Annotated in this window: 106 protein-coding genes, 1 tRNA gene and 1 pseudogene (1 of these 108 running past the window's edge); 54 read left to right on the top strand and 54 right to left on the bottom strand. The window is 64.0% G+C overall.

Translation table 11 applies throughout. The features are described 5' to 3' along the window. The first annotated feature begins 263 nt into the window (after positions 1-263). From hemC to E1748_RS29055, 3 genes are read left to right on the top strand one after another with little or no spacing between them, the layout of a single operon-like run. Positions 264-1,262 (top strand): hydroxymethylbilane synthase, encoded by a 999-nt coding sequence (gene hemC, locus E1748_RS29065; RefSeq protein ID WP_133650759.1) that lies wholly within the window; start codon positions 264-266, stop codon positions 1,260-1,262. Next, positions 1,262-3,331: a fused uroporphyrinogen-III synthase HemD/membrane protein HemX gene (gene hemDX, locus E1748_RS29060; protein WP_133650758.1), complete on the top strand. Its 2,070-nt coding sequence runs from the start codon at positions 1,262-1,264 to the stop codon at positions 3,329-3,331. The genes hemC and hemDX overlap by 1 nt, the downstream gene beginning before the upstream one ends. 2 nt (positions 3,332-3,333) lie before the next feature. Beyond that, positions 3,334-4,524 carry a heme biosynthesis protein HemY gene (locus E1748_RS29055; RefSeq protein WP_133650757.1) on the top strand — a complete coding sequence of 397 codons (1,191 nt, stop codon included), beginning with the start codon at positions 3,334-3,336 and terminating at the stop codon, positions 4,522-4,524. A gap of 85 nt (positions 4,525-4,609) precedes the next feature. On the opposite strand, the gene E1748_RS29050 is transcribed toward E1748_RS29055, so the two are convergent. From E1748_RS29050 to E1748_RS29025, 6 genes are all read right to left on the bottom strand, one after another. Then, positions 4,610-4,804 (bottom strand): YqaE/Pmp3 family membrane protein, encoded by a 195-nt coding sequence (locus tag E1748_RS29050; protein ID WP_133650756.1) that lies wholly within the window; start codon positions 4,802-4,804, stop codon positions 4,610-4,612. Positions 4,805-4,868: 64 nt separating this feature from the next. Beyond that, positions 4,869-5,189, bottom strand: a complete 321-nt coding sequence (locus E1748_RS29045) for a type II toxin-antitoxin system PemK/MazF family toxin (RefSeq protein WP_133650755.1) — start codon at positions 5,187-5,189, stop codon at positions 4,869-4,871. Next, the gene (locus E1748_RS29040) at positions 5,183-5,431 is read right to left on the bottom strand and encodes an AbrB/MazE/SpoVT family DNA-binding domain-containing protein (protein WP_133650754.1); all 249 of its coding nucleotides are present in this window, start codon (positions 5,429-5,431) and stop codon (positions 5,183-5,185) included. Before E1748_RS29040 ends, E1748_RS29045 begins: the two co-directional genes overlap by 7 nt. A 203-nt stretch (positions 5,432-5,634) precedes the next feature. Continuing rightward, complete coding sequence (locus E1748_RS29035; protein WP_133650753.1) at positions 5,635-6,933, bottom strand: MFS transporter; 1,299 nt, start codon at positions 6,931-6,933, stop codon at positions 5,635-5,637. A gap of 215 nt (positions 6,934-7,148) precedes the next feature. Then, the gene (locus E1748_RS29030; protein WP_133650752.1) at positions 7,149-7,907 is read right to left on the bottom strand and encodes an SDR family oxidoreductase; all 759 of its coding nucleotides are present in this window, start codon (positions 7,905-7,907) and stop codon (positions 7,149-7,151) included. Between the two features lie 53 nt (positions 7,908-7,960). Next, positions 7,961-9,400: an aldehyde dehydrogenase family protein gene (locus E1748_RS29025; RefSeq protein ID WP_133650751.1), complete on the bottom strand. Its 1,440-nt coding sequence runs from the start codon at positions 9,398-9,400 to the stop codon at positions 7,961-7,963. 194 nt (positions 9,401-9,594) lie between these two features. Here E1748_RS29025 and ppa point away from each other — a divergent pair, with 194 nt between their 5' ends. Next, positions 9,595-10,122 (top strand): inorganic diphosphatase, encoded by a 528-nt coding sequence (ppa, locus tag E1748_RS29020; RefSeq protein ID WP_133650750.1) that lies wholly within the window; start codon positions 9,595-9,597, stop codon positions 10,120-10,122. A gap of 126 nt (positions 10,123-10,248) precedes the next feature. Here ppa and E1748_RS29015 read toward each other — a convergent pair whose 3' ends face one another. The 3 genes from E1748_RS29015 to E1748_RS29005 form a co-directional block, all read right to left on the bottom strand. After that, entirely contained in the window at positions 10,249-10,566 is a 318-nt protein-coding gene (locus E1748_RS29015) for a GIY-YIG nuclease family protein (protein ID WP_133650749.1), read from the bottom strand. Positions 10,567-10,692: 126 nt separating this feature from the next. After that, complete coding sequence (locus tag E1748_RS29010) at positions 10,693-11,718, bottom strand: aldo/keto reductase (RefSeq protein WP_133650748.1); 1,026 nt, start codon at positions 11,716-11,718, stop codon at positions 10,693-10,695. A 174-nt stretch (positions 11,719-11,892) separates the two neighbouring features. Next, positions 11,893-13,062, bottom strand: a complete 1,170-nt coding sequence (locus E1748_RS29005; protein ID WP_133650747.1) for a GNAT family N-acetyltransferase — start codon at positions 13,060-13,062, stop codon at positions 11,893-11,895. Positions 13,063-13,207: 145 nt separating this feature from the next. On the opposite strand from E1748_RS29005, the gene E1748_RS29000 reads away from it, so the two are divergent. Then, positions 13,208-14,896, top strand: coding sequence for an NAD+ synthase (locus E1748_RS29000; protein WP_133650746.1), 1,689 nt, complete (start codon positions 13,208-13,210; stop codon positions 14,894-14,896). A 108-nt stretch (positions 14,897-15,004) separates the two neighbouring features. Further along, positions 15,005-15,343 (top strand): P-II family nitrogen regulator, encoded by a 339-nt coding sequence (gene glnK / locus E1748_RS28995; RefSeq protein WP_074265470.1) that lies wholly within the window; start codon positions 15,005-15,007, stop codon positions 15,341-15,343. A 210-nt stretch (positions 15,344-15,553) separates the two neighbouring features. On the opposite strand, the gene E1748_RS28990 is transcribed toward glnK, so the two are convergent. The 5 genes from E1748_RS28990 to E1748_RS28970 all read right to left on the bottom strand — a co-directional run bounded on the left by E1748_RS28990 (position 15,554) and on the right by E1748_RS28970 (position 20,533). After that, positions 15,554-16,666, bottom strand: a complete 1,113-nt coding sequence (locus E1748_RS28990; protein WP_133650745.1) for a porin — start codon at positions 16,664-16,666, stop codon at positions 15,554-15,556. A 587-nt stretch (positions 16,667-17,253) separates the two neighbouring features. Continuing rightward, on the bottom strand, positions 17,254-18,033 hold the full coding sequence (locus E1748_RS28985) for an ABC transporter ATP-binding protein (protein WP_133650744.1): 780 nt from the start codon (positions 18,031-18,033) through the stop codon (positions 17,254-17,256). Positions 18,034-18,050: 17 nt separating this feature from the next. Then, positions 18,051-18,764, bottom strand: a complete 714-nt coding sequence (locus tag E1748_RS28980) for an ABC transporter permease (RefSeq protein WP_133650743.1) — start codon at positions 18,762-18,764, stop codon at positions 18,051-18,053. After that, entirely contained in the window at positions 18,761-19,450 is a 690-nt protein-coding gene (locus tag E1748_RS28975; RefSeq protein WP_133650742.1) for an ABC transporter permease, read from the bottom strand. The genes E1748_RS28980 and E1748_RS28975 overlap by 4 nt, the downstream gene beginning before the upstream one ends. A gap of 306 nt (positions 19,451-19,756) precedes the next feature. Continuing rightward, positions 19,757-20,533: an ABC transporter substrate-binding protein gene (locus E1748_RS28970; RefSeq protein WP_133650741.1), complete on the bottom strand. Its 777-nt coding sequence runs from the start codon at positions 20,531-20,533 to the stop codon at positions 19,757-19,759. Between the two features lie 381 nt (positions 20,534-20,914). On the opposite strand from E1748_RS28970, the gene E1748_RS28965 reads away from it, so the two are divergent. Next, positions 20,915-21,613 carry a pirin family protein gene (locus E1748_RS28965; protein ID WP_133650740.1) on the top strand — a complete coding sequence of 233 codons (699 nt, stop codon included), beginning with the start codon at positions 20,915-20,917 and terminating at the stop codon, positions 21,611-21,613. A gap of 131 nt (positions 21,614-21,744) precedes the next feature. Here the strand turns inward: E1748_RS28965 and E1748_RS28960 are convergent, their stop codons facing one another. Further along, the gene (locus E1748_RS28960) at positions 21,745-22,287 is read right to left on the bottom strand and encodes a periplasmic heavy metal sensor (RefSeq protein WP_133651004.1); all 543 of its coding nucleotides are present in this window, start codon (positions 22,285-22,287) and stop codon (positions 21,745-21,747) included. A gap of 236 nt (positions 22,288-22,523) precedes the next feature. Here E1748_RS28960 and E1748_RS28955 point away from each other — a divergent pair, with 236 nt between their 5' ends. Both E1748_RS28955 and E1748_RS28950 read left to right on the top strand, forming a co-directional pair. Continuing rightward, a complete protein-coding gene (locus E1748_RS28955; protein ID WP_133650739.1) occupies positions 22,524-23,249 on the top strand; it encodes a response regulator in 726 nt (241 codons plus the stop codon). Next, positions 23,233-24,549 (top strand): ATP-binding protein, encoded by a 1,317-nt coding sequence (locus tag E1748_RS28950; protein ID WP_133650738.1) that lies wholly within the window; start codon positions 23,233-23,235, stop codon positions 24,547-24,549. Before E1748_RS28955 ends, E1748_RS28950 begins: the two co-directional genes overlap by 17 nt. Positions 24,550-24,638: 89 nt before the next feature. Here E1748_RS28950 and E1748_RS28945 read toward each other — a convergent pair whose 3' ends face one another. Both E1748_RS28945 and E1748_RS28940 read right to left on the bottom strand, forming a co-directional pair. Next, entirely contained in the window at positions 24,639-24,905 is a 267-nt protein-coding gene (locus E1748_RS28945; protein WP_133650737.1) for a double-stranded DNA-specific endonuclease, read from the bottom strand. A gap of 130 nt (positions 24,906-25,035) precedes the next feature. Further along, positions 25,036-26,712, bottom strand: coding sequence for a sensor domain-containing diguanylate cyclase (locus E1748_RS28940; RefSeq protein WP_133650736.1), 1,677 nt, complete (start codon positions 26,710-26,712; stop codon positions 25,036-25,038). A gap of 551 nt (positions 26,713-27,263) precedes the next feature. Here E1748_RS28940 and E1748_RS28935 point away from each other — a divergent pair. Continuing rightward, a complete protein-coding gene (locus E1748_RS28935) occupies positions 27,264-29,015 on the top strand; it encodes an ABC transporter permease (protein WP_133650735.1) in 1,752 nt (583 codons plus the stop codon). 35 nt (positions 29,016-29,050) lie between these two features. Beyond that, positions 29,051-30,394, top strand: coding sequence for an ABC transporter ATP-binding protein (locus E1748_RS28930; RefSeq protein WP_133650734.1), 1,344 nt, complete (start codon positions 29,051-29,053; stop codon positions 30,392-30,394). A gap of 88 nt (positions 30,395-30,482) precedes the next feature. Here E1748_RS28930 and E1748_RS28925 read toward each other — a convergent pair whose 3' ends face one another. From E1748_RS28925 to E1748_RS28915, 3 genes are all read right to left on the bottom strand, one after another. Next, positions 30,483-30,998, bottom strand: coding sequence for a hypothetical protein (locus tag E1748_RS28925; protein WP_133650733.1), 516 nt, complete (start codon positions 30,996-30,998; stop codon positions 30,483-30,485). After that, the gene (locus E1748_RS28920) at positions 30,995-31,585 is read right to left on the bottom strand and encodes a hypothetical protein (RefSeq protein ID WP_240766848.1); all 591 of its coding nucleotides are present in this window, start codon (positions 31,583-31,585) and stop codon (positions 30,995-30,997) included. The genes E1748_RS28925 and E1748_RS28920 overlap by 4 nt, the downstream gene beginning before the upstream one ends. Before the next feature lie 197 nt (positions 31,586-31,782). After that, positions 31,783-32,838: a sigma-54 interaction domain-containing protein gene (locus E1748_RS28915; RefSeq protein ID WP_133650732.1), complete on the bottom strand. Its 1,056-nt coding sequence runs from the start codon at positions 32,836-32,838 to the stop codon at positions 31,783-31,785. Positions 32,839-33,234: 396 nt separating this feature from the next. Here E1748_RS28915 and E1748_RS28910 point away from each other — a divergent pair, with 396 nt between their 5' ends. The 6 genes from E1748_RS28910 to otsA all read left to right on the top strand — a co-directional run bounded on the left by E1748_RS28910 (position 33,235) and on the right by otsA (position 37,724). Next, complete coding sequence (locus E1748_RS28910) at positions 33,235-33,552, top strand: ElaB/YgaM/YqjD family protein (RefSeq protein WP_133650731.1); 318 nt, start codon at positions 33,235-33,237, stop codon at positions 33,550-33,552. A gap of 50 nt (positions 33,553-33,602) precedes the next feature. Then, on the top strand, positions 33,603-33,860 hold the full coding sequence (locus E1748_RS28905; RefSeq protein WP_133650730.1) for a hypothetical protein: 258 nt from the start codon (positions 33,603-33,605) through the stop codon (positions 33,858-33,860). Positions 33,861-34,093: 233 nt separating this feature from the next. Further along, positions 34,094-35,494, top strand: coding sequence for a sigma-54-dependent transcriptional regulator (locus E1748_RS28900; RefSeq protein WP_133650729.1), 1,401 nt, complete (start codon positions 34,094-34,096; stop codon positions 35,492-35,494). Between the two features lie 60 nt (positions 35,495-35,554). Next, on the top strand, positions 35,555-35,749 hold the full coding sequence (locus tag E1748_RS28895) for a hypothetical protein (RefSeq protein WP_133650728.1): 195 nt from the start codon (positions 35,555-35,557) through the stop codon (positions 35,747-35,749). Positions 35,750-35,852: 103 nt separating this feature from the next. Further along, positions 35,853-36,065 carry a hypothetical protein gene (locus E1748_RS28890; RefSeq protein ID WP_133650727.1) on the top strand — a complete coding sequence of 71 codons (213 nt, stop codon included), beginning with the start codon at positions 35,853-35,855 and terminating at the stop codon, positions 36,063-36,065. A 234-nt stretch (positions 36,066-36,299) separates the two neighbouring features. Beyond that, the gene (otsA, locus tag E1748_RS28885) at positions 36,300-37,724 is read left to right on the top strand and encodes an alpha,alpha-trehalose-phosphate synthase (UDP-forming) (protein ID WP_133650726.1); all 1,425 of its coding nucleotides are present in this window, start codon (positions 36,300-36,302) and stop codon (positions 37,722-37,724) included. A gap of 138 nt (positions 37,725-37,862) precedes the next feature. Here otsA and E1748_RS28880 read toward each other — a convergent pair whose 3' ends face one another. The 5 genes from E1748_RS28880 to E1748_RS28860 form a co-directional block, all read right to left on the bottom strand. After that, positions 37,863-39,236 carry an MFS transporter gene (locus E1748_RS28880; RefSeq protein ID WP_133650725.1) on the bottom strand — a complete coding sequence of 458 codons (1,374 nt, stop codon included), beginning with the start codon at positions 39,234-39,236 and terminating at the stop codon, positions 37,863-37,865. Positions 39,237-39,328: 92 nt separating this feature from the next. After that, the gene (locus E1748_RS28875; protein ID WP_133650724.1) at positions 39,329-39,832 is read right to left on the bottom strand and encodes a YbhB/YbcL family Raf kinase inhibitor-like protein; all 504 of its coding nucleotides are present in this window, start codon (positions 39,830-39,832) and stop codon (positions 39,329-39,331) included. 94 nt (positions 39,833-39,926) lie between these two features. After that, on the bottom strand, positions 39,927-40,406 hold the full coding sequence (locus tag E1748_RS28870) for a very short patch repair endonuclease (RefSeq protein WP_133650723.1): 480 nt from the start codon (positions 40,404-40,406) through the stop codon (positions 39,927-39,929). A 10-nt stretch (positions 40,407-40,416) separates the two neighbouring features. After that, a complete protein-coding gene (gene dcm, locus E1748_RS28865; protein WP_133650722.1) occupies positions 40,417-41,685 on the bottom strand; it encodes a DNA (cytosine-5-)-methyltransferase in 1,269 nt (422 codons plus the stop codon). A 294-nt stretch (positions 41,686-41,979) separates the two neighbouring features. Beyond that, complete coding sequence (locus E1748_RS28860; RefSeq protein WP_133650721.1) at positions 41,980-42,267, bottom strand: hypothetical protein; 288 nt, start codon at positions 42,265-42,267, stop codon at positions 41,980-41,982. Positions 42,268-42,428: 161 nt separating this feature from the next. Between E1748_RS28860 and E1748_RS31605 the strand changes: the two genes are divergently transcribed. The 4 genes from E1748_RS31605 to E1748_RS28845 all read left to right on the top strand — a co-directional run bounded on the left by E1748_RS31605 (position 42,429) and on the right by E1748_RS28845 (position 44,143). Beyond that, a complete protein-coding gene (locus E1748_RS31605) occupies positions 42,429-42,731 on the top strand; it encodes a hypothetical protein (RefSeq protein ID WP_166653651.1) in 303 nt (100 codons plus the stop codon). Between the two features lie 123 nt (positions 42,732-42,854). After that, entirely contained in the window at positions 42,855-43,169 is a 315-nt protein-coding gene (locus E1748_RS28855) for a DUF4148 domain-containing protein (RefSeq protein WP_133650720.1), read from the top strand. Positions 43,170-43,496: 327 nt separating this feature from the next. Then, the gene (locus E1748_RS28850; RefSeq protein WP_240766847.1) at positions 43,497-43,820 is read left to right on the top strand and encodes a transposase; all 324 of its coding nucleotides are present in this window, start codon (positions 43,497-43,499) and stop codon (positions 43,818-43,820) included. A 140-nt stretch (positions 43,821-43,960) separates the two neighbouring features. Further along, on the top strand, positions 43,961-44,143 hold the full coding sequence (locus tag E1748_RS28845; RefSeq protein ID WP_133650719.1) for a rubredoxin: 183 nt from the start codon (positions 43,961-43,963) through the stop codon (positions 44,141-44,143). 33 nt (positions 44,144-44,176) lie between these two features. On the opposite strand, the gene E1748_RS28840 is transcribed toward E1748_RS28845, so the two are convergent. Beyond that, on the bottom strand, positions 44,177-44,917 hold the full coding sequence (locus tag E1748_RS28840) for a class I SAM-dependent methyltransferase (RefSeq protein ID WP_133650718.1): 741 nt from the start codon (positions 44,915-44,917) through the stop codon (positions 44,177-44,179). Between the two features lie 188 nt (positions 44,918-45,105). Between E1748_RS28840 and E1748_RS28835 the strand changes: the two genes are divergently transcribed. The 8 genes from E1748_RS28835 (at position 45,106) to E1748_RS28800 (ending at position 55,532) form a co-directional block, all read left to right on the top strand. Continuing rightward, a tRNA-Arg gene (locus tag E1748_RS28835) sits at positions 45,106-45,180 on the top strand. 167 nt (positions 45,181-45,347) lie between these two features. After that, positions 45,348-46,091 carry a YoaK family protein gene (locus E1748_RS28830; protein WP_133650717.1) on the top strand — a complete coding sequence of 248 codons (744 nt, stop codon included), beginning with the start codon at positions 45,348-45,350 and terminating at the stop codon, positions 46,089-46,091. Between the two features lie 215 nt (positions 46,092-46,306). Next, the gene (locus E1748_RS28825) at positions 46,307-46,603 is read left to right on the top strand and encodes a hypothetical protein (protein WP_133650716.1); all 297 of its coding nucleotides are present in this window, start codon (positions 46,307-46,309) and stop codon (positions 46,601-46,603) included. Positions 46,604-47,042: 439 nt separating this feature from the next. After that, positions 47,043-47,444 (top strand): DUF4399 domain-containing protein, encoded by a 402-nt coding sequence (locus tag E1748_RS28820; RefSeq protein WP_133650715.1) that lies wholly within the window; start codon positions 47,043-47,045, stop codon positions 47,442-47,444. 198 nt (positions 47,445-47,642) lie between these two features. Next, positions 47,643-49,577 (top strand): ATP-binding cassette domain-containing protein, encoded by a 1,935-nt coding sequence (locus E1748_RS28815; protein ID WP_133650714.1) that lies wholly within the window; start codon positions 47,643-47,645, stop codon positions 49,575-49,577. A gap of 222 nt (positions 49,578-49,799) precedes the next feature. Beyond that, positions 49,800-51,785, top strand: coding sequence for a DNA topoisomerase IV subunit B (locus E1748_RS28810; protein ID WP_133650713.1), 1,986 nt, complete (start codon positions 49,800-49,802; stop codon positions 51,783-51,785). An 84-nt stretch (positions 51,786-51,869) separates the two neighbouring features. Continuing rightward, a complete protein-coding gene (parC, locus tag E1748_RS28805) occupies positions 51,870-54,191 on the top strand; it encodes a DNA topoisomerase IV subunit A (protein WP_133650712.1) in 2,322 nt (773 codons plus the stop codon). An 882-nt stretch (positions 54,192-55,073) separates the two neighbouring features. Next, a complete protein-coding gene (locus tag E1748_RS28800; RefSeq protein WP_133650711.1) occupies positions 55,074-55,532 on the top strand; it encodes a CopD family protein in 459 nt (152 codons plus the stop codon). Positions 55,533-55,687: 155 nt separating this feature from the next. On the opposite strand, the gene E1748_RS28795 is transcribed toward E1748_RS28800, so the two are convergent. Further along, complete coding sequence (locus E1748_RS28795; protein WP_133650710.1) at positions 55,688-56,653, bottom strand: LysR family transcriptional regulator; 966 nt, start codon at positions 56,651-56,653, stop codon at positions 55,688-55,690. A 274-nt stretch (positions 56,654-56,927) separates the two neighbouring features. Here E1748_RS28795 and E1748_RS28790 point away from each other — a divergent pair, with 274 nt between their 5' ends. From E1748_RS28790 to E1748_RS28780, 3 genes are all read left to right on the top strand, one after another. After that, a complete protein-coding gene (locus E1748_RS28790; protein ID WP_133650709.1) occupies positions 56,928-58,247 on the top strand; it encodes an MFS transporter in 1,320 nt (439 codons plus the stop codon). A 47-nt stretch (positions 58,248-58,294) separates the two neighbouring features. Continuing rightward, positions 58,295-59,563 (top strand): Zn-dependent hydrolase, encoded by a 1,269-nt coding sequence (locus tag E1748_RS28785; RefSeq protein ID WP_133650708.1) that lies wholly within the window; start codon positions 58,295-58,297, stop codon positions 59,561-59,563. 64 nt (positions 59,564-59,627) lie between these two features. Then, positions 59,628-60,653: a histone deacetylase family protein gene (locus E1748_RS28780; protein WP_133650707.1), complete on the top strand. Its 1,026-nt coding sequence runs from the start codon at positions 59,628-59,630 to the stop codon at positions 60,651-60,653. A 6-nt stretch (positions 60,654-60,659) separates the two neighbouring features. Here E1748_RS28780 and E1748_RS28775 read toward each other — a convergent pair whose 3' ends face one another. The 8 genes from E1748_RS28775 to E1748_RS28740 all read right to left on the bottom strand — a co-directional run bounded on the left by E1748_RS28775 (position 60,660) and on the right by E1748_RS28740 (position 70,077). Then, a complete protein-coding gene (locus tag E1748_RS28775; RefSeq protein ID WP_133650706.1) occupies positions 60,660-61,340 on the bottom strand; it encodes an O-methyltransferase in 681 nt (226 codons plus the stop codon). A 138-nt stretch (positions 61,341-61,478) separates the two neighbouring features. Next, a complete protein-coding gene (locus E1748_RS28770) occupies positions 61,479-62,687 on the bottom strand; it encodes a chromate transporter (protein WP_133650705.1) in 1,209 nt (402 codons plus the stop codon). A gap of 103 nt (positions 62,688-62,790) precedes the next feature. After that, the gene (locus E1748_RS28765) at positions 62,791-65,160 is read right to left on the bottom strand and encodes a bifunctional diguanylate cyclase/phosphodiesterase (protein ID WP_133650704.1); all 2,370 of its coding nucleotides are present in this window, start codon (positions 65,158-65,160) and stop codon (positions 62,791-62,793) included. 430 nt (positions 65,161-65,590) lie between these two features. Then, the gene (locus tag E1748_RS28760; protein WP_133650703.1) at positions 65,591-66,475 is read right to left on the bottom strand and encodes a PhzF family phenazine biosynthesis protein; all 885 of its coding nucleotides are present in this window, start codon (positions 66,473-66,475) and stop codon (positions 65,591-65,593) included. 123 nt (positions 66,476-66,598) lie between these two features. After that, complete coding sequence (locus E1748_RS28755) at positions 66,599-67,063, bottom strand: RidA family protein (protein WP_133650702.1); 465 nt, start codon at positions 67,061-67,063, stop codon at positions 66,599-66,601. A 43-nt stretch (positions 67,064-67,106) separates the two neighbouring features. After that, complete coding sequence (locus tag E1748_RS28750) at positions 67,107-68,303, bottom strand: aminotransferase-like domain-containing protein (protein WP_133650701.1); 1,197 nt, start codon at positions 68,301-68,303, stop codon at positions 67,107-67,109. A gap of 116 nt (positions 68,304-68,419) precedes the next feature. Continuing rightward, entirely contained in the window at positions 68,420-69,328 is a 909-nt protein-coding gene (locus E1748_RS28745) for a DMT family transporter (protein WP_133650700.1), read from the bottom strand. 59 nt (positions 69,329-69,387) lie between these two features. Continuing rightward, the gene (locus E1748_RS28740; RefSeq protein WP_133650699.1) at positions 69,388-70,077 is read right to left on the bottom strand and encodes a VOC family protein; all 690 of its coding nucleotides are present in this window, start codon (positions 70,075-70,077) and stop codon (positions 69,388-69,390) included. A 284-nt stretch (positions 70,078-70,361) separates the two neighbouring features. On the opposite strand from E1748_RS28740, the gene E1748_RS28735 reads away from it, so the two are divergent. The 4 genes from E1748_RS28735 (at position 70,362) to E1748_RS28720 (ending at position 75,074) form a co-directional block, all read left to right on the top strand. Then, on the top strand, positions 70,362-71,819 hold the full coding sequence (locus E1748_RS28735; protein WP_133650698.1) for an aminotransferase-like domain-containing protein: 1,458 nt from the start codon (positions 70,362-70,364) through the stop codon (positions 71,817-71,819). Between the two features lie 91 nt (positions 71,820-71,910). Next, entirely contained in the window at positions 71,911-73,809 is a 1,899-nt protein-coding gene (gene htpG / locus E1748_RS28730; protein WP_133650697.1) for a molecular chaperone HtpG, read from the top strand. A gap of 120 nt (positions 73,810-73,929) precedes the next feature. Further along, positions 73,930-74,604, top strand: a complete 675-nt coding sequence (locus tag E1748_RS28725; protein ID WP_133650696.1) for a chorismate--pyruvate lyase family protein — start codon at positions 73,930-73,932, stop codon at positions 74,602-74,604. Beyond that, complete coding sequence (locus E1748_RS28720; RefSeq protein ID WP_166653650.1) at positions 74,604-75,074, top strand: DNA-deoxyinosine glycosylase; 471 nt, start codon at positions 74,604-74,606, stop codon at positions 75,072-75,074. The genes E1748_RS28725 and E1748_RS28720 overlap by 1 nt, the downstream gene beginning before the upstream one ends. A 105-nt stretch (positions 75,075-75,179) precedes the next feature. Here the strand turns inward: E1748_RS28720 and E1748_RS28715 are convergent, their stop codons facing one another. Continuing rightward, positions 75,180-75,851 carry a glutathione S-transferase family protein gene (locus E1748_RS28715; RefSeq protein ID WP_133650694.1) on the bottom strand — a complete coding sequence of 224 codons (672 nt, stop codon included), beginning with the start codon at positions 75,849-75,851 and terminating at the stop codon, positions 75,180-75,182. Positions 75,852-76,033: 182 nt separating this feature from the next. On the opposite strand from E1748_RS28715, the gene E1748_RS28710 reads away from it, so the two are divergent. Next, a complete protein-coding gene (locus tag E1748_RS28710; RefSeq protein WP_133650693.1) occupies positions 76,034-76,756 on the top strand; it encodes a tetratricopeptide repeat protein in 723 nt (240 codons plus the stop codon). 34 nt (positions 76,757-76,790) lie between these two features. Continuing rightward, positions 76,791-76,898: pseudogene (locus E1748_RS32035) on the top strand (DNA-deoxyinosine glycosylase); the annotation flags it as partial. A 22-nt stretch (positions 76,899-76,920) separates the two neighbouring features. Here E1748_RS32035 and E1748_RS28705 read toward each other — a convergent pair. Beyond that, positions 76,921-77,823 carry a LysR family transcriptional regulator gene (locus tag E1748_RS28705; protein WP_133650692.1) on the bottom strand — a complete coding sequence of 301 codons (903 nt, stop codon included), beginning with the start codon at positions 77,821-77,823 and terminating at the stop codon, positions 76,921-76,923. Between the two features lie 101 nt (positions 77,824-77,924). On the opposite strand from E1748_RS28705, the gene E1748_RS28700 reads away from it, so the two are divergent. Further along, positions 77,925-78,806 (top strand): aldo/keto reductase family oxidoreductase, encoded by an 882-nt coding sequence (locus E1748_RS28700; RefSeq protein WP_133650691.1) that lies wholly within the window; start codon positions 77,925-77,927, stop codon positions 78,804-78,806. A 67-nt stretch (positions 78,807-78,873) separates the two neighbouring features. On the opposite strand, the gene E1748_RS31600 is transcribed toward E1748_RS28700, so the two are convergent. After that, complete coding sequence (locus tag E1748_RS31600; protein WP_166653649.1) at positions 78,874-79,026, bottom strand: hypothetical protein; 153 nt, start codon at positions 79,024-79,026, stop codon at positions 78,874-78,876. Between the two features lie 323 nt (positions 79,027-79,349). Here E1748_RS31600 and E1748_RS28695 point away from each other — a divergent pair, with 323 nt between their 5' ends. After that, positions 79,350-80,459, top strand: a complete 1,110-nt coding sequence (locus tag E1748_RS28695) for an agmatine deiminase family protein (RefSeq protein ID WP_133650690.1) — start codon at positions 79,350-79,352, stop codon at positions 80,457-80,459. Positions 80,460-80,548: 89 nt separating this feature from the next. Here the strand turns inward: E1748_RS28695 and E1748_RS28690 are convergent, their stop codons facing one another. The 3 genes from E1748_RS28690 to E1748_RS28680 all read right to left on the bottom strand — a co-directional run bounded on the left by E1748_RS28690 (position 80,549) and on the right by E1748_RS28680 (position 81,587). Beyond that, positions 80,549-80,836 (bottom strand): DUF1330 domain-containing protein, encoded by a 288-nt coding sequence (locus E1748_RS28690; protein WP_133650689.1) that lies wholly within the window; start codon positions 80,834-80,836, stop codon positions 80,549-80,551. A gap of 72 nt (positions 80,837-80,908) precedes the next feature. Beyond that, positions 80,909-81,118, bottom strand: coding sequence for a hypothetical protein (locus tag E1748_RS28685; protein WP_133650688.1), 210 nt, complete (start codon positions 81,116-81,118; stop codon positions 80,909-80,911). 7 nt (positions 81,119-81,125) lie between these two features. Then, on the bottom strand, positions 81,126-81,587 hold the full coding sequence (locus tag E1748_RS28680) for a hypothetical protein (RefSeq protein WP_133650687.1): 462 nt from the start codon (positions 81,585-81,587) through the stop codon (positions 81,126-81,128). 239 nt (positions 81,588-81,826) lie between these two features. Between E1748_RS28680 and E1748_RS28675 the strand changes: the two genes are divergently transcribed. The 4 genes from E1748_RS28675 to E1748_RS28660 all read left to right on the top strand — a co-directional run bounded on the left by E1748_RS28675 (position 81,827) and on the right by E1748_RS28660 (position 86,177). Beyond that, on the top strand, positions 81,827-82,741 hold the full coding sequence (locus E1748_RS28675) for a class I SAM-dependent methyltransferase (RefSeq protein ID WP_133650686.1): 915 nt from the start codon (positions 81,827-81,829) through the stop codon (positions 82,739-82,741). Between the two features lie 257 nt (positions 82,742-82,998). Continuing rightward, positions 82,999-83,235, top strand: a complete 237-nt coding sequence (locus tag E1748_RS28670) for a DUF3311 domain-containing protein (RefSeq protein WP_133650685.1) — start codon at positions 82,999-83,001, stop codon at positions 83,233-83,235. Beyond that, positions 83,232-84,782: a monocarboxylate uptake permease MctP gene (gene mctP, locus E1748_RS28665; protein WP_133650684.1), complete on the top strand. Its 1,551-nt coding sequence runs from the start codon at positions 83,232-83,234 to the stop codon at positions 84,780-84,782. Before E1748_RS28670 ends, mctP begins: the two co-directional genes overlap by 4 nt. A 297-nt stretch (positions 84,783-85,079) precedes the next feature. Beyond that, positions 85,080-86,177 carry an FUSC family protein gene (locus E1748_RS28660; protein ID WP_240766864.1) on the top strand — a complete coding sequence of 366 codons (1,098 nt, stop codon included), beginning with the start codon at positions 85,080-85,082 and terminating at the stop codon, positions 86,175-86,177. Positions 86,178-86,202: 25 nt separating this feature from the next. On the opposite strand, the gene E1748_RS28655 is transcribed toward E1748_RS28660, so the two are convergent. The 5 genes from E1748_RS28655 to E1748_RS28635 form a co-directional block, all read right to left on the bottom strand. Next, positions 86,203-86,634, bottom strand: a complete 432-nt coding sequence (locus E1748_RS28655; RefSeq protein ID WP_133651002.1) for a VOC family protein — start codon at positions 86,632-86,634, stop codon at positions 86,203-86,205. Positions 86,635-86,883: 249 nt separating this feature from the next. Next, positions 86,884-87,834 carry a transaldolase gene (gene tal, locus E1748_RS28650; protein ID WP_133650682.1) on the bottom strand — a complete coding sequence of 317 codons (951 nt, stop codon included), beginning with the start codon at positions 87,832-87,834 and terminating at the stop codon, positions 86,884-86,886. 243 nt (positions 87,835-88,077) lie between these two features. Continuing rightward, positions 88,078-89,307, bottom strand: a complete 1,230-nt coding sequence (locus E1748_RS28645; protein ID WP_133650681.1) for a benzoate/H(+) symporter BenE family transporter — start codon at positions 89,305-89,307, stop codon at positions 88,078-88,080. Between the two features lie 122 nt (positions 89,308-89,429). Next, on the bottom strand, positions 89,430-90,605 hold the full coding sequence (locus tag E1748_RS28640) for a vWA domain-containing protein (RefSeq protein ID WP_133650680.1): 1,176 nt from the start codon (positions 90,603-90,605) through the stop codon (positions 89,430-89,432). A gap of 54 nt (positions 90,606-90,659) precedes the next feature. Further along, entirely contained in the window at positions 90,660-91,502 is an 843-nt protein-coding gene (locus E1748_RS28635; RefSeq protein WP_133650679.1) for an AAA family ATPase, read from the bottom strand. Between the two features lie 319 nt (positions 91,503-91,821). On the opposite strand from E1748_RS28635, the gene E1748_RS28630 reads away from it, so the two are divergent. Further along, positions 91,822-92,190, top strand: coding sequence for a c-type cytochrome (locus E1748_RS28630; RefSeq protein WP_133650678.1), 369 nt, complete (start codon positions 91,822-91,824; stop codon positions 92,188-92,190). Positions 92,191-92,263: 73 nt separating this feature from the next. Beyond that, complete coding sequence (locus E1748_RS28625) at positions 92,264-92,644, top strand: c-type cytochrome (protein ID WP_133650677.1); 381 nt, start codon at positions 92,264-92,266, stop codon at positions 92,642-92,644. A gap of 274 nt (positions 92,645-92,918) precedes the next feature. On the opposite strand, the gene E1748_RS28620 is transcribed toward E1748_RS28625, so the two are convergent. The 3 genes from E1748_RS28620 to rsxB all read right to left on the bottom strand — a co-directional run bounded on the left by E1748_RS28620 (position 92,919) and on the right by rsxB (position 95,011). After that, complete coding sequence (locus tag E1748_RS28620; protein WP_133650676.1) at positions 92,919-93,353, bottom strand: DUF1841 family protein; 435 nt, start codon at positions 93,351-93,353, stop codon at positions 92,919-92,921. 121 nt (positions 93,354-93,474) lie between these two features. After that, entirely contained in the window at positions 93,475-94,119 is a 645-nt protein-coding gene (gene nth / locus E1748_RS28615) for an endonuclease III (protein ID WP_133650675.1), read from the bottom strand. A 7-nt stretch (positions 94,120-94,126) separates the two neighbouring features. After that, a complete protein-coding gene (gene rsxB, locus E1748_RS28610; RefSeq protein WP_240766845.1) occupies positions 94,127-95,011 on the bottom strand; it encodes an electron transport complex subunit RsxB in 885 nt (294 codons plus the stop codon). A gap of 314 nt (positions 95,012-95,325) precedes the next feature. Between rsxB and E1748_RS28605 the strand changes: the two genes are divergently transcribed. Beyond that, positions 95,326-95,958: a TetR/AcrR family transcriptional regulator gene (locus E1748_RS28605; RefSeq protein ID WP_133650673.1), complete on the top strand. Its 633-nt coding sequence runs from the start codon at positions 95,326-95,328 to the stop codon at positions 95,956-95,958. 81 nt (positions 95,959-96,039) lie between these two features. Here the strand turns inward: E1748_RS28605 and E1748_RS28600 are convergent, their stop codons facing one another. Further along, on the bottom strand, positions 96,040-97,326 hold the full coding sequence (locus E1748_RS28600) for a polyhydroxyalkanoate depolymerase (RefSeq protein WP_133650672.1): 1,287 nt from the start codon (positions 97,324-97,326) through the stop codon (positions 96,040-96,042). A 193-nt stretch (positions 97,327-97,519) separates the two neighbouring features. After that, positions 97,520-99,424: a glycoside hydrolase family 15 protein gene (locus E1748_RS28595; RefSeq protein WP_133650671.1), complete on the bottom strand. Its 1,905-nt coding sequence runs from the start codon at positions 99,422-99,424 to the stop codon at positions 97,520-97,522. Between the two features lie 300 nt (positions 99,425-99,724). Here E1748_RS28595 and E1748_RS28590 point away from each other — a divergent pair, with 300 nt between their 5' ends. Then, complete coding sequence (locus E1748_RS28590; RefSeq protein ID WP_133650670.1) at positions 99,725-99,970, top strand: hypothetical protein; 246 nt, start codon at positions 99,725-99,727, stop codon at positions 99,968-99,970. Positions 99,971-100,152: 182 nt separating this feature from the next. Here E1748_RS28590 and E1748_RS28585 read toward each other — a convergent pair whose 3' ends face one another. Continuing rightward, positions 100,153-100,311 carry a DUF3096 domain-containing protein gene (locus tag E1748_RS28585; protein WP_133650669.1) on the bottom strand — a complete coding sequence of 53 codons (159 nt, stop codon included), beginning with the start codon at positions 100,309-100,311 and terminating at the stop codon, positions 100,153-100,155. 223 nt (positions 100,312-100,534) lie between these two features. Between E1748_RS28585 and E1748_RS28580 the strand changes: the two genes are divergently transcribed. Continuing rightward, positions 100,535-101,803 (top strand): lactonase family protein, encoded by a 1,269-nt coding sequence (locus E1748_RS28580; protein WP_133650668.1) that lies wholly within the window; start codon positions 100,535-100,537, stop codon positions 101,801-101,803. Positions 101,804-101,865: 62 nt separating this feature from the next. Here E1748_RS28580 and E1748_RS28575 read toward each other — a convergent pair whose 3' ends face one another. Further along, the gene (locus E1748_RS28575) at positions 101,866-105,642 is read right to left on the bottom strand and encodes an FtsK/SpoIIIE family DNA translocase (RefSeq protein ID WP_420819360.1); all 3,777 of its coding nucleotides are present in this window, start codon (positions 105,640-105,642) and stop codon (positions 101,866-101,868) included. Between the two features lie 205 nt (positions 105,643-105,847). Continuing rightward, positions 105,848-106,369, bottom strand: a complete 522-nt coding sequence (locus E1748_RS28570; RefSeq protein WP_133650666.1) for an META domain-containing protein — start codon at positions 106,367-106,369, stop codon at positions 105,848-105,850. 225 nt (positions 106,370-106,594) lie between these two features. On the opposite strand from E1748_RS28570, the gene purT reads away from it, so the two are divergent. The 5 genes from purT to E1748_RS28545 form a co-directional block, all read left to right on the top strand. Further along, positions 106,595-107,809 (top strand): formate-dependent phosphoribosylglycinamide formyltransferase, encoded by a 1,215-nt coding sequence (purT, locus tag E1748_RS28565; protein ID WP_133650665.1) that lies wholly within the window; start codon positions 106,595-106,597, stop codon positions 107,807-107,809. An 82-nt stretch (positions 107,810-107,891) separates the two neighbouring features. After that, positions 107,892-108,131: a DUF6726 family protein gene (locus tag E1748_RS28560; protein WP_133650664.1), complete on the top strand. Its 240-nt coding sequence runs from the start codon at positions 107,892-107,894 to the stop codon at positions 108,129-108,131. A 51-nt stretch (positions 108,132-108,182) separates the two neighbouring features. Beyond that, entirely contained in the window at positions 108,183-108,605 is a 423-nt protein-coding gene (locus E1748_RS28555; RefSeq protein WP_133650663.1) for an MliC family protein, read from the top strand. Positions 108,606-108,910: 305 nt separating this feature from the next. Beyond that, the gene (locus tag E1748_RS28550; RefSeq protein ID WP_133650662.1) at positions 108,911-110,563 is read left to right on the top strand and encodes an acetolactate synthase large subunit; all 1,653 of its coding nucleotides are present in this window, start codon (positions 108,911-108,913) and stop codon (positions 110,561-110,563) included. A gap of 43 nt (positions 110,564-110,606) precedes the next feature. Further along, positions 110,607-111,766, top strand: partial view of an aldehyde dehydrogenase family protein gene (locus tag E1748_RS28545; RefSeq protein ID WP_133650661.1) — the 5' portion only. It continues 277 nt past the right edge of the window; 1,160 of the gene's 1,437 nt are visible here — the first part of the coding sequence; its start codon is at positions 110,607-110,609; its stop codon lies beyond the right edge, outside the window.

Raw genomic sequence — 111,766 nt, 5'->3', positions numbered from 1 at the left:
TTCGGGTTCGATGCGCGGAAGAGAGAGGCAGGTCGTAGCGTGAGACGCGTGCGGCGTACGTTGCGCCGCATTGCATCATCGCGGATCTGGCCGCTGCCTGCGCGAACGACCGTGCGCGGAACCGGACCTCACCCTGCGGCGAACCGCAGCCTCCCTTTCGATCACCGGTCAGCATGGCCGCGCGCACGGCAGGAACGGCCGGAGCGCGTGCTAACATTGTTCGTTACTACATCCCGCCGTACACGCCGTACGATTACCCAGGAATGAATTCCGAGACGCCTTCAGCGCTGCCCCTCACCCTTGTCATCGCTTCGCGCGAGAGCCGCCTTGCGATGTGGCAGGCGGAACACGTGCGGTGTGCGCTGCACAAATTATATCCATCTTGTGACGTAAAAATCCTCGGATTGACGACTCGCGGCGATCAGATTCTCGATCGCACGTTATCGAAGGTCGGCGGCAAGGGTCTCTTCGTGAAGGAACTCGAGAACGCGCTCGCCGATGGCCGCGCCGATCTCGCCGTGCATTCGCTGAAAGACGTGCCGATGGAACTGCCGCCGGGCTTCGCGCTGTCGACGATCCTCGAGCGCGAAGATCCGCGCGATGCATTCGTGTCGAACCAGTACGACTCGCTGTCGGCGTTGCCGCCGGGGAGCGTCGTCGGGACGTCGAGCCTGCGCCGCGAAGCGATGCTGCGTTCGCGCTATCCGGAGCTCGTCGTGAAGCCGCTGCGCGGCAATCTCGATACGCGGCTCGGCAAGCTAGACCGCGGCGACTACGCGGCGATCATCCTCGCTGCCGCCGGCCTGAAGCGCCTCGGTCTCGAGGCGCGTATCACCGCGCTGCTCGATCCGCAGGACTGTCTGCCGGCGGCTGGGCAGGGTGCGCTCGGCATCGAGATTCGCGCGGACCGTCCCGAACTCGCTGCGTGGCTCGCGCCGCTGCATCACGAACATACGGCGACCGCCGTCGAAGCGGAGCGGATGGTGTCGCGTTTCCTCGGCGGCAGTTGCGAAGTGCCGCTCGCCGCGTACGCGACGTGGCACGACGGCGCGCTGCATCTGAGCGGGATCGTCGCGATGCCCGACGGGCAGCGGATGCTGCACGCGCAGGCGTCGTCGCCGGCGCCGACCGTCGCCGCCGCGCTCGAACTCGGCAGCGAAGTTGCGCGCCAGCTCGAAGCACAGGGCGCGTTCGATATCGTCCGTTCGCTCGCGACTTCGGCCGATGCGGCCGGTGCGCACGACAACCCGGCCGATACGTAATGACAGGCGCGCCGACAGACGCACGCATCGACCGGCCGGCGGACGCTCCCGCGTTCACTGCCGTCCTCACGCGGCCGCTGCCGGCGTCGTCGACTGACGGCAACGGGCATGCCGACACGCTCGCGTCCGATCTCGCGCAAGCCGGCATCGCGACCTTCGACTTCCCGCTGCTCGAAATCGCCGACGTCGCCGACGACGGCCCATTGCGCGCCGCGCTCGCATCGCTCGATCGCTATGCACTGGTCGTCTTCGTCTCACCGAATGCAGTCGATCACGCGTTTGCGCGCTACGCCGCGATCTGGCCGCATGCGTTGCCGGTCGGCGTGGTGGGTCCGGGTAGCGTCGCGGCACTTGCACGGCACGGCGTCGAGGCGCCGGCATTCAGCGTGATCTGTCCGTCGGTGGCTGCCGACGAATCGGCGCGCTTCGATTCCGAAGCACTGTACGCATCGCTCGAAACCACACTCGGCGAGCGCGCGTTCGAAGGCAAACGCGTGCTGATCGTGCGCGGCGACGGCGGCCGCGAGTGGCTCGCGGACCGGCTGCGCGAAGCGGGCGCCGAAGTCGAGACGGTCGCCGCGTACCGGCGCCTCGTGCCCGAACCGCCGATCGGCGCGTGGGCGCGCGTACACGCGCTGCTCGCCGGTGAGGCGCACGCGTGGCTCGTCACGAGTTCGGAGGGCGTGCGCAATCTCGTCGAGCTCGGCGAAGCGCATCTCACTGCCGACGAACTCGTCCGTCTGAAACGCGCGTCGCTCGTCGCGCCGCATCCGCGCATCGCGGAGATCGCGCGGGGACTGGGTTTTGATAGCATTACGGTGTCCGGAGCGGGCGCCGCGCGGATCGTCGACACGATGCGCTCGCTCGCAGCTTCTGCTGTACCCGCTTCTGTACCCGCTGCCTCCGTTGTTCAACCGGCATCGTCTACTCCGGCTCCTTCACGGGCTCACTCACGCATGACTGATTCGAACGCATCCACGAACTCCACCTCCCAGACGGCTGCGCCGCTGCCGCCCAATCAGCCGTTCACGCCGTACGAAGCGCAAGCGAAGCGACGCGGCATCAGCGGCCCGCTGCTGTGGTTCGTCGTCGTGGTGATCGCGTGCGCGGCGGGCGTCGGCGGATTTGCGCTGAACCGCAAGGTGATCCGGCTCGATCAGCAACTCACGCAGCGTCAGCAGGCCAACGATGCGCAAACCGCCGACATGCGCGTGAAGACCGAGCAGGCCGTCGCGACCGTGCATCAGATGGATTCGCAGATCTCGCAGCTCGAAGGCAAGCTCGCCGACGCGCAGACCACGACGCAGGCGCTGCAGCAGCAGTACTCCGACCTCGCGCGCAATCGCGACGACTGGACGCTCGCCGAAGTCGGACAGATGCTGTCGAGCGCGAGCGAGCAGCTGCAGCTCACCGGCAACACGCAGCTCGCGCTGTTCGCACTGCAGAGCGCGGACACGCGGCTCGCCGCCTCGGACGGCGCGCAGGTACTGGCCGTGCGCAAGGCGATCGCGCAGGACATCGACAAGCTGAAGGCCGCGCCGTCCACCGACCTGACCGGCCTCGCGATCAAGCTCGACAACGCGATCGAACACGTCGACACGCTGCCGCTGTCCGGCGAAGCGGCGATCAAGCACGCGACACCGCAAGCGGCCACGCCCGCCGACACCGCACAGGTCGCCGCCGCGACCGGCGAGCCGCGCTGGAAAGTGTGGTGGCGCGAGTTTTCGACCGGCATCGGCCAGCAACTCACGAGCCTCGTGCAGGTGCGCCGGCTCGATAACGCCGACGCGATGCTGGTGTCGCCGGACCAGGGCTACTTCATCCGCGAGAATCTGAAACTGCGTCTGCTGTCCGCGCGGCTCGCGCTGCTGTCGCGCAACCAGACCACATTGAAGTCCGACCTGCATGCCGCTGATGCGGCGCTGGCGCGCTACTTCGATGCGTCGTCGAAAGAGACGCAGACCGTGCGCGATCTGGTGAAGGACGTCGACACGGGCTCGGCCGCAGTCGCGCTGCCGAATCTGGATACGAGCCTGCAGGCCGTGCACCAGTACCGTAGCCGGGGTTGATCATGGCGATCCGCTCACTCATCTGGCTGGCCTTTCTGTTCGCGATCGCGGTCGTCCTCGCGATTACCGGACGCTTCGACGCGGGGCAGGTGCTGCTCGTCTATCCGCCGTATCGGGTGGACATTTCGCTGAACCTGTTTATCGTCGGCGTGATCGTGCTGTTCATCGTCGTGTATGCACTGCTGCGTATCGTGCGCAACGTGTGGCAGATGCCGCGGCGCGTCGCCGCGTATCGTGCTCGCTCGCGTGTCGCGAAGGCGCACACGGCGCTGCGCGATGCGATCGGCAATCTGTATGCAGGACGTTTCTCGCGGGCCGAGAAGGCCGCGCGCGACTCGCTCGCGAATGCCGACAACAAAGGCGCGGCTGGCCTGATCGCGGCGAACGCGGCGCACCGGATGCACGAGTACGCGCGCCGTGACGAATGGCTCGCGCAGATCGACGGCGCCGACTGGCAGGACGCACGTTTGATGGCGACCGCCGACATGCGCGCCGACGCGCGCGACGCGGACGGTGCGCTCGCCGCGTTGAAGGAGATGCAATCGCAAGGCGGCCGACGCATTCACGCGCAGCAGATCACGCTGCGCGCGCAGCAGCAGTTGAAGAACTGGAGCGAAGTGCTCAAGCTCGTGAAGACGCTCGAGAAGCGCGAGGCGATTCATCCGGCGGTGGCCGTGCGACTGCGTCAGCTGGCGGCGGAAAACCTGCTGCGCGATCGTCGACACAACGCCGATGCGCTACTCGAACTGTGGCATTCGCTGACGCCGGTCGAACGGCATTCGCCGCGTCTCGCCGATCTCGCGGCCGAACTGCTGATCGCGCTGAACCGTCCGCAGGACGCGCGCAAGATCGTCGAGGAAGCGCTGGCGCAGAACTGGGACGCGCGGCTGTTGCGGCGCTATCCGGATACCGCCGGCGGCGATGCGTTGCCGCTGATCCAGAAGGCGGAAGGCTGGAAGAACGAACGTCCGGAAGATGCCGACCTGTTGTTCGCGCTGGGCCGGCTGTGTCTGCATCAGCAACTGTGGGGCAAGGCGCAGTCGTTCCTCGAAACCGCGTTGAAGCTCGCCGACAACGAGCCGTTGAAGATCCGCTCGCATCGCGCGCTGGCGCGTCTGCATGAACAGCTTGGGGATACGGAGAAGGCGAGCCTGCATTATCGCGAGAGTGCGCTGGCGATGAATGTGGTGTGATGTGATGCAGAGGGCTTTTCGAAGACGATAAAAAAACCCGCCTCGGCGGGTTTTTTATTGGCTCTTGCGGTGAGGTGCTGCCGGGTCAGGCGCGACCGGACATCGCACGCTCGATTTTCTGGTCGGTCTTGTATTGGCTCAGTGCGTAGACGGACCAGATTGCGGCAGGGATCCAGCCAATCAGTGTGAGCTGAAGCAGCAGGCAGATGATTCCGGCGAAAGGACGGCCAATCGTGAAAAACTGAAACCACGGCAAAACCAGGGCAAGCAAAAGACGCATTTCGGTCCTCGTGTGGTTGAACGTTGTTATGAGTATCGACAGTGCCGACGAAGCGCTCTTCCGTTCATTCGGCGAACACTTCCTGCAACGTCTGCAGGGTGTCGAGCAAAGTATCGGCTGCAACAGAGCCTTCTTTCTTGACCAACCGTACCTTATCGACCGTGCGGATCTGGTCCAGCAAGATTAAGCCCTTCTTTCGCTTGAATGTCACCTGCACGCGGAAGGGCGCTGCGTGGCCTTTCGAGGTCATCGGGGCAACAATGACGGTGCGAAGGTGATCGTGCAGCTCCGGTGGCGAGACCACCACGCACGGCCGCGTTTTCTGGATTTCGCTGCCGAGGGTGGGGTCGAGTGCGACTAGCCAGACTTCACCACGCACTACCACGTCGACTCCGCGTCATCGGCATTGCCGAACTCACCCATGACCAGAGCGTCATCTGCCGCTTGCGCCAGTTTCCTGCTTGCAGTCGCCCAGCCTTCGCGCACCGATTTTTGTGGCCGCCGGATCACCAGCGCGTCGTTCACGACTTCCATCTCTACCTCGTCTTCAAAACCAAGCTGGGAAAGTATCGGTTTGGGGATCAATATCCCCTGAGAATTGCCCATTCTGCGAATCGTCGTCTTCATGGTGCACCGTATGTACATTGTGTCCACCGCGCGATTTGCGTGGTAGACACAATGTTATTACATTTTGGGTGCTGTGGAGATAAACGGTAGCCTGCGGCAGGGCGCAGACCGGATGCGATTACTGTGCCGCGAAAGGGCGGTGTTTGCACGGACTCTGACGTATCCGCACTAACTTCAGAGCCCTACGGTCGCCAGCGCCAAGATCATTTATTCACGAGCCGCGCAGGCACGCTCACCGCAAGCAGCCCGCCGAGAATCATGAACGCCGCAAGCATGTACATCCCCGAATCGTTCGCCGCTGTGGCCTGCTTGAGCCAGCCCACCGCATACGGACTCAGGAAGCCCGCGAGGTTGCCGACCGAGTTGATCATCGCGATGCCGGCGGCGGCGCCGGTGCCCGCGAGGAACGCGGTCGGCAGACTCCAGAACAGCGGCAGTGTGGTGAGGATGCCCATCGTCGCGAGCGTGAGGCCAGTCATCGCGAGCAGCGTGTTGTGCGCCCACACCACCGACAGCACCAGCCCGATCGCACCCAGCAGCGCCGGCAGCGCGACGTGCCAGCGTCGCTCGCGCAGACGGTCGGCACTGCGCGCGACGAGCACCATCGCGATCACGGCGGCCGCGAACGGGATCGCCGAGAGCAGGCCGATCGTCAGCGTATCGGTGACGCCGGTGGCCTTGATGATCGTCGGCAGCCAGAAGCTCACGCCGTACAGTCCCATCACGAACGAGAAGTAGATCAGACTCATCAGCCACACGCGCCCGCTCGACAGGACCGTGGCGATCGGCATGTCGTGTTTTTCGGCTTCCTCGGCGGCGACGTTGCGTTCGAGCAGCGTGCGTTCTTCGTCGGTGAGCCATTTCGCTTTCGCGATGCGGTCGTCCAGTACGAAGAACACAAGCACGCCGACGAGGATCGACGGAATGCCTTCGAGCAGGAACAGCCACTGCCAGCCCGTCCAGCCGTTCGCGCCGTGGAAGGTCTTCAGGATGTAGCCCGACATCGGACCGCCGATCACGCCGGACAGCGCGATCGCCGTCATGAACCACGTCGTCATCCGGCCGCGCCGGTGCGCTGGGTACCAGTACGTGAGATACAGGATGATGCCGGGGAAGAAGCCCGCTTCGGCGAGGCCGAGCAGGAAGCGCATCACGTAGAACATCGTCGGCGTGGTGACGAACATTGTGAGCATCGACACGACGCCCCACGACGCCATGATCCGCGCGATCCACACGCGCGCGCCGACGCGATGCAGGATGATGTTGCTCGGAATCTCGAAGATGAAATAGCCGAGGAAGAAGATCCCTGCGCCAAAACCGTAGACGGCGTCCGACAGGTTCAGGTCGGTGGTCATCTGCAGCTTCGCGAAGCCGACGTTCACGCGGTCGAGGTACGCGACCACGTAGCAGAGCATCAGCAACGGCGCGAGACGTGCGGTGATTTTCCGGTAGGTGGCTTCTTCGAAGGTGGAGGGCTGAAGCGGGCTTGCTGGGCTGGACATGGTGTCTCCTCTGTCGACCCGAGTTAGCGCTTTAGCGCTTACTCGGGTCCCATGCAACGTAGTTGCAATTCTTGTGTGAAGAAATGAAGTACCGCCGTTCGCGATTCTAGTCGCGTGCGGCGTCTACGGATGCACCATCAGACCGAGGGAAAACACCGAGCAGGTTGCTGTGCGGTGCGGCAATTCGAGCCTTTGCACCGCACACGGGCCGCACGTTAAACGCAGCGCCCACCATCCACTTCAAGGCACACGCCCGTCACGAATTCAGCTTCGTCGGACGCAAGAAACAGACACGCATTCGCGATGTCCTGCGGCGTCGAGAAACGGCCGAGCGGAATCCCGGCGAGGAAGCGCTTGCGATTCTCGGGCGTGTCTTCGACGCCCATGAATTCCGACAGCAGCGCCGTTTCGCCGATGACCGGATTCACGCAGTTCACACGAATGCGCTCGGGTCCAAGTTCGACCGCGAGCGCCTTGCTCGCGACGATCACCGCGCCCTTGCTGCCGTTGTACCAGACGAGGCCGGGCCGGGGCCGCACGCCCGCCGTCGATGCGATGTTGACGAACACACCGCCGCCGCGCTCGCGGAAATACGGGACGAACTCCTGCACGCTCCAGTAGAGGCTCTTCACGTTCACTGCGTACACGCGATCGAATTCGCTTTCGGTGACGTCGAGCACCGGTTTGTTTCGATGCGTGGTGCCCGCGTTGTTGACGACGATCTGCACGCTGCCGAAATCTTCGATGGCTGCCGCACGCAGGCGTTGCCAGTCGGCGGCAAGCGTCACGTCGCCGGCGACCGCGATCGCCTTGCCGCCCGCCAGAGCGATCTCGCTCGCGACGCGCTCGGCTGCCGCGCCGTTCAGATCGTTGACGACGACGTTCGCGCCTTCGCGCGCATAGGTCTTCGCGATGCCTTCGCCGAAACCCGAGCCGCCGCCCGTGACGAGTGCTGTTTTGCCTGTCAGCCGCATGATGTCCGTGTCTCCAATGGTTAGATGTTGTTGTCGTTGCCGCAGCGGCGTAACTACCCGTGCCGGATCGCGATCGTCTTCAGCGTAGTGAACCCGTACAGTGCCTCGAAGCCTTTCTCACGACCATGCCCCGAGCGCCCGACACCACCAAACGGCAACTCGACGCCACCACCCGCTCCATAGTTGTTGATGAACACCTGACCCGCCCGCACGCGTCGCGCGACCCGCAACTGACGCGCGCCGTCGCGTGTCCACACGCCCGCGACGAGGCCGTACGCGGTGCCGTTTGCCAGCGCGAGCGCTTCGTCCTCGTCGGCGAAGGGCAGTGCCGCGAGCACCGGGCCGAACACTTCTTCGCGCGCGAGACGGTGGGTCGGCGGGACGTCGCGCAGCAGGGTCGGCGCCTGGTAGAAGCCGGTCTCCGGCGCATCGGCGATTACTTCGCCGTGCGCGGCCATCGCGATGCCGTCGTGCTGCGCGTCGGACAGGAAATCCCACACGCGTTGCTGCTGCTTCGCGTTGATCAGCGGTCCGCAATCGAGATCCGCCTGCGACGGCCCGACGCGCAGCGCGTGGAACGCGCCGGCGAGCCGGTCGAGCAGCGGCTCGTAAATGCTGCGCTCGATCAGCACACGGCTACCCGCCGAGCACGTCTGCCCCGCGTTCTGCACGATCGCCGACACGAGCACCGGCAGCGCGGCGTCGAGGTCCGCGTCGGCGAATACGATCTGCGGCGACTTGCCGCCGAGTTCAAGCGTGACCGGTACGTGGTGGTCGGCGGCCATCTGCGCGACGAGCCGGCCCGTGTCGGGTGAGCCGGTGAACGAGATGTGATCGATGCCCGGATGACGCGCCAGCGCCGCGCCGGCTTCCTGGCCGAAGCCGGTCACGATGTTCAGCGCGCCGGCCGGCAGGCCCGCCTCGGCGGCAAGCTCGGTTACGCGCAGCACCGACAGGCACGCATCTTCGGCGGGCTTCACGACGCATGCGTTGCCGGTGGCCAATGCAGCGCCAACGCTGCGGCCGAAGATCTGCATCGGGTAGTTCCACGGCACGATGTGGCCGGTGACGCCGTGCGGTTCGCGCAGCGTGAGGACCGTGTAGCCCGCCTGATAGGGCAGTGTCTCGCCGTGGAGTTTGTCGGCGGCGCCTGCATAGAACTCGAAGTAGCGCGCGAGCGCGGCAGCGTCGGCGTGGGCCTGCTTGAGCGGCTTGCCGGTATCGCGTGCTTCGAGCTGCGCGAGTTCTTCGTGGCGCGTGCCGACGAGCAGCGCGAGACGTTGCAGCACGCGACCGCGTTCGGCCGCGCTCGCGGCGCCCCACGCACCTTCGAACGCGCGGCGGGCGGCGGCCACTGCGAGATCGACGTCTGCCGCGTTGCCGCGCGCGAGCCGCGCGAACGGCTGGCCGTCGGAGGGATCGATGACGGGCAGCGTGTCGCCGCCTGCGGGCGATACCCATTCGTTGGCGATGAAATGCTTCGCTTCTGCCATGCGCGCTCCTTGCCGAAGGTCGGGTTGCGTTTGAGGTCGTGTCCATTATCGCGCCGATCTCCGAAGGGACGCCACAGGGATGCCATCGGCCGATTGGCTATAATGCGCGTTCCGCACCCGCCGTCCGTGGCGCCGCGCCGTTATTCGCGCGCCACGCCACGCGCGCCCGATTTCATCCTGACCAGAGAGCGCCCATGAGCTTCAATCACGTTCCCGCAGGCAAGGACCTGCCGCACGATTTCAACGTCATCATCGAAATTCCGGCGCAAAGCGACCCGGTCAAGTACGAGGCCGACAAGGATCTCGGCCTGCTGGTCGTCGATCGCTTCATCAGCACCGGCATGCGCTATCCGGCGAACTACGGCTTCATTCCGCAGACGCTGTCGGGTGACGGCGACCCGGTCGACGTACTCGTCATCACGCCGTTCCCGCTGCTCGCAGGCTCGGTGGTCCGCGCCCGCGCGCTCGGCATGCTGCAGATGACCGACGAATCCGGCGTCGATGCGAAGCTGGTCGCCGTGCCGCACGACAAGATCTGCCCGATGACGGCCGGCCTGAAGTCGATCGACGACGTGCCGCAATACCTGAAAGACCAGATCAAGCACTTCTTCGAACAGTACAAGGCGCTCGAAAAGGGCAAGTGGGTGAAGGTCGAAGGCTGGGCCGACCAGGCTGCTGCGCACAAGGAAATTACCGAAGGCGTCGCGAACTACAAGAAGTAAGCAGGGGCGAGCTAGTCTCGCTGCTCGCTGCAAAAGAAAAACCGCGCAGACCCGTGAAGGGCTGCGCGGTTTTTTTATCTGCGTGTCTGTTCGTGGAGCCCGGGCGCAGCGCGCGTTACCGGTAGATCAAGCTGTGTCCTTGGCCTGCGTTTCGTCGGTCGGTATGGGCACTGGCATCGGCAGCACCGATTCAAGCGAACGCTTGCCCGCCGCAAGCGCACGTTTCTCGGTAGCGCTCAACCGCTTCACCCAGTACTCCGCACGCGATGCGCTCGCGCGGTCCGCGAGCCCGAACGACGCGAGCACGCGCACCGGTTTGCGCGAGCGCGTGTAGCGCGCGCCCGTGCCGTTGACGTGCTTGTCGAAGCGCGCTTCGACGTCGACTGCGATGCCGGTGTAGATGCTGCCGTCCTCGCATTCGATCAGGTACAGGAACCACGGCATGAGATGAGCGGAGCGGCGAAGGATGTCGGGAATACGGCGTCGCGCAGAGTGTCGCACAAAACCGGCGCAGCACAGACATCGCGTGCGCCGGGCTTTTCCAACGCTAACGTTAGTACTAACGCAACCTCACACCGGCGACGGATTACGCTCTTCGAATCCGCGTTGATGCCAGTACGGGTACGGCAGCGGCAGCCGGGTCGCTGCGTCGAGTTTCGCGTTCTGTTCCGCGGTCAGCGACCAGCCGATGCTGCCGAGATTTTCGCGGAACTGCGCCTCGTCGCGTGCACCGACGATCACGTTCGCGACCGTCGGCCGTTGCAGCAGCCAGTTCAGCGAGATCTGCGGAATGCTCTTGCCGGTTTCCTGCGCGATCTCGTCGAGTGCGTCGATGACGCGGAACAGGTATTCGTCGTCGACCGGCGGGCCCGCGTCCGATGTCTTGTGCAGACGGCTGTTCGCGTGCAACGCCACACCGCGCCGGATCTTGCCCGTCAGACGGCCCCAGCCGAGCGGACTCCAGACGATCGTCGACACGCCCTGGTCGAGTCCGAGCGGCATCAGTTCATGTTCGAAATCGCGGCCGATCAGCGAGTAGTACGCCTGGTTCGCCGAATGCCGCACGAGCCCTTCGCGGTCCGACGCGGACAGCGATTTCATCAGGTGCCAGCCGGAAAAATTCGAGCAGCCGACGACGCGGATCTTGCCCGCGCGCACGAAATCGTCGAGCGTGCGCATCGTTTCTTCGACGCGCGTCAGCGCATCGAAGCCGTGCAGCTGGTAGACGTCGATGTAGTCGGTGCCGAGCCGCTTCAGGCTGTTGTTGATCGCTTCTGTGAGGTGATGCCGCGTCGAGCCGACGTCGTTCGCGCCATCGCCGAGACGGAACGTGCCCTTCGTCGAGACGATGACCTGCGAGCGGCGACCCGAGATCGCCTTGCCGAGGATGGTTTCCGCGAGACCGTCCGAATAGATGTCGGCGCTGTCGAACATCGACACGCCCGCGTCGAGCGCGATGTCGACGAGCTTGCGTGCGCCGTCCGCATCGGTCGATCCCCACGCCTTGAAGAAATCGTTGCCGCCGCCGAAGGTGCCCGTGCCGAGGCTGAGTACCGGAACCTTGAAACCGCTTTGTCCTAGCAGGCGATATTCCATGTGTGCTCCTTTGCATGAAAGACGGGGCCTGCCGGAGGGCAGGGCGTCGTGGTCAGGGGAACGGAGCGAGTCGATGGGTGGGGTGATTAACAGCGGACACGGCTCCGTGGTCCGTTTCATCATATCGCTCATCGGCGCGCGCTGCCGCGAGCCGGGCACGCCGTACGTTTGCTTCTAGCTACGGAACGGGTTGTGCTCGCGCAGCTCGTCGACGTATGCGTGAATGTTGGTCTTCTCGCTGTCGAGAAAATGCGCGACCGCATCCGCGAACGCGGGATGCGCGAGCCAGTGCGCCGAATGCGTGACAGTCGGCAGAAAGCCCCGCGCCATCTTGTGTTCGCCCTGCGCGCCGCCTTCGAACGTCGAGAGTTTTTCTTCGATGCAGAATTCGAGCGGCTGGTAATACGCAGTTTCGAAATGCAGGCACGGCACGTGTTCGAGCGCACCCCAGTAGCGACCATATAGCGTTCCGCCACCTGCTTCATCGCGCTGGTACACGACGAGCGAACTCGCGATCGGCTTGCCTTCGAATTCGGCGACGACGAGCATCAGGTTCTCCGGCATCGCCGCGCCGATCGTGCGGAAGAAGTCGAGGTTCAGATACGGACTCGAAAAGTGCTCGCGATACGTCTGCCGGTAGCACTTGCTGAAGAAGCGCCAGTCGGCGTCGTCGATATCCGGGCCGCGCACGCGGCGCATCGAGATGCCAGCTTCATGCACCTTGCGGCGCTCCGCGCGGATGTTCTTGCGCTTCTTCTGTTCGAGCGTCGACAGGAAATCGTCGAAGTCGCGATAGCCGTCGTTGAGCCAGTGAAACTGCACGCCCTCGCGACGCATCATGCCGAGGTCGGCGAGCACGTCGGCTTCGTCGGCGGTGGGGAACAGCACGTGCAGCGACGACACGTCGGCCTGTTCCGCGAACGCGACGAGCGTCGCGGCGAGATGGCGGCGCGCGTGCTCATTCGCGGCGAGGAGGCGCGTGCCCTGCACCGGCGTGAACGGCACCGCGCACAGCAGCTTCGGGTAGTACTCGAGCCCGTTGCGTTTATACGCGTCGGCCCACGCCCAGTCGAACACGTATTCGCCGTACGAGTGTCCCTTCGCGTAGACCGGCGCGGCTGCGACGAGGCGCTCCGTGCGCGGATCGGTCAGCGTGACGAACTGCGGGGCCCAGCCGGCTTCCGCGACCGCGCATTGCGTGGTGTGCAGCGCGCCCAGAAATTCGTGGCGCAGAAACGGCGTGGGTTGCGCCTGGGCGGCGAGGAGGGCGTTCCATTCGGCTGCGTCGATCTCGAGCGGCGAGGCCAGAATGCCCGTGCGATAATCAAAACGTTCCTGAGTCAATCTGTGTGAATGTCCCGATGTCCGGCGCGCGTCAACACGACACGCGCCGTTCGTTATTCCGGTGTTCGATCCGTTTTCAGTCCGTCTTGCCGAGCCACTGAAGCCGCCGCAGCCGGCAAGCCGCGGGGCTTGCCACTATCCCGCCATGAAGACCCGAATCGCTCTTGCCCAACTCAATGTCACTGTCGGCGACTTCGCCGGCAACGTCGCGAAGATCGTCGACGCAGCACGCGCTGCGCACAACGATGGTGCGAAGCTGCTGATCGCGCCGGAACTCGCACTATCCGGCTATCCCCCCGAAGACCTGCTGCTGCGTCCCGCGTTCTACGCGGCGAGTGCCGCGGCGCTCGCCGATCTCGCGCAACAGCTACGGCCGTTCGCGGGCCTGCATGTGCTAGTCGGACATCCGCATCGCGATGCAGGGCTCGGCCATGGTAATGCAAACGCGCCGATCGAGCGCGGTCTGCCGCCGGTCGACACGTTCAACGCGGCGTCGCTGATCGTCGACGGCGAGGTGGTGGGCACGTATCGCAAGCAGGATCTGCCGAACACCGAAGTATTCGACGAGAAGCGTTACTTTGCGTCGAGTCCGAAGCCGTTCGTGTTCGAACTCGACGGCGTGAAGTATGGCGTCGTGATCTGCGAAGACGTCTGGCATGCATCGGCGGCGCAGCTCGCGAAGGCGGCCGGCGCGCAGGTGCTGCTGATTCCGAACGGCTCGCCATATCACGTGAACAAGGAAGCGGTGCGCATCGACATCCTGCGCGCGCGGATTCGCGAGACCGGTTTGCCGATGGTCTACGTGAACATGGTCGGCGGCCAGGACGAACTGGTGTTCGACGGCGGCTCGTTCGTGCTCGACGCGCACGGCGAAGTCGTCGCGAAGATGGCGCAGTTCGAGGAAGGGCACGCGATCGTCGAGTTCGACGGTGCGGAGCCGGTGCGTATGACGATCGCGCCCGAGCAGTCCGTCGAAGCGCAGGTGTACGCGGCGCTCGTCGTCGGCGTGCGCGACTACATCGGCAAGAACGGTTTTCCGGGGGTGCTGATCGGCTTGTCGGGCGGCGTCGATTCGGCGCTGGTGCTTGCGGTCGCGTGCGATGCGCTCGGTGCGGATCGCGTGCGCGCGGTGATGATGCCGTCGCGCTACACCGCGGATATTTCCACCAGCGATGCCGCCGAAATGGCACGACGTGTCGGCGTGCGTTACGACGAGATCGCGATCGCGCCGATGTTCGACGCGTTCCGCGCGTCGCTCGCCGACGAATTCGCGGGCCGCGCGGAAGACGCAACCGAAGAGAACATCCAGGCGCGCGTGCGCGGCACGCTGCTGATGGCGCTATCCAACAAGTTCGGCTCGATCGTGCTGACGACCGGCAACAAGAGCGAAATGGCGGTCGGCTACTGCACGCTGTACGGTGACATGGCCGGCGGTTTCGCGGTGATCAAGGACATCGCGAAGACGCTCGTGTACCGGCTGTGCCGCTATCGCAACGAAGCGACGACGTTCGCGAAGCGCGACGTGATTCCGGAGCGGATTCTGACGCGCGCGCCGTCGGCCGAACTGCGCGAGAACCAGACCGATCAGGACAGTCTCCCGCCGTACGAAGTGCTCGACGCGATCATGCGCATGTACATGGAAGAGGATCGCTCGCTTGCGGAAATCGTCGCGGCCGGTTTTGCCGCCGCCGACGTGCAGCGCGTGACGCGACTCATCAAGATCAACGAATACAAGCGACGTCAGGCGCCGATCGGTATTCGCGTCACGCATCGCGCGTTTGGGCGCGACTGGCGTTATCCGATTACGTCGCGTTATACCGAACCCGTCGAATGACGCGGCGTGCGCCGACGAAGTGCAGCCGATTAAGCGCAGCGTAGAATCGGCAGCATCCGCTGTGTTGTTCCAGCCAGTTTTTGCACCGTAGACCGAAAGAGGGACGCCATGAAACGCATCACCGCAGTCATCAAACCGTTCAAGCTCGACGAAGTGCGTGAAGCGCTGGCCGAAGTGGGTCTCACGGGTTTGACCGTGACCGAGGTCAAGGGCTTTGGTCGCCAGAAAGGTCATACCGAGCTGTATCGCGGCGCGGAATACGTCGTCGATTTTCTGCCGAAGGTGAAGATCGAAGTGGTGGTCGCGAACGATCAGTGCGATCAGGTGATCGACGCGATCATCGGTGCGGCGCGCACCGGCAAGATCGGCGACGGCAAGATCTTCGTCGCGGAAGTCGAGCGGGTGATCCGCATTCGTACCGGCGAAGAGAACGAAGCGGCGGTTTGAGTTTGGTCGACGTCGTGCGGTCGTAGCGGTTGTTGTATTGCGAGACGGCGTCGGTGTGATTTACGTTTGATGTGTGCCGGCATCGCGCAGCATCATGTACTGCGCGGGCAATAAAAAACGGTGCGATACCCTTGCAGATATCGCACCGATACGCGCCTCTCGCAGCAGCGTGAAAACGTCTCTTGCTTCTGTTCTGTCAGCTACGTTCGATTAGAACGAGTGCTGGATACCGGCGTACACGCCCGACTGGCTGTGGCCGACGAGCGGGTTGTCGGTTGCAGCGGTGTCGCCTTCGTTGTTCGCGTTCAGGCCAAAGTTAGCCGTCTTGCTGTTCCGGACCGAAGCGATCTGGATGTCGAGCAGCGTGCGCTTCGACAGGTTGTAGCTGCCGCCGATCGTGTAGATCGTTGCGTTGCCTTGACCCTTGTTCGCGTTCACGTGGTAGACCGCCGCGATCAGCGCGGCTGCCGGCGTGGCTTGCCACGTCACACCGCCCCATTCGTGATCGAGCGCCGTCGGTGCCTGGCCGGCCGTTGCCGTGCCGCCTGACGTGCGGATCGCCTGATACGCGCCCTGGATCTTGAACTGGCCGAGGAACACGTTGACTGCTGCCGTGTATTCACGCGAAGCCGTGAACGGATCGGTGAACTGACCGTTGGCCGGGTTGCGGATTTCGTCATACATACCGCGGACCTGGAACAGCGACGACGTGTAGGTGATCTGTGCACCACCTTCGCGGCCTTGCCCACCCGGAGCCGGGTTGGCATTCCAGCTCGTTGCGTTCGACAGCGCGTACTGGCCGTAGAAGTCGAAGCCGGCGATCTTCGGCGACTGGTACGAAATGTTGTTGCTCGATTGCGGCCAGTTACGACCACGGACCAGCGATGCCGACGACCAGTTCGATTGACCGAACGGATCGAAGTCCCACACGCCGTTCGAGATGAAGAGTTCGCGGCCCAACAGCAGGGTACCGTATGCATTGTTCGATGCACCGATCGTCGCCCACCGATTGAAGAGACCGTTGTTACCCGGACCCGTGCCGTTCATCGTGTTGAAGCTGCCTTCCAACTGGAACACGATCTTCGTACCGCCACCGATGTCTTCAGCGCCCTTCAAACCCCACAGGCTCGTGCCCCAGTCGCCGCTCTCGGCCTTGAAGCGATGCGAGCTGCCGGTTGCCTGGCCGTTCGCACCAACGCCCGTCGGGACGCCAGTCATGTATTCGAGCCCAGCATCGAGGCGCCCGTACAGCGTCACACTGCTCTGTGCATGTGCCGCTACGCCGATCGACAGCAGCGAAGCCGCGAGCAAAGCTTTCTTCATCTTCTCCTCCATACCCTGTCAGAAAGTAAACCCAGTACTGCAACAGTGCCCGGACGCGGTAAAACGCCGGGCAGAATTTGTTTTGGGGAGATTCGCGGGCGGGGCGCGGGCATGGTCTCGTGACGGGCAGCCGTGGCGGCTGTCTACTCGTCTGCCGATCCCTCGCGACCGGTATCTCCTGTGTGCTTTGAAGTGAAACTACTTTTAATCAACTTTGTTTTGCTACTTTGGTTACTAATTTAGCAAAAATAGCCTCCCGTGGGCGAAGAAATTGCTGCCCCTACGAACAGTTGTCGCCAAATTGCAATACTGTCGTGCACAACGATACTAAACAAACCCGCTTTACACCCTTCAAAGCCTTATGGGGTAAGGGAAACACGGATTCGGGCAGGCAATCTTAAGGATTGCCACTATTGACGCTGAAAATCGTCGGGAGTAAGCCTTGAAATGGTGGTTTTGGTGCACTTTGTGGGATCTGGAGGCGCGAAACGTGCATCCGCGAGGCCAAATAAAAAGGCGCCGTAGGCGCCTTGTAAAACTACTTTGACTACATCCGGGGTGAAGCCCGTTCGCGGTCCCGGTTCAGGTCATTTCAGACTACCCGCCAGAAACTGTCGCAGACGTTCGCTCTTCGGCTGGCCGAACACGTCGTCCGGCGCACCTTCCTCTTCGACGCGTCCCTGATGCAGGAACATCACGTGATTCGACACGTTGCGTGCGAATGCCATTTCGTGCGTGACGACGATCATCGTGCGGCCTTCCTCGGCGAGCGTCTGCATCACCTTCAGCACTTCGCCGACGAGTTCGGGGTCGAGCGCGGACGTGGGTTCGTCGAACAGCATCACGTCCGGATGCATCGCCAGCGCGCGTGCGATCGCGACGCGCTGCTGCTGGCCGCCCGACAGATGCGACGGATACTGCTTCTCGACGCGTGGCGCCAGCCCGACCTTCTCGAGATACATGCGCGCGCGGTCTTCGGCTTCCTTGCGCGACAGGCCGAGCACATGCAGCGGCGCTTCGACGACGTTTTCCAGCACCGTCATGTGCGCCCACAGGTTGAAGTGCTGGAAGACCATCGCGAGTTTGGTGCGCACGCGCTGCAACTGCTTGTGATCGGCGACGCGCAACGCGCCCTGGCGATCTTTCGCGGTGCGCACTTCTTCGCCGTCGACGAAGATGTGGCCCGCGTTCGGCTGCTCGAGAAAGTTGATGCAGCGGAGCATCGTGCTCTTGCCCGAGCCCGACGAGCCGATCACGCTGATCACGTCGCCGCGATTCGCGCGCAGCGATACGCCCTTGAGAACTTCGTTGTCGCCGTACTGTTTGTGCAGGTTGTCGACGAAAAGCTTTTGCGTCTGGGTATTCATCTGGTTCCTTGACTGGCTTATTTGCCCTGCGGTCGCAGGTAGGCGAGCCAGCGGCGTTCGGCGCGGCGGAACAGGGCCACCAGCGTGAACGAAATGGCGAGGTACAGCAAAGCGGCGATGCCGAACGCGCCGAACGACTGATACGTCGCGGAGTTCACGTCGCGCGCGATCTTCAGGATGTCGGGGACCGTCGCGGTGAAGGCGACCGTCGTCGCGTGCAGCATCAGGATCACTTCGTTGCTGTAGAGCGGCAGCGCACGGCGCAGCGCGGACGGCAGGATGATCCGGCGATACAGCGTGAACGACGACATCCCGTATGCGCGCGCCGCCTCGATCTCGCCGTAGGCAGTCGCCTTGATCGCGCCCGCGAAGATCTCGGTCGTGTACGCGCAGGTGTTCAGCGTGAACGCGAGCAGCGTGCAGTGCATGCCGTCGCGGAAGAACGCGTTGGTCAGTTCGTGATTGCGGATGATCTCGAGACTGTAGAGCCCGGTGTAGCACAGCAGCAGCTGCACATAGAGCGGCGTGCCGCGGAACACATACGTATAGAGCCAGACGAGCGTCGACAGCCATTTCTTCTTCGACACGCGGGCCACCGCGAGTGGCACCGACAGACAGAAGCCGAGTCCGATCGACACGGCAAGCAGCCACAACGTGATCGCGACGCCGGTGAAGCGATAGCCGTCGGTGTACAGATAGTTGCGCCAGTATTCCTGAAACAGCTCGGTCATAGGTCCGCCTTGCGCACGCCGGTGGAGTAGCGCTTTTCGAGGTACATCAGCACCAGGTTGGATACAGCGGTGATCGCGAGATAGACCGCGCCGGCGAGCAGCGTGAAGAAGAAGAACCGCAACGTGCCCTTGCCGGCATCCTGCGATGCCTTCACGACGTCGGCGAGGCCGATGATCGACACGAGCGCGGTGGCCTTGACCATCACCTGCCAGTTGTTGCCGATACCGGGCAGCGCGAAGCGCATCATCTGCGGGAACATGATTCGCGAGAACACCTGCCAGCCGCTCATCCCGTACGCGACACCCGCTTCGAGCTGGCCGCGCGGCACCGCGAGGAACGCGCCGCGGAAGGTCTCGGTGAAGTACGCGCCGTAGATGAAGCCGAGTACCGCGACGCCGGCCACGAACGGATCGATGTCGATCTGATCCCAGCCGAGCAGGTCGGTCAGATTGTTGAGCCAGATCTGGATGCTGTAGAACAGCAGCAGCATCAGCACGAGATCGGGAACGCCGCGGATCAGCGTCGTGTAGAGCGTGCCGAGGCCGGACGAGACGCGGTTCTTCGACAGCTTCGCCGCCGCGCCGATCAGGCCGAGCAGAAACGCGAACGCGAGCGACAGGACCGCCAGCTTGACGGTTTGCCAGGTGCCCGACAGGATCAGCGGGCCATAGCCTTGAAGCAACATAGGAGGGTCCCCGACGACGCACTCGTGGTGCGCCGCGAAAGACGCGGCCGCTTCGTGCGGCGCACCGGCTGTCCCGGTTGCGATTCCGGTTCCGGATGGTGCGCCGCACGCGGCGGACCGCTGTGCAAATCATGACTGCTGTGCCGTTGCCGGCGCGGCAGCGCTTTTTCCAGCTTGATTCCCAACTCGATTCTTTGCTGCGCTACGACTGTATTACGCCGGCTGCGGATCGCCCATCGGGCTTGCCCCGAGCCGGTGATGCAAGGCGGCCGCGACGGCGGACCGTCGCGTGCCGCCGGTCTGGTTTCAGTGACTCGAATAGATGCTGTAAGCGAAGTACCGTTTCGCGATCTGGTCGAAGGTGCCGTCGCGGTGGATCTCGGTGAGCGCGTGGTCGAACGCCGCCTTCAGATCGGCGTCCTGTTTGCGCAGGCCGATCGCGGTGCCGTCGCCGAGCGTTTGCGGATCCTGCAGTGCCGGCCCGGCCCATGCGAAACCTTGGCCGCGCGGCGTTTTCAGAAAGCCTGCGTCTGCCTGCAATTCGTCCTGCAGTGTCGCGTCGAGACGGCCCGAGGCGAGATCCGCGTAGACCTGATCCTGGTTCTGGTAGGTGACGACGATGACGCCCTTCGGCTCCCACCAGGTTTTCGCGTAGGTTTCCTGCGTCGAGCCCTGTTCGACGCCGATGCGCTTGCCGCGCAGCGACTGCGGCGTGGGCAGCAATGGCGAACCGCGTCGCGCGATCATGCGGGCAGGGGAGTCGAACAGCTTGCTGGAGAAGTCGATCTGTTCGCGGCGCCGGTCGGTGACCGTCAGCGACGACACGATCGCATCGAATTTTTTGCCCTTCAGCGCGGGAATCATCCCGTCGAGATCCTGCTCGACCCACACGCAGCGGACCTGCATCCGCGCGCAGAGCGCTTTCGTGAGATCGACGTCGAAGCCGACGACGTCGCCGCTGGGCGCCTTCGATTCGAACGGCGGATAACTGGCGTCGACCCCGATGCGCACCGTCTTCCATTCTTTTGCGGCAGCGCCCGTGGCCAGCATGGCCAGCGCTACGCACAGTGCGAGCTTCCTCATGTTTCTCCTGTATTGCCGGTCGTCGCGATCCGGCGATCCCGACGACCGCCGGCAGTGAGCCGGCCGTCGCTATTCTAGGCGGTCAAAAATGTATCGCGCATCCAGCCGGGCATCGCTGTGTGCCCGCGATCCGGATGCCGGAAACAGTGCCGCGCGACCCCGCGCCGGCCCACTGCCGCCGTTGTACGCCCGAAAAGCGCGGTATTTTACCCGAAGCCGCGCCTCGCGCCAGCCGGACCGGGCAACGCAGCGGCGGAATCCGGCAGGCGGCGAGCACGCGCATTGAGTGGATTGCCGAAACGATCCTGTGCGGCGATGCGGATTGTCCTGCGGGCAGGTCGGCCATACATTCGTACCATCGCAATGACACTGGAGATCGACATGATCGGGATTCGCCGCTCGGCCGAACGGGGCCACGCCAACCACGGCTGGCTCGACTCGTTTCACAGCTTTTCGTTTGCCGATTACTACGACGACGCGCACATGCAGTACGGACCGCTGCGCGTGATCAACGAGGACCGCATCGCACCGGGCCGGGGCTTCGGCACGCACGGCCACCGCGACATGGAAATCGTGACCTACGTGCTGGACGGCGGGCTGTCGCATCGCGACAGCATGGGTAACGGCTCGACGATCAGCCCAGGCGACGTGCAGCGGATGAGCGCCGGAACCGGCGTGATGCACAGCGAGTTCAACGCGTCGAAGGATGCGCCGCTGCATCTGCTGCAGATCTGGATTCTGCCGAAGCGGCAGGGCGATCAGCCAGGCTACGAGGAAAAGCGCTTCGAGGAAGCAGACAAGCGCGGTCGTCTGCGCGTGGTTGCGTCGCCGGATGGACGCGACGGCTCGGTGACGATTCACTCGGACGCGTCGATTCACGCGGGGCTGTTCGACGGCGACGAGCGCGCGCAGTTTGCGCTGCCGGCCGGGCGGCGCGCCTACGTGCACGTAGCGCGCGGCGCGGTGACGGTGAACGGCAACGCGTTGCAGGCCGGCGACGCCGCGATGATCGCCGACGTCGATACGGTGACGATCGAGAACGGCGACGCAGCCGAGGTATTGCTGTTCGATCTCGCGTGAGCGTGCGGTTGCTGCTTTAGCGCCTGGCCGTCTACTCGACGACAGACGCAAAACGCCACGGGCCTTAAAAGCCCGTGGCGTTTTTTCTTGCCCGGCGACAGCGACAGCCGCCGGTCACGTCGAACACAGCGTTACGGCTTCAAACCAATGGCCGCCGACGACGCAGCGCCATCATGACGCTGCTCCCAGCGCTCGTGCATCTTCTCGTGGCGCGCCGCCATCTTCGCGAAGTGCTGCTTGAGCGCGGTGCTGACGATGGTCTTCTGCTGGTCGTTCAGGCCGTTGTAGAAGTTCAGCCACGCGGTCGCGGTCTGTTCGCGCAGTTGCGCATCCTGCTGCTCGATACGTTGATGCGCGCTATGCAGCGCGTTCAGATCGAGGATCGGCTGTTGCTGCATCGTCTGGAACTGCTGCTTCATCTGCTCGTGATTCGCGCGGGCAGCCGTGCGGCCCTGCTTCATCGTGTCGAGCGCGGCCTGCCATTGCCGTTCCTGGTCGGTGTTCAGTTTCAGCTGGTCGTGCAGCGCCTTGATCTGCTTCATGAAGTGGCCGCCGTGCCAGCCGCCGGGACCGCCATCGGGGGCGGAGGCCGGAGCGGCCGCGTAGGCCAGGCCGGTGACGAGAGCAAGCGATGCCGCGGCGACGGCAAAGAGGCGCGAAGTCTTCGCGGACATAGTGTTGGACATTGAGAGGCTCCTTGTGATGAACTAGGCCGGCGACGCGGCAACCAGTGAATCGACGTGGCCGCATCCGGTAAGACACAGCGTAGAGGTGGGCGCGATGCGTCGTGTTACGACGGGCATCGCCGGTGTTACGCGACATTACTCGCGCCTTTCGCGGTAACACCCGGTAACCCTTTGACGACCGGCGAGGGCCGATCCGGCTGGTCTGGCGCGTTAAACTTCGCACCATGGCTACTCAAATTCTTGTCGTCGACGACGACGTCGAACTGCGCGACCTGCTGCGCGACTATCTCGCCCGTCAAGGCATCGAGGTTTCGGTGCTGCACGACGCGGGGTCGCTCGAACGGCGGCTCGAACGCGAACGTCCCGACCTGATCGTGCTGGACCTGATGATGCCGGGCGTGGACGGGCTGACCGCATTGCGCAAGCTGCGCGCGGCCGGCGACGACATCCCGGTCATTATGTTGACTGCGCGTGCCGACGACGTGGACCGTATCGTCGGTCTCGAACTGGGCGCGGACGATTACCTCGGCAAACCGTTCAATCCACGCGAACTGCTCGCGCGCGTGCAGGCGGTGCTGCGCCGTCGCCGCACGCTGCCGTCGGCGGCGGCGCCCGAACAGCGTGAGCCGTTTTCGTTCGGCCGCTTCACGCTCGACTTCCAGTCGCGCACGCTGCATCAGGAAGGCCGGCCGCTCACGCTGTCGGGCAGCGAATTCGCGCTGCTGAAAATCTTCGTCAATCACCCGATGCGCACGCTCACCCGCGAACGTCTGCTCGAACTGCTGCACGGTCCCGAGTACGACGGCACCGACCGCGGCATCGACGTGCAGGTCTGGCGCCTGCGGCGCATTCTCGAAACGGACCCGTCCGTGCCGCGCTTCATCCAGACCGTGCGCGGGCGCGGCTACGTGTTCGTGCCGGACGGCGAACAGCATGCGCCGTCCCATTGATTCGCTGTTCGGACGACTGGCTCTGCTGGTCGTCGGCGTGCTGCTCGTCTCGCATTTCGCGGGCTACGTGATGTTCCGTCTGGAACGCAACCAGTTCCAGAGCCGCTACGCAGTAGAAGAAGCGATCTTCCTCGTCGACGCCGTGCGTCAGCACGTCGTGCACAGCCCCGATCAGCCTTTGCCGTCGCGCGTGCGACTCGTCGACCCCGCGAGTGCCGACGTGCCGCCGGAGCATCCGGACTTGCCGGCAGGGCTGCGCCGTTTCCTCGACGACGTCCGCGACCGGGTGCCGTCTACCACTCAGGTGCGCATCGGCTGGCCCGGCAAGCCGCCCGTGCTGTGGGTGCGCGCGCTCACCGACCCCAACTGGATCGTCGTGCCGGTGCAGCCGCTGCGGCCGCCGCGCTCGCTCGACCGGATGATGCTGTGGCTCACGGTGATCTTTTCGGTCGGCGTGATGGCCGCGCTCTTTGCCGCGTGGCAGTTGCAGCAGCCGCTGCGCTCGCTGGCACAGGCCGTTGCACGCTTCGGTCGCGGGCTACCGGTGCCGCCGGTGCCCGAGCGCGGGCCGCGCGAACTGCGTCAGCTCACGCGCGGTTTCAACGAGATGGTGCGGGACATCGCGCACACCGAGAACGATCGCGCGGTGATGCTCGCGGGCGTCGCGCACGATCTGAAGACGCCGCTTGCGCGTCTGCGGTTGCGGGCCGAGATGATGGACGAGGCGAAGGTGCGCGATGGTGTCGTGCGCGACGTCGATTCGTTGACGCATATCGTCGAGCAGTTTCTGGTTTTTGCGCACGACGGTGCCGATCGCAGTGAAGCGGTCGAAGTCGATGCGCAGTGCGAGCGGATCGTGCGTAGCTATCGCGCGGTCGCATCCGGTGCGCCGGCCGTACTCACGAACCTGGCTGCGGGCTCGGCCTTCCGGCTACCGGCCGCGACGCTCGATCGCATCCTGTCGAACCTGCTCGACAACGCGCATGCGTACGGTGCGCCGCCGATCATCGTGGCGACCGCACGCGTGGGCGACGGCTATACGCTGTCGGTCAGCGACAACGGCAAGGGCATTGCCGCGCAGGATCTGATCAATGCGAGCCGGCCGTTCGTGCGGCTCGACCCCGCGCGCGGCGGCAACGGACACAGCGGTCTCGGTCTTGCGATCGTCGAACGGCTGGTGCGCCGCGCGGGCGGCGAATGGGAAATCGGCAATCACGACGGCCGCGGTCTGCGCGTGCTGATGACGTTTCCGGACGAAGTGATGCCGAAGGCCACGTTGGCTGCACAGGCTGCGTGGTGAAGGGCGGCAGGGGGCGGCAGGGGGCGGTAGGGCATATCTGCGACGCGCTGCGTTTAATACACACGCTGAGCGTCGCACCTAGCTCGCCGCTACTCGCCGAACAGCGTATTCAGCGCAGCGGCCGCTTCGCTGTCCACCGTGTTCCACGTCACGGTCTCCGCTTCGAAGATGTAGTGCGTCGTGTACTTGCCGAGGCGCATGAGAATCTCCTCCTGAATCACCTCCGGTGCGACGTCCAGCTTCAGATACCACGTCGTCGACGACAGGCGTGTCTGGAACGCGCCGTATTCGGCCAGCAGATGATCGAAAGCATCGGCGTCCTGATCGCGGCAGACGATGACCAGATTCCCCTTCATGCGAACCTCCCGGTAGAGCGCGGTAGAGCAATAAGCGGCGACAACCTTCAGATGAAAGTGTCTCGAAGGTCGATGATACCTTGCTTCGCTCGATGCTCTTTACGCGGGTTTGCGTAGGGCGAGCGCGACGTCAGCGCGCGGAGGTCGCGGTGCGCGGTGCCGACGCCGCATCGCCCGGATGAACCGCTTCGCTGCGATCGCGGCCGCGCGACTTGGCCGCGTACAGCGCGTGGTCGGCGCGGCTCATCAGCCGCTCGGACGGTTCGTCGGGGCCGAGTTCCGTGATGCCGATACTCACGCTCAACCGGACGGTCGCCGGCAGGCTCGCCGACGGCACGTCCTGCAATCGCTTGCGCAACCGCTCGACTGTTTCGAAGCCTGCCGCAAGCGCGGTCGCAGGCAGCAGAATGCCGAACTCTTCGCCACCCAGCCGGCCGATCGCATCGCCGTCGCGCAGCTCGCTGCGGCACGTCTCGACGAAGTGCTCGAGCGCGCGGTCGCCGGCCGCATGGCCGAAGCGGTCGTTGATCTGCTTGAAGTGGTCGAGGTCGGCGATTGCCATGCACAACGGCTCGCCTGCGAGCCGCGCGTCGTCGATCTCATGACGTAGCAAGTCCAGGAAGTAGCGCCGCGACAGCGCGCCGGTCAGTGCGTCGTGACGTGCTTCCGCGGACAGCAGCGTGTTCGCCGACTGCAACTGCTCGGCGAGATGACGCGTCGCGCGATGATGGCGCCGCTCGCGCAGGTACGACATCGCGATCACGCACGCGAGCGCGCTCGCGCCGGCCAGCGTGACGAACACCAGCAGACGGTCGCGCTTGTGGGTGCGCATCAGTTCCGGCCACGCGACGACCGGATCGACCAGGTGCGCGCCGAGTCCCGAGTTCAAGCCGCTGCGCGCTTCGTACAGCGCGGGCATCCGGCGCATCGACGTATCGAACAGCTGCGCGGCGAGCACCTCGGGCACCCACGCCGCGTCGCGACGCAATTGCTCCGCGGGCTGGATGCGGATGTCGGGAAACGCGTCGCGCCGGTAGATGGCGAAGCGTTGTGCCGCGCTCATGCGCATCACGTTCGAACCGGGCAGCGCGTGACCTTCGAGCGACGCGTCGTGCGCCATGATGACGACGCCGTTGTCGTCGGTGACGAAGGTGCCCGCGCGCGCGACCCAGTGGCGCAGCCGCGCGATGCCGACCTTGGCGACCACCGCGCCGACCAGCAGACCGTCGTCGTAGACCGGCGCCGCGATGAAGATTCCGGGCTCGCCATTCGTGCGGCCCACGCCGTAGACCTCCGTGAAAGCGCCCAGCAATGCATTCGTCAGATAGGCGCGCGAACGCATGTCGATGCCGACGAACGAGCGGGGGGTCGTCGCGTTGCTCGACGCGACGCACAGACCGTTCGCGTTGACGAGCCAGAGGATGTCGAGTCCCGAGTAGCCTTGCGCGTCGTGCAGGAACGCACTGACCGACGCGAGCGACGGTTTTCCGGAGAGTTGCGCGCGGCGCGCGGGTTCCGTGTCGCTGGCGTTCGCGGCATAATCCTGCGATTGCGCGAGCGTGCGCTGGACCACGTCCAGTTCGGCCATCGTCGCGGGGATCGCACGGGACAGCGCCAGGTCGCTCGCGATCACCTCCGCCATGTTGTCGACGACGGACGCGGACATCTGCCGCTGCGTGCGCAAGGCGGTGTCGAGTTCTTGCTGTACCATCCGGTCCGCGGCGGCGTCGGCTGCGAACCAGCAGGCGAGCACGATCAGCAGGAAGCTGATCGGCCAGGCCGCACGGCGCAAGGTTGTGCTGTTCATCGACCCTCTGGTCTGTCCAACTGACTATATGCCGCGCCCCCATGTGTCGCGGCGGACGGCCCGATGGGCCGCTTGCATGACCACAGGCACAGTGGCCTCTGGCGTAGCGCCTCGATTTTAACCGTCGGGCGGTAGCCCGGATGTGTTCTCATTCGCACGCACGCCGTCAGGTTCATAACGGCTTTCGTCGACGTTTTCTGAATGGGTGAGTAGGGCAAACCTGTGGTTCGTACGCGACGGCGAGCGGTCGCCGGTACGTCGAGGCCGTCGTTCTGGTGCTTCGCGAGCCGCGAAAGGTTGTGCCTGAAACACAGGTTGTAGTAGTGTCGTGCCGTCCAAAAAGGAAAGCCCGCCGGCTTCCGGGCGCATCGCGCCGCTTGACCGGCACCGCGTCTTAACGCCAACGCTTAACGCCAACGAATCATCGCGCACATGCGTCCAGACCTGTTTGATCTCCGCTTTCCGGACCGATCGCTTTGCCTTGCCGCGCACTCGATGCGGCCGTTCACTGCCGGCCTAGCCTCGGCCCGTCGCTTTCGGGAGGGCGTCTGATGGATTTCAGTTTCGATCTGAAACGTACCGCCAATGCATCCGCGTGGCGGCTCCTGCCTAATGGTTGGGACTTCGTCGCGTTCCCGCTGATCCTCTGCGTGATCGCGATGGCGGCGATCGGTTTCCACCAGACGATGGCGCCGATCTCGACGTTGAAGAGCCAGGTCATCTCGCTCGCGCCGACGAATCTGCCCGAATACGCGATGCGCACGACGCTGCGCATGCTGGCCGCGATGGTCGCGTCGCTCACGTTCACGCTCGTCTACGGCACGCTCGCCGCGAAGAGTCGTCGCGCCGGGCTGGTGCTGGTGCCGATTCTCGACATCCTGCAGTCGGTGCCGGTGCTGGGCTACATTTCCTTTACGGTCACCTTCTTTCTGGCGATGTTCCCCGGCCGCGTGCTGGGTGCCGAACTCGCGGCGATCTTCGCGATCTTCACGAGCCAGGCGTGGAACATGACGTTCAGCTTCTACCAGTCGCTGCGCACCGTGCCGCGCGATCTCGACGAAGTGTCGCGCGGGTTCCACCTCACGTCGTGGCAGCGCTTCTGGAAACTCGAAGTGCCGTTCTCGATGCCGGGCCTCATCTGGAACATGATGATGTCGATGTCGGGCGGCTGGTTCTTCGTCGTCGCATCCGAGGCGATCACCGTCGGCAACAACACGATCACGCTGCCGGGTATCGGCGCCTATCTGGCGCAGGCGATCACCGAGAAGAACATGCACGCGATCGGCTGGGTGATCCTGACGATGACGGTCGTGATTCTCGCGTACGACCAGTTCCTGTTCCGGCCGCTGGTTGCGTGGGCCGACAAGTTCCGCATGGAGAACACGAGTTCGGGCCATGCGCCGGAGTCGTGGCTGCTCGACCTGATCCGCCGCACGCGGCTGATCCACCGGCTGCTCGTGCCGCTCGGCTGGATGTTCGCGCGGGCCGCGCGGATACCGCTGCGGCTGCCTTCGTTCAACCGGGTGCGCTTCCACGTTCCGCAGCGGCAGAAGTCGTCGCGCGTCGGCGACATCGTGTGGACGATTCTCGTGATCCTGCTGACGGTGTACGTCGTGTATCACGTGATCGCGTACGTACGCACCGGCGTCACGCTCGGCGAAGTGGGCCACGTGTTCGTGCTCGGCCTCATCACGCTGCTGCGCGTGATCCTGCTGATCGCGATCGCGTCGGTGGTCTGGGTGCCGATCGGCGTGCTGATCGGACTGCGTCCGGCGCTCGCGCAGAAGATCCAGCCCATTGCACAGTTTCTCGCCGCGTTCCCGGCCAACCTGCTGTTCCCGGTCTTCGTGATCGTGATCGTGCGCTTCCACCTGAACCCGGATATCTGGCTGTCGCCGCTGATCGTGCTCGGCACGCAGTGGTATATCCTCTTCAACGTAATCGCAGGCGCGAGCTCCTATCCGAACGACTATCGCGAAGCCGCGAAGAATTTCCGCATTCGCGGCTGGCAGTGGTGGCGTCAGGTGATGCTGCCGGGCGTGTTCCCGTACTACGTGACGGGCGCAATCACTGCGTCGGGCGGCGCGTGGAACGCGAGCATCGTCGCGGAGTTCGTGCAGTGGGGCGATACCCGCGTCGCCGCGCATGGTCTCGGTTCTTATATCGCGCAGACCACCGCCGCGGGCGACTACCCGAAAATCATTCTCGGCATTGCCGTGATGTCCCTGTTCGTGACCTTGTTCAACCGCCTGTTGTGGCGTCCGATGTACGCCTATGCCGAGGCGAAGCTCCGGCTCGATTGAACGCAACATTGAACGCCACATAAAGGCAAAACGCGATGCAAAATCTCAAAGCTGCCGCTCCGGCTTCGCTCCAGACGCCGCCTTCGCCGCCCCGGCTGGGCGAGGAGATCCTGCGCGTCAAGGACGTGTGCCGAGGCTTCAACAAGACGCAGGGCGAACTGCTCGTGCTCGACGACGCGAACCTGTCGCTGCGCGAAGGCGAGATCGTCGGGCTGCTCGGCCGGTCGGGCTCGGGCAAGTCCACGTTGCTGCGCATCATCGCCGGGCTGATCGAACCGACCGGCGGCGAAGTGACCTACATGGGCAAGCCGCTGGAAGGCCCGGCCGACGGCGTCGCGATGGTGTTCCAGACGTTCGCGCTGTTTCCGTGGCTCACGGTGCTGCAGAACGTGGAAGCAGGGCTCGAGGCGCTCGGCGTCGGCGCCCGCGAGCGGCGCGAACGCGCGCTCGCCGCGATCGATCTGATCGGTCTCGACGGCTTCGAGAACGCGTACCCGCGCGAGCTGTCGGGCGGCATGCGGCAGCGTGTGGGCTTCGCGCGCGCGCTCGTCGTCGACCCGACGCTGCTGCTGATGGACGAACCGTTTTCCGCGCTTGACGTGCTGACCGCCGAAACGCTGCGTACCGACCTGCTCGATCTGTGGACGCAAGGCCGCATGCCGATCAAGTCGGTGCTGATCGTCACGCACAACATCGAGGAAGCGGTGTTCATGTGCGACCGGATCCTCGTGCTGTCGTCGAATCCGGGCCGCGTGATCGCGGAGATCAAGGTGCCGTTCAAGCACCCGCGCAACCGGCTGGACCCGGCGTTCCGCCGCCTCGTCGACGACATCTACGCGAAGATGACCGCGCGCCAGACCGACGAGGGGACGAAGAAGGGACTCGAGCTCGGCAGCTGGCTGCCGCAGGTGTCGACCAACCTGATGGCCGGTCTGATCGAAACGCTCGCCGCGCCGCCGTATCACGGTCGTGCGGACATGCCGGAAATCGCGCGTTCGCTGCATCTCGAGGTCGACGATCTGTTCCCGATCGCGGAAGTGCTGCAGTACCTCGGTTTTGCCGACGTGCGCGAAGGCGACGTGTTCCTCACGCCGCCCGCGCGCGTGTTCGCCGAGTTCGGGACGCAGGAGCGCAAGATGATGTTTGCCGAACATCTGCTGCGCAACGTGCCGCTCGCCGCGCGGATCAAGAAGGTGTTGAACGAACGGCCGGGGCATCGCGCGCCGCGCGTGCGGTTCGAGCAGGAGCTGGAGGATTTTCTGTCGGACAGCGCGGCGGAAGAGACGCTTGACTCGGTGATCGACTGGGGCCGTTATGGCGAGATCTTCTCGTATAACGACCAGACGGAAATTTTTAGTCTTGAGGACGTTGAGTCCTGAACGTCGTGTAGTGCAGGTTGTTTGCAGGATGCCGCCGCGGTTGTTGTCACGTATATCGTCACGACAGCCGCGGCGGTTTTGATTTCACCTACTGCAGATTGCCCCAGCGCTCGACCGCCGGTTCCGCCGACGCCCACTTCCACCCCTTGTCCTGACGACACGCACTCGCGGTGTACCACTGCGTCGGCGCGTTCGGCTCGTCGCCGTCCACCACCGAGAACACGAACTCCTTGCAGATCGCCAGCGCGGATGCGAACGCGCGCGTAACACGCACTTCGCCGTGACCGTTCTCGATCGGCAGCGTGTGCTTGATGCGCCACAGCCGCGCGTCGCCGACCGGCATCGCGCCCGCGAGCGCGGCGATCAGGTTCTGCTGGTCGCTGTGCATGTTGCGCATGAAGGTGTTGACCGCTTCGTCGGTTGCGGCCTGCACCGCGATGCCGACGCCAATGCCGACCGCCGGGTTCGTCGTGACGATGCCCGACGCGACGCCGGCCGCGGCACCGCTCGCTGCGCCGATCGACCCGCAGCCACTCAGCAGCACGCCCGCACTCAGACACAGCGCGCCGGCCAGCGCGATGCGTACACCGGCGCGCGCGCTCATTGCAACGAGCCCCAGCGTTCGGTCGCGGGTTCGGCCGACGCCCACTTCCACGCGTCGCCGTCGCGACAGATCGACGCGACGTAGAACGCGCTGGTAGCCGGCACGTTTGGCGTCGCCGCCTGATCGACCGAGAAGACGATTTCCTTGCAATCGAGCGCGCCGGTGCTGATCGTGCGGCTGACGGTGACGCGACCGTGTTCGTCTTCTTCGAGCGGCACCGAGTGCGTGACGTTCCACGGCGCGATCGCACCGACGTCGAGCGGCCCGGCGATTTTTGCGATGCCGTCCTGCGTGTTGCGATGGATGACGCGTTCGGAGTACTGGACGCCGGCTCTCGCGGCGGCGACGGCGCCGAGACCGATGCCGGTGGCAACGGCGGCGTTGTTGGTGACTTTCGCGGCAATCGCCGCGCCGGCGATACCGGCACCGGCTGTTGCGCCTTCGGTGTAGAACGAACCGCATCCGCTCAAATTCGCGGTGACGGCGACCAGGACAAAGGTCAGCGCGGCAATCGGCGCGCTACGTAATGAGATACGTGAAATACGTGAGGGTGCGGCATGGCCGGCCCGGTACGTTTTATTTTGCATGTTCCCTGCTGTGCTCCTGCTTGGCGCCGGCCATCGATCGGTGCAGGTGAAGCGCAGTCAATGGCGACGCGGCGGTTGCTCTCTAAGCAGTCGCATTGTGCAGGATGTGTTTTGTAAATGGCAGCGGAAAAATGCAAGGAATTGCAAATGCGCGTGCACATCGCGCGCGTTTTTGCCAGGCACGCGCGACGCGCTTTTTATGTTTCTTCGGCAGGCGGTTCGGCTTCTTCGTCGCCATAAGTGCTGAGGCGGTTGTAGAGGGTTTTCAGGCTGACGCCGAGCGCCTTCGCTGCACGTCGTTTGTCGCCGCCGCAATACTTCAGCGTGCCGAGGATGATCTGTTTCTGTGCATCGGCGAGCGGTGTGCCGATCCACACGCTCATCGACTCGCCCTGCGTCACCGGCTTCTTCACGCGCGACACGAGATGCGGATGCGGCAGCTCGACCACGCTCTCCGCGAGAATGAACGCGCGATACACCGCGTTCTTCAGCTCGCGCACGTTGCCGGGCCACGACCACGTGCGCACGGTATCGAGTGCGCGCTTGCTGAAGGTCTTGTTCGCGCCTTCCTGTTCGTTAAGGGTCGCGAGAAAGTGCTGCGCGAGCAGTTCACGATCGCCTTCGCGTTCGCGCAGCGGCGGCGCACGCAACGGAAAAACCGCGAGTCGATACATCAGATCTTCGCGCAGACCGTTTTCCTTCACGGCGACGGCGGGATCGCGGTTGGTCGCGGCGATCACGCGCACGTTCGAACGGATCAGATCCGAGCCGCCGACACGAAAGAACGTGCCGGTCTCGAGCGCGCGCAACAGTTTCACCTGACGCACCGGCGACATTTCGGTCACTTCGTCGAGAAACAGCGTGCCGTTGTTCGCGTGCTCGAAGTAGCCGATGCGGCCTTGCACGGCGCCGGTGAAGCTGCCTTTCTCGTGGCCGAAGAGTTCGGCTTCGATCAGCTCGTCGGGGATCGCGCCGCAGTTCACCGCGATGAACGGTGCGTCCTTGCGCGTGCTGCGATCGTGAATCGTGCGGGCGATCAACTCCTTGCCCGTGCCCGATTCGCCGATGATCAACGCGGTGGCGTCGGTGCATGCGACGCGGTCGATCTGCTCGTAAAGCTCGAGCATCGCGGGCGACGAGCCGTACAGCAATCCATACGACCTGAGCCCCGCGACGTCCTGAGCGCCGCGTTGCTTCGCCGTTGCCTTGGCAGTGCCGTCGGCAGTGGGCGAGTCCAGATCGATTGACGCCATGGGCAGGGAGTCCTTTAAAAAGTGAGCGGGGTGGGTTGCAGCGCGTTTGCCTTCGAGGCGAGCGGTGCTGCGTTGATCGCCAGTCGGCTGCAGATTCGCCGATTACGTTATTTACTATCTCACAAAAATTGATTTAACCATCCGACTGGCAGTCGCGGCAATGCATGCGAACGGTCGGCAGCAGGTTCGACGTCTGCTGCCGCACATAATTCACAGGCCGCGAGAAACGGCTATGGCAAGCCTGAGTGCGGCGCTGCTCGTGCAGTCTAGCGCGGGTTTGCCGGAACTCTCGCTGCCGTCCGCAATCGACATAAGAGGTGGTATGCCGCTTGCACATCCGGTGATACGCGTTTCGCGAAAGCGGAGCGCTTACTCCGATCGACAAAGGAGCAGGACATGACTGAAACCACCGAACAACTGGCGCTCGGCAGACAGAAACTCATCGAGGACCTGCGGGTGCTGCTGACCGATTCGGAAGAGATGCTGCGTCTCGCGGGCGCGGTATCGGGCGAAGGCGTCGACGCATTGCGCGAACGGTTGCGCACGCACGTCGATGTGTTGCAGGACACGCTGACGGATGCGCAATCGGCCGCACGGCGCGGCTATCGCGTCGCGGCGGTGAACACCGAGCGCTATGTGCGGCGCAACCCGTGGCAGGCAGTCGGGATCGCGGCCGGCGTCGGGTTCGTGCTCGGCGTGCTGGCGGCGCGGTGATGTTTATCGGCAGTGACTAAACCGCTCACCGGCCAACACAGGAGATCAAAATGGCAACACGCGGAATCGGCATTTTCGGGATATTGCTTGCGGTAGGCGGTCTGCTGGCGTTGCGCTGTGCGCAGAAGAAGAACCGCGCGGAGGCGGTGACGATCGCTCGCGAAGTCCACCGATGGGAGGGCGAGGGCGGTGCCGTCGCAAGCAGCACCGGTCCGCGTACGACGCGCGGAGCCAATGGGGTGAACGGCACCAACGGCGCTCATCATCCCGATGCGAACGGCGAGGCGTGGCCTTTTCCACGCGGCTGAGCGCGCCCGGAGCCCGTACGCTCGCTTTATCGAGATATCGCCGTATAATGAATAAAATCACAACAATCTAGTAACAATTACCGAATAAAAACAGTAATTGTTGCATGGTTGTGTCAAGTGACCGGGAATTGGCCTTGAGGTGCGTCAGATAGTTAGCAGGTGCTAACCTGCGTAGAGCGCGTTTGCCTACCTTCCCGTTCCTTCACTCACGCTATCCACGCTACCGAGACGCAATGCCACATGTATTGATTGTCGACGACGATCCCTCGACCCGCGAAGCCCTCGCCACCGTCATCGGAGAAGACGGACTGACGACCGCCACCGCAGGCGATCTGCGCGAGGCGCGCATCCAGCTCGTGCGGCAGATGCCCGACGTCGTGTTCACCGACCTGAAGCTGCCGGACGGCAGCGGTGTCGATCTGTTCGAGGATCTCGATCCGCGTTCCGGCGTCGAGGTGATCGTCATCACCGGCCACGCGACCGTCGAGTCCGCAGTGAACGCGCTGAAGATGGGCGCCACCGATTACCTCGTCAAGCCGATCAACATGCAGCGCGTGAAGGCGATCCTCGCGCGACTGCCGCGCGCCGGCGACCTGAAGGCCGAGATCGGCACGCTGCGTGGCGAACTGCGCCGGATGGGCCGCTTCGGTTTGATGCTCGGCAATTCGCCGGTGATGCAGGAGGTCTACGACCAGATCGGCCGCGTCGCACCGACGGCCGCGTCGGTGATGCTGGTCGGCGAGTCGGGTACGGGCAAGGAAGTCGCCGCGCAGACCGTCCACGAACTGAGCCTGCGCCGCAAGCACGCGTTCCTCGCGGTGAATTGCGGCGCGATCTCGCCGAACCTGATCGAGTCGGAGATGTTCGGTCACGAGCGCGGTTCGTTCACCGGCGCCGATCGTCAGCACAAGGGCTATTTCGAGCGCGCAAACGGCGGCACGCTGTTCCTCGACGAGATCACCGAGATGCCCGTCGAATTGCAGGTCAAGCTACTGCGCGTGCTCGAGACGGGCATGTTCATGCGCGTCGGTACGACAAAGGAAATCGAGACCGACGTGCGTGTGATCGCCGCGACGAATCGCGATCCGGAACAGGCGGTGCTCGAAGGCAAGCTGCGTCTCGATCTCTATCACCGGCTCAACGTGTTTCCGATCAGCCTGCCGCCGCTGCGCGAGCGCGGCAAGGACGTCGAGTTGTTGGCGCAGTCGTTCCTCGACGAGCTCAACGATCGCCACAGCACACGCAAGCATTTCCCGCCGGCGGTGAAGGAGATGTTGATGTCGTACGCTTGGCCGGGCAACGTGCGTGAGCTGAAGAACTACGTGCAGCGCGCGCACATCATGTCGGCGACGGATTCCGACAGCACCGCTACCGTGCCGTTGCAGATCACGCTGTCGAAGCCGGCAGCGGGCACCGCGGTCACGATTCCGTTCGGCACGTCGCTCGCGGAAGCGGACCGTCAACTGATTCTCGCGACGCTCGAACAATGCGGCGGCGTGAAGACGCGCGCCGCGGAAATTCTCGGCATCAGTCTGAAGACGCTGTACAACCGGCTCGTCGAATACGGCAACGATGCGAGCCGTTCCGACGAAGGCGATACCGCCGACGAATCGCGCGCGCTGGGCGGCGCATAAGGCAGCGAATGCCGGCGGCATAGCCCTTGCTGAAGCATGAGGATCAGAACAGGAGCCCTCATGCCGCACAACTCAACCGATCCGCTCGACGCCCATCGTCCTGAACCGATCGAGCCGCCCACACCTAGTGAACCCGATACGGTGCCGGATCCGACTCGCGAACCCACCGAGCCGGACGTGCCGCCGATCGGCGATCCACCGCCGGAGCCGAACCAGGCGCCGCATGTCACCGCCGCGCGCGACGTATTGATGTAGCCGTTACAAAAACGGCGCATCTTTTACCGGCGCTTTATCGCCGCGAGCCCTAGACTACGTGAAGGCCACCGGCACGGTGGCTGCCTTCTCAGGAGGCACGACCATGCGACACCCTGCATTGCGGCGCTCTGCGCGCCATTCGAAGCGCGATTCGCGTCCCGGCGGCGGCAGCAGCAATGCACCGCCGACGCCGGATCCGGCGGAACAGAATCGCGTCGCGCCCGACGCACCGCCGGACGGCGAACACAACCAGGGCGGCGTGCGACGCGAAGGGCTCGACTACCAGCGCGATCTGGGTTCCGAACAGGACGCCTGATACGACCGGCGCTGCGGTAATCGCAGCGCTCCTCGTGCGCGGGTTCCACAGCCCGCCACGGTTTTTCAATACGCAAATGACAACGCCGCGACGCGCGACGCATCGCGGGAACGCGCTCGCCTCGCGCATTCACGAATGCGCTTTTCCATTTTGAGACGAGGCACACGGATTGCATGCAGCAACGACGCACGAAGCACTTCCGCATGCAATTTCAACGGAACGAGGTGAAGCCGAATGAGTAGATTGATCGTGGTATCGAATCGTGTCGCGCCGACCCAGGAAGGACGCCCCTCAGCAGGCGGACTTGCGATCGGCGTGCTCGACGCGCTGAAGGAAACGGGTGGCGTATGGTTCGGATGGAGCGGCGAAACCGTCGCGGAGCCGTCGGATCCGGTGATCGAAAAGCAGGGCAACGTGACCTATGCGACCGTGGGCCTGACAAAGCGCGACTACGACCAGTATTACCGGGGCTTTTCGAACTCCACGCTGTGGCCGGCCTTCCACTATCGCAACGACCTGTCCCGCTACGACCGCCAGGAGTACGGCGGCTATCTGCGCGTGAACGCGACGCTCGCGAAGCAGTTGAAAGCGCTGCTGCGTCCCGATGACATCATCTGGGTCCACGACTACCATCTGCTGCCGTTTGCGCGCTGCCTGCGCGAACTCGGCGTGAAGAATCCGATCGGGTTCTTCCTGCACATTCCGTTTCCGGTGCCCGAAGTGCTGCGTACCGTGCCGCCGCACGACGAACTGGTGCGCGCGATGTGCAGCTACGACGTGGTCGGTTTTCAGACCGATGCGGATCGTCAGTCGTTTGTCGATTACATCGAGCGCGGCAAACACGGCACGTCGAGCGAAGACGGCATGCTGCACGCGTTCAACCGTTTCCTGAAGGTCGGTGCGTATCCGATCGGGATCTATCCGGATGCGATTGCGAAGGCATCCGAACAATTCGGCGATCGCAAGGCGGTGAAGACGTTGCGTGACGGCATGCGTGGCCGCAAGCTGATCATGAGCGTCGACCGGCTCGATTATTCGAAGGGGCTGGTCGAACGCTTCCAGGCATTCGAGCGGCTGCTGCTCAATTCGCCGGGCTTGCAAGGGCGTGTGTCGCTGGTGCAGATCGCACCGCCGACGCGTTCGGATGTGCAGACCTATCAACGCATCCGGCAGAACCTCGAAGGCGAGGCGGGTCGGATCAACGGACGTTTCGCGCAGCTCGACTGGACGCCGATCCAGTACCTGAACCGCAAGTACGAACGCAATCTGCTGATGGCGCTGTTCCGGCACTCGCAGGTCGGCTATGTGACGCCGCTGCGCGACGGGATGAACCTGGTCGCGAAGGAATATGTCGCGTCGCAGGATCCGTCCGATCCGGGCGTGCTGGTGCTGTCGCAATTCGCGGGCGCGGCGGAGCAGTTGCCGGGCGCGCTCGTCGTCAATCCGTTCGATCTGTCGCAGATGGCCGAGGCGCTGGAGCGCGCGCTGTCGATGCCGCTCGCCGAACGGCAGGCACGTCACTCGGACATGATGGTGGGGTTGCGCGAGAACAATCTGTCGGTGTGGCGCGATACGTTCCTTGCCGATCTGCGGAATGTGGCGACGGCGTCGTCGATGACGGAGCGGGCGGTGAAGCTTGCTGACGCGACTGCGTCGTGATGGAGCGCAGCGTGCGCGTTTGAGCGTGTCGAGATAGAGCGATAAGCCGGGCAGTGCGTATCGACGCATGTCCGGCTTTTAATTTTTGCGGTGATCTTCACGCGCGTCTAGCTGCGAATCGATCGAGCCGCGCTCCGCTCAACGCGTCACCGCAACCCCAGACTGCGCGCGCCGCAGCATGCTGACCACCGCCGCGACCGCGGAGAATCCTGACGCGACATACAGCGCGACCGTCGGACCCTGCCGCGGCATCACGCCGAAGATCAGCGCGACGAGTGCTGCGCCGAGCGTCTGCCCGGTGAGTCGCGCGGTGCCGAGCATGCCGCTCGCGCCGCCGCTGCGTTCGCGTGGCGCCGCCGCGAGCATCGTGCGGTTGTTCGGCGACTGGAAGATACCGAAGCCCGCGCCGCACAGTGCCATGCGCCACGCGATGTCGAGCGGCTGCGGATGCGAGCCGAGCGTCGCGAGCAGCAACAGGCCGCAAGTCAACGTAATGAGGCCGATGCCGCCGAGCAGTCCCGCCGATATCCGGTCCGACAGCACGCCGGAGATCGGTGCGGCGAAGACGATGACGAGCGGCCACGGCGTCATCAGCAGGCCGGTCTGCACCTGCGATAGTCCGAGCGTGTTCTGCAGCAGGAACGGCAGCGAAACGAACGCAAGCATCTGCGCGGCGAACGAACACACGGATGTACCGACCGACAGCGCGAACACCGGAATCTGCAGCAGATCGACCGGCAGAAGCGGCGCCGGCTGCGTCAGTTGACGGCGCACGAACACGTAGCCGATGACCCCTGCCGCGATCAGTTCGGCGGCGACGTAGGCGGCCCGCTCGCCGTGGCCGAGGCCATCGACTGCGAAGATCAACAGTCCGAACACCAGCGCGTTCATCACCGCGCTCGCGTAGTCGTATGGCGAATCGTGTCGCGTATTCCCGGGCAACGCGCGGAGGCCGAACGCGAGTGCGACGATGCCGATCGGCACGTTGATCGCGAAGAGCCACGGCCACGTCGCGACGGCCAGCACCGCCGACGCGACCGTCGGACCCACCGCCGACGATATCGCGACGACCATCGCATTGATCGCGACACCTCGGCCGAGCTGGGCCGGCGGATAGATCATCCGTACGAGCGCTGTATTCACGCTCATGATGCCGGCCGCGCCGAAGCCCTGCACGACGCGCGTGAGTGCGAGCGCGGGCAGCGACGTCGCGAGCGCGCAGCCGAGCGAGGCGACGGTGAAGAGCACCATCCCGCTCAGATAGACGCGCCGGTAACCGATGCGGTCGCCGAGCGACGCAAGCGGCAGCAGTGAGATCGTCACCGCAAGCTGATACGCGTTGACGACCCAGATCGACGACGCAGCGCTCGCGTGTAGATGCCGGGCGATGGTGGGAAGCGCGACGTTCGCGATCGCGCTGTCGAGTACCGCGAGCGTGATGCCGAGTGCGACGACGAGGATGGCCCAGTAGCGGTCGGGGAGGGGGAGTCCGTGTTCTTCTTGTGTGTTCATCGGCAACGGAGGCGAGAATGAAAAGCGCCGGTCGCGGGCAGGTCGGGCCCCGCCGGGTCAGGCCCGGGCAGCCGGCGCAGCGGCAGCGAAGACTACTTGAGTTCGTACAGACCGGTGTACGCCGTGCAATCGAGTTCGTTCTGATGCGTGATAAAGCGCGCGACAGCATTCGTCGTTTCGGCAGTCACGGGCAATTGCGCAACCTTCAGTGCATGCAGCCGGAACACGAAGCGATGCGCCTTGTCGCCGCGCGGTGGAGCCGCGCCGCCGAAGCCGACCGTGCCGTAGTCGTTGCGCAACTGCAGCGCGCCTTTCGGCAACAGACTGCCGTCGGCGTTGCCGGCGTCACGCGCGAGCGAGCGCGTATCGGCGGGAAGGTTGACGACGACCCAGTGCCAGAAGCCGCTGCCGGTCGTGGCGTCGGGATCGTAGACGGTCAGTGCGAAGCTTTGTGTGTCAGCGGGCGGCGCGTCCCATTGCAATGCGGGTGACAGGTTGTCGCCGTCGACACCGAACGATTTGTCGTCGAACTCCTGCGCTTTCGGCATGAAGCCGTTAGCGGGAAAATCGTCGGACCAGAGTCGGAAATCGGCCATCGGATGTCTCCTTCAAAACAGGTTCTGAAGACGGTGGACGCGGAAGAAATGCGTCCGGCGAGACGATCGAGTGTATCACCGGCGCGTGGCGGGGTTATGCCGGGCCGGCAGGTCTGGCCGGTGTCGGCGCGCCGCGTTCGTCGAGCGTTTCGGCGTCGCTTTGCAGCCAGTCGACGAGACGTTGCAGCACGCCGTCAAGATCGCGATTAGCTCCACGCAAGGCGCATTCCCACACGGTCGCGACGCGCCAGCCGCGCTCGCGCAGCAGTTGCTGCGCCTTCATGTCGTTGCTTCGATTGCGGCCGATCTTGTCGCGCCAGAATTCGGGCCGTGTCTGCGGCCATTTGAACAGATGACAGTCGTGGCCGTGCCAGAAACAGCCATGCACGAACACGACTGCGCGATAGCGCGGCAACACGATATCGGGGCGCCCCGGCAGATCGCGCGCATCGAGACGAAAGCGGAAACCGCGTCGATGCAACAGGCTGCGGATCAACAGTTCGGGTTTCGTATTGCGGCCGCGGATGCCGGACATCATCCGGCTGCGCGTGGCCGCATCGACGACGTCGACCATCAGCGTGCCTTCACGCGACCATCGCGAGCGCGGGAGCAGAGGCCGAAGCTGCGGACTGCGTTAGCAATGCCTCGACATGCGGCAGCATGATGCGCGCGACTTCGCGCATCACCGGCATCACGACGCTGTTGCCGAACTGCCGGTATGCCTGCGTGTCGCTGACGGGAATCCGGAACGTGTCGGGGAAGCCCATCAACCGTGCGCATTCGCGTGGCGTCAGACGACGCGGACATTTGCGCGGACCCTGATAAACGAGGATCTCCGAGCCGTCCTTGTGATAACGCGCGGACAGTGTGCGCGTGACGCTGTCCGGATACGCGAGCCCGAAACCGAAACCGTTACCCGCCGCGCGATGCTTCTCCGCGTAGTGCTGCAGATACGCCCACAGGTTCGGCGTCAGCGTGTATTTGGGCTGCACGCGGTGTTTTGCGTGATCGTGGAAGCGGTCGGCGTCCCATGGCAGAACCGGCTCGCTGCCGTCCGTCCGATGCAGGATCGACGCGAGTCGCGGCCCTTCGTCGGGCAGTTGCAGTTCGTCCCACGAGAAATTGGTTGGCCCGCGAAAACCGGCAATCAGAATCCGCTCGCGATGCTGCGGCGTGAAGTGGCAGCCGTCGATCACGCGGTAGTGCACCTCATAACCGAGTTCGTCGCGCAGCGTCTGCAGAATGACTTCGAACGTGCGGCCCTTGTCGTGCGACAGCAGGTTCTTCACGTTCTCGAGCAGGAACGCCGCGGGCCGCCGCGCGGCGATGATGCGCGCGACGTCGAAAAAGAGCGTGCCCTGGGTATTGCACTCGAAGCCGTGCGGGCGGCCGAGCGCGTTCTTCTTGCTGACGCCGGCGATAGAAAACGGCTGACACGGAAAGCCACCGAGCAGCACGTCGTGTTCGGGGATCGCATCGGCGGGAAACGACACGATGTCACCGATGAATGCGCGGTCCGCGCCGAAATTTTCGAGGTAGGTTTTCTTCGAGAACGCGTTCCACTCGCTCGTGAACACGCAGGCGCCGCCGTGCGCTTCGAAGCCCATCCGGATACCGCCGATGCCGGCGAACAGATCGATGAAGCGAAAGCGGGAAGGGGCGTGCGCCGATGTCGCAGTGCTGGTTTGCAGCAGCGTGTTCAGTGCGGGTTCGAGCATCGCGGGACAAGGCGTCTCGCCTTTTTCCCAACGCCGTACGGTCTTGATGTCCTTGCCGACGTACTCGGCGATTTGCCGCTGGGTGAAACGGGTGCGCGCCTGTCTTAGCAGTTCGAGCGGGGCGGCCTGGGTCACGGAGGGTCCTTGCTGGGAATTTTTGCGGACATTATGACCCATCGATGACCCGCCTGCGGAGCGGTTTTTTCGCAACGTCGCCTGCACGGAGCAGGCAGCCCTGACGGCCGGGGAGCAAGCGTCTCACTCCGGCCGCCAGGTGTTCGCGCTGCGGGACACAGAATCGGCGATGCGCCGAGGTGCGGTCAACGATTGTTAAATCGGCGTCAGGCGCGCGACGCCGATGCGGTTGATTGCTCGCGTGATGGATCGCGCGAGGACACGGGCCTCGCTATGCGCAGGCCGACGCCGTGATCAATGGCCGTGACCGCCGCCGCCATGACCACCGCCGCCGCGTCCACCACCGCCGTGTTGCCAGTAGCCGCCGTGACCGCCATGCCAGCCGTGATGATCGCCCCAGCCGTGGTGATAACGATCGCCACCGCCGCCTCCCGCCCAGATGTTGACCGTGCCGTAGCCGTAGGCCGGCGCATAGTCGGGGCCGTACGCCGCATACCCCGGATCGTAGTAGCCGTAACCCGGAGCCGCCACGCAGCCCGCCAGCAGGACGGCTATGCCTGTCGCCGCAATGAGCTTGAACATGATTTGCTCCTCCTTTCATCTAGGAAAGGAATTGGCATCGCTAAGTTCGAGAGGAATTGTGTCGGGAGTTTACGGGCAGGCGGCCAGTGCGGTCTGCCCAAAGAAAAACAGCCCCGCATGGGCGGGGCTGTCGTTGTTGCGCAATCGCGAAGCGCGACTCAATGGCAACGATTCACCCAATGGTGATGAACCCGCTCGCGATGGCAAACGCGATGGTGGTGATCATAGGCAAATGCCTGGGAGATGCTGCCAAAACAGGCAGCCACGGCGACCAGCGCCAGAAAAGCCTTCTTCACGATGAATCCTTTGGGTGTGAGGTTAGACAGGATACCGATGCTAGCAAAGCAGCATTACGAATGGCTGAAACGGCGGAGCGGCTTATGCGGGATAGCCCACATAAGGCCCTGAGCCTAAGGTCTGACGAAATGGTGGGCGGACTTCCGGCTAAATTGGCTACGCTTTAAGCAATAATGATTTGTCGTCTTAGGTATTAACCCTAGTTCCATTCCCTCCTAGACTGTAGTCAACGGTTGCCGATGAAACGAAACACGGCACCGCATACAAACAATCCCCGGAGGTAGGTCATCATGAAATCACTGATCAAAGCTGTTGCTCTTGCTGTCGTGCTCGTCGCACCGGTTGCGTCGTTTGCTCAATCGAACCAGCCTGTCACCCGTGCGCAAGTGCGCGCCGAACTGGTTCAGCTGGAAAAGGCCGGTTACAACCCCGCCACCGCGAACGACTTCGACTACCCGGCCAACATTCAGGCCGCCGAAGCACGCGTCGCCGCTGAAAACGGCACTGCGCAAACCAGCGGCTATGGCCCGTCGGTGAGCGGTTCGTCGCAAGCCGGTCAGCCGGCCGCAGCGGACGGTACGAAGCCGATTTTCTTCGGTCAATAAGCAGGACAGGCGGGCCTCAATCGGCCCGCGACTTCAGGAGGCTCTTGCTCCTGAAACCGCGCAGGCCCGCTTCCCGTCAGGGAGCGGGCCTGTTTTGCTGGAACACGACACCTCCGCCGCCGATGTTTCGGCGGCTTCGCCCGGGCAGATTGCCCGGGCGTTTTTCGGCGTGGCGGGCGTCCCCTCAAAGCCAATACTTTTTTGATTCGAATCGGTATTTATTACCTTATCGTTGGCAAAATATGGGGAATCATGGTGTTTTTTCCGATTTAGGTGTATTTATAAAGCATGGATACTGGTAGATGAACTGCTCAGTTCAGGTGACCCATGCCGACACTTCCGCTTTCCGATACCGCATGGCAGCAGGTTTGCCATCTTTTCCCGCACAGCGACGCGCGGCGGTTTGGGCGTGCGAGCCGTGATCCTCGCGACGTCCTGAATGCCGTGCTGTGGGTCGTGACCCAGCACGAGCGGTGGCAGCACCTGTCGGCGGACTATCCGCCTGCACAGACCTGCTACATCAAGTGGCTGCAGTGGACCCGCGCCGGCGTCATGGCCGAGGCGATGCTGTTGCTCGACCTGTATTGGGAAACGGAGCAGGCCGAACCAACCGAGCACGCAGAGCACGAACTCGAAGAACAGATGGCGTGATGCCGCGCAGTTAGCGTCGTCGCGTGACGCGTGCGAGAGATCCACAGATCAATTCCGGTAACATGGCGGGTCGCTGCGCGGCCTGCTGAAGCGGGTCGTCGGCGAATCTGACCTGAACCGACGAAGAGTACGAGTACGCCGTGAGTGATGTGATCGAATACAAGAGCTGGGTCTGTCTGATTTGCGGCTGGATCTACAACGAAGAAGAAGGGCTGCCCGACGAGGGCATCGCAGCCGGAACACGTTTCCAGGATATCCCCGAAGACTGGCGCTGTCCGCTGTGCGACGTCGGTAAGGCTGAGTTCGCGGCGGTCGAGTTCTAGATTCTCGGCAGCCGGATTGCCGTTCGTACCGATTTATCTGCGCACGGCCACGACGATCAGTTCGCGGCTTGTATCGTCGACCGGTGTTTGCGACCAGTCGCCATACCAGTGCGCGATATCGAAACCCACCTTATCGAGCGATTCGTTCAGCGCGGTCTGTGTGCGAAAGCGTAACTCGCTCGTCGAGACGAGTTCTTCACCAGTGGCGAATCGATAGTGCGTCGCGAAGCGCACGCAGTCGTCATGCGCCCCAAGCAGCGTTTGCCATATCTCAACGACCTGTCCGCTTGCATCGACGATCGTTCGACGCGAGCGCTCCGGTGTCCAGTCCCGCCACGGCGCACGCTGCGGATGCCGGCTTTCGAACGCGAGACGACCACCGGCCCGCAGCATCCGATGCGCAGCGACAAGTACACGATGCCAGCTCGCATCGTCGATGAATACCTGAGCCACGTGTCCCGTCATCACGACGAGATCGGCCTGCCCGACATCGACGTGTGCGGCATCGCCTTCGATCCACTGCACGCGTTCCCCTGCATGTCGTCCACGCGCGACGTCGAGCATCGCACGTGAAGGATCGATGCCGGTCACGTCGTGATCGCGCAACGCGAGTTCGCAGGTCAGCAACCCGGTCCCGCATCCGATATCGACAATGCGTCTGGCGTGCAACGTCGACGCGAGCGTGAGATAAAACGCGGTATCGGCAGCGAACGGATTGAGCGTGTCGTACAGCGCGACGAGACGCGGATCGGTGTAGAGCGTGTCGATGGACATGTCGCGAATGTTAGCGGCGAACCATGGCACGCGCTACGCGTGTGCCATTTTCGTGTCCAGGTACGTTTGCTATACTCTGGCCCCTGCGGCGTTGTCCCGCGCCATGATGGTCGACTTAGGAACATGGCAACTGACGGGACATCCGCTCCGGTTTTTCAGCGCCGGTATTTTTCGTCGCAGTCTGTCCTCTCCCCGTAGTTCAATGGATAGAACAAGTGCCTCCTAAGCGCTAGATACAGGTTCGATTCCTGTCGGGGGGACCAGCCAGACAACGCGTCGCGCGCTCGCCGTGACGCACGGGTGGCAAACGTCCCATCCTCATCGTCCTCCATTGAATCTGCGTGACCTCATCGGGCATCCGGGCGAGAGCGTCATGCTACGATCGACTGCATCGGGTTCGTCAACCCACGCAGCAGCGCCGAGGCGGTCCATGCCGATCAACTATCTCCGCGGATTCACCGCTCCCGAACGCACGGATGCGCTCAATCGTCGTCTGGGACGCTCACTCGCGTTCGTTGCCGGCGCCGCGAATGCCGGCGGATTTCTCGCGGTCGGTCAATACACGTCGCACATGTCGGGCATCGTGTCGTCGCTTGCCGACAATCTTGCGCTCGGTGAGACGGATCTGGTCATCGCCGGATTGAGTTCGCTGCTGTCGTTCGTGATCGGCGCCGCGGCGTCCGCGATGCTGATCAACTGGGGGCGCCGGCGGCGTCTGCGCAGCCTGTATGCGACGCCGCTCGTCATCGAGGCCTGTCTGCTGCTGTGCTTCGGTCTGCTCGGTTCGAATCTCGCGCATCATCGCGTGCTGTTCGTGCCGGCCACGGTGTGCCTGCTGTGTTTCGTGATGGGATTGCAGAACGCGATGATCACGAAGATCTCCAAAGCGGAAATTCGCACGACCCACATGACCGGACTGGTCACCGACATCGGCATCGAACTCGGCAAGCTGTTCTACTGGAATCACGGCGCGGCGCTCGAAGGTGTCGTGCGTGCCGATCGCCCCAGGCTGTTGCTGCTCGGCTCGCTGCTGCTGTCGTTCCTGTGCGGCGGCCTCGCCGGCGCGCTGGGATTCAAGCATCTCGGCTTCGTCTCGACACTCCCGCTCGCGGTGGTCCTGATGACGCTCGCCGTGGTGCCTCTCGTCGACGATATGCGCGCGCAACGCCGTTGAGCGACCGCTCTGGACCGGGCGCGACGGTGTGACGTTTTTGCCACGTGAGCACCGGGAAAGACGTCACGGGTCTGCGCATGTAACCAATTGAATCCACGCGTAAAAGTCGTAAAGGCAATGTCAACGATCGACAAATGACATCGCGTTATCGCGATTGGCTACCTACTATGTTTCGGTGAGGGTGTCGTTCGGTACCCGCGACAAAGGAGGTTGCCATGACCAGGTGGATTCGCCGGTTGATGCTTAAACATGCTCCCACGCCCGAGAAGGCTGCGGCATCGATGCTGATCGACGCACGCATGCAGTTGTTCACTGCCGAGCAGCGTGTGATCGATGCCAACATCCAGCTCGAATACTGGCGCGCACGCGTCGTGTTTCTGGAGGACGTGCAGGCGCGCGGCGTTCAGTCGTCCGCGAGTGTGCCTACCAACGTGCCTGCGATGCCGGCGAAAGCGGCTGCGGAAGCAGCGCCCGCGCGCGCAAACGGTCCACGTCTCGCGACGGGGATGTGAGTTGCACAGAGAGCGCCTGCTTCGAGCGCACCGATGTTCAATGCGTGCACATAAGTACGTGAGTGCGTTTGCGAATCTCGTCGATCGGGATTTCGCAGACGCACCGCTATGTTCGCGTGCAGTTGGATCGCTTGATCGCAGTTGTCATTGATGATCGCTGTGTTCATGCACGCCCCGGCAGTCCTCTCGCATACGCACGCAACACGTCGCGTCAGTGACCGGTAGCCCGTCGCCGTCAACACGAACCACAGCCCCCATTCACACACCGCCACTGTCACAACACCCGTCATACCCCCGGTGTATCCTGTCCGCGCGGTTTTCCGCACCACGCAACACATCAATCGATAAGCCAGTCACGACGCGCATCGGCACGTCACCCATCGTGCATGCACGCCGGGTCGCACGCGATGCGCCAGTCGCTTCCCTACAGGAGAGGTAAATGGTCAACAACAAGTGGTTGGTCAGTGCGCTGTGTGCGGGCCTGTTCGCCGTCGCGAGCGTCGCGCACGCGGAAGGCGTGTTCTTCGTCACGCCGAAGGACGGCGCCACCGTGAGCAATCCGGTGCACGTGCAGTTCGGCATCGAGGGCATGACGGTCGCGCCGGCCGGAACGATGACGGAAAACACGGGCCATCATCATCTGCTGATCGACGGTGAGCCTCTGCCGAAAGGCCAGGTCATCCCTGCCACCGATAAATCGCTGCATTTCGGCAAAGGTCAGACGGAAACCGACATCACGCTGCCGCCCGGCGATCACAAGCTGACGCTGCAGTTCGGCGACGGCGCGCACCGCTCGTATGGCCCCGAGATGAGCCAGACCATCACCGTGCACGTGAAGTAAAGCAGCAACGATTCCTCTATTCGTCGAGATTGAGCGCCGCCGTCACGGCGGCGCCATCGTCGAGTGCGCGCGCGGATGCACACTCAACACAAAGACCGCGTAAAAGCCCCTCTACCGTCCGGCTAGCAGGCATCGAATCGCGCGCCCGGTACAATAGGCAATTCCGATTCACGCAGGCCCTCCCTCCGGTTTCCCCCCATGTCGCTTTACACCATCACCGGCGCGCAACTCGCGTTCGGTCACGTCGCGTTGCTCGATCACGCGGATTTCTCGCTCGAAGCGGGTGAACGCGTCGGCCTGATCGGCCGTAACGGCGCGGGCAAGTCGTCATTGTTGAAGATCGTCGCCGATCTGACGAAGCCCGACGACGGCCTCGTCACGCGGCAACAGCATCTGTCTACGGTTTATGTGCCGCAGGAGCCGGAGTTCGATACCGACGCGTCGGTGTTCGACACAGTCGCCGCCGGTCTCACCGAAGCGCGCGCGCTACTCGACGAATACGACAACGTCGCGCACCAGCTTGCGGACGAGCCGGAAGGCGCAAAGCACGACGCGCTGATGATGCAGATGAACACGTTGCAGTCGTCGCTCGATTCGGCCGACGCGTGGAACTGGCGCAACCGCGTGGAAATCACGCTCGCGCAGATCGGTCTCGACGGCGACGCGCGCGTCGGCGCGCTGTCGGGCGGGATGCAGAAACGCGTGGCGCTGGCGCGTGCGCTGGTCGTGCAGCCCGACGTGCTGCTGCTCGACGAACCGACGAACCATCTGGATTTCGACGGCATCCGCTGGCTTGAAGATCTGCTGGTCTCGCAGCGCTCGGGACTGCTGTTCATCACCCACGATCGTGCGTTTCTCGATCGCGTCGCCACGCGCATCGTCGACCTCGATCGCGGCCGGCTGCTGTCGTATCCGGGCAATTTCTCCGCGTATCAGATCCGCAAGGCGCAGCAGCTCGAAGTGGAGCGCGTCGAAAACGACAAGTTCGACAAGCTGCTCGCGCAGGAAGAAGTGTGGATCCGCAAGGGCGTCGAGGCGCGGCGCACGCGCAGTGTCGGGCGGATCGCGCGGCTCGTGCAGATGCGCAACGACCGCGCGGATCGCCGCAACGTGCAGGGCAACGTGAGGCTCGACGTCGGCCAGGGCGAGAAGTCTGGCAAGATCGTCGCGGAGCTGACCGAGGTAACGAAGCGCTACGGCGCGCGCACGGTGGTCGACGAGTTCTCCGCGACGGTGATGCGCGGCGACAAGATCGGCTTCGTCGGCCCGAACGGTGCAGGCAAGACGACGCTGCTCAAGCTGATTCTCGGCGAACTCGCGCCGGACGAAGGCACCGTGCGCGTCGGCACGAACCTGCAGGTCGCGTACTTCGACCAGATGCGCGCACAGCTCGATCTCGACAAGAGCCTCGCCGACACGATCAGCCCCGGCAGCGAGTGGGTCGAGGTGAACGGCACGCGCAAGCACGTGATGAGCTATCTCGGCGACTTCCTGTTCGCGCCGGAACGTGCGCGTTCGCCGGTGAAGTCGCTGTCGGGCGGCGAGCGCAACCGGCTGCTGCTCGCGCGTCTGTTCGCGCGGCCCGCGAACGTGCTGGTGCTCGACGAACCCACGAACGATCTCGACATCCCGACGCTCGAACTGCTCGAAGAACTGCTCGCCGATTACGACGGCACCGTGCTGCTCGTCAGCCACGACCGCGCGTTTCTCGACAACGTGGTGACGTCGGTGATCGCGTCCGAAGGCGAAGGTCAGTGGCGCGAGTACGTCGGTGGTTTCAGCGACTGGCAGGTGCAGCGCGATCGTTCGGCGAAGATTGCGGCGGATGCAGCGAAGGAGCCCGCGAAGGATGCGGTCCGCGACGCCGCACCGAAGGACAACGCCGCCGGCCGCAACACACAGCGCGCCGCGAAGCTGTCGTTCAAGGAACAGCGCGAGCTGGAGGCGCTGCCCGCGCAGATCGCCGCGCTCGAAGCGGAGCAGAAGACCATCGGCGGGAAGCTCGAGGACGGTTCGATTTTCGCGAAGGACGCGGCGGAAGGCGCGCGACTCACTGAGCGCTACGGCGTGATCGACGAAGAACTGCTCGTCGCGCTCGAACGATGGGATGAACTGGAGAGCAGGCGCAAGTGACGGGCGCGCGGGCGGGCGGGAAGCGGTAAGCACGAACCGCCCACGTAAATTGCCGCATGCATCGAAATCAGTAAAATACCCCGCGAACCAACGGGCTGCCCGCAGAACGGGCACCCCCAGTCACCGCGTTGTTTCGTTTCGCTTTTTTTGAAAGCTCAACGCATTGTCCACGCAGATGTCCACAGGATCTGTGGACAGTAAATGGACGGAACCCAGCAAGCCATGTCTACGAAAAAGCCAAGCGCTACTTATAGCGAAGCGTCGATCAAGGTGCTGAAGGGCCTGGAGCCGGTCAAGCAACGGCCCGGCATGTACACGCGCACCGAGAATCCGCTGCACATCATTCAGGAAGTCATCGACAACGCATCGGACGAAGCGCTCGGTGGCTACGGCAAACAGATCACGGTCACGCTGCACACGGACCAGTCGGTATCGGTCGAAGACGACGGGCGCGGCATTCCGTTCGGCATGCATCCGGAAGAAGGCGTGCCGGTCGTCGAGATCGTCTACACGCGCCTCCATGCAGGCGGCAAGTTCGACAAGGCCGCGGGCGGCGCGTACACATTCTCGGGCGGTTTGCACGGCGTCGGCGTGTCGGTGACGAACGCGCTGTCCACGCGACTCGACGTGACCGTATGGCGCGACGGCAAGGTCGCTGAAATGGGCTTCTCGAACGGCGACGTCGTGCGCCAGCTCGAAGTGCGCAACCTCGGCAAGGGCGACAAGAAGTCGGGCACGCGCGTCACGGTCTGGGCGAACACCAAGTATTTCGATTCGCCGAATCTGCCGATCGGTGAACTGCAACGTCTGCTGCGCTCGAAGGCGGTGTTGCTGCCGGGTGTCGAAGTGACGCTCGTTACCGAGAAAACCGGCGAACGTCAAACCTGGAAATACGAAGACGGCTTGCGCGGCTACCTGCTCGAAGGGATGGCCGGCAGCGAACTGCTGATCCCAGTATTCGAAGGCGAACGCTACGCGGAAAGCTCGCGCTCGAACGAAGAAACCTTCGCCGAAGGCGAGGGCGCTGCATGGGTCGTCGCGTGGAGCGAGGAAGGGCCGCTCACGCGCGAGTCGTACGTGAACCTGATCCCGACGCCGGCCGGCGGCACGCATGAATCGGGCTTGCGCGATGGTCTCTACCAGGCGGTGAAGAGCTTCGTCGAATTGCATAACCTGCAGCCGAAGGGCGTGAAGCTGCTCGCTGAGGACGTGTTCGCGCGTGTGTCGTTCGTGCTGTCGGCGAAGGTGCTCGATCCGCAGTTCCAAGGTCAGATCAAGGAACGCCTGAACAGTCGCGACGCGGTGAAACTGGTGTCGTCGTTCACGCGGCCGGGGCTCGAACTGTGGCTCAACCAGCACGTCGAGCACGGCAAGAAGCTCGCCGATCTCGTGATCAAGCAGGCGCAGGCGCGCACGCGCGCCGGGCAGAAGGTCGAGAAGCGCAAGAGTTCGGGTATCGCGGTGCTGCCGGGCAAGCTGGTCGACTGCGAGACCACCGATATCGAGCGCAACGAACTGTTCCTCGTCGAGGGTGACTCGGCGGGAGGCTCCGCGAAGATGGGCCGCGACAAGGAATATCAGGCGATCCTGCCGCTGCGCGGCAAGGTGCTGAACACGTGGGAAACCGAACGCGACCGACTGTTCGCGAACAACGAAGTGCACGACATCTCGGTCGCGATCGGCGTCGATCCGCACAGCCCGGACGATACCGTCGACCTGTCGAATCTGCGCTACGGCAAGATCTGCATTTTGTCCGACGCGGACGTCGACGGCGCGCACATCCAGGTGCTGCTGCTCACACTGTTCTTCAAACACTTTCCGCTGCTGATCGAACGCGGCCACGTGCACGTCGCGCGGCCACCGCTGTTTCGCGTCGATGCGCCCGCGCGCGGCAAGAAGCCCGCGCAGAAACTTTACGCGCTCGACGAAGGCGAACTCGAGGCGATTCTCGACAAGCTGCGCAAGGACGGTGTGCGCGAATCGCAATGGACCATCAGCCGCTTCAAGGGGCTTGGCGAAATGAGCGCCGAGCAGCTGTGGGACACGACGATGAATCCCGACACGCGTCGGCTGTCACCGGTCGCGCTCGGCGATCTCGACTTCGATGCGACCGTCGCGCGGATGACGATGCTGATGGGCAAGGGCGAAGCCGCTGCGCGCCGCACGTGGCTCGAAGAAAACGGCAACGAAGTCGAAGCGGATATCTGAGCGCCTGCGCGCCACGCGGCGTTTCGATATAACGATACGCCACGGCCCGCACCCGCTCGCAGCTAATACGGACACGGAATCCAGATGGACGACAACACTCCCGATCTTTTCACCGAGCCCGCGCCGCCCGAAGGCGACTTCCTGACGCTCGGCAATTACGCGGAGCGCGCGTATCTCGACTACGCGGTGAGCGTGGTCAAGGGCCGCGCGCTGCCCGACGTGTGCGACGGCCAGAAGCCCGTGCAGCGCCGCATCCTGTTCGCGATGAACGAGATGGGCCTCGCCGATAATGCGAAGCCGGTGAAGTCCGCGCGCGTCGTCGGCGATGTGCTCGGCAAGTATCACCCGCACGGCGACCAGTCCGCGTACGACGCACTCGTGCGGCTCGCGCAGGACTTCTCGATGCGCTATCCGCTGATCGACGGCCAGGGCAACTTCGGCTCGCGCGACGGCGACGGCGCGGCGGCGATGCGCTACACCGAAGCGCGCCTCACGCCGATCGCGAAACTGCTGCTCGACGAAATCGACCAGGGCACCGTCGATTTCATGCCGAACTACGACGGCTCGTTCCAGGAGCCGAAGCTGCTGCCGGCACGGCTGCCGTTCGTGTTGCTGAACGGCGCGTCGGGGATTGCAGTCGGCCTCGCCACCGAAATCCCGTCGCACAACCTGCGCGAAGTCGCGACCGCAGCAGTCGCGATGATCCGCAATCCGTCGCTCACGCACGCCGATCTGATGCAGCTGGTGCCGGGCCCCGACTTCCCGGGCGGCGGCCAGATCATTTCGAGCGAAGCCGAGATCGCGGCCGCATACGAGACCGGTCGCGGCAGCCTGAAAGTGCGTGCGCGCTGGAAGATCGAAGAGATGGCGCGCGGCCAGTGGCAGGTCGTGTTCAACGAACTACCGCCGGGCACGTCGTCGCAAAAGGTGCTCGAAGAAATCGAAGAGCAGACCAATCCGAAGCTGAAGCTCGGCAAGAAGACGCTGACGCCGGAACAGTTGCAGACGAAGCAGACGCTGCTCGCGCTGCTCGATGCCGTGCGCGACGAGTCGGGCAAGGATGCGCCGGTGCGCATCGTGTTCGAGCCGAAGACGAGCCGCGTCGACCAGACCGAGTTCGTCAACACGCTGCTCGCGCATACGAGCCTTGAGTCGAATGCGTCGCTGAATCTCGTGATGGTCGGCGCGGACGGCCGGCCTCGGCAGAAGGGGCTGCGCGAGATTCTGCAGGAGTGGATCGGCTTCCGCTTTGTCACCGTCACGCGACGCACGCAGCATCGCCTGACGAAGGTCAATGACCGGATTCATATTCTCGAAGGGCGGATGATCGTCTTCCTGAATATCGACGAGGTGATCCGCATCATCCGCGAATCGGACGAACCGAAGGCCGCGTTGATTGCCGCATTCGGACTGTCCGACCGCCAGGCCGAGGACATTCTCGAAATCCGGCTGCGTCAGTTGGCGCGTCTCGAGAAGATCAAGATCGAGAAGGAACTGTCCGAGCTGCGCGATGAAAAGGCGAAGCTCGAGGAACTGCTCGGCAGCGAAGCGGCGATGAAGCGGCTGATCATCAAGGAAATCGACGGCGACGCGAAGCAGTACGGCGACGAGCGCCGCACGTTGATCCAGCAGGAGAAGCGCGCGACGTTCGAAACGCGCGTCGTCGACGAGCCGGTGACGGTCGTCGTCTCGCAGCGCGGCTGGGTGCGCGCATTGAAGGGGCATGGGCTCGACGCGGCGAGTTTCACGTTCAAGGCCGGCGACGGTTTGTACGCAGCGTTCCAGTGCCGCACGCCCGATACGCTGATCGCGTGGGGCAGCAAAGGACGCGTCTATTCGGTCGCGGTCGCGTTGTTGCCAGGTGGGCGCGGCGATGGCGTGCCGGTGACGTCGTTGATCGAGCTTGAGTCGGGTACGCATCTGATGCACTACTACGCGGCGTCGGCGGAGCAGCAGTTGTTGCTTGCGTCGAGTAATGGCTTTGGTTTTATCGCGAAGGTCGGCGATATGGTGAGCCGCGTGAAGGCGGGCAAGTCGTTTATGACGATCGACGCGGGCGCGACGCCGCTTGTGCCAATGCCGATGTTGCCGGATGCGACGCGGGTGGCGTGTCTGTCGGGTGGTGGACGGTTGCTGGTGTTTGGGCTCGATGAGATGAAGACGTTGTCGGGTGGCGGGCGTGGCGTGACGTTGATGGCGCTCGATGAAAATGAGTCGCTGGTGCAGGCGCTTGCCATCGGGAAGGCTGGGCTTGTGGTGGCGGGCACCGGGCGCGGTGGGAAGCTTTATGAAGAAGTTTTTGCGGGCGCTGCGTTGACGCCGCATGTCGGGAAGCGGGCGAGGAAGGGGCGGTTGCCGGATACTAAGTTGAAACAGTTGAGTTTGCGGCCAGTGGCGACTCAATAGTTTTGGTTTTTGCCTGGGCGGTGGCTTGTTGTTGTCGTTGTTGTTTTGCCCTGGCAGGCGGCTGCGATTTAGCGCCTCGCGGCGCGCGCGTTGCCCCTGTGCGGGGCGGCACCTACTTTCTTTGCCGCGGCAAAGAAAGTAGGCAAAGAAAGCCGCTCGAAACGTTACCAGGTCCTTTCCGCGTGTTGCCTCGGTGGCACTCGCCTAAGTGGGCGCCACGCTCACTCTGCATAGTGGTCCGAGACGAGACCAGCCCTCGCGCCGCTTGCCTTCGTGACAAGGCAGTCATCCGTTCCGGCGGGCTTCGCCGCCGAGGGGCATAACCCCCTTCGGTTCAATGTGATCGCCTGGCGGGGCGGCCAGTGTTGGTGGCAGCCACTCATCGACGCTCAACGCGATCGCGTTTTGTCTGCGTCCCAACTTTCCAGATGGTTTCCTGAGCAGACCGGTCCGCGCGCACACCAGTGCGCCGCGGGATGTGCGGGCCCCTTGTCACTTCGCGTCGCTATGCGGGGGACGATCTCGTCTCGGACCACTAGACAGAGTGAGCGTGGTGCCCACTTAGGCGAGTGCCACCGAGTCAGCACACGGAAAAGAGAAGCTTCGTCTCAGCGGCTTTCTTTTGCCTACTTTTCTTTGCCGCGGCAAAGAAAAGTAGGTGCCGCCCCGCACAGGGGCAACGCCTGCGCCGCGAGGCGCAAATAAGCACCGCACGAGCGAAAAGATAGAAGAGCGCACGCAGGCAAAAAGAAATACCCTACACAAAATGAACCGATTAAACACAAACCGGTCGAAAGCGCTCAATAGCAGCAAGCAAGTAAAGCACGACAAAGCACTCGCGTGCCACCGCACCCACCCCAAAAACCAGGAAGGAAAAAACAAATGTCTATAGCGACCGAAGTCGCACTCTTTCTGCATCTGCTCGGCGTGGCCGTATGGATCGGCGGCATGGTTTTCGCGCATTTCTGCCTGCGTCCCGCACTCGCCGATCTCTCACCGCAATTGCGGCTGCCGCTCTGGGAGTCGGTGTTCGGACGATTCTTCAACTGGGTCGGTGTATCGGTGCTCGTCATCCTGCTGTCAGGCGGCTTCCTGCTGATGCAGTTCGGCGGCAGTCACGCACTCTGGCAACTGCACGCGATGGCCGGCCTCGGCATCGTGATGATGCTGATGTTCGGACACATCCGCTTCGCCGTATTTCCGCGCATCCGCCGCGCCGTGCAGGCGCAGAACTGGCCCGATGGCGCACGCGCAGTCGGCACCGTGCGACGCCTCGTCATCGTGAATCTCGTGCTCGGTGTCGTCACGATCGGCGTTGCGGTGCTGTCGCGCGGCTTCTGAGTTTTTCAGTCCGGCGAGGCGTGTCGGCTGGCCTGCCTGCCGCGCAAGAGCATCACCTCGCCACTCCACGCATGTTCCTGTTTCACTCGGGCGCGGTAGCCTGATTCCGCACTTTCCTGCTTCTCGCGGCGCGCCACGCGGTCGTCCTACCAACCCTACTGCCTCACACTCCCCAACCGCTCCGCCAGCGAATACCGCTGCATGCACCGCTCCATGCTGTCGAGAAACGCATGATCGGCGGCGCTCATCTTGCGGTCGCGATGCCACAGCAGATGCACGTCCACATCCGCGAGTCCGTCGTCGGGCGGCAGGCGCCATAGTCGCTGCTGCGCGACGTCGTCGCGCACGATGTGCTCAGGCAGGCACCCGACGCCATAGCCCGCGAAGATCAATCGACGCACCTCGTCGAGACTCGCCGACGACGCGACGATCCTCCCCGTAAAACCCTTCTGATCGCGAAACACGGTCAGCGGCGACAGGCTGTCGCCGATCTGGTCGCTCGTGAACGATACGAAGTTTTCCGCGAGCAGGTCCTGCATCGTCAGTTGCGACTGGCCGAACAATCGATGATGCCGTCCGCAGAAAATCGCATAACGCTGTCGCAGGAAGCAACGCATCTCCAGCTTGTCGACGGGCATGCGGCACAGGCTGAGTCCTGCAGTCGCGGTTTTCTGCAGCAGCGACGAGATGATGTCCGACGAACGCATCACCTCGATCTGCAGATCGATCCGCGGATACGCGCGATGAAACTCCGCGAGGAATTCGTCGTACACCGGCGAATCGATCCGGCTGATGCTCAGCAGCCGGATCGAACCGGTGATGTCGTCGACGCGATCGTCGAGTTCGGTCTCGAGCCGCGAGATGTTGCCGTAGATGTCGCTCGCGATCCGGTACACCTCTTCGCCCGCCTGGGTCGGCGTGAAGGTCGGGCCGCGTCGCTCGATCAGCTTGCGGCCGAGCGTGTCTTCCAGCCGCTTCAGCGCCTGGCTCACGGCCGGCTGCGTCACATAGAGCCGCGCGGCCGCTCGACTCACGCTGCGCTCCTGAATGATCACGAGGTAGGTGCGCAGCAGGTTCCAGTCGAGTCGGTCGTTCAGGAAGCGGGCGATGTCGGCGCGCATGGTGTCTCTCCGAATGCAGCGGTGCGGCTGCGGTGTGGCTTGAGGTATTAGCCATATTTATGCGGCGAATAATAACTGGAAATTTGACTAATGTTTTCTGGCTGGCGATAAACGGTTCATGCGGCAGCCGTCGATCCTCGACTGGACAAGGCCGCTGACGACAACACAACTATTTGCATGGCCGCAGCAGACGCCCAGCGTGAGACCAGAGCAGCGCAGCGCTAACTTCGGTCGACACCCGAAGCCAACCGCGATCGACAAGGAGCCCAACCCCATGAACCAACCCGCCATCCCCACCCGTCAGCCGGTGCGCGCCGCCATCGCGGCGTTCATCGGCACGATGATCGAGTGGTACGACTTCTACATCTACGCGACCGCCGCCGCGCTCGTGTTCGGCGAGCTGTACTTTCCGTCGCACGATCCGTTCGTCAGCACGATGGCTTCGTTCGCGACGTTCGCGGTCGGCTTCTTCGCGCGGCCACTCGGCGGGCTGATCTTCGGGCATCTCGGCGATCGCATCGGTCGCAAGAAAGCGCTGATGACCACGCTGATGATGATGGGCATCGCGACGGTCTGCGTCGGGCTGCTGCCGTCGTATTCGAACGTCGGCATGCTGGCGCCGGTGCTGCTCGTGCTGCTGCGCGTGGTGCAGGGCATCGCGGTCGGCGGCGAGTGGGGCGGTGCGGTGCTGATGGCCGGCGAACATGCGCCGCAGGGACGTCGCACGTTCTTCGCGTCGTTTGCGCAGTTGGGTAGTCCTGCGGGATTGATCCTGTCGCTCGTCGCGTTCCGCGCGGTGACGTCGCTCGACAAAGCCGACTTCCTCGCGTGGGGCTGGCGTCTGCCGTTTCTCGCGAGCGCGGTGCTGCTCGTCGTCGGCATCCTGATCCGGCTCGGCGTCAACGAGTCGCCGGAATTCCAGCGCGTGAAGGAGTCGAGCAAGACGCTCAAGCTGCCGGTCGCCGAAGTGTTCCGCAACGCGTGGGGACTGGTGCTGCTGTGCATCGGCGCGAACACGATCGGCATCGCGGGCGTCTACTTCACCAACACGTTCATGATCGCGTACACGACGCAGTACGTCGGCATCGCGCGGTCGCTGATTCTCGACTGTCTGTTCGCGGTCGCGATCATCCAGTTCTGCGTGCAGCCGCTCGCTGCATGGATCGCCGAGCGCATCGGCAGCGCGCGTTTCCTGAAGCTCGCGGCGCTCGCCGCGATGCTGTCGCCGTATCCGATGTTCGTGCTCGTGCAGCGCGGCAGCGTCGTGCCGATGGTGATCGGCATCGCGATCGCGGTGATCTGTATGTCGAGCTTCTATTCGGTGATCGCGGGCTTTGTCAGCGGTGTGTTCGACACGCGCGTGCGCTACTCGGCGATCTCGCTGTCCTACCAGGTGTGCGGTGCGATCGCCGGCGGTTTGACGCCGCTCGTCGGTACGTGGCTCGCGCATCGCTATATCGGTCAATGGTGGCCGCTCGCTGTGTTTTATACGTGCCTCGCGGGCATCTCGCTGTTGTGCATCGTCGCGCTCGACGCGCGCCGCGCGAGTCAGCCGGACACCGCGGATTCACGCGATGCGCTCGGCGCGAACTGAACGCGCATCGAGCGCACATTGAACACACCGATCAACGGAGAAGGAACATGAAGGACCTGTTGCACGTCGATGGCCCGAGGCTCTGGGCGAGTCTGATGGAGATGGCGACGATCGGCGCGACGCCGCGCGGCGGTGTGCGTCGTCTCGCGCTCACCGATGAAGACAGGCTCGGCCGCGAGCGTTTCGCGCAGTGGTGTCGCGACGCGGGCATGCAGGTGAGCGTCGACGAAGTCGGCAACCTGTTCGCGACGCGCGCGGGCACCGATCCGCATGCGGCGCCGGTGCTGATCGGCAGCCATCTCGACACGCAACCCGAAGGCGGGCGCTTCGACGGCGTCTACGGCGTGCTGGCCGCGCTTGAAGTCGTGCGTACCCTGAACGACGCGGGCCTCGCCACCGACAAGCCGATCGAGATCGTATCGTGGACCAACGAGGAGGGCGCGCGCTTCACACCCGCGATGCTCGGCTCGGCGGTATTCACCGGCGCGATGTCCGTGCAGACCGCGCTCGATACACGCGATGCACAAGGCGTCACGCTCGCCGATGCGTTGCGCTCGGTCGGCATCGAGCCAGGTGCTACACCTGCGCTTCGCAAAGCACAGCATCAACCCGTCGATGCCTACTTCGAAGCGCACATCGAACAAGGCCCCGTGCTCGAAGCGAACGGCACGACGATCGGCATCGTGACGGGCGGCCAGTCGATCCGCTGGCTCGACGTCGAGGTGACCGGCACGGCTGCGCATGCGGGCACGACGCCGATGCCGTATCGACGCGACGCGTTGTTCGCCTGCGCACAGATGGCATCGGAACTGGAGCAGATCGTCGCGGGCTATGCGCCGCGCGGTCTCGTGACGATCGGTCAGGTCGAGATTCCGAACGCGTCGCGCAACACGATCGCGGGGCGGCTCGCGTTCACGGTCGATCTGCGTCATCCCGACGACGCGCAGGTCGATGCGATGGAACGCGATCTGCGCGACGCGTTCGCGAAGATCGCGCAGACGCGCGGCGTGCAGGTCGATATCTCGACGCACTGGGTGAGTCCCGCGACGCCGTTCGACGAACAGTGCGTCGGCTTCGTCGCCGACGCGGCGGCCGCGCTCGGCTATTCGAACGAACGCATCGTCAGCGGTGCGGGGCACGATGCGATCCATCTCGCGCGCTATTGTCCGACGGCGATGGTGTTTATCCCATGCGTCGACGGTCTGTCGCACAATGAAGCCGAAGACGCGTTGCCCGACGACGTCACGCGCGGCGCCGACGTGCTGCTGAATGCGGTGCTCGCACGCGCGGGCGTTGTGCAGACCGTCGAGGCCTGACGTCCTTTCCGCTCGCCGCGCGAGTCACATCTGAACCGACCCGACCCGAAGAACTCGAATCGCCATGCAGACCTTCTTCCATCCCGACCAGTTGCTCCATCATCCACGGACCTATCTGTCGCGCGGACAGATGCGCACGCCGCAGGAAGTGCCCGAGCGCGCGGAGCGCCTCGTCACGGCCGCGCATGCGCTCGGCTTCGACGTGCGCGAACCCGCCGACGCGGGCACCGCACCGATCGCGGCCGTCCACGACATGAACTACCTGCGTTTTCTTGAGGAAGCGCATCACGACTGGAAAAAAATGCCCGCCGACTGGGGCGACGAAGTGATGTCGAACGTGTTCGTGCGCGATCGCAATCCGCTGCGCGGTGTGCTCGGCCAGGCCGCGCGCTATCTCGCCGACGGTAGCTGCCCGGTCGGCGAACAGACGTGGCGTTCCGCGTACTGGTCCGCGCAATCGGCGCTTGCTGCGGCAAACGCGGTGAAGGAAGGCGCGCACGAAGCGTGGGCGCTGTGCCGGCCGCCAGGCCATCATGCGCGCGCCGACGCGGCGGGCGGATTCTGCTATCTGAACAACGCGGCGATCGCCGCGCAGTCGCTGCGCGAGCGTCATGCGCGCGTCGCGATCCTCGACACCGACATGCATCACGGGCAGGGCGTCCAGGAAATTTTCTACGGTCGCGACGACGTGCTATACGTGTCGATTCATGGCGACCCGACGAACTTCTATCCGGTCGTCGCGGGCTTCGAGGACGAGCGCGGCGAAGGCAGAGGCGACGGCTTCAACGTGAATCTGCCGATGCCGCACGGCTCGTCGGAAGAAGCGTTCTTCGAACGGCTCGGCGATGCGCTACGCGTGCTCAAGCGTTTCCAGCCCGATGCGCTGGTGCTCGCGCTTGGCTTCGATATCTACAAGGACGATCCGCAGTCACAGGTTGCTGTGACGACCGAAGGCTTCGGCCGGCTGGGTGAGGCGATCGGTGCGCTCGGTCTGCCGTCGGTGATCGTGCAGGAGGGCGGGTATCACCTGCAGAGTCTCGAGGCGAATGCGCGCGCGTTCTTCGATGGGTTCGGGCAGAGCCGGGCGTAGTGCCGCTTACGCGAGCTTGACCGACAGCATCGTACTGGTCTTGATCGGCAGGCACGTCGACAGGAAGCCGTTCGCGGGATCGCGGACGAATTCGATGTAATCGGGCTCGCCGTTGTCGTTCATCATGAAGCCGCCGGGGCGCAGTTGCGGCGCGACGATTTCGGCGACCTCGCGCGCGAGCGACGGTCCCGACGCGAGCGGCCAGCCGTCGATCAGTACGAAATCGACCGGGCCGCCGAGATTCTTGAGCGTCGCGCGGCCGTCGCCTTCGCGAATCTCCGCGTAGTCCGCGAGGCCAGCTTCGGCGAGATGCCGTCTTGCCGTCGCGACCTTCTGCGGCACCAGCTCGGAGCCGATCACGGTGCCGCCGCCGTTGTCGCGAACCGCCGCCGCGAAATAGAGCGTCGAGAAACCCACCGACGTCGCGAACTCCACCACGCGAGTTGCGCGCAACGCGCGGCACAGCAGATAGATCAGATCGCCTTGCGCAGGCGTGATCGAAAAACCGTAGTCGACGTAATCGGCGGGATCGCAATCCGGATTCGCACGCGGACCGCCGTCGGCCGGATAGCGCTGCGACGCGCAGATGCGTTCGATCACCGCATTGACTCGCGCGTCCTGAAGCGGACTCGGGCCGGCAATGGCTCGCTCTTCGCGGAGAAATTTCTGGATTGCTTCGGTGTCCATGACGGGGCCTTCTGCTGGGAGGGGAAAGGGCGTGACGTGCGGGAGCCGCGACCGTTGCACGATCGCATGCGACTCCCGAAGCAGAAGACGTTTCAGGCGACGGAAATATTGTGGGTGTGAAGCAGAAAGCGGCGGGCTCTACAAATGCCCAAACACCAACCAGACCCCACACGCCACCGCCACCGTGCCATACACAAAATACACCGGCACTTTAGCGCGCAGAAAGCACACTGCAGAGAACACCGCAGTCAGCAGATAAACCGGTTCGAACGGCACGTGCCCCGCAATACGCAGTACCGCGACCGCCAGAAACGCGGTCGTCACCGCACGCAGCATCCGCATCCCGTGCTCGAAGCGTTCGTGCGCCTTCAGTTGATACAGATGACGCTGCGCAAGCACGACGAGGCAACCCGACGGTACGAACAGCGCGAGCGTCGCGACGAGCGCGCCGATCCATCCATCGATCAGATATCCGAAGAACGGCACGACATTCAGCAACGGTCCCGGCGACAGCGGCGACAGCGAGAACGCGAGCGTGAAGTCGTTATCCGACACGCCGATCGACGGCGTGACGAGCAGCGTCTTCAGCACCGGTAGCGCGGAGAAGCCGCCGCCGAACAGCGTCATGCCGGCGCCGGCGAGTCGCGGCCACAGCAGCGCGAGGTCGTAGCGATGCGGCAGCGGCAATGCGAACAGCGCGAGCAGCAGCGCAAGCCCGGCGAGAATCTGCCAGTCGCCGCGCTCGACCTTCACGACGATCGGCTGCCGGCGCACCGGGCTCGCGATCCAGCCCACCGCGAATGCACCGACGAGAATCACGATGTACACCGCCGGGCTGCGTGCCAGCATGAGCCCGACGCAGCCGAGTATCGCGCCGGCCCATTCGAGTTTGCCGCGCACCAGCGTGCGTGTCTGCTTGTACCAGGTGACGGCGATCAGCGTCGCGAGCACGACGCTGAAGTGATTGAGCAGCGTCTGCGATGCGGCCGCGCGCACGAGCGGCGTGCGGTAGAAGATCGCGAACAGTGTCATCAGCGTGAAGAACGGCAGCACGCTCGCGATGCCGGCGATCCACGCGCCCGCGCGGCCGCGCAACGCATGGCCGAGTTGCACGGCGACATTGCAGCCGACCGGCCCCGGCACCATCCACGCAAGCGCGATCAGGTCGGAGAACGCGACGCGCGATAAGCGCCCCTCGCGTTCGACGTAGTGATGTTCGAGCTGCGCCATCAGCGCGAGTCCGCCCCACGACAGCGCGGACAAACCGAAGACAACACGAAACAGCGTCCATAGCGGCTCGCGTTCGCCGCGCCGGGTCGCATCCTTGAGAGTGGTGGTCGTCTGCATCGTGCGCGCGCGGTAGTGGCTGTGCTCCGCGCGTCTCTCCGTGTTCAGGCCGGATGGCTGGTGTGGTTAGTGAGCGTGTGCCGCATGGCCCAGCGCGGCATGCTTACGCAGACAGTCCGCTCGCATTCGACGTGGCGCTCGCGCTGTCGGTGTCCGGCTCGTTCGCGTCGCGTTTCCCCGGCATCCCGCATACACCGAAGCGATCGAGCAGCGCCGGAATCGCTTCGACCGGCACCGGGCGCGAAAACAGGAACCCCTGCGCTTCGATATGGCCGAGCGCCGCGAGCCATGCGATCTGCTCTTCGGTCTCCGTCCCTTCGACGACCACCGTCAACCCGAGCGAGCGCGCGAGATTGACGATCGCGGTGACCATCACGCAGACGCTGCGGTCGCCGGGAATCGCCTGGACGAACGAACGATCCACCTTGAGCGTATCGACCGAAAAGCGGTTCAGGTACGACAGCGACGAATAGCCGGTGCCGAAGTCGTCGAGCGCGATCCGCACGCCGAGCCGTTTCAGCGCGAAGATTTTCTCCGACACAAGTTCGGGGTACTCCATCATCGCGGTCTCGGTGATCTCGAGTTCGAGACGGCGCGCGGAAATGCCGGTTTCCTCGATCGAATGCGAGATCGTTTCGAACAGGTCGCCGCGCCAGAACTGCACCGCCGAAATGTTCACCGCGAGCGACAGCGTGTCGTAGCCCTGTTGTTGCCACTGCGCGAGCTGGCGGCACGCGGTCTGGATCACGAAGTCGCCGATCGGCACGATCAGGCCGGTCGATTCGGCGACCGGAATGAATTCGCTGGCCGGAATCAGGCCGTGCTGCGGATGGTTCCAGCGCACCAGCGCTTCGAAGCCGGTGATGCAGCGGCGCGTCAGATCGATCTTCGGCTGGTACGCGAGGAACAGCTGGCCGTCCGCGAGCGCGACGCGCAATTGCTGTTCCCATTTCATCAGATGGTCCGCGCGATGCGACAGCTGCGGCGAATAGAACTGGTAGCAGTTCTTGCCGGCGTCCTTCGCGCTGTACATCGCGAGGTCGGCTTTCTTCAGCAGATCGATTTCGCTCTCGTTGACCACCGAGTACAGCGCGATGCCGATGCTCGCGTGCAGCACGAACGAACTGCCGCGCACTTCGAACGGCCGCGAGAAGACTTCGGACGCGGCTTCGGCGAGATCGACCGCGCGCTTCTCGACGTTGTCGCCCTTCACGACGACGACGAATTCATCGCCGCCGATCCGCGACAGCGCGCCCGCTTCGCCGACCGCATCGGCGAGACGCGCGGAGGTCATCTGCAGCACGATGTCGCCGGCGTTGTGGCCGAGCGTGTCGTTGACCGCCTTGAAGTTGTCGAGGTCGATGAACAGGATCGCGAGCCGGCCGAGATTCGCCGGCTGGCTCACGTCGATCCGCAGGCTCTGCAGCGTCGCGTAGCGGTTGCGCAGACCGGTCAGCAGATCGTATTCGACGAGATGCGTCATCTCGCGCTCGCGGCCGAGCAGTTTGCCGATCAGGCCGGTCGCGACCGCGAAGAAGCTGAGCATCGCGAGCGAGATGAAGCCCGCCATCATCAGGTAGACGTTGCGCGTGTGGTTGTAGTCGGCGAACTCTTCGGCCTGCGACAGACCGACCATCACGCCGAGCGGATAACCGTCGATGTGGCGGTACGACACGATGCGCGTCACGCCGTCGATCGAATCGACGTAGGTGCCCGACACGTGTTCTGAAGTGGGGTAGGTGCCGCTCGCGGTGAAGGTGCCGTTCGCGCGCTCGGCGCTGCCGGTGCGGCGCGCGAGCACGGTGCCGTTGTCGGAGATCACCGCGATCACGCCATCGCGGCCGATCGCCGCGTTGTTGTAGAAGTCGCTCGTGAAGTAGCTCGGATCTTCCGACACCACGACGACGCCCGCGAACGAACCGTCCGGATGATTCAGGCGACGCGTCATCTGCAGCGTCCAGTGACCCGACACGCGGCCGAGCACCGGCTTGCTGATGTACAGCTGGTCGTCGTTCTCGTGCTCGTGAACCTTGAAGTGCTCGCGGTCCGACAGATCGATGTGCTTCGGATTCAGTTCGGCGGTGTTCGCGATCAGCTGCCCGTGCTCATCGATCAGCGATACCTGCACGAGCGTCTCGCTCTGCACGACGCCTTTCTCGACCGTGCTCGCGAGATCGAAATGTCCCGGCGATTTCTCGAACTCGTACTTCACGAAGCGCGTGATCTGGTCGACCTGGTGGATCGCTTTCACGGTGTGCTGTTCGAGCGCCGAAGAGAGGATCGCGGCGGAGGCCATCGCTTCGCGATAGGTCGCGTCCTTCTCGACCGACAGGCGCGCGAAGATCACCGCCCACAGCAGGATCAGCACGAGCACGCCCAGCGCCGGAATGGCGAGCAGCGCACGGCGGCGCGAAACGGCAGGGTCGGCGCGATAGCGTGCGTCGCGAGCGGAAATGGACCGGAAAGGATTCATCGGACGGGTCGGGCCCTTGCGCCTGTGTCTGGCTGCGGCCCCGGATGCATCGACTGCGCTGATTTCGAATATGGCTGCATGATGAACTGGGTATGGGTCGCGCAGAGGAAACAGCGGTCGCGCCACAACATCCGTAATAGCCCGGATCTTTTCTCGATATTACTGAATGGCGATAGATTAAGGAAGGGCCGGAAGCTCGGGTATACGCTGTCGCGTGCAGGCACGCGAGCGCCCGCCGGAAGGGCCTCAGCGGGTGTTTGCCCATGTTCCGGGCAGTTCCCGCGATTGACCCCGGCGTTATCTGAAAAAGCGAAAAGATATCTCTAATTGGCGAGCGGCCAATTTATTCATGCTGCGCGCATGAAGAGTGGTTACCTGTTGTGTCGCAGCGCGCCGGACGGACCGGCGCGCGAACGTTTGAAGCGCCGCGTCAAGCGAGCGCGATCGTTCCGTCGACGATCGTCACCACCGGCCCGCCGACCCAGATCTTGCCCGTATCGTCGTCGTAGCGGACGGAGACGTTGCCCGCCCGGCCGATCGCCGTGCCCTGACGCGCGGTGTAGTGGAGGCCCGGGCGTCGTTGCTGTGCGGTGAGCAGTCCGGCGAGCGCTGCGTTCGCACTGCCGGTGACCGGGTCTTCGCCGACGCCGAAACTACCGCCCGCCATCAGGCAGCGCACTTCGAAGGTCGCGGGACCGTTCGCGTCGTGCGGACCGTAGACGGCGACACCATGCGTGCCGATCCCATGGACGACGTCCGCGAGCTTCGCGGGATCGGGTTCGATCGCGAGACAGGCCTGCGCGGAATTCACGCGCACGATGAGCCACGGTGCGCCGTTGTCGACCGCGCACGGCTGGGCGTCGAAGTCGATCGCCGAGGTGTTCAGTGCAGCGGCGAGTGCCGCGTAGTCGTGCTCCGGCAGCGGCGTCACGCGCGCGGGCGGCGCGGCGAAGGCCCACGTGTGATCCGGTTGCTCGACGAGTTCGACGAGCCCCACGCCGCACTGCTGCACGAGCCGGCCCGGCTGCTTCGGCCGGTAGCCGCTTTCGAGCAGCGCGTGTGCGGTGCCGAGCGTCGGGTGGCCCGCGAACGGCAGTTCGCCATGCGTCGTGAAAATGCGCACGAAGTAGTCGGCGGCGGGATCGGTCGGCGCGACGAGGAAGGTCGTCTCCGACAGATTGGTCCAGCGCGCGATCGCCTGCATCTGCGCGGTGTCGAGCCCGTCGGCATCGAAGATCACGGCGAGCGCATTGCCCTTGAACGGCACGGCGGTGAAGACGTCGACCTGTTTGAAGCGGACGGTGTGTGCGGTCATCGTGTGAATTCCCGGAAGAGCAGGAGCGTGCGCCGTGCGGCACGGTCATGAAAACGCCGCGAACGGGCGAGGCCGTCGGCGGCGTAACGTGATGCAGAGAAGCGGCCGGACCGCTTGCTGTACTTACTGCACTTCGGCGATCAGCTCGATCTCGACGCATGCGCCGAGCGGAATCTGCGCGACGCCGAACGCGGAGCGCGCATGCTTGCCGCGCTCGCCGAACACTTCAGCGAGTAGCTCGGATGCGCCGTTCGTCACGAGATGCTGCTCGGTGAAGTCGAGCGTCGAATTGACGAGGCTCATCACCTTGACGATGCGCGTCACGCGGTTCAGGTCGCCGACGTGCGCGTGCAGCGTCGCGATCAGATCGATTGCGATCGAACGGGCTGCGGCCTTGCCTTCTTCGGCCGCCAGCGAATCGCCGAGCTTGCCCACCCACACCTTGCCGTCCTTCTTCGCGATGTGACCCGACAGGTACACCGTGTTGCCGCTCTGCGCGCTCATCACGTACGCGGCAGCGGGTGCGCCCGCGACGGGCAGTTCGATACCGAGTTCCTTCAGCTTGTCGTACACGTTGGCCTGTGCCATGAGAAATCCTTGGGTGTCGATAAAAAATGGGGAGACGCGTTGTTCAAACCTTCGCGCGGATCAATGCCGCAAGCCGCGCAACGCCTTCGTCGATTTTAGCGGGCGGCACCGTGACGAACGACAGCCGCAGCGTGTCGTGCTGCGGATCGCTCGCAAAGAACGGCGCGCCCGGCACGAACGCGACGTTCTGCGCGACCGCTTCTTCGAGCAGCTTCATGCTGTCGATGTGCGCCGGCAGCGATACCCACACGAACATCCCGCCTTCCGGACGGTTCCAGCTGACGCCTTCGGGCATGTATTGCTTGAGTGCCGTGAGCATCGCTTCGCATTGATCGCGATACAGCGCGCGAATGGTCGGCACGTGCGTGTCGAGGAAACCGTCCTTCACGACTTCATGCACGATGCGCTGCGTGAAGCTCGGCGTGTGCAGATCGGTGGCCTGCTTCGCCTGCACGAGCTTGAAGTGCAGTTCCTCGGGCGCGATGATGTAGCCGACCCGCAGGCCCGGCGCGAGCACCTTCGAGAACGAACCGAGATGGACGATGTGATCGGGTGCCATCGACAGCAGTGTCGGCAGAGGCGTGCCCGCGTAGTCGAGTGCGCCGTACGGATCGTCTTCGATCACCGGGAACGGCGCGGTCTTCGCGAACGCGGCGAGCGCGCGGCGACGCTCGATCGGCAGGCGGCGGCCGGTCGGATTCTGGAAGTTCGGCTGTGCGTACAGCAGACGTGCACCGGCCGTGAGTTCGGGCGTGAGCGCTTCGGGAATCAGGCCGGCGTCGTCGGTCGGCACCTGCACGTAGCGCGGCTCGAACATCGAGAACGATTGCAGCGCGCCGAGGTAGGTCGGTGTTTCGACGAGCACGGGGCTGTCCGGGCACACGAGCACCTTGCCGAGCAGATCGAGCGCCTGCTGCGAACCGGTCGTGATCAGCACCTGGCTCGGGCGGATCTGCACGCCGTCGGTCGAGTAGCGCGCGGCGACCCATTCACGCAGCGGCAGATAGCCTTCGGTCGCGCTGTACTGGAGCGCGGCGGCCGGCGAATCGCGCAGGATGCGATCGGACGCTTCGCGCATCCGTTCGGCCGGGAACGTGACCGGCGACGGCAGGCCGCCGGCGAACGAGATGACTTCGGGGCGCTCCGTGACCTTCAGGATTTCGCGGATCGCCGAGCTGGTGAGCTTGCGCGCGCGCACTGACAGTTGCCACTTCGGGGCTTGAAGGTCGCTTTGGTCCATAGTCTCCTCGTCTCTATTGCTGGAACAGGTCGGTCAAAAGGTCGATTATCGCGCATCGCGCGGGGTTCACGTGGCGCTCGCCGTGGATCAATTCACACTCATGCTCATGATCCCGTTCACGCGGCGCGTGCGGGCAGCGGCGCAGTACGCACCGAGGCACGGCGGCCGAGCATCACGGTTGCGATCACGGCGGCGGCGAACAGCCACGTGATGGGCGCCACCGTCTCGTTGAAGAACAGCGCGGAAAACGCCATCGTGAAAAAAATCTGCAGCAGCTGCACCTGGCCGACGCGCGCGATGCCGCCCATCGCGAGCCCGGCGTACCACGCGAAAAAACCGATGAACTGCGAGAACAGCGTGACGTAGCCGAACGCGAGCCAGGTTCTCAGCGCGACCGGCTGCGGATGCAGCACGTGATGCTGCCACGCGAGCCAGCCCACCGGCAGCACGAGGAACGGCGCGGATACGACGAGCGCCCAGCAGATCACCTGCCAGCCGCCCATCTGCCGCGCGAGCCGCGCGCCTTCCGCGTAGCCGAGCGCGCCGATGCCGACGGCGACGAGCATCAGCAGATCGCCGGCCTGCAGCGAGCCGCCGCCCGCCTGCAACGCGAATACGATAACGATCGCGCTGCCCGCGAGCGCGCTTACCCAGAATGCCTTCGACGGCCGTTCGCGCGACAGCCACGTCGCGTACAGCGCGACGAACAGCGGTTGCAGCCCGTTGACCACCGCGCCATGCGACGCGGGCACCGTCTTCATCGACCACGCGGAGAACACCGGATACGCGACGATCACGCCGAGCGAGGTGACCGCGAGGCTCTTCATCTGCGGCCACGTGGGCCAGCGTTCGCGACGCCACATGAGCAGCACGGCGGCGGGCAGCGACGCGGCGAGCGCGCGCCCGAGGCCGTTGAGGAGCGGATGAAATTCCGTGACGACGATGCGCGTCATCGGCAGCGTGAGGCTGAAAATCATCACGCCGACAAGGCCGAGCAGCATGCCCCGGGATTCACGCGAATTCATGCTCATACTCATACGACACGTCTCGAAGTTTCGGGTGGGCGGAAAAGGTTATTAGCGGGTCAGCGCAGTGTGCGTGGACCGGCGGGCGTATCGAATTCGGCGACGAGCGCAGGCGCACCTTCGGTCGAGTCGAGTTGCAGCAGCGATGCGGCGCCGAGCCAGTGCAACTGTTCGCGTACCACATCCGCCTGCGGATGCACGGCCTTCAGCGTCTTCAGCGCGATACCGCTGTCGGGCAACACTGCCGACGGATGCAGCGGCGTGTCCCACTGGATCAACGTCGGCACGATGCCGTCGCCTGCGTGCTGCCACGACGGGAACGCGCCGTCGTCAGGGACCGTGAGCTGCCAGGTGAAGTCGCCGCGCGTCATCGGCACTGCCGGCGGAATGCGCTCGGGGTACTGAGCGCGCCACGTGTCGAGCCGCTTCGGCCGCTCGACGCGCACGACCCAGTGCGACAGATACGGTCCGGCGGCGACGCGTGCGTGTGTGTCGGGCGCATCGAGCGCGAACAGACGCGGGCGCGGCGGCGCATCGGATGACGGTTCGGCGGCGTCCGGGTCCACGGCGATCACTTCGAGATAAATGCTGTCCCACAGATTCAGCAGACGGTTGTGCGTGCGCATCAGCGGATGCGCACCGCCGCCTGCAGGCGCGACGCCGAGCGTATCGGCGACGTATTGCGTGCCTTCGTCGAGCGTGCGGGCGGAAATCACGAGATGGTCGATGCGGAGCGAGCGGACGGTCATGAGCGGATCGGAAAAAACGGTTCGGGGACGAGGCGGCGGACGGGTTTCGGCGTGTCCTGGTTCAAGCGGTTCAAGCGGTCGCGCCGGACTGGATAGCATACCCGTTCACCCTGCGGCGGACCACGCGTGGCGGGAATGGCGGCCATTTGCCTGCTGCCCGACGCGAACCCGCCGCGACAGCAATAGAACCGCATCATCCGGTTCAATGTAACGCGTCGGACCGGCACAGTAACGGTACAATCGGGCCAATAATGTTCGGTACAGTTGCCCTGCAGGAGAACGCGATGTCCGTCCCGCTCGACCAGATTCCCGCCCCGCACGACGCGTCGTCGACGACGCTCGTCGATCAGCTCGTGCAATGGGGCCGGCGCCGTATCGAGGAGCGCGTGTTCCGTCCCGGCATGCGGATGCCGTCGATCCGTAAGCTCGCGCTCGATAAAGGCGTGTCGCGCTTCACGGTCGTCGAGGCGTACGAGCGGCTGGTCGCGCAGGGGTATCTGGATTCACGACGCGGCTCGGGTTTCTACGTGCGCGAACGGCTCGCGGCACCGATGCCCGGCGAGCGCCGCAGTCCGGTCGCCGAAGCCGCGCCGGTGCCGAGCACGCTCGATGTGGTCTGGCTGCTGCGCAACATGCTGCAGACGTCGACGCGTCCCGAGAAAGGGCCCGGTCTCGGCTATCTGCCGAGCCGCTGGCTCGACGGCGAACTGATCACCGGCGCGCTGCGCACGCTCGGCCGGCAGAGTGGGGCTCAGATGCTCGGCTTCGGCACGCCGCTCGGTTTTCTGCCGCTGCGCCAGCAACTGCAGACGCGTCTGGAAGAACTCGAGATCGGCGCATCGCCGGATCAGATCGTGATGGTGTCCGGCATCACGCAGGCGATCGATCTGATCGCACGCATCTACGTGCAGCCCGGCGACGCGGTGATCGTCGGCGATCCGGCGTGGTTCCAGATGTTCGGCCGCTTCGCGTCGCAGGGCGCGCGGCTTGTCGGCATGCCGTACACGGCGGACGGTCCCGATCTCGACGCGCTCGAAACGCTCGTCGAGACATGGCGCCCGAAGATGCTCGTGATCAACTCGGTGCTGCAGAATCCCACGGGCACGTCGTTGACCGCCGCGCAGGCGTTCCGTATTTTGCGTCTCGCGGAAGCGTACGACTTCATCGTCGTCGAGGACGACGTGTACGGCGATCTGTGTCCGCCGGGCTATCCGGCGACGCGTCTCGCGAGCCTCGATCAGTTGAAGCGCGTGATCTATCTCGGCAGTTTTTCGAAGACGCTCGCGGCCAATCTGCGCGTCGGATTCGTCGCGTGCGCGCCGCAGGTCGCGAACGCCGTCACCGACCAGAAGATGCTGGTCGGCATGACGTCGCCGGAACTGAACGAACGCGTGCTGTACAAGATCCTGACCGAAGGGCATTACCGGCGTCACGTGGAGCGGCTGCGCGCAAGGCTCGACAGCGTGCGCGACAAGGCCGGACGGATGCTCGAGAAGACGGGGCTGCGCCTCTTCCAGTCGCCGGGCGCGGGGATGTTCCTGTGGGCCGACACCGGTGCCGATTCCGACGGCCTCGCCGCGGCCGGTCACGAAGCGGGTTTCCTGCTCACGCCGGGCAGCCTGTTTTCGCCGCATCAGTCGCCCACCACGTGGATGCGCTTCAACGTCGCGAACTGCGGCGACCCGGCGCTGTCTGCATTCCTATGCCGTTATCTCGACGGGCTCGCGCGCCGGGCCTCTTGAAATCTCGTCGTGTGCCCTTATCTGGGCGCACGGTCCTTTATCTACCGCGTATCTATCGCGCTAACCAGCCAAGCAGAGAGGAAGTCCGACCATGGCCCAGCAAACCATGAGCTTTCAGGCGGAAGTGAAACAGCTTCTGCACCTGATGATTCATTCGCTGTACAGCAACAAGGAAATTTTTCTGCGTGAGCTGATCTCGAACGCGTCCGACGCGGCCGACAAGCTCCGCTTCGAAGCGATCGAAAATAGTGCGCTGTACGAGAGCGATCCGAATCTGCGTATTCGCGTGTCGTACGACAAGGCCGCGCGCACCGTGACGATCGACGATAACGGCATCGGCATGAGCCGCGACGAAGCGATCTCGAATCTCGGCACGATCGCGCGCTCGGGCACGAAGGAATTCTTCGGCAAGCTGTCGGGCGACCAGCAGAAAGACGCTGCGTTGATCGGCCAGTTCGGTGTCGGTTTCTACTCGGGCTTTATCGTCGCCGAGCGCATCACGGTCGAGACGCGTCGCGCGGGTCTGCCGGCAAGCGAAGGCGTGCGTTGGGAAAGCGCGGGCGAGGGCGACTTCGAGGTTGACACGATCGAACGCGCGGCACGCGGCACGACGATCACGCTGCATCTGCGCGCGGACGAAGACGAACTGCTGTCGTCGTATCGACTGAAGTCGATCATCCAGAAGTATTCGGACCACGTCGCGCTGCCGATCCTGATGCAGAAGGAAGAGTGGGACGCAGAAAAGAGCGAGATGGTCCTGCAGGACGAGGACGAGACCGTCAATCAGGCGAGCGCGCTGTGGACCCGTTCGAAGAACGACATCACCGAAGAGCAGTACCAGCAGTTCTACCAGCACCTCGCGCACGATCACGAGAATCCGCTTGGCTGGACGCATAACCGCGTCGAAGGCCGCAGCGAATATACGCAGCTGCTGTACGTGCCGGCGCATGCGCCGTTCGACATGTGGAATCGCGATCATCGCGGCGGCTTGAAGCTGTACGTGAAGCGCGTGTTCATCATGGACGACGCCGAGCAACTGCTGCCGTCGTATCTGCGTTTCGTGAAGGGCGTCGTCGATTCGAGCGATCTGCCGTTGAACGTGTCGCGCGAAATCCTGCAGGAAAGCCGCGACGTGAAGGCGATCCGCGAAGGCGTGACGAAGCGCACGCTGTCGCTGCTAGAAGAATTCGCGAACGCCGAGGACGATGCCGGCAAGGACAAGTACAAGACGTTCTGGACCGAGTTCGGTCAGGTGTTGAAGGAAGGCGTCGGCGAAGATTTCGCGAATCGCGAGCGCATCGCGAAGCTGCTGCGTTTCGCATCGACGCATACCGACAGCGCCGAGCAGAACGTGTCGCTGGCCGACTACGTCGCGCGGATGAAGCCCGAGCAGACGAAGGTCTACTACGTCACCGCCGACACGCTGCAGGCCGCGAAGAACAGTCCGCACCTCGAAGTGTTCCGCAAGAAGGGCGTCGAAGTGCTGCTGCTGACCGACCGCGTCGACGAGTGGATGCTGTCGTATCTGAACGAGTTCGACGGCAAGCCGCTCGCGAGCGTCGCGCGCGGCGACCTCGACCTCGGCGCGCTGAACGACGAGGAAAAGGCCGAGCAGGAGAAGGTCGGCGAGACGTTCAAGCCGCTCGTCGAGAAGATGAAGGAAGCGCTGAAGGACAAGGCGAAGGACGTGCGTCTGACGTTCCGTCTGACCGATTCGCCGTCGTGCCTCGTCGCGGACGATGGCGACATGAGCGGCTACCTGCAGCGCATGCTGAAGGCAGCGGGGCAGAATGCGCCGTCATCGCAGCCGATCCTCGAAGTGAATCCGGAGCATGCGCTCGTCAAGGCGCTGCACACGGACAGCGCGGATTTCGGCGACTGGTGCCATCTACTGTTCGATCAGGCGATGCTTGCGGAAGGCGGCGCGCTCGACGATCCTGCCAGCTTCGTGCGGCGGACCAATGCGTTGCTGCTGGCGCGGGTGGGTTGATTGGCCTTGCGTGCGATGCGATGAAATGAAAAACGCTGCTTTCGGGCAGCGTTTTTTTTGCCTTCGAGTGCGGTGCTCCCTTCGCGACGGGCATCGTGACGCTCGCCCTATAATGCGCCCATGATCCTTCGTTTCGATGCAGCCGACGCGCACTGGCGCGTGACGCCGCTGCCCTGTTTCAGTTCCGATCAGAAAGACTGGCTGACGCGCGGCGGCTCGCTGACCGCGCATCTGCGCACGCTCGGCGCGGTCGCGGTGCGCGTGACGCGCGAGACCGTCGCGCAGCCGTGGGCCGACGAGTACGCGGCGCTCGGCGTCACCGCGCGTGCGCCGGCCTGGGTGCGCGAAGTGGTGCTCGAGGTGAATGGTGTGCCGTTCGTCGCCGCGCACAGCATCGCGCCGCTCGCGGCGAGCGTCGGCGTGTGGCAGGCGATGCGTCGTCTGCGGACTCGGCCGCTCGCCGAACTGCTGTATAGCGATAGTGGCGTTGCGCGTTCGTCGCTGGTGAGCCGGCGGTTGGTCGAGCGGCATCCGTTGTATCGACTCGCTGCGCGTGCGATCGACGGCACGCCGCCGCATGCGTTGCTCGCGCGACGTTCGGTGTTCGAGCGGGGTGGGGCGCCGTTGATGGTGACCGAATGTATGTTGCCTGCGCTGTGGGGGCATCTTGCCGAGGTTTCTGCGGCGCATCTGGAGCATGGGGCCTCTCATCCGCGCGATCATGGGCGGGCGCTTGGGCATACCGCTTCGCGTGCACATCCTTTATTTGCTGAACGCGGCGAGGCGAAGCGCTGATGCTCGAAGGCTTTCCTCCCGTCGTCGCGCACAACACACACACGCTAATGCTCGGTAGCTTTCCGGGCGAGGCGTCGCTCGCGGCGACGCAGTACTACGCGCATCCGCGTAACCAGTTCTGGCGATTACTCGGCGCGGTGCTCGACGAACCGCTCGCTACGTTGCCGTATGGTGCGCGACTCGATTGCCTGCTGTCGCATGGTATCGGCGTGTGGGACGTGCTGGCGGCGTGTCATCGCGAGGGCAGTCTCGACGCGGCGATTCGCGATGCAAAGCCGAATGACTTCGCTTCGCTGCGTGAGTACGCGCCGCAGTTGCGGAAGGTCTGTTTCAACGGGAAGACGGCGGGGCGCTTTGCGCCGGTGATCGGGGCGGCGGGGTACGAGACGCTGGTGCTGCCGTCGTCGAGTCCGGCGAATGCGATGTTGTCGTTTGAGCAGAAGCTGGGGTTTTGGCGGCAGATTTCATGATGTATTCGGAAGCGTCACGATTGCAATGGATTATTCGCCGACAGCCAGATTGATGTAACTCGGCCGTTCGGCTGAGTCGGGCTACCGCGTATTGCACACCGCTGCTCACAGGCCTGTCCGCAACATGCTGTTGCGAGTGGTGAATCCTTGCCACCAGTCGATCAGCTTTTCGCACCCTTGCATCAACGAAGCAGCTTCGGGCGCTTGCATGAAGCATGCGAACATCGGCGCGGCGTACAGATCGGCAAGTGTCACGTCATCGCCGATCAGGAACCCTCCGTCATCCGACAGCCGGGTCAACTCGGATAAACATAGCGCTGCGCGCGGTAACGCAGCGGCAATCTTGTGCTCGTTGGCTATTCTGCCTTCGCGTGCCGAAACTACGCGCTCAACGTATATGTCCCAAACGAGTGTCCGGTATGCATAGGCGTCCAGTATCCCAACGATCTGGTTTACCTTGGCGCGCGCTTTCGGATCTGCCGGCGCCAGTCTGCATCCGGGGAAAGCGTCGTCGATATAGCGAACAATTGCACCTGTTTCGTAAAGACGAAATTCGCCATGCTCGAAGGCCGGAATGCGGCCGAACGGGTGACGCTTCAAATGCTCCTGCGGAACCCCCGTCTCTGCAAATACATCTACTTCGAGCAGGCCGTATTTGATCTGCTTCTCTTCCAGTGCAAGGCGGGCGATCCGCACGTATACGCTCCATGCGGCTCCGTATAGTTTCACCACTTGAGTTGTCGGCACAGCATCGTCCTGGGTGCGGATGAGAGGCATCGATATCGCAGTTTATTTTAACGAAGCCCGCAGCCTTCCATCCGGTGCCTTTAATCGGCATTCACAGAAAGAAGACATTTGAAGAAGCATCAGTCATCCTGTTCAATCGGGTGAACGGACTGCGTCCGCCATGAGTAAGATACTCTGGATATCCGGCAAGCCACCACCTCATGGGGGACAAAATGAAGTGCAAACTGTGTGGACCGTTTTTGACGTTACACAAGCGCTTCACCGCCATGCTGTGCCCTGGCGACCGACCCGAGGCTAAGGCCAGATTTCGCTGGTGGCGCGATGCACAACTGAACGATCGATATCTGATCACGGACGACCCTCACCAGGAAGCAATTCGAGCAGCCGGGAGACTGGAAAAGAGTGACCCGACAGCCGCGTTAGATCAGCTTTTGGCGCTCGCCCGAGGCGGGTCGGTGTGGAGCATGCTCCATGTTGGCGCTCTCTATGCCCACGATGCCGATGGCGCAAAAAATCCCGTTGCAGCGGAACACTGGCTTCAACTTGCGGCAGAGCACGGCAGCAGGCGGGCTAGCCTCTATCTGGCTAATCTCTACATCGCGCAAGCGAATTTCGATGCGTGTGAAAAAATCCTGCAACCCTGCGTAGCCGAAGGCCTGGTGCCCGCCATGTTCATACTGGGCATGGCAAAACTTCAGCAGCAACCGAAGACCGCGAAGCGATGGGATGAAGCACGTGTTCTCCTCGAAGAGGCGGCGACTCGCGGTGATCTCGGGGCTCAATGGGCGCTTGGCAGGCGAATGGCTCGAGGCTGGTTTGGTTGGCACCGCATGAGACGAGGGTTTCAGCTCATGATCGATGCCTGCGGGAAAATCGAGGCATTGATGGACGAGGACCGCAAGAAGCACGATGAAGAGGCGGTCGGCGCAATTTGAGGCCACTGTAGCGACCGTGCATCTCCGGCAAAACCGCGATGCACCGATGATCGAAGCGGCGCAGCATGAAATGCTGACGCTGTCGTCGTCGAGTCCGGCGAATGCGATGCTGTCGTTTGAGCAGACGCTGCAGCTTTGGCGGCAGACGTCGGCCCGACGTCCAATCAGCCCGCCGCTTCCCCCGCCTTCAAAAAATCCACAAACGCCCGCAACGGCGCCGGCACATGGCGATGCCCAGGGTAATAAAGAAACGGTCCCGAAAAACTCGGCCACCACGGCTCGAGGATCGGCTCGAGCGCTCCGCTGTCGAAGTACGGGCGCAGCATGTCCTCGAACAGATAAATGATGCCGATGCCGGCTACGGCAGTGCTCAACGCGAGATCGATTCCCGCGCCTAGCCTGACGAGAAGCGGTCCGGAAGGATCGAGCTTCATCGTTTCGCCGTCCCGCTCGAAGTCCCACATGGGCGTCGTCCCGCTGGCGAACTGACCTCGCAGGCAGGCATGCGACAGCAGCTCGCGCGGATGCGTGGGTCTGCCGCGCCTGTCGAGATAGGCGGGCGCCGCAGCCGTCGCGAAGCGTTGCACGCGCGGCCCGATCGGGATCGCGATCATGTCCTGCTCGAGCCGCTCGTCATAGCGGATGCCCGCATCGCAACCGCTCGCCAGCACATCGACGAAGCGATCTTCCGCGATGACCTCGACGCGGATGTCGGGGTAGGCGGCGAGAAACGCCGCGAGGATGGACGGCAGCACGATCCGCGCGGCGCTCACCGGCACGTTGAGCTTCAGCGTGCCGGCCGGCTTGTCCCGAAACACGTTCAGGACGTCCAGCGCTGCTTCCATCTCGCTGAAGAGCGGCGTCAGCTTCTCGATCAGACGTTGCCCCGCCTCGGTCGGCGCGACGCTGCGCGTCGTCCGGTTCAGCAGCCGCAGACCGAGCTTCGCTTCCAGTCGCCGCACGGCGATGCTCAGACTCGATGCCGAGACGCCGTTCTCACGGGCCGCGTCGCGGAAGCCGCCCGCGCGGGCGACCGCCGCGAAGGCTGCAAGGTCGTTCAGTTCCATGGCGATTGTTCATAATTTTTAACAACCCATCCAATCTAGATCGGATTATCAAACAGCGCAACCGTCGCCATACTCGCCTTCAACTTAACCAGGAGAGCGTCATGTCGAACTTCATTCCCTCCCGTACCTTTTCGTTTGCCGGCCGCGAAGTGAACCGCCTGGGCTACGGCGCCATGCAGCTTGCCGGCCGCGGCGCGTTCGGGCCGCCGAAGGATCGCGCGGCCGCCGTTGCCGTGCTTCGCGAGGCCGTGGCGTCGGGTGTCAATCACATCGATACGAGCGATTACTACGGGCCGTACATCACCAACCAGATCATTCGCGAAGCGTTGCATCCGTACCCGGACCATCTGACGATCGTCACGAAGCTCGGCGCTATTCGCGGCGAAGACGGTTCATGGCTGCCGGCCTCCGAACCGGCGGATCTCGAGCGCGGGGTTCACGACAACCTTCGCAATCTCGGCCTCGATGCGATCGACGTCGTCAACATCCGCATGATGGGCAGCATTCACAGCCCGGCGGAAGGCTCGATCGCGAAGCAGGTCGAGACGCTTGCCGAACTGCAGCGCAAGGGGCTGGTGCGCCATATCGGTCTGTCCAACGCGACGTCGACGCAGGTCGCCGAGGCGCAGCGCATCGTGGAGATTGTCTGCGTGCAGAATCACTACAACCTGGTTCATCGCGAAGACGATGCGCTCGTCGATGAGCTTGCGCGCAAGGGCATCGCTTACGTGCCGTTCTTTCCGCTTGGCGGGTTCTCGCCGATTCAGTCGTCAGCGCTGTCGACGATTGCGCAGACGCTCGATGCAACGCCGATGCAGGTCGCGCTCGCATGGCTTCTGCACCGTGCGCCGAACATTCTGCTGATTCCGGGCACGGGATCGGTTGCGCATCTGCGGGAGAATCTGCAGGCGGCGAAGTTGAGCTTGTCGGCGGAGGTGCTGGCTGAGCTGGATGCGATTGGTGGCGCTGGCGCAGCGGTCTGATGACATGAGTTTCCGTTGCGTGTGAGTGAGTGATGATGCAGGCAGCGATAACCTGCTTGCTTCAACCTCACGCCTGCAGCGTTTTCTTCGCAATCGCGAACACACTTACCGATTCCATCAGCTTCCCCGCAGCCGTCGCGGTCCGCTCCACGAGCGGGGCATTCTGTTGTGTCGCGCGATCGCGTTCGGCTGCTCTGAACTCGCCACCGGGATCTCTCATATCGGATCGGTCACACGCTCGGCAGAGCGCACGTCTGGTTCATCGCTTCGCCACCTGGATCGGATCGACGCGCCGATCAGCGTCCTGATCTCTTTCACCGCTTCCGCGCTGCACTGCGCGAGCCGCCGTACGTCCAATACTTCGCATAACTCGGCTTACCCATAGCATTGCCAGGCAATTCGGCCGTCACGCGAAGCAGGAACTGCGGGTACGATCTGGCCTGATCATCAGCCAGCTTCATCGCGAAGCGGATTCAGGCGGATATGTTTTGCGGGCGTGACGAGAGCAGACTCAATCGAGACGCCCACCTACATGAGAGAAAGATGAAAACGCGACGTCGCTTTCTGAAGCAGGGGCTGTTCGCCTCGGGAGGAATCTTGATGGCAGGCGTAATGGGAAGCGGTTTCGACAGCGCGGCATGGGCAGACGACGAAATCTGGCATATGCCGGATGAAGGCGCGCATCACACTGCAACGTGGATGGCGTTCGGTCCGGGCGAAGACATCTGGGGCAGCAAATTGTTGCCGGTGGCGCGCGAGAATCTGGCCAGCATCGCAAAAGCGATCGCTGCGCACGAGCCGCTCAACATGCTGGTGCGCGAGGAGGACCGTGACATCGCCGCGCGGCTATGCGGCCCGACGGTGACGCTCGTCACCCAGCCGATCGACGATCTGTGGATGCGGGACACCGGACCGGTATTCGTCAAGGGACGCTCGGGCCGGCTCGGTGCAGTCGGTTTCAATTTCAACGGCTGGGGCGACAAGCAGGAGCATGAGCAGGACGCGCATGTCGCGCGCTTCGTCGCGCACAGAAGCGGCGCGCAATTCATCGAGACGTCTCTGGTGCTGGAGGGCGGCGGCATCGAAATCGACGGCGAGGGCACCGCGATCATCACCGAGAGCTGCGTGCTGAACGCCAATCGCAATCCGCACGTCGGCAAGGCGCAGTGCGAGGCGGAATTGCATCGGCTGCTCGGCGTGCAGAGGATCATCTGGTTGCCGGGCATCGCGGGCAAGGACATCACCGACGGGCACACCGATTTTTACGCGCGCTTCACGAGCCCGGGCACGGTCGTCGCCGGCCTGGATCAGGATGCCTCGTCTTACGACTATGCAGTCACGCGGCGGCATCTGGAGATCTTGCGCAAGGCCACCGATGCGAAGGGACGCAAGTTGAAGGTGGTGGTGCTGGAAGGACCGTCGACCGTGCGGCCGAAATACGAAAACGATGAATTCGCGGCCGGGTACATCAATTTCTATGTGTGCAACGGAGCAGTTATCGCACCGCAGTTCGGCGACGGCAAAGCGGACCGCAACACACGCGACACGCTGAAAGATCTGTTTCCCGGGCGAGAGGTGATTCAGTTGAACATCGACGGCATTGCTGCCGGAGGCGGTGGGATTCACTGCACGACGCAGCAGCAGCCGGCGTGATCGCAGGCAGGGACCGGCTGGACTCGCCGGTTCCTGTTTTCCGCATCGAGCGATGCCGCCGCGGTGTGGCGTCGCTCAACGGCCTGGCGTTACCGTCCTTCGACCAGCACCGCCCGATACTTCGACCCATTGAACCGATGCTTCACGACTTCCTGATACAGCGGGCTGTCGTACCACGCACGCGCTTCTTCGGTAGACGGAAACTCGACGATCACCACACCTTCCGGCGCATCGCCTTCGAGCACCTGCTGCGGGCCGTACGCCGCGAGAATCTTGACCGGATGACCTTTGAACGTCTCGCCGACCTTCTTCATGTACAGGTCGAGTTCGCCTTGGTCCTGCGTGCTTTCCCGTGTGAAAACGATGTAAGTCGCCATGTCGTGCGCTCCTGTTTGCGGGGTGGGGTGCGCATGATGATGCCACGAAACGGCGGAGGGAATCGGCGCGTGCTAGCGCAGGCCCAACCGATTCGTCCCGACATGCAACGCGCCCAGGCCGACCAGCATCGCGACAAGCGCTCGCACGAACCACACGTAAAAATCAGTCGAACGATCGAATGCGTCGAACGCCTGCAGCAGGCAGTAGCAACCGCCCGCGAGGCAGCCGACGCCCACGAAGAGGAGAACAACGAATATCGCGTTGCCGCGCTTGCTGCTCATGGGTCGCTCACGTTGCGAGGTGGCGCGCGGCCACCGGCTGCACCGAAGGGGCGGCGCCAGGTGCTCCACCCGGCGGCGCGGCGGAAACGAACTGCAGCATCAGGCAGAAGATGAAGCCGAGCAATTGCAGGGTCCGTCTCCCGGAAAAGAATGCATTTTTGCCGGGCACGACTATCCGCATCGAGTCGACGCCGCGAGTAAGCACCGGCGCGTTTGCGACCGTCGATCGTGCCGCAGGGCCTTGCAACGCAGCCGGGCTGCCCTGAACGAAACGCGCCAGCAAAACGGAGCCGAGCAGCGCAGCGCCGATGTGCGCACCGGCAATCCACTGTGCCTGTGCAAGCGCGCCCGCCACGTTCGACCCATGCGACCCGGCAAGATTGATGTACGCGGACACGGCCGCGCAGACGATGCCGACGAGCGCGGTCAGGGACCACGATTGATATCGCGATGTCGTCGGTGGAGTCATGAGCGTGAGCAGTAACGGGTGATTGAGCAGTCAGTGTCGTCAGAGCAGCGACCTGGACCGAAGCGCGTCCACCACACTTATCGGCACCCGACGATTCTTCTTTAACGCGGCCTGGCGTGGCAGCGATGCCAAATCTATCCAATCAAGGCATCAACTTGTTCCGCTATCCATCCGCGGCTCCCGCAAATGCTATCCTCTCGTTCGATTCAAACCTGCGCCATCCAGCGCGACATTCCCACATGACCAAACTCATCAAGCGTGCTTCTGCCGAAGCGCGCGCATTCCGCGGCGATCGGGACGACATGGCTCAACCGAAACAGAAAATCGCGCGCGCGAAGCGCTCCGCGTTGCGCGACGACGACCTCGCCCACGCACCGAAAATCGACGTACCGCGCAAGCCGCGCTTCGCGCCGGTCACGTTCTCGGAAGAGCAGGGCGTGCGCTATCTGCACTTCGGGACCGAGTGGGTGCAGGGCGCGATGCGCCTGAAAAAGCCGAACCACATCGAACTCGAATACGCGCAGCAGATGATGGCGTGGCTGCTGTTTCTCGACACACCCGCACGCATCGTGCAGCTCGGTCTCGGCGCTGCGGCGCTGACGAAGTTCGCGCACCGCTTCCTGCAGCGCGGCAAGGTCGAGGCGGTCGAGCTGAATCCGGCCGTCGTTATCGCCGCGCGCACGATGTTCGAGCTGCCGCCCGACGACGCGCGTCTCACGGTCCACGAAACCGACGCATGGGACTTCGTCAACGACCGTGCAAACCACGGGACGATCGGCGCATTGCAGATCGACGTCTACGATGCGACCGCGCGCGGCCCGGTCCTCGACAGCGTGGCGTTCTATCGCGCGGCGCGTGCGTGTCTCGCGGACGCGGGCGTCGTGACGATCAACCTGTTCGGCGATCATCCGAGCTTCGTGCGCAACATGAAGCGTCTGAACGAGGCCTTCGACGGCCGCGTCGTCGCGCTGCCCGAAGTGCACGACGGCAATCGCATCGCGGTGGCCTTCTCGGGTCCGTCGATCGACGTGCCGTTCGATCAGCTGAAGCAGCGCGCGAAGCTGATCGAAAAGACGCTCGGCCTGCCGGCCCGCACGTGGCTCGACGGCCTGCGCGAATCGACCGGCCAGCACGGCGCGACGTTCTCCATCTGACGCCGGCAATCGGCGGAAGGCCCGGCCGGCAACGCTGCCGGGCCTGAATCAACGCGAACGCAACCCCGATCGCGATCTCAACAACCCCTTCGAAACGCCCAGCCTGCTTGGGGTCGTCCCTGCTTGACCGGGTGTTCGCGACTCCTATACTCTTTCGAAGCTTTCGGGGCGCCCGTGGGTTATCCGCTTTCGGGTCCTTCGGGTCTTATACCCGTCGAACACGGGCCACAATTCAATAAAAGTAAAGAGGAGACGTCATGGCTCACGACGCCGACGCGAAACCTGGCCGTCACTGGCTCTGGTTGTTAGTGCTCCCCTGGATCGCGATGATCTGGGTGCCGTCCTACAACAAGGTCGAACCCCAACTGTTCGATTTCCCGTTCTTCTACTGGTACCAGCTGCTGTGGGTGCTGATCAGCGCCGTGATCACCGCGCTCGTGTACTTCAAGACCAAGGCACGTCCGACCGCCGGCTCGCAGGGAGGCGCACGATGAACGTCACAGCTACCTTTGTCTTCGTCCTGTTCTTTATCGGCGTCACGATTCTCGGCTTCGTCGCGGCGCACTGGCGGCGCGGCGATCTCGCCCATCTCGAAGAGTGGGGCCTCGGCGGCCGCCGCTTCGGCACGGTCGTCACATGGTTCCTGCTGGGCGGCGACCTGTACACGGCGTACACGTTCGTCGCGGTACCGGCGCTGGTGTTCGGCGCGGGCGCGACGGGCTTCTTCGCGCTGCCTTACACGATCCTGATCTATCCGTTCGCGTTCGTCGTGTTCCCGAAGCTGTGGAGCATCGCGAAGCGTCAGGGTTACGTGACGTCGGCGGACTTCGTCAACGCGCGCTATGGCAGCCGCATGCTCGCACTCGCGATCGCCGTCACCGGGATCGTTGCGACGATGCCGTACATCGCGCTGCAACTGGTCGGGATCGAAGTGGTGATCGGCGCGCTCGGTTTCGACACGACGGGCTTCGTCGGCGATCTGCCGCTGATCATCGCGTTCGCGATCCTCGCGGCGTACACGTACACGTCGGGCCTGCGCGCGCCGGCGATGATCGCGGTCGTCAAGGATCTGCTGATCTACATCACGATCGCGGTCGCGATCATCGTGATCCCTGCGCAGATGGGCGGCTTTGGTCACATCTTCGCGGCGGTGCCGCCGGCCAAGCTGCTGCTGAAAGCCCCTGACGCATCGAGCCTGAACGGCTACAGCGCGTACGCGACGCTCGCGGTCGGATCGGCGCTCGCGCTGTTCCTGTACCCGCACTCGATCACCGCAGTGCTGTCGTCGAAGTCGGGCAACACGATCCGCCGCAACATGGCGATGCTGCCGGCCTACTCGCTGGTGCTCGGTCTGCTCGCGCTGCTCGGCTTCATGGCGCTGGCGTCGGGTGTGAAGGACATGCCGGAGTTCGCGCCGTACTTCAAGGCGTTCGGTCCGAACTTCGCGGTGCCGGCGCTGTTCCTGCACTTCTTCCCGTCGTGGTTCGTCGGCGTCGCGTTCGCGGCGATCGGCATCGGCGCGCTGGTGCCGGCGGCGATCATGTCGATTGCGGCTGCGAACCTGTACACGCGCAACATCCACAAGGAGTTCGTCAACCGCAACATGACGCACGAGCAGGAAACCGGCGTCGCGAAGCTGGTGTCGCTGATCGTGAAGGTCGGCGCGGTCGCGTTCATTCTCGGCCTGCCGTTGACGTACGCGATCCAGTTGCAGTTGCTCGGCGGGATCTGGATCATCCAGACGCTGCCGGCGATCGTGCTCGGTCTCTACACGCGCAAGCTCGACTATCGCGGTCTGCTGGCCGGCTGGGCCGTCGGTATCGCGATCGGTACGTGGATGGCGATCTCGCTGAAGCTGGCGGGGTCGATCTACACGATCCATATCGGCGGTCTCGCGATTCCGGGCTACGCTGCCGTGTGGTCGTTGATCGTGAACCTCGTCGTGGCGGTTGTCGTCAGCGCGCTGGTGCGTGCGGTCGGCATGAAGCGCGGGGAAGATCGCACGCGGCCGGAGGACTATCTCGACGTCGTCGAGGGGTGAACGGTGTGGAGCCGGCGGTGTGCGGCTCCATGCGCTCCTGTGCAGTACCGGCTGCAAGGCCGCGCAGTGACTGACACGCACGAGCGGTACTGACCCGCGACCCGTACGAACTGGATGCCCGCAACGAAAGTTGCGGGCATTTCTTTTGAGGGGCGCGATAATCGACGCTATCGTCCACGCGCATCCGGCCGACTCATGGCGCTTCCTGATCCCGCTCCCAACCGCTCCGATCCTGCTGCGAACCCCGCACCGCGTTCACCGCGTTCGCTCCGTGCGCCGCGCTCGCGTCTCGCGCGAATCTTGCGCATCGCGACATCACCGTTCTATCGCTACCGGCACGCGAAACTGATTCACGGTCTGCGGGTCGGCATTGCGATGCTGGTGTCGATTCTCGCGACGACCGGCGTCGATATCCCGCATGGCATCTGGGCGTCGGTGACGGTGCTGGTCGTGATCGGCGGGCTTCAGCATCACGGCAACATCCGCAAGAAGGCAGCGGAGCGCGCGGCGGGCACGCTGCTCGGCGCGTCGCTCGGGCTCGGACTGATCCTGCAGCAGAACCTGCTCGGCTCGTTGCCGCTGACCTATCTGCTGATGGCGGCGATTGCGGGCGTGTGCGGCTGGTACGCGATCGGCAAGGCGGGCTACGTCGCGCTGCTCACGGCGATCACGACGGTCATCGTCGCGGGCCACGGTGACAATCTGATCGACGTCGGCCTGTGGCGCACGGCGAACGTGTTGATCGGTATCGTGATTGCGCTCGCGTTTTCGTTCGCGCTGCCGCTGCACGCGACCTATTCCTGGCGCTATCTGCTCGCCGACAATCTGCGCGAATGCGCGCGCATCTACACGCGGATGGTCGGCGGCGGGGCGGAAGCGGTGCTGTCCGCGGACGAACAGATCAAGACCTTCCTGCGACTCGGCACACGGCTCGTGCAACTGCGTGCACTGATGCCGTCGGTGGCGAAGGAGATCGACGTGCCGCAATCGACGCTCGATGAAATCCAGCGGCTGCATCGCTCGCTGCTGAGCGCGCTCGAGATGATGTCGACCGGCACGCTTGCGCACGTCGACGCGGCGGCGCGCGCGACGTTCGCGCAGCAGTGCGGAGCGCAGTGGCATCAGGTGCGCGGCGTGTTGCTGGGCACCGCGCGTGCGCTGCGCTTCGCGGGGACGACGCAGTTCAGGATGCCGGCGCGGCCATCGTCGGCAGACCCGACGTGTTCACGCGACGCGAGAGCAAGCGATGCGCTACCGGACCTGCCGCCCGATCTACAAGGCCCGTACTGGCTCGGGCTGCGGCTCGCGGAACAGGTGGAGCGGCTGCGCGAATTGCTCGCGCAGACCGAGACGAACTGGAACATCGAGCGGCATGCATGGCTGCACGTCGCGTGATGTTCGTCGGGGAAGGCGCTGCGGTTTACTTCTGCTCCGGCGCCGGCACGGAGATCATCCACGCGACGCCGAAACGATCCTGCAGCATCCCGAAGCCCTTGCTCCAGAAAGTTTCCTGCCACGGCATCATCACGGTGCCGTCCTGCGCGAGCGCATCGAAATAGTGCTTCGCGGACGCGTCGTCATCGGCAGTGAGCGACAGCGAGAAGCCCGAGATCGGGTTCGGTTTGGCGCCGGGGCTGCAGTCGCCGTCGGACGCCATCAGCGTCGTCGAACCGATCTGGAACGTCGAATGCATGATCTTGTCTTCGGTGCCGGGCGTGACCTGATAGTCGTGACTCGGCGGCGCTTCGCGAAAGTACATCTTGCATCCCAGCTTCGCACCGAGTCGCTCGCCGTAGAACGCGAGCGCTTCTTCGCAGCGGCCGCTGAAAATCAGATAGGGCTGAACCACCATGATCGTCTCCTGATCGTTGACGTGCGGCAGGCGCGGCGTTCGTACGTCGGGCATCCGCGCTCACGATTGTAGTCGTCCCGACGACGCGACCGGCCCCGGAACTTTGGTGAAACGGTGGGGATTCGAACGCAGCGGAGGCGGGCGGCTACGAGGTTGGCCACAAAAGCGACTGCGCCCGGCTTTTGGGGCCGGGCGCAGAGTGACGGTCAAGCACGGCGCGTTCGGCACGCGCCGTGTTTCGCAAGGCGTTTAACGCAGCGCTTCGATCAGCTTCTCGAGCTTGACCGCGTCGGCGGCGAAGGTGCGGATGCCTTCCGAGAGCTTTTCGGTCGCCATCGCGTCGTCGTTCAACTGGAAGCGGAACGACGATTCGTCGATCGCCACGCGTTCGAGGTTCGGCGTCTTCGCATCCGGCAGCAGCTTGCGCTCGACGGTTTCCGTGCTGTCCTGCAGTTTTTGCAGCAGGTCGGGGCTGATCGTCAGCAGGTCGCAGCCGGCCAGTTCGGTGATCTGCGACATCGTGCGGAAGCTCGCGCCCATCACCTCGGTCTTGTAGCCGAACGTCTTGTAGTAGCCGTAGATGCGGCGCACCGACTGCACGCCCGGATCGTTCTCGCCGCCGTTCTTCACTTCGTCCCACGCGCTACCGGCGGATTTCTTGTACCAGTCGTAGATGCGGCCGACGAACGGCGAAATGAGCTGCGCGCCCGCTTCGGCGCACGCGGCGGCCTGCACGAGCGAGAACAGCAGCGTCATGTTGCAATGGATGCCTTCCTTTTGCAGTACTTCGGCCGCGCGGATGCCTTCCCACGTGGACGCGAGCTTGATCAGCACGCGTTCGCGGCCGATGCCTGCGTCCTGATAGAGCTTGATGATCTCGTGCGCCTTGTCGACCGACGCTTTTGCATCGAACGACAGACGCGCGTCCACTTCGGTCGACACACGGCCGGGGATGATCTTCAGGATTTCGGTGCCGAATGCGATCAGCAGACGGTCGATGATCGCGCCGACCGGCTTCGACGCATTGTCGCGCACGGTTTTTTCCAGCAGCGGCTTGTAGTCGTCCTTCTGCACGGCCTTGAGAATCAGCGACGGATTGGTCGTCGCGTCGCGCGGCTTGTACTGGGCGAACTGCTGGAAGTCGCCGGTGTCTGCGACGACGACGGTGTACTGCTTGAGCTGGTCGAGTGCGGTAGTCATATCGAGCCTTCCAGGCGCCTGCGCGCCATGGTCAATAAAAGATGAGGTTGTCGAACCGATGACCGGCGTGTCCGCCGTTCATCCCGAAGCGTTCCCGCCACATCGCTTTGATGTTACCGCGAAGCGCGGCTCTCGACCTCTATTCTATGGCGGATCGGGCGATGCGTTTTTGACATGTGCGGGGGACGCGGGTTCGACGCAGTTTTTGTGCCGCGCGGCGCTCGTCACATTCAAGCCCCGACTTCACCCCCGTCGCGCATTCAACACGACCTGGGTGATAACACCCGCCACGAGCCCCCAGAACGCCGAGCCGATCGACAGCAATGTCAGCCCCGACGCGGTCACCATAAACGTGACGAGCGCGGCGTCGCGTTGTCGTGGGTCTTGCATCGCATTCGTCAGGCCGCCTGAAATCGAGCCGAACAGCGCGAGCGCAGCCACCGAGACCACCAATGCCTGCGGCAGTGCGGCGAACAGCGCGGCGATCGTCGCGCCGAACACGCCGGCAATCAGGTAGAAGATGCCGGCCCACACGGCGGCGGTGTAACGTTTCGACCGGTCTTCATGGGCGTCGGGGCCGGTGCAGATCGCGGCCGTGATCGCCGCGAGATTCACGCCGTGCGAACCGAACGGCGCGAGCACCAGCGAGGCGAGGCCGGTCGTCGAGATCAGCGGCGCCGACGGCGTCGTATAACCGTCCGCGCGCAGCACCGCGATGCCGGGCACGTTCTGCGACGCCATCGCGACGACGAAGAGCGGAATACCGATGCTGACGATCGCCGGCAGCGAGAACGACGGCCACGTCAGCACGGGCTGCGCTAGCGCGACGTGAAAGTGGCTGAAGTCGAGCAGTCCGAGGCCGCCCGCGACCGCCGTGCCGACGACGAGCGTCGTGACGATCGCATAGCGGGGCGCCGCGCGCCGCAGAATCAGGTACGTGAAGAACATCGCGAGCACGAGCGCGGTGCTCGACTGCGCGGCACGAAAGATCCCGATGCCGATCTCGAACAGGATGCCCGCGAGCAGTGCCGACGCGATGCCGGCGGGGATTTTCTTCATCAGCGTGTCGAACCATCCGGTCAGGCCGATGAGGGTGAGCAGCAACGCGCACACGATGAACGCGCCGATTGCCTGCGCATACGGCACGTGCGGCAGCGACGACACCAGCAGTGCGGCGCCGGGCGTCGACCACGCGATGACGATCGGCGCCCGAAAGCGCAGCGACAGGCCGATCGTGGTCAGTCCCATGCCGATCGACAGCGCCCAGATCCACGACGAAATCTGCGCATCCGACAGATGCGCGGCCGCGCCCGCCTGGAACATCAGCACGAGCGAACTCGTGTAGCCGGTCATCATCGCGACGAAGCCGGCGACGAGCGCGGCAAGCGACGTGTCGTTCCACGGTTTCGGCCAGCCCGCGGTGACCGTGGCGGAGGACGGATGGGACGTCGAAGGCGTCGAAGGGGGATTCATGCGGAAGAGACTCGTAGCGTAGTCATTATGATTTCGTTCGATGCCGTGTCTACGCACGGCAGCGCGCGCCGCAGCATGTTACTGCATGCGTGCCACCAGGTAATGCGATGGGGAAGGGATGCTTACTTGCTCAACACGCGCATCGACGCTTCGAGTCCCGCGAGCGTCAGCGGGTACATCCGGAAGCCCAGCACTTCGCGGATCACCGCAACCGACTGCCGGTATTCCCACAATCCTTCGGGCTCCGGATTCAGCCATGCGTGATGCGGGAACTGGTCCGCGAGCCGGCGCAACCAGACGGCGCCGGCCTCGGTGTTGTTGTATTCGACCGAGCCGCCGGGCTGCAGCACTTCGTACGGACTCATCGTCGCGTCGCCGACGAAGATCAGCTTGTAGTCGGGCGTGAACCGATGCAGTACGTCCCAGGTCGGCGTGCGTTCCGCGTGACGGCGGCGGTTGTTCTTCCACAGGAAGTCGTACACGCAGTTGTGGAAGTAGAAGAACTCGAGGTGCTTGAACTCGGCCTTCGCGGCGGAGAACAGTTCTTCGGTGCGCTTGATGTGATCGTCCATCGAGCCGCCGACGTCGAGCAGCATCAACACCTTCACGTTGTTGTGCCGCTCGGGGACCATCTTGATGTCGAGCCAGCCGGCGTTCGCGGCGGTGCTGCGGATCGTGTCGGGCAGATCGAGTTCTTCCTGCGCGCCTTCGCGCGCGAAGCGGCGCAGCCGGCGCAACGCGACCTTGATGTTGCGCGTGCCGATCTCGACCTGGTCGTCGTAATCGCGATACGCGCGCGATTCCCACACCTTGACCGCCGTGCGGTTGCCCGCCGCGTCGCCGCCGATGCGGATGCCTTCCGGGTTGAAGCCGCCGTTGCCGAACGGCGACGTGCCGCCTGTGCCGATCCACTTGTTGCCGCCTTCGTGGCGTTCCTTCTGCTCGTCGAGGAGTTCTTTCAGGCGATCCATCAGCTTGTCGAGGCCGCCCATCGCTTCGATCTGCGCTTTTTCTTCCGGAGAGAGATCGCGTTGCAGTTTCTTTTTCAGCCAGTCGAGCGGCACGTCGAGCGCGAGTTCCGACTTCAGCTCGACGCCTTTGAAGAACGCGCCGAACGCCTGATCGAACTTGTCGAAGTACTGCTCGTCCTTCACGAGCGTCATCCGCGACAGATAGTAGAACTCGTCGAGCGACGGCGCGATCACGCTGGCCTTCAACGCTTCGAGCAGCGTCAGGTATTCCTTGACCGACACTGGCAGCTTTGCATTACGCAGCGTGTAGAAGAAGTCGATCAGCATGGGGAATTCCTGACGGGTTCCGGTTCGTGTTCAGCGGCTGGCCTAGCGCTCGTTTCAGCGGTTATTGCGGTTCATGAAGATCAGCCGCTCGAACAGGCTCACGTCCTGTTCGTTTTTCAGCAGCGCGCCGTGCAGTGGCGGAATGATCTGCTTGTGATCCTGCGAGCGCAGCGCTTCGGGCGGGATGTCTTCGGCGAGCAGCAGTTTCAGCCAGTCGAGCAGTTCCGAAGTGGACGGCTTCTTCTTCAGACCCGACACGTTGCGCAACTCGAAGAAACTTTCCATCGCGGCGCGCAGCAGTTCCTGCTTGATGCCCGGATAGTGGACCTCGACGATCTGCTGCATCGTCGCCGGATCGGGGAACTTGATGTAGTGGAAGAAGCAGCGGCGCAGGAATGCGTCGGGCAGTTCCTTCTCGTTGTTCGACGTGATGATCACGAGCGGGCGCTGCTTCGCGCGGATCAGCTCGCGCGTCTCGTACACATAGAACTCCATCCGGTCGAGTTCGCGCAGCAGGTCGTTCGGAAACTCGATATCGGCCTTGTCGATTTCGTCGATCAGCAGCACCGTCTGCTCGTCCGATTCGAACGCCTGCCACAGCACACCCTTGACGATGTAGTTGCCGATGTCCTTCACGCGTTCGTCGCCGAGCTGCGAATCGCGCAGCCGCGATACGGCGTCGTACTCGTACAGACCCTGCTGCGCCTTCGTGGTGGACTTGATGTGCCATTGCAGCAGCGGCATACCGAGCGCGCCGGCGACTTCTTCGGCCAGCATCGTCTTGCCGGTGCCCGGTTCGCCCTTGATGAGGAGCGGCCGGCGCAGCGTCATGGCGGCGTTGACCGCGAGCTTGAGATCGTCGGTGGCGACGTATTGCGATGAACCTTCGAAACGCATGGCGACAGGCTCTGTAGGGAAAAATCCCAGTATAAGTCAGAAGCCCTTTCGAGCCTTGAAGGGCTCGCGTAGGGTGTCGACCGGTGCTGCCGTTGGTGTTTGGGCAGGGTGCCGCATGCATTGCGCGGTAACGCTGCGACACGGCTCCGGCTTCGGGAATACGCGTAAGCAGTGGCCATGCCCGCGCGGTGGACGCCCGCCGTAGCGTCGCGGTACAATTAGCCCGATTTTTTTGGCCTGCGTGGCGATCCAACAAGAATAACGGCGCGGGCCGTTGCCTTTTTGGGCGCCCGTTTCCCCTCATGCCAGGTTACATGCTATGAATAAATTCGTCGGCAAACATGTCGTGATCGCAGCGCTGTCGGCGCTCGCGGGCTTCGCGGCCAGTGCACAGGCAGCGGACGTCGTGGGCAACGCGAAAGCGGGCCAGGGCAAGGTCGCGATGTGTATCGGCTGCCACGGCATCCCGGACTATCGCACCGCGTACCCGGAGGTCTACCGGGTGCCGATGCTGGGCGGACAGAACCAGCAGTACATCGCGAACGCGCTGCACGAGTATCAGAAGGGCGACCGCCATTTTGAAACGATGCACGCCGTCGCGACCTCGTTGTCCGACCAGGACATCGCCGATATCGCGTCGTACTACGCGGCGCAAACATCCTCTTCGAAGAACAATCCCGACAAGTGACCGGCTGGCGCCGCATTTCGCCGTATCTGCCGTCCAGTCAACCGGTACTCACTCTCGCGGGACAGGAGAATTCATGAAGAAGCCCCAACAGGCACTCCACACGATGTTCAAAGCCGCATGCGCTGTCGCGCTGTTCGGTCTCGCTGCAGCCCCGGCGGCTTACGCGGCCGATGCGGCGAACGGCAAGGTGCTCGCCGACGCCCACAACTGTGCGGCCTGCCACGGTCCGAACCTGAACAAGCCGGTGAGCCCGGAGTATCCGAAGCTCGCTGGCCAGCACGGCGACTACATCTACTGGGCGCTGCGCCAGTATCAGATGGGCAACGGCAACCCGCATCTGGGTCGCAGCAACCCGATCATGCAGGCGCAGGTGCAGAGCCTGTCGCAGAGCGACATGAAGGATCTCGCCGCGTATATCGAATCGCTGAACGGCGATCTGGTGCAGAAGAAGTAACGCGAGCGGTGAGCGGTGTTGCGGCCTCGCGTGGCCGGCGCATCGTTCGACGCTGCTGTTTGTGCAAACACCCCGCTTATGCGGGGTGTTTGCTTTTGGGGGCGGTGAGAAGTGGGGTGAGGGGTGACGCGTCGGCGATGAAATGCGGCTGGGTTCGATGGCGGGTGAGGGCGCGGCGTTTTGTCGCAGATGCGGTTGCGGTTTGCGCGGCGTCGGTCGTTCAGGGCTGCATGCTGCGCGGACAGTGAAGCGCGCGTCCAGCGTTAAAAAAGCATCAGTCGCGCGACGCGCGTCGCTCGATGCGTGCGAGGTACGCGTCGGTGTCCGGCGGCGTGCCGGTGCGCTGCGCTTCCCAGATCGTTTCGCCGAGGCATTCCATGATCGCGTGCTGCGCGTCGTGCGTGGAGCCCATCCTTCCGGCGAGACGGTCGTGCGCGGCACGAATGCCGGGCGGCTGATCGATCGACAGTTGCTCGCTGATCGCGAGATGCATCGACAGGTGCAGGAACGGATTGGTCTTGCCCTGCTCGGGCGAATAGTCCTGCGTCGGTGCTGCGTCGGCATCGGCGAGATCGGCGTGATACTCGGGATGCTCGACGATCCAGTCGGCGGCGATCGCTTCGAGCGGCGTCAGGATTTCGCCCGCGCGCTGCTTGCGCCAGGTGTCGGTGAAGAAGCGTCGGACTTCGTCGCGGCTGGGATTGAACATCGTGGATGCGTGGAATGCTTGAGGTGTGGGGCGGTGGTTCGGCTGCTTTCGATAATCGCTGCAACCGCGATGCGCTATTTTACGCTGCCGTGCGAGGGCTCACCGGCGACGGGCCATTGCCTCAAAGATCCGGCGGCGGCGTCTTCGGCTTGAACTCGCACAGCGGCTCGATCACGCAATGCCAGCATTCGGGCCGGCGCGCCTTGCACACGTAACGGCCGTGCAGGATCAGCCAGTGATGCGCATCCTGCCGGTACTCGGCCGGCGTGAATTTCTCGAGCGCGGTTTCGACCGCGCGCACGTCCTTGCCCGGCGCGAGGCCGGTGCGATTCGCGACGCGGAAGATGTGCGTATCGACTGCAATGGTCGGATGGCCGAACGCGGTGTTCAGCACGACGTTCGCGGTCTTGCGTCCGACGCCCGGCAGGCTTTCGAGCGCCTCGCGATCGGCGGGCACTTCGGCATCGTATTGCTCGATCAGGATGCGGCACGTCGCGACGACGTTCTTCGCCTTGGTCCGATAAAGGCCGATCGTCTTGATGTAGTCGACGACACCTTCTTCGCCGAGTTCGAGAATCTGCTGCGGCGTGTTCGCGACCGGGAACATCTTGCGCATTGCCTTGTTCACCGAGACATCGGTGGCCTGCGCGGACAGCATCACGGCGATCAGCAGTTCGAACGGTGTCGTGTACTCGAGCTCGGTGGTCGGATGCGGGTTCAGGCTCTGCAGCGTCTCGTAGATCGCACGTCGTTTGGTCGCGTTCATGGGGCGGTCAGCGCTTTTTCGAGTGGGTGTCGTCGGATGCGTCGTCGGGGCTGTCGTCATCCTGCGGCGCTACTTCGCCGGATGCGATGCCGAGCCGTCGACGGCGCGCCTCGGCGGCATCGATCTGTGCCTGCACGTCGACGCTGACGTTCGCGGTGTTCTTCGGCGCGTCACCCTGCGCGGCGAGCGCTTCCTTTTTCTGGCGTGCGCGGTCGAGCGCGGCCTGGATGATCGCGCGTTTTTTGGCTTCTGCGTCGTTGGTGGCCGTCGCGGGTTGCGGTGCGTCTGCGCTCAGAGGCGCGCTGTCCGTCGCGGACGCAGATGCCGGCGCCGAAGGGCCCGCACCCGCTCGTCGTGCCGCTGCGCGCGCTTCGGCGGCTTCACGTTCGCGGGTCAGGCGCGCGAGGTGCTGATCGTGATGCGCGCGCGCTTCGTCGGCCTGCTGCTGGGTCCATGCGTCCCAGCCGGTGTGCTCGCCGGTGACTGGAATCATGTCGATGCAATCGACCGGGCAGGGCGGCACGCACAGGTCGCAGCCGGTACACAGCGATTCGATGACCGTGTGCATCTGCTTCGCGCCACCGACGATCGCGTCGACGGGACAGGCCTGCGCGCACAGCGTGCAGCCGATGCAGATGTTCTCGTCGATGACGGCGCGCGGCCGCGGACGTTCGATGCCGTTGACGGGATTGATCGGGATGACCGGCCTGCCGAGCAGCGACGCGAGGCGCGCGACGCCTTCTGCGCCGCCGGGCGGGCACTGGTTGTAGTTCGCGCTGCCTTGTGCGATTGCTTCGGCGTACGGACGGCAGCCTTCGTAACCGCACTTCGTGCATTGCGTCTGGGGCAGCAGATCTTCGATGCGGTCTGCGAGTGTTTTAGGATCTGTCACGTTGACGACGTCGTGGGCGGCCCGCGATGGCGCAGTGCGGCGTGCGAGAGGCCACGCGGTGCCGCGCGACGCGTTGCGCCGGGCGGCTGGGGGCCGTTGCTGCACGCCGTCGCGAGGCTTCGGCCAAATGCCGATTATCGCCGATTTCCCCGATTGCCATCGCCAAACCATGTGCCATAATCGAAGCGCTTTTTTGAAAGACCGCAGGAGGGTGTCCCCCAACCATGGCGCGCCCGTACAGTGCTGTCGGTGCAAGGCCCGAGGAGAGGCCGGCGGCGCGATCCGGAAACGCGGCTCACGAAGCACATGCCACCATGAATCAGCCGAAAATCAAAAGAGATCCTGAAGGCACACGGCGCCGCATCCTGCTCGCGGCGGCCGAAGAATTTGCAAACGGTGGGTTGTTCGGCGCGCGTGTCGATCAGATCGCGCGCCGCGCGGAGACGAACGAACGCATGCTCTACTACTACTTCGGTAGCAAGGAGCAGCTTTTCACGGCGGTACTCGAGCACGCCTTCACCGCGCTCACCGAAGCCGAACGCGCGCTCGACCTGAGCGGCGTTGCCCCGGTCGAAGCGGTGACGCGGCTCGCACATTTCGTGTGGGACTACTACCGGGATCATCCGGAGCTGCTGCGTCTCGTGAACAACGAGAACCTGCACGAAGCGCGCTACATGCGGAAATCTCCGCGCATTCGCGAGATGATCTCGCCGATCGTCGCGACGCTCGGCAGCATTCTCGAGCGCGGGCAGCGCGCGGGACTGTTCCGTTCGAACGTCGATGCGCTGCGCCTGTACATGACGCTGTCGGGGATGGGCTATTACATCGTGTCGAACCGCTTCACGCTCGAAGCGTCGCTCGGCCGCGATTTCAGCGCGGCCAACGAGCGCGCGGAGATCGTGCAGATGAATACCGATATCCTGCTCGCGTATCTGCTGCGGCGGTGATCCGCTGACCTGCAGAGGCCGCATTGAAATGAAAACGGCGCCCAAGTGGGCGCCGTTTTCATTTACGAAGAAAGAAGGGACTCAGGCCTCGGCCTTTTCCTTTTCCGCTTTCGTGGGCCGGCTGTTCTTGTTGTGCGCGAGGATGAAATCGCGCAGTTGCGGATAGATGATCGTGCGCCACCGGCGACCCGAGAAAATGCCGTAATGCCCGCATTTTTCGGCGGTGAAGTGCTGCTTGTGCTTCGCCGGGATACCGCTGCACAGATCCTGCGCTGCGCGCGTCTGGCCGCTGCCGGAGATGTCGTCGAGTTCGCCTTCGATCGTGAACAGCGCGGTCTTCTTGATGTCCTCAGGCTTCACGAGTTCGCCCGCGACTTCCCACGTGCCTTCCGCGAGCCGGAATTCCTGGAACACGACACGGATGGTGTCCAGGTAGTAATCGGCGGCCATGTCGAGCACTGCGTTGTACTCGTCGTAGAAGCGGCGGTGCGCTTCGGCGTCTTCCTCGTCGCCGCGCAGCAGGCTCTGGTAGAAGTCCCAGTGCGCAGCCGTGTGACGCTCCGGATTCATCGCGACGAAGCCGGTGTGCTGCAGGAAGCCCGGATAGACCTTGCGGCCCACGCCCGGGTAGTTCGGCGGCACCGTGAAGATCACGTTGTTCTCGAACCATTCGTACGAGTGCTGCGTGGCGAGCGAGTTGACGGAAGTCGGGCTCTTGCGGGCATCGATCGGGCCACCCATCATCGTCATCGTGCGCGGCGTGTCCTCGCCGCGGCTCGCCATCAGCGAGATCGCCGCGAGTACCGGCACCGTCGGCTGACAGACCGAGATCACGTGCAGATCTTTCGCGCCGATGTGGCGGATGAATTCCTGGATGTAGCCGACGTAATCGTCGAGGTCGAACGTGCCGTCTTCGAGCGGCACCATCCGGGCGTCGATCCAGTCGGTGAGATAGACCTTGTGATCCTGCAGCAGCGTGCGGACCGTGTCGCGCAGCAGCGTCGAGTGATGGCCGGACAGCGGCGCACACACCAGCACGACGGGTTCGTCTTTCAGCTGCATGACCGCGTCGCTGTCGTCCGCATAGCGCTTGAAGCGCAGCAGACGGCAGAAAGGCTTTTCGATGATCGTCTGTTCGACGATAGGGATGTTGTGCCCGTCCTTGACGATCTGGTGCAGATCGAACACAGGCTTCTCGTAGTCCTTGCCGAGCCGGTATAGCAGCTCATAGCCGGCGGACAGGCGGGTGGCCCCGGGCACGTAGGCGAGCGGGCTGGCCGGATTCGCAAACGACTTCGACGCGGCCTGTGCCCAGGCGGTAAGCGGGCTTAACAGCGCTCGCTGGAATTCGTGCAGCTGATAGAGCATGAGGGCTCCGGCTTTGAAACGGTTCGCGTGACGCGCGTAGCGTTGGGGCGGGCCGTATTGGTTGACGACAATTGGTTATCGGCCGTTATGCTCCAAAGATGATATCGGAGCGCGTCCGTTTGTGCAACGCAACAATTGTCAGATCGGTGCGGCGCCCGGCGCGCCGCTTCCGGAGCGCCCGCCCGTGCGGATGTCAGCCCGGTGCACGCGGCGTATCTGCGGCCGGTGTCTGCGTTTCGCGGTCGCCCCAACCACCCGTGCCGTCCTGGCCTGCTGCGTTGCCCTCGCCGTCGTGGGCTGGCTGACCGGCGGCTTTCGCCATCTCCTGCTCGTGCTTCATCAGGTTCAGGCCGGTATGCACCAGCGCGACGTGCGAGAACGCCTGCGGGAAGTTACCGACCAGCCGCCCCGCCGCCGGGTCGTATTCCTCCGAGAGCAGGCCGACGTCGTTCGCGAGCGAGAGCAGCCGCTCGTACATCGCGTGCGCTTCGGCGACGCGGCCTTGCAGCGCGAGGTTGTCGACCATCCAGAAGCTGCACGCGAGGAACGTCCCTTCGCCGGGCGGCAGACCGTCGTCGACGTCGGTCGTCCGGTAGCGCATCACGAAGCCGTCGTGCATCAGCGTTTTTTCGATGGCGTCGACGGTGCCGGCGATGCGCGGATCGGACGGCGGCAGGAAGCCGACCAGCGGCATCAGCAGCGTGCTGGCGTCGAGATCGTCGCCGCCGTAGATCTGCGTGAACGCATTAAGCTTCGGGTTCCAGCTTTTCAGGCAGACGTCGGCATGAATCAGGTCGCGTAGTGCGCGCCAGCGATCGAGCGGTGCAGGTAGATCGAAAGACTCGGCCGATTTGACCGCGCGATCGAACGCGACCCACGCCATCACTTTCGAAAACGTGAAGTGCTGACGTCCGCCGCGCGTTTCCCAGATGCCTTCGTCCGGTTCTTCCCAGATCGTCTCGAGGTGCTTGAGCATCGTGCACTGCACGGTCCACGCGGTTTCGTCCGCCTGCAGTCCACCGACCCGCGCGAGGTGCAGCGCATTCATCACTTCGCCGTAGACGTCGAGCTGCAGTTGCCCGACCGCGTTGTTGCCGACCCGTACCGGCTTCGCGCCTTCGTAGCCGGGCAGCCAGTCGAGTTCGAACTCGGGCAGCCGGCGTTCGCCCGCGATGCCGTACATGATCTGCAACTGCTCCGGCGACCCCGCCATCACGCGACCGAGCCACGTGCGCCACGCGCGCGCCTCGTCGTAGTAGCCGCAGCGCATCAGCGCGAGCAGCGTGATCGTCGCGTCGCGCAGCCAGCAGTAGCGGTAGTCCCAGTTGCGCGTGCCGCCGAGATGTTCGGGCAGCGACGTGGTCGGCGCGGCAACGACGCCGCCGGTCGGTTCATACGCGAGCGCCCGCAGCGTGATCAGCGAACGGCGGATCGGCGCGGCCCAGCGTCCTTCGATCGTGTTGCGTGCCGACCATTCGAGCCAGTGATTCTCGGTGCGCGCGAGCGACGTGTGCGGATCGCGCGCGGGCGGGATCCGCAGATGCGACGCCGAGTACGCGAGCGAGAACGGCACGCGCTCGCCTTCCGACACGGTGAACTCGGCGAGCGTGCGCATGTTCTCGCCGCGCACGTCGACCGGCGTACGCAGCACCGCCGTGTCGGGGCCGACGATCGCCTGCACGCCGCTTTCGTTCGGCAGCCGGCTGACCCACGGCACCGAGAAGCCGTAGTCGAAACGCAGCACGAGTTCCATCTTCATCCGCACCGTGCCGCGCCGGCCAACGACGATCCGCACGAGTTCCGACCAGCCGTTGCCGGGCGGCATGAAATCGATCACGGTGACGGCGCCTTCCGGCGTTTCGAAATCGGTCTCGAGGATCAGCGTTTCGCCGCGATAGCGACGCGTGATCGACGGCGCCTGGTCACTGATCGGCGCGAGCAGCCAGCGGCCGTTGTCCTCGGTGCCGAGCAGCGCCGCGAAGCAGGCGCCGGAATCGAAACGCGGCCAGCACAGCCAGTCGATCGAGCCGTCGCGGGAGATCAGCGCGGCCGTATGGCCGTCGCCGACGAGTGCGTAATCTTCGATGCGTGAGGGCATGGTTCAGCGGCGTGGCCGCGGGTAAAAAGGGCGCGCGGTGCGCAAACCGGACGATGCCGGGCGGTGTTCGAACGGCATCGATGTCATTCGAACGTCATGGTTACCGGGACCCTCGGGTCGCGGTCTGGTTCAGTGCGTACTTTAGTGCGACCGTGGGTCGCAGAACGCGTAAGCGGCCTTGGCATTTCGCGCACGCGCTGCCTACAATCATTTCTCCCGGGACATATCTACGTGTCTTCGGTACCGCTGTTCCATCGTCGTATCGTCTGTTGCATCCGTTGCCGTTTCGAGGATCGAGCCATGCTGAACCCGACGAAATCCGATTGCGTCACGATTCTTTCCGCCGCCAGCCAACTCGCCGACGACGCGCTGCTGCCGCTCGATCCACGCCGGCTCGGTCTGTCGCGCAACGGGATGGAAACGGCGGCCGTGTTTCTGATCGAGCGCGCGTGCTTCAAACGTCATGCGGACGGCGACGGTCATTATGCCGTCGGCTGTCTGTCGCTGCAGGGACGCCTGCGGCTCGACCAGCTGTCGAACGGCTGAACGGGTCGGTTCTTCCATTCTTTTTTCATCCTCGTCGCACGGGCCGTACGTATCCGTGCAGGCGCAGCCTTTGCTGTTTCCACGTTGAAGCGCGTTGCGGCGCATCCGTCGTGTGCGGGCATGCGGACGTACGCGTGCCTGCACACATGTATCACGCACGCACACATCACGGCTGCATGCGGTCACAGATGCAGATGCGACGCTCCAACGCCGAAGATGCCGATCACCCCGATCAGGATCAGGTATAGCGCGACGATGATGTTGAGCAGACGCGGCATGACGAGGATCAGGATGCCGGCGATCAGCGAGACGACCGGACCGAGAGAGAGCGTGACGTTCATGGCGACTCCGTGAGTTGAACTGCGGTGAGACGATGCGTGTCGTACGGGAGATCCGACGCTTGCGTCGCGATCCTGCGTAACGCTTTTATACTGCTTTCGACAACAAACAGTCCGACTGCTGCTTCGAGGTGTCCGCAGCCGGACGATACTAACTGCGTGGCAGACCAGTGACGCAATCAACAATCCGAACAACTCGTAAAAATCCGCCGTTCAGGAGGTCGTCATGCATTGCACTAACCGGGCAGTAGCAAACATCGCGCCGCAGTCTTGCAACAAGGCTGGATCCGCCCGCTCGATAATAAAAGGTTTCGTCCTCATGGCCACGATCGTCGCATCCCAAGCCGCTCCTCAGGCGTTCGCGCAAACGCAGACACCGGCCGCCGTTCCCGCCGATGGTGTCTACGACATGCTCGTCGGCACGTACACCGGCGGCAAGAGCGAAGGCATCTACGTCTACCGCTTCGACACGAAGACCGGCGAAGCGACGCCGCTGTCGTCGGTACGCACCGTGAACCCGTCGTACCTCGTCGTAAGCAGCGATCGCCGGCATGTGTACTCGGTCAACGAGCTGCCCGGCGACAACGGTCCCGCATCGCAGCGCGGAGGCATCAGCGCATTCGGTTTCGATCCGCAGAGCGGGCAGCTCACTTTTCTGAACAAGGTCTCATCGGAAGGAAACGATCCGTGCTATCTGAGCCTGTCGCCGGACGGCAAATATCTGCTGACCGCGAACTACTCGGTCGCGGCCGATCCGGGCGGCAGCTTCTCGGTGTTTCCGTTGCAGCCCGATGGCCAGGTCGGCGCGTCCGTGCTGAACGTGCATCACGAAGGCGGCGGTCCGGTGAAGGGACGCCAGGACAATTCGCACGTGCACTCCACCGTGTTCTCGCCGGACGGTCATTATCTGTTCACGCAGGACCTCGGCGCCGACAAGCTCTATTCGTATCGCTACACGCCCGACGGTAGCCGCGGCCTGTTCGGTCCGACCGAAGTGCGCTACACCGACGTGAAGGCGGGCACCGGTCCGCGTCACCTGATATTCGATGCCGATGGCCGACATGCGTATCTGACGAGCGAACTCGCGGCGACGGTCAGCGTGTTCGATTACGCCGATGGCCGGTTGAAGCTCGTGCAGGTGTTGCCGCTGGCGGCGCCTGGGTTCAAGGGGGCGCTTGGTGGATCGGCGATTCATATGTCGCCGGATGGACGCTTCCTGTACGCGAGCAATCGCGGCGACGCGAACGAGATCGTCATCTACGCGGTCGATGCGTCGAACGGTCATCTGAAACTGGTCGGACGCCAGTCGAGTCTCGGCAAGTCGCCGCGCGAATTCACGATCGATCCGACCGGGAAATGGCTGATCGTCGGCAACCAGAACAGCGACACCGCCTATGTGTTCCGGCGCGATGCGCAGACTGGCTTGCTCGAACCGAATCCGAAGCGGCTCGATATCGGTTCGCCGGTCGACTTCAAGCTGGTGTCGCCGTCGTGACCGGGCGTTGCTGCCGAGGGTAGCGCAACGAGAGTGGACGGCGAGCCCGCCGTCCGCTTCGCTTATTCAGCCGGTCCAGGCGCCAGTACTTCGCGGCTGCCGTTGATGCCCATCGACGACACCAGTCCCGCCGCTTCCATCTGCTCGACGAGTCGTGCCGCGCGGTTGTAGCCGATGCGCAGTTGCCGCTGCACCGACGAGATCGACGCACGCCGCGTGCGCACGACGAACGCGACCGCTTCGTCGTACAGCGGATCGGCTTCCGCATCGGGCGCGTCGCCGAACAGGTCCTGCGTCGCGCCTTCGGTCGCCGGGCCGTCGAGGATGCCTTCTTCGTACTGCGGTTCGCCGAACTGCTTCAGATACTCGACGATCCGATGCACTTCCTCATCGGCGACGAACGCGCCGTGCACACGCTGCGGGTAACCCGTGCCGGGCGGCAGGAACAGCATGTCGCCCTGGCCGAGCAGGGACTCCGCGCCCATCTGGTCGAGGATCGTGCGCGAGTCGATTTTCGACGACACCTGGAACGCGACGCGCGTCGGAATGTTCGCCTTGATGAGGCCGGTGATCACATCGACCGACGGACGCTGCGTCGCGAGAATCAGATGGATGCCGGCCGCGCGCGCCTTCTGCGCGAGCCGCGCGATCAGCTCTTCGATTTTCTTGCCCGCGACCATCATCAGGTCCGCGAGTTCGTCGATCACGACGACGATCATCGGCAGTTTCGCGAGCGGTTCGGGCGCATCGGGTGTCAGCGAGAACGGATTGCCGAGCTTCTTGCCTGCGGCATTCGCGTCGCGGATCTTCTGGTTGAAGCCCGCGAGATTGCGCACGCCGACCGCCGACATCAACCGGTAGCGCTTTTCCATTTCGCCGACGCACCAGTTCAACGCGTTCGCGGCGAGCTTCATGTCGGTGACGACCGGTGCGAGCAGATGCGGAATGCCCTCGTACACGGACAGTTCCAGCATCTTCGGATCGATCATGATGAGGCGCACGTCCTCGGGCGCCGCCTTGTACAGCAGCGACACGATCATCGCGTTGATCGCGACCGACTTGCCCGAACCCGTCGTGCCCGCGACGAGCATGTGCGGCGCTTTCGCGAGATCGGTGACGACCGGATGACCGGTGATGTCCTTGCCCATCGCGATCGTCAGATGCGAAGGCGACTGCTGGTACACGCGGGCTTCGAGAATTTCCGACAGGCGGATCGTCTGGCGTTTCGCGTTCGGCAGTTCCAGGCCCATGCAGGTCTTGCCGGGAATCGTCTCGACGACGCGGATCGACGTGAGGCCGAGGCCGCGCGACAGATCCTTCATCAGCCCGACGATCTGGCTGCCGCGCACGCCGAGCGCGGGCTCGACTTCGAAGCGCGTGATCACCGGTCCCGCCGATGCGCCGACCACCGTCACCGGCACCTTGAATTCCTGCAGACGCTGTTCGATCAGCGCGCTGGTTTCGGCGAGCCGTTCGTCGGAGACCGGCTCGACGTCGGTCGATGCGCGTTCGAGCAGATCGAGCGACGGCAGTTCGACCGATGATGCGGCCGGCGCGTGGAACTCGAAGCTCGTCGGCGAGTGGCCGAGGGGAGGGCGGGCGGTGAGGTCGGCGGCGGGCTCGGCGCCGGTGTTCGACGATGCGTGGCCTGGTGCTGCGGGCGTTACCTCGACGTCGACAGGCGGCAGGCCGGGGAAGCGGACTACGTTCGACGGCGCTGACGTGTGCGTGGGGACGGCGGTGTCGTCAGGTTCGACGTACGTCGTCGCGGGCTGTTCGCGCGTGTGGGTTGGCGGGGTCGCGCCGTTGCTCTGCCCGGCATCGACAACTGGCGACGTCTGCGAGCCGGTCGTCGGGTAGTGGGTGCGAGGCTCGTCGGCCGTGTGATGCGATGTGTGCGACTCGGCGTCGGTCGATGCAGCAGCGGGCGCCGGGGTGGGTATCTCCCATGGTGGCGTAGAGACTGGCTGCTGTGCAGGAACCGACTGAGCGACCGCAGCTGCCGACGTCGCATCCATCACAGCCGCGAGCATCGAGACCGGCTCGGCTCGTTGCAACGACGGCGGCAAAGGTGTGGGAGTGGCGTCATGCGCAACGACGCCGGTGTCGGGCAGCGGCGTATGCGATGGTGCGACGGGTGTGTCGGTCGGTACGGATGCTTCGACCGGCGCATCGATTTGCGACTGCGGCGTGATCGTTCCAGAAGCATGTGCCGCATCGGTCATCGATGCGACAGACGACGCGACGCCCGCCATCGCGGCAACCGATGCAACAGGGTCCGGCGCTGCGAAGGGAACGTCGGGCGATACAGCGCCCGCAGCGGTTGTAGCGAACGCATTCTGGTCGCCGACAGTCGGCACGGCAGTGGCAGGAATCGTCGCGGCGGGCGCATCGATACTCGCCGCGTCTGCGTGGGTCGCCGCATCATCCTTCACATGCGAATTCAGATCGAAAGAGGCCGTATCGCTCGCGACAGCCTGAGCGGGCGTAGAACCAACTGCCGCAGCAACGACCGGCACAACAGCACTCGCCACCGTGTCGTTCACCGGACCATCGCCGCTGCGCACGGGCACTGCATCGATACCACTCCCTTCTTGCTCACCCGCCGCACCCTGATCCGCATGACGACGCGCGAGACTCGCGCCCGCAAGCGTGGTCCAGCGTGCGGTGTTCTCTTCGATGCTGCGCAGCGTTTCCTGAACGCTCGGCGGCGGCGTGACGCGCGTGGCGGGCGATGCCGGCGCGACCGTTCGCGTGAATGCGGGCGCGCGCGTCGTGCGAGGTGGCGCACCGGTCGCGTCGCTTCCCATTGCAGGACGTTGCGATGTCTGTAGCGGGACACGCGAAGGCGGCAGCGCATCGCGCGCGGCACTGCCGCTCGGCGCACGCGTGACGTGCTGCCCTTGCGATGGCATCGGCTGCGAAGACGCAGTTGAAGGAGGCAGCGAAGACGATGGCCGGGCAGGCGTCGCCGGCCGCGCGGTCGATGGCGTAGCTTGCGCCATGCGCGCAACGCCGCCGCCGGCAACGCTCGCTACCCCACTGGCCGTCGCACCACGCGCGACGTTGCCCGGATCGCGCAGCCAGCCCGCAGGCGCGACCGGCTCAGTGGGTGTCCATGCACGATCCGCCGACGCCGATGTAGAAGAAGATAAAGATGAGGGTGTAGACCGTACCGTTCCCGGTACCGTAGCGCCGCGCAATACACGCGTGCCTGCGCCGGAACCTGCTGTCGAAGAGGACGGTGAACGCGTCGTATCGCGTGCAGTCACAGGCGGCCGCCACGCAGTCGGTCGCGCATAGCGGCCCTGCGATTTCGGCGCCATCGTGTTGACGGTATTCGTCGCGGGTGCGACGGGAAGACCTTCGTCGGTGCCGCGCCGGTTGCGCGACTCGCCGCTGTCGCGTCGCTTCTTGCCGGCGTTCGAACCGGAGTCCGGGCGGCCCGAGCCAAAACCAAACCCCAGCCCGAACGCCGCATCGGCCCAGGCAGCAACCGAACCCCACCGGAAACCAATCAACCACGGCAAGCTGACGAGCCACAGCGCGAGCATCACAAGCGGCGTGCCGATCTGCCCGAGCAGATGACCTAAGCCGGCAGCCAGCGCGTGTCCGAGTCCGTCGGTGCCGGCGATGCCGAACTTGTCGACGAGTGCCGCCTCGAGCGTGCAGCTCGCGACGAGCACGCACACGAAGCCGAGCCACAGCCGGATCGTGCCGGGGCCGCGCAGCCCGACGCCGCCAGGCAGCATGGCCCTGACGAGACGCCCGAACAAGGGAATGAACCAGACGGCCGATACGCCGAACCAGCCGAAAACTACCGTGTGCATGCTAGACATCAACGAATGGCGGACGCGCGGATGCGCAATCCGTCGAGTTTAAACCGGCGAAGCGACGTGCTTCGATGACACATACCGTGACTGCGCGTCGACGGCGCGCCGCAAGCAATAAACACGGCGAACGCGCGGTGAACAATTCAATCAACACGATGAACAAAAAACGACGAGCGACGCAGGCGACGATGCCGCACGCCGCTCATTGTCTTCACTGTCCACTGCGCGAAAACAGCAGCGTATCGCCGTTCTCGAGCGTCAGTTGAAGTTGCTGCGGCGCGCGCATCTGTACGCCGGTGCGCGCGATGTGTTCGAGTGCGTCGAGATACGCGGGTTCCAGTTCGCCGCCCGGCGTGTGGCATGCCATCCGCGTGCCGGCGAGCAGTCCGAACGACAGCTTGCCATCCTTCAATGCATACGTGCCCATGTAGCGGTTGCAGCCCGAGAAACCATTCGCGCGCCGCTGTCCGGTCGCGGTCGACAGTACCAGCGTCACCGGTTTGCCGTCCGCGTGCGGGATGTCGCGCGGCGAACCGTTCGCCTGGGTCCACGTGGTCAGGTCCCAGCTCGTGTCGTCGAGTAACTGGGTCGCCGCCGGATTGAACGGGTCGGGCAGGGGCGCGGACGCGTCGGTGTGAACCGGCAGCGAACATCCGGCGAGCAGCGCGGCAACGGTCAGCACGGCGAGCGGCGCGATGCGGCGCACGATTCGTGCGGAAGACGTTGAGGGCATGGCGTCGTTCCTCTTCAAACTGGCGAAGGCGTAAGGGTAACGCACTCCGCGTCCCGCACGCGAGCGTCGCCGGGATGCATCGGCTATCGAGTGCCGTATCGACAGGCGCGACTGGCCTTTCGGACGACCGCCGAACGGCGCCGCAGCCGCCTGTACGCGCGTGTTAACATCGCTGACTGAATCGCACTTTTCTCTCATTCCCCACTGGATTTTTCTGGAGACCTCATGCAGATCGGCCAACGGATCGGCACCCCGCTTTCGGCGTCGGCGACGCGCGTCATGCTGCTCGGCGCGGGCGAGCTCGGCAAGGAAGTGATCGTCGCGCTGCAACGGCTCGGCGTCGAGGTGATCGCGGTCGATCGTTATGCCGATGCGCCGGGCCACCAGGTCGCGCATCGCGCGCACGTGATCGACATGACCGACGCCGCCGCGCTGCGCGCGCTCGTCGAGTCGGAGAAGCCGCATCTGATCGTGCCCGAGATCGAGGCGATCGCCACCGACGCACTCGCCGCGATCGAAGCCGACGGCCTCGCCGAAGTGATCCCGACCGCGCGCGCGACGCAACTCACGATGAACCGCGAAGGCATCCGTCGTCTCGCCGCCGAAGAACTCGGCCTGCCGACGTCGCCGTACGCGTTCGCCGATTCGCTCGACGAACTGCGCGCGGGTATCGCGAAGGTCGGCTATCCGTGCGTCGTGAAGCCGGTGATGTCGTCGTCGGGCAAGGGGCAGTCGGTGCTGAAGAGCGATGCCGACGTCGAGCACGCCTGGCAGTACGCGATGGCGGGCGGACGCGTGAATCACGGCCGCGTGATCGTCGAGGGCTTTATCGATTTCGAATACGAAATCACGCAGCTGACCGTCCGTGCCATCGACCCCGCCACCGGCGAGATTGCCACGTATTTCTGCGATCCGATCGGCCACGTGCAGGTTGCTGGCGACTACGTCGAATCGTGGCAGCCGCAGCCGATGAGCCAGCTTGCGCTCGAACGCGCGCGCGAAGTCGCGCACAAATCGACCGAGGCGCTCGGCGGGCGCGGTCTCTTCGGCGTGGAACTTTTCGTGCGCGGCGATGACGTATGGTTTTCGGAGGTCAGTCCGCGTCCGCACGATACGGGCCTCGTTACGCTGTGCACGCAGAGGCTCTCGGAGTTCGAACTGCATGCACGTGCGATTCTCGGTCTGCCGGTCGATACGTCGCTGCGCTCGCCGGGTGCGTCCGCGGTGATCTACGGCGGGCTCGACGAAGCGGGCATCGCGTTTGAAGGCGTCGCGCAGGCGCTGGCCGTGCCGGGCTCCGACTTGCGGCTGTTCGGCAAGCCGGAGAGCTTCGTCAAGCGGCGGATGGGCGTCGCGCTCGCGAGCGGTGCGAATGTCGATGAGGCGCGGGCGCGCGCAAAGCAGGCAGCGGCGGCAGTGCGTCCGGTGTCGGCGGGGTGAGTGGTGTTATCTGTCGATTAAGCAGGCAAGAAGGTGGACCGATTCGCACGTCGTTTTGTCGTGCGGATCAAGAGAGGTAATCATGAAGCAGCAACCACAGACATCGTTGCATTCGGGTTCGGATGATCGCCGTGGCCGCGTCGGCCTCATCGGTCGCGCAGGCGTATTCGCGACGTTGGCCGCGTTATGCGTCGGGCTGAGCGGCTGCGGGCTGGCCGCCGCGCCGTGCCGCGTCGCATCGGCGGGATTGAAGATCGTGCCGCTCGTCGGTCACGTCGCCGCCGCGCCGACCGATGCGTGCGCGGACGTGATCGATCCGTAAGCAGAACGATCGCGTCATTCCTGTCAGGCCCACCACGGAGCAGAAAACGCAATGAAGAAACGGCAGGTCACCGCATCAGGCGCAACGGAAGTCATCGCGCGGACGTTTATCGCTGCGTCGCTGTTCACGGTCGCGGCGATCGGCACCATCGGCGCAATCAGTAGCGCATCCGCCGCGCCGCTGCATCTCACCGACATCCAGACGAAAAACCGCCAGACGCAGCAGTACACCTGCGCGACCGGCAAGATCCTGCACGTCACGTATTGGAACACTGCGAACGGACAGAGCTTCGCGTTGCTGCCCGTCGACGGGAAGACGCTGCTGTTCGTCAATACGCTGTCGGCGTCGGGGGTGAAATATCAGGCGGGCAGCTACACATGGTGGACCAAGGGACCGCGCGCCGACCTGTACGACGCGACCGCCGGCGACAACGCACCGCCGGTGTTGTCCGACTGCATCACGCTGGTTCGCTAGCGACCTTCGACAATCGCGCGGGCCTGCGCTCCAGGCCGCAACGGCTATCTCGCGATTCGTCTTCTTCACCCTCCCTCTGTCGTTCATGTGACGACGCAGCGCATGCCGCTGCACACGTCACATGAAGTCGCCCGCCTGCGCACATCTTTCCGCACCAGGGAGTAAGCTGTGTTCCGGCGCCGCGAGGCGCATGCGAGCAGGCGTTCGCATGCGCCTCGCGCGACATCGCCCCCTGCGAATGTTCTTTCCCGGAACCCCTCGCGCAGGCACGCTGCCTGCGTCTGTCCGTCAAAGCGAGACTCTCCATGAAAGCATCGGATCTATTCGTCAAGTCGCTGGAAGCCGAAGGTGTCGAGTACGTGTTCGGCATCCCCGGCGAAGAAAACCTGGATCTGCTCGAGTCGCTGCGGCGCTCGAAAATCAAGCTCATTCTCACGCGTCACGAACAGGCTGCCGGTTTCATGGCGGCGACTTACGGCCGGCTCACCGGACGCACCGGCGTCTGTCTGTCGACGCTCGGCCCAGGCGCGACGAATTTCGTGACCGCGGCGGCTTACGCGCAACTGGGCGGCATGCCGATGCTGATGGTCACCGGCCAGAAGCCGATCAAGACCAGCAAGCAGGGGCACTTCCAGATCGTCGACGTGGTGCGGATGATGGAGCCGCTGACCAAGTACACGCGGCAGATCGTGTCGATCGGCAATATTCCGGCGACGGTGCGCGAAGCGTTCCGCCAGGCCGAGGAAGAACGCCCCGGTGCCGCGCATCTGGAGCTGCCCGAGGACGTCGCCGATGAAGAAGGCGACGGCAAACCGATTCCGAAAAGCTACAGTCGCCGCCCGGTCGCCGAAGAGAAGGCGATCGCGCACGCAGTCGAGGCGATCGCCGGCGCGAAGCATCCGCTGCTGATGATCGGCGCGGGCGGCAACCGCAAGACCACGACGAAGATGCTGCGCGAATTCGTCGACCAGATCGGCATTCCGTTCTTCACGACGCAGATGGGCAAGGGCGTGATCGACGAATCGCATCCGATGTGGCTCGGCAACGCCACCTTGTCCGACGGCGACTTCGTGCACCGCGCGATCGATCACGCGGACTGCATCATCAACGTCGGTCACGACGTGATCGAGAAGCCGCCGTTCTTCATGCGCGGCGCCGACTCCGGCGAGAAGACCGTGATCCACGTGAACTTCCTCGGTGCGGAAGTCGATCCGGTGTACTTCCCGCAGATCGAGGTGGTCGGCGACATCGCGAACGCGGTGTGGCAGTTGAAGGAAAGCTTGAAGGGCCGCGAGACGCAGTGGGACTTCGCGCGCTTCATCGAGATCAAGCAGCACTTCGACGAGCATCTCGCGAAGGGCCAGCACGACAACCGCTTCCCGATGTACCCGGTGCGCATCGTCAACGACGTGTACAACGCGACGCCGGTCGACGGCATCCTGTGTCTCGACAACGGCATGTACAAGATCTGGTTCGCGCGCTACTACCGCGCGCACGAACCGAATTCGATCCTGCTGGACAACGCACTTGCGTCGATGGGCGCGGGGCTGCCGTCCGCGATCGCGACGAAGATTGTTCATCCCGACCGCAAGGTGATCGCGGTGTGCGGCGACGGCGGCTTCATGATGAACTCGCAGGAACTCGAAACGGCGGTGCGGTTGAAGCTCGATCTGGTCGTGCTGATCCTGCGCGACGACGCGTTCGGGATGATCCGCTGGAAGCAGGAGAACATGAATTTCCCCGACTACGGGATGACGCTGCGCAACCCCGATTTCGTCGACTACGCGAAGAGCTACGGCGCGCATGGTCATCGCGTGACGGCCGCCGACGAGTTCGCGCCGCTGCTGCGCGACTGCTTCGCGACGCCGGGCGTGCACGTGATCGATCTGCCGATCGACTACTCGGACAACGAGCGCGTGCTGAACCGCGAAATCAAGCGGCTGAGCGCGCAGCTCTGAACGCGGTACGAGACTGATTCCATCGCATCAAGGAGAACGTGTCATGTTGCAGAAGACTTACCCGTACTACCTCGCGAACGAGCCGGTGGCGGCGAACACCGATCTCGAAGTCACCGATAAATTCAGCGGCGAAGTCGCGACGCGCGTCGCGCTTGCCGACGCGGCCGCCATCGATAAAGCAATCGCCGCTGCCGTCGATGCAATGCCCGCGATGCGCGCGTACCCACCGTTCAAGCGCCAGGCGGTGCTGGACCACTGCGTGAAACGTTTTCGCGAACGCTACGACGAACTGGCGATGGCGTTGTGCATCGAGGCCGGCAAGCCGATCAACGATTCGCGCGGCGAAGTCACGCGGCTGATCGATACATTCAGGATCGCTGCGGAAGAGTCGGTGCGTATCGACGGCGAGATCATCAATCTTGAAATCTCGCCGCGCGCGAAGGGCTATCACGGCTACGTGAAGCGCGTGCCGATTGGGCCGTGCTCGTTCATCTCGCCGTTCAACTTCCCGCTGAATCTCGCCGCGCACAAGGTCGCGCCGGCGCTGGCCGCAGGCGTGCCGTTCGTGCTGAAGCCGGCGAGTCGCACGCCGATCGGCGCGCTGATCATCGCCGAAGTGCTCGCGGAAACCGATCTGCCGAAGGGCGCGTTCTCGGTGCTGCCCGCGCATCGCGACGGCGCGGATCTGTTCACGACCGACGAACGCTTCAAGCTGCTGTCGTTCACCGGCTCGCCGGCGGTCGGCTGGGATCTGAAGAAGAAGGCCGGCAAGAAGAAGGTGATTCTCGAACTGGGTGGCAACGCGGCGGCGATCGTCGACGGCGACCAGGGCGGCAAGCTTGATTACGTCGTCGACCGGTTGGCGTTCGGTGCGTTCTATCAGTCGGGGCAGAGTTGCATCGGCGTGCAGCGGATTCTCGTGCATGGGTCGCTGTACGATGCGCTGCGCGAAAAGCTGATCGCGAAAACGAAGTCGCTGAAAATGGGCGACCCGAAGGACGAGAAGACTTTCGTGGGCCCGATGATCTCCGAGTCCGAATCGAACCGCCTGGCCGGCTGGATGGAGAGCGCAGTGAAGGCGGGCGCGAAGATCGTCGCGGGCGGGAAGGTGGACGGCGCGATGTTCGAGGCGACGCTGCTCGAGCAGGTCGGACGCGACACCGATCTGTATCGGAAGGAAGCGTTCGGTCCGGTCGCAATTCT

The organism is Paraburkholderia flava (genome assembly GCF_004359985.1).
In the GTDB taxonomy this organism is placed as follows: domain Bacteria; phylum Pseudomonadota; class Gammaproteobacteria; order Burkholderiales; family Burkholderiaceae; genus Paraburkholderia; species Paraburkholderia flava.
The sequence above is the reverse complement of the archived record's forward strand: the minus strand, read 5'-3'. Positions and strand labels throughout refer to the sequence as shown.

What these genes read in the sequence shown, in the direction of transcription:
- E1748_RS28785 (WP_133650708.1), top strand. Translation starts at nt 58,295, where the DNA reads ATGAAGGACCTGTTGCACGTCGATGGCCCGAGGCTCTGGGCGAGTCTG.
- hemC (WP_133650759.1), top strand. Translation starts at nt 264, where the DNA reads ATGAATTCCGAGACGCCTTCAGCGCTGCCCCTCACCCTTGTCATCGCT.
- E1748_RS28960 (WP_133651004.1), bottom strand. Translation starts at nt 22,287, where the DNA reads ATGTCCGCGAAGACTTCGCGCCTCTTTGCCGTCGCCGCGGCATCGCTT.
- E1748_RS28655 (WP_133651002.1), bottom strand. Translation starts at nt 86,634, where the DNA reads ATGGTGGTTCAGCCCTATCTGATTTTCAGCGGCCGCTGCGAAGAAGCG.
- E1748_RS28915 (WP_133650732.1), bottom strand. Translation starts at nt 32,838, where the DNA reads ATGGCGTCAATCGATCTGGACTCGCCCACTGCCGACGGCACTGCCAAG.
- E1748_RS28855 (WP_133650720.1), top strand. Translation starts at nt 42,855, where the DNA reads ATGAAATCACTGATCAAAGCTGTTGCTCTTGCTGTCGTGCTCGTCGCA.
- E1748_RS28820 (WP_133650715.1), top strand. Translation starts at nt 47,043, where the DNA reads ATGGTCAACAACAAGTGGTTGGTCAGTGCGCTGTGTGCGGGCCTGTTC.
- E1748_RS28555 (WP_133650663.1), top strand. Translation starts at nt 108,183, where the DNA reads ATGAAGAAACGGCAGGTCACCGCATCAGGCGCAACGGAAGTCATCGCG.
- purT (WP_133650665.1), top strand. Translation starts at nt 106,595, where the DNA reads ATGCAGATCGGCCAACGGATCGGCACCCCGCTTTCGGCGTCGGCGACG.
- E1748_RS31600 (WP_166653649.1), bottom strand. Translation starts at nt 79,026, where the DNA reads ATGAGAGATCCCGGTGGCGAGTTCAGAGCAGCCGAACGCGATCGCGCG.
- E1748_RS28725 (WP_133650696.1), top strand. Translation starts at nt 73,930, where the DNA reads ATGATCCTTCGTTTCGATGCAGCCGACGCGCACTGGCGCGTGACGCCG.
- mctP (WP_133650684.1), top strand. Translation starts at nt 83,232, where the DNA reads ATGAACGTCACAGCTACCTTTGTCTTCGTCCTGTTCTTTATCGGCGTC.
- E1748_RS28590 (WP_133650670.1), top strand. Translation starts at nt 99,725, where the DNA reads ATGCTGAACCCGACGAAATCCGATTGCGTCACGATTCTTTCCGCCGCC.
- E1748_RS28600 (WP_133650672.1), bottom strand. Translation starts at nt 97,326, where the DNA reads ATGCTCTATCAGCTGCACGAATTCCAGCGAGCGCTGTTAAGCCCGCTT.
- E1748_RS28695 (WP_133650690.1), top strand. Translation starts at nt 79,350, where the DNA reads ATGAAAACGCGACGTCGCTTTCTGAAGCAGGGGCTGTTCGCCTCGGGA.
- E1748_RS28950 (WP_133650738.1), top strand. Translation starts at nt 23,233, where the DNA reads ATGCGCCGTCCCATTGATTCGCTGTTCGGACGACTGGCTCTGCTGGTC.
- E1748_RS28740 (WP_133650699.1), bottom strand. Translation starts at nt 70,077, where the DNA reads ATGACCGTCCGCTCGCTCCGCATCGACCATCTCGTGATTTCCGCCCGC.
- E1748_RS28895 (WP_133650728.1), top strand. Translation starts at nt 35,555, where the DNA reads ATGCCGCACAACTCAACCGATCCGCTCGACGCCCATCGTCCTGAACCG.
- E1748_RS28925 (WP_133650733.1), bottom strand. Translation starts at nt 30,998, where the DNA reads ATGAGCGCGCGCGCCGGTGTACGCATCGCGCTGGCCGGCGCGCTGTGT.
- E1748_RS28880 (WP_133650725.1), bottom strand. Translation starts at nt 39,236, where the DNA reads ATGAACACACAAGAAGAACACGGACTCCCCCTCCCCGACCGCTACTGG.
- E1748_RS28775 (WP_133650706.1), bottom strand. Translation starts at nt 61,340, where the DNA reads ATGGACACCGAAGCAATCCAGAAATTTCTCCGCGAAGAGCGAGCCATT.
- parC (WP_133650712.1), top strand. Translation starts at nt 51,870, where the DNA reads ATGGACGACAACACTCCCGATCTTTTCACCGAGCCCGCGCCGCCCGAA.
- E1748_RS28970 (WP_133650741.1), bottom strand. Translation starts at nt 20,533, where the DNA reads ATGAGGAAGCTCGCACTGTGCGTAGCGCTGGCCATGCTGGCCACGGGC.
- E1748_RS28630 (WP_133650678.1), top strand. Translation starts at nt 91,822, where the DNA reads ATGAATAAATTCGTCGGCAAACATGTCGTGATCGCAGCGCTGTCGGCG.
- otsA (WP_133650726.1), top strand. Translation starts at nt 36,300, where the DNA reads ATGAGTAGATTGATCGTGGTATCGAATCGTGTCGCGCCGACCCAGGAA.
- ppa (WP_133650750.1), top strand. Translation starts at nt 9,595, where the DNA reads ATGAGCTTCAATCACGTTCCCGCAGGCAAGGACCTGCCGCACGATTTC.
- E1748_RS29050 (WP_133650756.1), bottom strand. Translation starts at nt 4,804, where the DNA reads ATGCGTCTTTTGCTTGCCCTGGTTTTGCCGTGGTTTCAGTTTTTCACG.
- E1748_RS29035 (WP_133650753.1), bottom strand. Translation starts at nt 6,933, where the DNA reads ATGTCCAGCCCAGCAAGCCCGCTTCAGCCCTCCACCTTCGAAGAAGCC.
- E1748_RS29030 (WP_133650752.1), bottom strand. Translation starts at nt 7,907, where the DNA reads ATGCGGCTGACAGGCAAAACAGCACTCGTCACGGGCGGCGGCTCGGGT.
- E1748_RS28780 (WP_133650707.1), top strand. Translation starts at nt 59,628, where the DNA reads ATGCAGACCTTCTTCCATCCCGACCAGTTGCTCCATCATCCACGGACC.
- E1748_RS28850 (WP_240766847.1), top strand. Translation starts at nt 43,497, where the DNA reads ATGCCGACACTTCCGCTTTCCGATACCGCATGGCAGCAGGTTTGCCAT.
- E1748_RS28595 (WP_133650671.1), bottom strand. Translation starts at nt 99,424, where the DNA reads ATGCCCTCACGCATCGAAGATTACGCACTCGTCGGCGACGGCCATACG.
- E1748_RS28990 (WP_133650745.1), bottom strand. Translation starts at nt 16,666, where the DNA reads ATGAAGAAAGCTTTGCTCGCGGCTTCGCTGCTGTCGATCGGCGTAGCG.
- E1748_RS28825 (WP_133650716.1), top strand. Translation starts at nt 46,307, where the DNA reads ATGACCAGGTGGATTCGCCGGTTGATGCTTAAACATGCTCCCACGCCC.
- E1748_RS28620 (WP_133650676.1), bottom strand. Translation starts at nt 93,353, where the DNA reads ATGTTCAATCCCAGCCGCGACGAAGTCCGACGCTTCTTCACCGACACC.
- E1748_RS28745 (WP_133650700.1), bottom strand. Translation starts at nt 69,328, where the DNA reads ATGAATTCGCGTGAATCCCGGGGCATGCTGCTCGGCCTTGTCGGCGTG.
- E1748_RS28570 (WP_133650666.1), bottom strand. Translation starts at nt 106,369, where the DNA reads ATGCCCTCAACGTCTTCCGCACGAATCGTGCGCCGCATCGCGCCGCTC.
- E1748_RS28905 (WP_133650730.1), top strand. Translation starts at nt 33,603, where the DNA reads ATGGCAACACGCGGAATCGGCATTTTCGGGATATTGCTTGCGGTAGGC.
- E1748_RS28940 (WP_133650736.1), bottom strand. Translation starts at nt 26,712, where the DNA reads ATGAACAGCACAACCTTGCGCCGTGCGGCCTGGCCGATCAGCTTCCTG.
- E1748_RS28715 (WP_133650694.1), bottom strand. Translation starts at nt 75,851, where the DNA reads ATGCCTCTCATCCGCACCCAGGACGATGCTGTGCCGACAACTCAAGTG.
- E1748_RS28680 (WP_133650687.1), bottom strand. Translation starts at nt 81,587, where the DNA reads ATGACTCCACCGACGACATCGCGATATCAATCGTGGTCCCTGACCGCG.
- E1748_RS28670 (WP_133650685.1), top strand. Translation starts at nt 82,999, where the DNA reads ATGGCTCACGACGCCGACGCGAAACCTGGCCGTCACTGGCTCTGGTTG.
- htpG (WP_133650697.1), top strand. Translation starts at nt 71,911, where the DNA reads ATGGCCCAGCAAACCATGAGCTTTCAGGCGGAAGTGAAACAGCTTCTG.
- E1748_RS28800 (WP_133650711.1), top strand. Translation starts at nt 55,074, where the DNA reads ATGTCTATAGCGACCGAAGTCGCACTCTTTCTGCATCTGCTCGGCGTG.
- E1748_RS28635 (WP_133650679.1), bottom strand. Translation starts at nt 91,502, where the DNA reads ATGCGTTTCGAAGGTTCATCGCAATACGTCGCCACCGACGATCTCAAG.
- E1748_RS28550 (WP_133650662.1), top strand. Translation starts at nt 108,911, where the DNA reads ATGAAAGCATCGGATCTATTCGTCAAGTCGCTGGAAGCCGAAGGTGTC.
- E1748_RS28645 (WP_133650681.1), bottom strand. Translation starts at nt 89,307, where the DNA reads ATGAATCCCCCTTCGACGCCTTCGACGTCCCATCCGTCCTCCGCCACG.
- E1748_RS28930 (WP_133650734.1), top strand. Translation starts at nt 29,051, where the DNA reads ATGCAAAATCTCAAAGCTGCCGCTCCGGCTTCGCTCCAGACGCCGCCT.
- E1748_RS29000 (WP_133650746.1), top strand. Translation starts at nt 13,208, where the DNA reads ATGAAGACCCGAATCGCTCTTGCCCAACTCAATGTCACTGTCGGCGAC.
- E1748_RS28945 (WP_133650737.1), bottom strand. Translation starts at nt 24,905, where the DNA reads ATGAAGGGGAATCTGGTCATCGTCTGCCGCGATCAGGACGCCGATGCT.
- E1748_RS28625 (WP_133650677.1), top strand. Translation starts at nt 92,264, where the DNA reads ATGAAGAAGCCCCAACAGGCACTCCACACGATGTTCAAAGCCGCATGC.
- E1748_RS28560 (WP_133650664.1), top strand. Translation starts at nt 107,892, where the DNA reads ATGAAGCAGCAACCACAGACATCGTTGCATTCGGGTTCGGATGATCGC.
- E1748_RS31605 (WP_166653651.1), top strand. Translation starts at nt 42,429, where the DNA reads ATGGCAACGATTCACCCAATGGTGATGAACCCGCTCGCGATGGCAAAC.
- E1748_RS28700 (WP_133650691.1), top strand. Translation starts at nt 77,925, where the DNA reads ATGTCGAACTTCATTCCCTCCCGTACCTTTTCGTTTGCCGGCCGCGAA.
- E1748_RS28830 (WP_133650717.1), top strand. Translation starts at nt 45,348, where the DNA reads ATGCCGATCAACTATCTCCGCGGATTCACCGCTCCCGAACGCACGGAT.
- tal (WP_133650682.1), bottom strand. Translation starts at nt 87,834, where the DNA reads ATGACTACCGCACTCGACCAGCTCAAGCAGTACACCGTCGTCGTCGCA.
- E1748_RS28870 (WP_133650723.1), bottom strand. Translation starts at nt 40,406, where the DNA reads ATGGTCGACGTCGTCGATGCGGCCACGCGCAGCCGGATGATGTCCGGC.
- nth (WP_133650675.1), bottom strand. Translation starts at nt 94,119, where the DNA reads ATGAACGCGACCAAACGACGTGCGATCTACGAGACGCTGCAGAGCCTG.
- glnK (WP_074265470.1), top strand. Translation starts at nt 15,005, where the DNA reads ATGAAACGCATCACCGCAGTCATCAAACCGTTCAAGCTCGACGAAGTG.
- E1748_RS28720 (WP_166653650.1), top strand. Translation starts at nt 74,604, where the DNA reads ATGCTCGAAGGCTTTCCTCCCGTCGTCGCGCACAACACACACACGCTA.
- E1748_RS29055 (WP_133650757.1), top strand. Translation starts at nt 3,334, where the DNA reads ATGGCGATCCGCTCACTCATCTGGCTGGCCTTTCTGTTCGCGATCGCG.
- E1748_RS28875 (WP_133650724.1), bottom strand. Translation starts at nt 39,832, where the DNA reads ATGGCCGATTTCCGACTCTGGTCCGACGATTTTCCCGCTAACGGCTTC.
- E1748_RS28965 (WP_133650740.1), top strand. Translation starts at nt 20,915, where the DNA reads ATGATCGGGATTCGCCGCTCGGCCGAACGGGGCCACGCCAACCACGGC.
- E1748_RS28910 (WP_133650731.1), top strand. Translation starts at nt 33,235, where the DNA reads ATGACTGAAACCACCGAACAACTGGCGCTCGGCAGACAGAAACTCATC.
- E1748_RS28580 (WP_133650668.1), top strand. Translation starts at nt 100,535, where the DNA reads ATGCATTGCACTAACCGGGCAGTAGCAAACATCGCGCCGCAGTCTTGC.
- E1748_RS28815 (WP_133650714.1), top strand. Translation starts at nt 47,643, where the DNA reads ATGTCGCTTTACACCATCACCGGCGCGCAACTCGCGTTCGGTCACGTC.
- E1748_RS28710 (WP_133650693.1), top strand. Translation starts at nt 76,034, where the DNA reads ATGAAGTGCAAACTGTGTGGACCGTTTTTGACGTTACACAAGCGCTTC.
- E1748_RS28690 (WP_133650689.1), bottom strand. Translation starts at nt 80,836, where the DNA reads ATGGCGACTTACATCGTTTTCACACGGGAAAGCACGCAGGACCAAGGC.
- hemDX (WP_133650758.1), top strand. Translation starts at nt 1,262, where the DNA reads ATGACAGGCGCGCCGACAGACGCACGCATCGACCGGCCGGCGGACGCT.
- E1748_RS28765 (WP_133650704.1), bottom strand. Translation starts at nt 65,160, where the DNA reads ATGAATCCTTTCCGGTCCATTTCCGCTCGCGACGCACGCTATCGCGCC.
- E1748_RS28860 (WP_133650721.1), bottom strand. Translation starts at nt 42,267, where the DNA reads ATGTTCAAGCTCATTGCGGCGACAGGCATAGCCGTCCTGCTGGCGGGC.
- E1748_RS28840 (WP_133650718.1), bottom strand. Translation starts at nt 44,917, where the DNA reads ATGTCCATCGACACGCTCTACACCGATCCGCGTCTCGTCGCGCTGTAC.
- E1748_RS28790 (WP_133650709.1), top strand. Translation starts at nt 56,928, where the DNA reads ATGAACCAACCCGCCATCCCCACCCGTCAGCCGGTGCGCGCCGCCATC.
- E1748_RS28575 (WP_420819360.1), bottom strand. Translation starts at nt 105,642, where the DNA reads ATGTCTAGCATGCACACGGTAGTTTTCGGCTGGTTCGGCGTATCGGCC.
- E1748_RS29025 (WP_133650751.1), bottom strand. Translation starts at nt 9,400, where the DNA reads ATGGCAGAAGCGAAGCATTTCATCGCCAACGAATGGGTATCGCCCGCA.
- E1748_RS28755 (WP_133650702.1), bottom strand. Translation starts at nt 67,063, where the DNA reads ATGGCACAGGCCAACGTGTACGACAAGCTGAAGGAACTCGGTATCGAA.
- E1748_RS28760 (WP_133650703.1), bottom strand. Translation starts at nt 66,475, where the DNA reads ATGACCGCACACACCGTCCGCTTCAAACAGGTCGACGTCTTCACCGCC.
- E1748_RS28705 (WP_133650692.1), bottom strand. Translation starts at nt 77,823, where the DNA reads ATGGAACTGAACGACCTTGCAGCCTTCGCGGCGGTCGCCCGCGCGGGC.
- E1748_RS28810 (WP_133650713.1), top strand. Translation starts at nt 49,800, where the DNA reads ATGTCTACGAAAAAGCCAAGCGCTACTTATAGCGAAGCGTCGATCAAG.
- E1748_RS29010 (WP_133650748.1), bottom strand. Translation starts at nt 11,718, where the DNA reads ATGGAATATCGCCTGCTAGGACAAAGCGGTTTCAAGGTTCCGGTACTC.
- E1748_RS28640 (WP_133650680.1), bottom strand. Translation starts at nt 90,605, where the DNA reads ATGCTGATCGACTTCTTCTACACGCTGCGTAATGCAAAGCTGCCAGTG.
- E1748_RS28890 (WP_133650727.1), top strand. Translation starts at nt 35,853, where the DNA reads ATGCGACACCCTGCATTGCGGCGCTCTGCGCGCCATTCGAAGCGCGAT.
- E1748_RS29040 (WP_133650754.1), bottom strand. Translation starts at nt 5,431, where the DNA reads ATGAAGACGACGATTCGCAGAATGGGCAATTCTCAGGGGATATTGATC.
- E1748_RS28975 (WP_133650742.1), bottom strand. Translation starts at nt 19,450, where the DNA reads ATGTTGCTTCAAGGCTATGGCCCGCTGATCCTGTCGGGCACCTGGCAA.
- E1748_RS28735 (WP_133650698.1), top strand. Translation starts at nt 70,362, where the DNA reads ATGTCCGTCCCGCTCGACCAGATTCCCGCCCCGCACGACGCGTCGTCG.
- E1748_RS28605 (WP_133650673.1), top strand. Translation starts at nt 95,326, where the DNA reads ATGAATCAGCCGAAAATCAAAAGAGATCCTGAAGGCACACGGCGCCGC.
- E1748_RS28795 (WP_133650710.1), bottom strand. Translation starts at nt 56,653, where the DNA reads ATGCGCGCCGACATCGCCCGCTTCCTGAACGACCGACTCGACTGGAAC.
- E1748_RS28900 (WP_133650729.1), top strand. Translation starts at nt 34,094, where the DNA reads ATGCCACATGTATTGATTGTCGACGACGATCCCTCGACCCGCGAAGCC.
- E1748_RS28770 (WP_133650705.1), bottom strand. Translation starts at nt 62,687, where the DNA reads ATGCAGACGACCACCACTCTCAAGGATGCGACCCGGCGCGGCGAACGC.
- E1748_RS28980 (WP_133650743.1), bottom strand. Translation starts at nt 18,764, where the DNA reads ATGACCGAGCTGTTTCAGGAATACTGGCGCAACTATCTGTACACCGAC.
- E1748_RS28955 (WP_133650739.1), top strand. Translation starts at nt 22,524, where the DNA reads ATGGCTACTCAAATTCTTGTCGTCGACGACGACGTCGAACTGCGCGAC.
- E1748_RS28685 (WP_133650688.1), bottom strand. Translation starts at nt 81,118, where the DNA reads ATGAGCAGCAAGCGCGGCAACGCGATATTCGTTGTTCTCCTCTTCGTG.
- E1748_RS28585 (WP_133650669.1), bottom strand. Translation starts at nt 100,311, where the DNA reads ATGAACGTCACGCTCTCTCTCGGTCCGGTCGTCTCGCTGATCGCCGGC.
- E1748_RS28750 (WP_133650701.1), bottom strand. Translation starts at nt 68,303, where the DNA reads ATGGACCAAAGCGACCTTCAAGCCCCGAAGTGGCAACTGTCAGTGCGC.
- E1748_RS28920 (WP_240766848.1), bottom strand. Translation starts at nt 31,585, where the DNA reads ATGCAAAATAAAACGTACCGGGCCGGCCATGCCGCACCCTCACGTATT.
- E1748_RS29015 (WP_133650749.1), bottom strand. Translation starts at nt 10,566, where the DNA reads ATGCCGTGGTTCCTGTACCTGATCGAATGCGAGGACGGCAGCATCTAC.
- E1748_RS28985 (WP_133650744.1), bottom strand. Translation starts at nt 18,033, where the DNA reads ATGAATACCCAGACGCAAAAGCTTTTCGTCGACAACCTGCACAAACAG.
- E1748_RS28675 (WP_133650686.1), top strand. Translation starts at nt 81,827, where the DNA reads ATGACCAAACTCATCAAGCGTGCTTCTGCCGAAGCGCGCGCATTCCGC.
- E1748_RS28935 (WP_133650735.1), top strand. Translation starts at nt 27,264, where the DNA reads ATGGATTTCAGTTTCGATCTGAAACGTACCGCCAATGCATCCGCGTGG.